Source organism: Glaciecola sp. HA4-3 (assembly GCF_055693685.1).
Genome location: NZ_CM146340.1, coordinates 2,627,501 through 2,742,843 on the forward strand (window position 1 = coordinate 2,627,501; position 115,343 = coordinate 2,742,843).

Here is a 115,343-nt window from a genome sequence, read left to right on the forward strand (position 1 = left end):
AATCGTCCACTGGACGTAATAGAATTGGATCAAATTCTGGCTTCTCTTCTTTTTGTTCTGGAACAGAGATGTCACGTAATTCTACGAAAGCATCTAACTGTTCAACAAGAATAGTAGCTGAGCGGCGAATCGCTTCTTCCGGATCTAAAGTTCCGTTAGTTTCCATATCGATAATTAATTTATCTAAATCTGTACGCTGTTCAACACGTGCAGATTCTACAGAATAAGCAATACGCTCTACTGGACTGAATGAAGCATCGACTAACAAACGACCAATTGGACGATCATCATCTTCAGAGGTACGACGAGTAGATGCCGGAACATAGCCACGACCCATTTCTACTTTGATTCGCATACTTAATTCGGCTTCGCCGGTAAGTGTACAAATCACATGCTCAGGATTAACGATTTCTACGTCACCATCATGCTGTATGTCGCCTGCAAGTACAGGACCAGCACCAGATTTAACCAGTGTCAACGTCGCTTCTGTTTTGTTTTCAAGACTCACTGCAAGACCTTTAAGGTTAAGCAGAATCTCAAGAACATCTTCTTGCACGCCTTCTTTAGCAGTGTACTCGTGTAACACACCGTCAATCTCAACTTCTGTCACTGCACAACCTGGCATAGATGACAATAAGATACGACGAAGTGCGTTGCCTAGAGTGTGGCCAAAACCACGCTCTAATGGCTCTAGTGTTACTTTTGCACGAGTAGATGAAACGTTTTCGATTTCAACTAATCTTGGCTTTAGGAATTCGGTCACTGAACCCACAATGTATCCTCTTTAGTTAGTCTTTACTTAGAGTAAAGTTCGACAATCAACTGTTCGTTTATTTCCGCTGACAAATCTGTTCTTTCCGGAACGCGTTTGAAAACACCTTCCATTTTAGTATTGTCAACTTCTAACCAAGTTGGCTTTTCGCGTTGGTCTGCCAATTCTAGCGCAGCAACGATACGAGCCTGTTTTTTAGCTTTTTCACGAACAGCAACCACATCTTCAGCTTTTACATTGAAAGATGGAATGTTAACTACCTTACCGTTCACTAGAATAGCTTTGTGGCTAACTAGTTGACGAGCTTCAGCACGTGTGCTTGCAAAACCCATACGATATACAACGTTATCAAGACGTTGCTCAAGAAGTTGCAACAAGTTTTCACCCGTGTTGCCTTTAAGGCGAGCTGCTTCTTTGTAATAGTTTCTAAATTGCTTTTCCAATACGCCATACATACGACGTACTTTTTGCTTTTCACGCAACTGAACTCCGTAATCAGACAAACGGCCACGACGGGCACCATGCTGACCAGGAGCTGTATCTATTTTACATTTACTATCAATTGCTCTAACGCCGCTTTTAAGGAACAGGTCGGTTCCTTCACGACGACTTAGTTTGAGTTTTGGACCCAAATATCTTGCCATGATTCTTCTCCAACTGCTCGCTTATACGCGACGCTTTTTAGGTGGACGACATCCATTGTGTGGAATAGGCGTCACATCTGTTATATTTGTGATTTTATATCCAGTTGCATTTAGCGCACGGATAGCAGATTCACGACCAGGATTAGGACCTTTTACGAATACTTCTATATTCTTAAGACCATATTCCTGAGCAGCAACCCCAGCTCTTTCTGCAGCAACCTGCGCAGCAAAAGGAGTAGACTTACGTGAACCACGGAAACCTGAACCGCCGGAAGTTGCCCATGCAAGAGCGTTTCCTTGGCGATCGGTAATCGTCACAATTGTGTTGTTAAACGATGCATGGATATGAGCCATACCGTCTGCAACCTGACGTTTAGCGCGTTTGCGCGTGCGTGTAGGTGTTTTAGCCATAACTTAACTCCTCGCTTACTTTTTAATCGGTTTACGAGGACCTTTACGGGTGCGCGCATTAGTTTTAGTGCGTTGACCACGTAGAGGTAAGCTACGACGGTGGCGAATACCACGGAAGCAACCTAGGTCCATCAAACGTTTAATACTCATGGAAACTTCACGACGCAAGTCACCTTCAACAGTGAACTTTGCTACTTCGTCACGAAGTTTATCTATTGTTGTCTCGTCCAATTCTTTGATCTTCGTAGACTCTGAAACACCTGCGTTTACACAGATTTCCTTTGCTCGGGTCGCCCCGATGCCATAAATAGCTTGCAAAGCAATCACTGTATGCTTGTGATCAGGAATGTTAATGCCAGCGATACGGGCCATTAACAGCACTCCTCTAAATTAAATGTTACTAGCCTAAAAAGCCCGATAGGATACTTACCCAGTAACAAAATTGCAAATAAAGGTCTTAGCTTATGGTTGCTAGTATAGCTCACCAACTTTAAAGACCAACAGAACTTTTATTTCTAAAAGTGTAGATTAACCTTGCCTCTGCTTATGCTTTGGCTCTACACAGATCACTCTAACAACGCCGTTACGTTTTATGATCTTGCAGTTACGGCAAATCTTTTTAACGGATGCACGAACTTTCATTACACCACTCCGTAATTGGCTAAATCCAAGGTTATCCCTTGAGATTAGCTTTTTTAAGAACATCCCCATATTGATGTGACATCAAATGAGTCTGCACCTGAGCCATAAAATCCATTACCACTACACAAATAATGAGTAGAGACGTACCACCAAAGTAAAACGGAACGTTAAACCAAAGCAGCAGGAATTCAGGCACTAAACAAACAAAGGTAATATATAGAGCACCAGCCAAGGTTAACCTTGTCATCACTTTATCAATGTAACGTGATGTTTGCTCGCCAGGACGAATCCCAGGAACAAATGCGCCAGATTTCTTAAGGTTATCAGCGGTTTCGCGCGGATTAAATTGCAATGCTGTGTAAAAAAAGCAAAAGAAAATAATCGTTACGGCATACAGCATGACATACAACGGTTGTCCTAGTGACAATAACAAAGATAAATCAGCTAAAAACGAAAATGCTTCGTTTTGACCGACCAAGCCTGCTAATGTGCTCGGGAACAAAATTATACTTGAAGCAAAAATTGGTGGTATAACACCTGCCATATTTACCTTAAGAGGTAAATGTGAGCTTTGCGCTGCAAATACTTTCCTGCCCTGTTGACGCTTTGCATAATTCACAACAATACGACGTTGTGCACGTTCAACAAATACAACCAAGTAGGTTAAGGCAACAATTATAAGACCTAATACAATTAAGAATAGTATATTAATGTCGCCTTGTCTTGCTTGCTCTGCGGTTTGACCAATGGCAGTAGGCAAGCCAGCAACGATACCGGCAAAAATGAGTATCGAAATACCATTTCCAATTCCGCGTTCTGTAATTTGCTCACCTAACCACATTAAAAACATAGTGCCAGTTACTAAACTAACAACCGCTGTAAATGTAAATGCCAATCCAGGATTAGTAACTAAGCTAGGAATCATTGAAGGTAAACCTGTCGCAATTCCGATAGATTGGAATGTCGCTAACACAAGGGTCAAATAACGAGTATATTGACTGATCTTGCGTTGTCCTGATTGACCTTCTTTCTTTAATTCCTTAAACGGCTCATGCACAGCAGCTAATAACTGCATGATAATCGATGCTGTGATATACGGCATTATGCCAAGCGCTAATACTGATGCTCTCTCCAAAGCCCCACCAGAGAACATGTTAAACATGCCCACGATAGTTCCAGTTTGTTGCTCAAAAATCTGAGACAACACGTTGGAATCAATACTAGGAATGGGTACGTACGACCCAAGCCTGAACACAATGATTGCGCCAAGTACAAATAGCAATCGCGACCATAGTTCGCTTAAACCACCTGCACTGGGTCCTTGTCCTGGTTTTGCCATTTAGCTTATTCCTCTACTTTACCGCCAGCAGCATTAATCGCTTCTAAAGCGCCTTTAGTTACACCTAAGCCACTTACAGTGACTGCGCGGTCTATAGAACCACTTAGGATAACTTTGACGTTCTGCATTTCTTTCTTAATAAGACCTGCGGACTTTAGTGTCTCAAGTGATACTACATCACCTTCAACTTTTGCGATTTCGCTTAGTGTGACTTGGTCAGTGACAAATGATTTACGTGACGTAAAACCAAACTTTGGTAAACGACGTTGCAAAGGCATTTGTCCGCCTTCAAATCCTAGCTTAACTGAACCGCCAGAACGACTTTTTTGACCTTTGTGTCCACGACCACCAGTCTTGCCTAAGCCAGAACCGATTCCGCGTCCAACACGCTTACCTGATTTTTTAGCTCCATAGGTGCAGGAGCAATAGTATTTAGTCTCATATTTTACTCCTCCACTATCTCAACCATGTAATTTACACGGTTGACCATACCGCGAACGGCTGGGGTATCTTCAAGTTCACGAACATGACCGATTTTACGTAAGCCCAAACCAACAAGTGTTGCTTTGTGCTTTGGTAAACGACCGATCGAGCTTTTAATTTGCTTTACTTTTATCGTATTAGCCATGTTCAATTACCCCAAAATATCATCAACAGGCAATCCACGTTTTGCAGCAACTTTCTCTGGAGAATTCATTTCCACAAGAGCATTGATAGTTGCACGCACAACGTTGATTGGATTGGTTGAGCCATAACATTTAGAAAGCACGTTTTGTACACCAGCTACTTCAAGTACTGCACGCATCGCACCACCGGCTATAATACCAGTACCTTCTGATGCAGGTTGCATGTAAACTTTAGAACCTGAGTGACGCCCTTTAATTGGGTGCTGTAGTGTATTACCGTTTAGGTCTACGTTAACTAGGTTACGACGAGCTTTTTCCATTGCTTTTTGAATAGCAGCAGGAACTTCGCGCGCTTTACCATAACCAAAACCTACGCGACCATTGCCGTCACCGACGACAGTTAAAGCAGTAAAACTAAAGATACGACCACCTTTAACTACTTTTGATACACGGTTTACAGCGATTAGTTTTTCTAACAGGTCGCCCTGTTGTTGTACTTCTACTTTAGCCATTTTAAACTCCTAGAACTGAAGGCCCGCTTCGCGAGCGGCATCAGCCAGTGCTTTCACACGACCGTGATATTTAAATCCACTTCTATCAAAAGCAACAGTTTTTACACCTGCTTCAATAGCACGTTCTGCGATCGCTTTACCTACTGCCGCTGCTGCTTCGATGTTGCCTGTTGATTTTAAAGAACCCTTAAGGTCTTTCTCAACTGTAGAAGCCGCCGCTAATACTTCGGAACCGCTTGGTGCGATTAACTGAGCGTATATGTGGCGAGGTGTACGGTTTACTACCAAGCGATTTGCTTCGAGTTCACTGATTTTCTTACGAGCGCGGGTTGCGCGACGCAAGCGAGCTGTTTTCTTATCCATCTCACCCACCTACTTTTTCTTAGCTTCTTTACGACGAACAACTTCATCAGCGTAACGAACACCTTTACCTTTATAAGGCTCTGGTGGACGATAGGCGCGAATGTTAGCTGCAACCTGCCCTACTACTTGCTTATCGGTGCCAGAAACAACGATTTCAGTTTGAGTAGGAGTTTGTACGGTAATACCTTCAGGCATTTCGTATACGACAGGGTGTGAAAAACCCAACGTTAGGTTAAGTTTGCTACCTTGTGCTTGTGCACGGTAACCAACACCATTTAGTTGAAGTTTCTTTTCAAAACCGTCTGTTACGCCTTTAACCATTGAGTTTAACAATGAGTTAGCAGTACCAGCTTGCGCCCAACCATTAGCGGCACCATTTTTTGGTGCTGTCGTTAACGTGTTGTCGTCCTGTGCTACTTCTACTGCATCATTAAAAACGCGAGTTAAAGAACCTTTTTTACCTTTTACTGTAACTTCTTGACCAGATATAGATACTTCTACACCAGATGCAATGGCTACAGGGGCTTTTGCTATACGTGACATATTCTATTCCTCCGTTATGCTACATAACCGATGATCTCACCGCCCATGCCAGCTTTACGAGCTGCACGGTCAGTCATCACACCTTTTGAGGTAGACACGATAGCAATACCAAGTCCGCCAAGTACCTTAGGTAACTCATCTTTTTCTTGTAGATGCGTAAACCAGGACGGCTAACTCTTTGTATTGTATCTATTACTTTTTTACCTTCGAAGTATTTCAAAGAGATTTCTAAGACAGGCTTAGTTTCCTCTGTTACTGAAAAACCTTCTACGTAACCTTCAGCTTGCAACAATGCTGCGATAGCAACACGTAACTTAGAAGAAGGCATAGAGATCGTAACTTTAGCAGCCTGTTGGCCGTTACGAATTCGGGTAAACATATCCGCGATAGGATCTTGCATGCTCATATCTGCTACTCCTTACCAGCTGGCTTTTTTAAGGCCAGGACTTCACCACGCATTGCAGCTTCACGAAGCTTAATACGAGAAAGACCAAATTTGCGTAGGAAACCATGTGGACGACCCGTTACACGGCAGCGATTTTGCTTGCGTGAACGTGAACTATCACGTGGCAGTTGTTGTAGCTTAAGAACAGCATCCCAGCGCTCTTCTTCAGAAGCGTTAACATCACTAATGATCGCTTTAAGCGCTTCACGTTTTGCTGAATACTTCTTTACAAGCTTGGCACGTTTTACTTCGCGTGCCTTCATTGATTCTTTTGCCATAACCCTACACCTTATTTTCTAAACGGGAAGCTAAATGCACTCAAAAGAGAGTGTGCTTCTTCGTTAGTTTTTGCACTGGTAGTGATAGTAATATCCATACCACGCACTTTATCCACTTTATCGAAATCGATTTCAGGGAAGATGATTTGCTCACGCACACCCATGCTGTAGTTGCCTTGACCGTCGAAAGATTTCGGGTTAAGACCACGGAAGTCACGGATACGTGGAATAGTAATTGAGATTAAACGCTCAAGAAATTCCCACATACGTTCGCCACGTAGGGTTACTTTACAGCCAATCGGATAACCTTCACGAATTTTAAAACCCGCTACTGATTTTCTTGCAACAGTGACAACTGGCTTTTGACCAGCGATAGCCGCCATATCAGCTTGCGCTGCTTCTAGCACTTTCTTGTCAGCTACTGCTTCACCTAAACCCATGTTTAAGGTGATTTTTTCAATCCGAGGGACTTGCATGACACTTTTGTATCCGAACTGCTTCGCAAGATCGGCTACTACGGTCTCTTTATAGAACTCATGCAGTTTCGCCATCGTACTCTCCAATAGTTAAACTAGGTCGCCGTTAGATTTAAAGAAACGTACTTTCTTCTCATCTTCGAAACGAAAACCTACACGATCCGCTTTACCCGTCGCAGGGTTAACGATCGCAATATTTGAAACATGAATAGGGGCTTCTTTTTCAATAATTCCGCCAGGCTCGCCTGCACTTGGGTCAGGGTTTGCTTTTTGGTGCTTCTTGATAAGATTAATACCGTCTACATAAACGCGGTCTTCAGAAGATAAAACACGCAAAACCTTGCCTTGTTTACCTTTGTCTTTACCCGCTAATACGACTACTTCATCATCACGACGAATTTTTCTAGCCATTGTCTTGACTCCTTATAGTACTTCTGGGGCCAATGAGATAATCTTCATGAATGAATCTCCACGAAGCTCACGAGTGACCGGGCCAAAAATACGCGTGCCAATAGGTTGCTTGTTCGCATTAAGCAAAACAGCTGCGTTGTTATCAAAACGGATAGTAGAACCATCAGCTCGACGTACGCCTTTCCTAGTACGCACCACCACTGCATTTAAAACGTCACCTTTTTTAACTTTACCGCGAGGAATTGCTTCTTTCACAGTAACTTTAATGATGTCGCCTATATGTGCATAACGGCGATGCGAGCCACCAAGAACCTTAATACACTGAACCCTGCGAGCGCCCGAGTTATCGGCTACGTCCAGGTTAGTTTGCATTTGGATCATGTTAGTGCTCCGCTGTTAAATATTATGACTCTTTAGAGTCGCTAAGCTGCTATTTTTTAAAGTTTTTTACTAAAAACGCTTCAAAGAAATAGACCATACCCCTACAAAAAGGGCGCGAAACTATAACAGAAAAGACTTAGTAGGTGTAGTGATAATTTAAAAAAAACCAGATTCTTTTCTCGCCAAGCTGTTTAAGCATCACTTAATTTGCTGATTCACTAATTATACTTGTGTTACTCAACAAGATTTCAAGTGTTTATGTCATTAAATTTAACCTTTTGGCTACTTTAGCTGGCTAATTCTTGGTCGATAGAAAGATTCACTGTTTTTTCTTTGTCAACTTAGGCTGTCTAATTTTTATATGAATGCACTAAAAAAACTCAAAGTGGCACATGCCATTGCGTTGATTGTCGCGCTCCCGATAGTTCTACTGCTGATAACGCTTTGGATAGTGATAGGGTCATACAATACAAAGATTCACCAATTTACGGTTACAGAAAAAGTCGTGGTTCTATCGGGAATCTATGATGCTATTGCACATTCGCATGCAGTAGAAAGAGGACTTAGCGCAGGATATTTAGGCAGTCAAGGCGCAAAAGGCAAGGATAAATTAAACTCAGCTCGGCTGGTTGCAGATGCTGCATTTGATAAACTAGCTACCATTTCTGTAGACAATTATCCCTTCTTAAACAGCATTGATATTGATCACCTCAATACCGAACTTTTGCGGCTAAATAGTCAAAAAAGTGATATTCGCAAAAAAGTGGATGCATTATCGCCAAATAACAATGCCTTCGCATTTTATTCTTCAATCAATAGCAATGCTTTGATAGCTATTGACCAACTATCATTGCATATTAGCTCAGCTCAAAGTGCGCAGTATCTTGATGCAAGACTCAACTTATTATGGATGAAAGAACGTGCTGGGCAATATAGAGGCATGTTAAACGGCATATTCGGAAAAGGTACGTACACCGTGAATCAAAAAAACACGGTAAGTGCGTTTATCGACGATGAAAATAAAAAGGCCCTGACCTTTGAAGTATGGACGCCGGAAAGTTTTAAGGGCGAGTTGGACTCAATAAGCAATCAGGCACATTGGCAAGATGTGAAACGTGTCGTTGATGCTTTTTTATCTCATGATCAAACTACTACTATCACTGGCCCGCAGAATTGGTTTGAACTTGCAACTACACGTTTAAGCGATATAAAAACACTAAGTGATCGCGTAGGCGCAAAGTTACAAGAAGATGCAATAGCACAAACCCAAGAACAACAGCTCATTAGGGATGTATTGGTTGGTTTAGTGTTATTAGGGTTAATTCCAATCATTTGGTTAGCGATAAAAGTAGGACTATCCATATCTGTGCGAGTCGAAAAAATCAAAGTTTTTCTTCACGAAGTGTCGGTAGAGATGGATTTTACATCACAGATAACTGATGCCTCCGAAGACGAAATCAGTGAAATAATCAAAAGCCTACAAAACCATATTGATGTCACAAAAGAGTGCTTAAAATCAATTAAAACGAGTAAGCAAAATGCCAATAGCAAACTGCAAGACAGTAAAGTAGCCAGTAATCGTTGCGTTAATGAAGCTGAACTTCAAAAGCGGCAAACTTCTCAAATGGCCGTTGCAATTGAGCAAATGATTGCCACTAGCAAAGCAATTACAACAAACTTACAGACCGCGACGGTAGAAACAAAAAGCATCCAAGAAAAAAGTGATGGTAGTTCTGAAAACATGCAAGCTATATCCAGTAATTTTGTCTCACTAAATGATGAGATTAATCGCTCACACAATATCGTCAATGAGCTAGCAGGACATACCGAAGCAATTACTGAGATTTTACTTACCATAGAGTCTATTGCGCAACAAACCAATCTTTTAGCGCTTAATGCTGCTATTGAAGCTGCAAGAGCTGGCGAACAAGGCAGAGGGTTTGCAGTGGTTGCTGACGAAGTCAGAAACTTAGCTAAGCGCACACAAGACTCAACTGAACAAGTATCAGACATGCTAGAGCTCTTATCAAAAAGTGCATCAGGCGCGATCAATTCAATGGGCACATGTTTATCTTTGTCTAACGAATCAATAGAGAAAGTCGAATCTAATCAAAGCGCTTTAGTACCTCTATTTGCATCATTAGAAACCTTAAACAGTCTATTTACCGACATCGCAACTTCAGCAGAAGAGCAATATCAGGTTGCTCAAACAGTCTATAGCGGTGTACAACAAGTGGACGAAGGCGCAAGTCACATATTGACCGCAACAAATGAGACAGAAGTAGCCATGCAGAAAGTTGACGAAAGCTTTGAAGACAGCATGCGCCAGATTAATCGTTTTACGGTCTAGGGTAGTAAGGCACTAAACCGAAGCTTATGTTTGACTTCGTTGACGCACCACTTCAAAAAGGCAGATGCCGCTAGCAACCGAGACATTTAAGCTTGAAACAGCTCCAGCCATAGGTAATTTAACAAGCTCATCACAATTTTCTCTAGTTAGCCTGCGCATGCCTTTACCCTCAGCCCCCATCACTAGCGCGATTGAGCCTACGATTTTTGTATCGAATATGAGTTGCTGCGCTTCGCCGGCAGTACCTAATACCCAAACACCTTGTGTTTGCATCTGTTTAATTGTTCGTGAAAGGTTAGTCACCTGAATCAATGGTACGGTCTCGGCTGCACCCACCGCTACTTTGCGCACAACAGGTGTAATGGTTGCAGATTTGTCTTTAGGAACTACAACAGCGTGCGCACCAGCAGCATCGGCATTACGCAAACAGGCACCTAAATTATGAGGATCGGTCACGCCATCAAGAACCAAAATTAATGCTGATTGATGCCTTGCTAATATCTCATCCAAGTCAGATTCGTCTTTTACTTTTGCTGGCTTTGCCCTCGCTACAATACCTTGATGTTGCTCACCATTTGTCTTGTCATCTATGGTCTTTCGTTGTACAAATTGGACCGATAAACCTTGTTTTCTAGCCATACTCACAAGCTTGTTCATCCGTTCGTCATTGCGCCCTTTCGCGACCATAATTTCTAAAAGCCTATCAGGCTCATTTGCCAATACTGCACTTACGCTATGCAGACCATATAACCATTCTTGCTGTGCCATTTTGAATCCAAGATAATTTGTATTTATTTACTTTTTGTTTCGTGGTTTATTGCGAGATGACTTAGTTCTTTTTGACGATGGTCTCGCTTTACGTTTTGCGCCAGCTTTACCCTTGCTGCTAAGCTTTTCTACTTGTCCTTTTCCACCTTTAGTAATCCCTTTTCCTTGATTCTTTCGCTCAGTAGAATGTTTCGAGGCATTTGATTTTTTCTTGCGACTAGCTTGTCGGTTCATAGCCTCCTGCCCATCAATCATTAGGTCAATTTTACGCTCATCAAGATTAACCGCAACGACTTTAACTCGCACCGCATCGCCCAAACGATAAGTGAGTCCAGACGACTCTCCAACCAAGCATTGTTTTACTTGGTCATAATGATAGTAATCACTTGATAACGATGTGATATGAATAAGCCCATCAATTTGATAATCACCCAAGCGAACAAACAACCCAAAATTTGTCACTGAGGCTACAACGCCTTCAAATACATCACCAACATGTTCTTGCATAAATTCACATTTAAGCCAATCCGACACATCTCGAGTAGCATCGTCTGCTCTGCGCTCTGCCATAGAACATTGCTCACCCAATACACTAATTTCTTCTTCACTGTAGAATTTAGCGCCTTTACATAACTTTGCGTTAGCGCGTCTATTAATAATGGCTTTGAGTACTCTATGAACAACTAAATCAGGATATCGTCTAATGGGTGAAGTAAAGTGAGCATATGCATCTAAGGCCAGGCCAAAATGCCCTACGTTTGCGCCATCGTACACGGCCTGTTTCATTGACCTTAATAACATCGTCTGAATGAGATCTTTATCGACCCGCTTCGCTATTTTATTGGCTACAAGCGCAAAGTCTTTTGGCCTAGGGTCATTAGAAGTGGTAAATGCAATGCCTACCTCAGATAAATAGGAACGGAAACTCACTAATCTGTCTTCATCAGGTTTATCATGCACCCTAAACAATGCCTCAGCCTGATTTGACTCAATACATTTTGCTGCACTTACATTAGCCAAAATCATGCATTCTTCGATAATTTTATGTGCATCGTTACGCACTAAAGGTACGATATGCTCGATTTTTCGTTGTGCATTAAAAACGAAACGGGTTTCTTGGCTTTCAAACTCGATCGCACCGCGTCCGATTCTGGCCTTTTTTAGCACTTTAAACAAACTATAGAGGTTTGATAAGTCATCAACTTTATCTTTGTAGCGTGAAATAAGTGTTTCATCTCCGCTTAGAATCCCCCACACCTTGTTATAGGTAAAGCGTGCGTGTGAGCGCATCACTGCCTCATAGAATTCGTAGCTTTGCAACATACCTTGCTCATCAACCTGCATTTCACATACCAAGCAAAGTCGATTGACGTCTGGATTAAGTGAGCATAAGCCGTTTGAGAGGGCTTCTGGAAGCATTGGAATGACTTTTTCTGGGAAATATACAGAAGTAGCTCGGTTTTGCGCTTCGTTATCAAGTGCAGTGCCTAGTTTTACATATGAGCTAACATCTGCTATCGCTACCCACAGTCGCCATCCCCCTTCTTCAGGTTGACAATACACCGCATCGTCAAAGTCTCTGGCATCTTCCCCATCTATAGTGACAAGCGGCAAGCCACGAAGATCGCGGCGACCCTCAATTGCGCTATCGGGTACTGTCTCAGCTAGACTGGCAATCTTCTTTGTAATGGCATTTGGCCACTCGTGTGGGATATCAAAATTACGCAGGGCTGTTTCAATCTCCATGCCCGGTGCCATGTGTTCACCGAGTACTTCAATAATCTTCCCTGTTGGATTCATGTTACGACGCGGGCGATTGATCACCTCTACTACCACTACGTGCCCTTGCTTTGCTCCTTTTGTATGCTCATCAGGAATGATGAACTCGTGGCAAATACGATTATCGTCTGGAATAACGATGTTAATACCTTGCTCTGTGAAAAAACGGCCCACAATGGCATCTTTGCGAGCTTCTAATACTTGATTGACCCGGAACTCTACTCTGCCCTTCTTATCAGGCCTACCATCATGATTAATGGTGCCTTCAACAACATCATCATGCAAAAGTGACAACATTTGACCTTGTGCGATGTAATAGTCTTTTTCAGTTAAAGAATGCTTGAGAAACCCAAAACCATCTCTATGCCCAATTACTCTGCCTTTTATCAAGTTACTTTGCTGCTGAAGTTGGTATTTTTTTGCAGCATTAAACATAAGCTGGCCTTCGCGCTCCATAGCGCGTAGTCGCCTTTGAATCCCAATTTTATGATGATCATCTGTTACGGTAAGAATTTTACAAATGTCTTTAAACGATAACGCTCCACCTTTGCCTTCGATTAAACTTAAGAGGTATTCGCGACTGGCGACTGGATTATCGTATTTGTTTTGTTCTCGTGAAAAATGCGGATCTGATTGTTGATGTTGCGATGCGCTCATCTCGTTTGTTTGAGCGTCTTTTTGTTTACTTTTTTTATTCATACCTCAAATTATAAAGCATTGTCGATAATAAGATAGCCTATAACAAAAATAGTTTATAAGCGTGTCTTAAGCGCATTAGACATATATAAACCTTTTTCAAGCGCGACATCTAAATCATCATCAAAGGCTAAAGCAACACCCATTCTTCTTTTTCCTTTTACTTCAGGCTTCCCAAATAAACGTAAATCGGTATTAGGCAACTGTAATACCGTATCTAAATCATCAAATACTAGCTGTTGTGAATCTCCCTCTACTAACAGAGCAACTGATACTGAAGGTTTACGAAAGCCAATATTGGGGATACTTAAGCCTAGAAAAGCGCGAGCATGTAAAGCGAACTCAGATAAATCTTGAGATATAAGCGTGACCATACCTGTATCGTGTGGCCTTGGCGAAACTTCACTAAAAATAACATCATCACCTTTTACAAATAGCTCGACACCAAATAAGCCTTCTCCCCCTAAAGCATCGGTGACTTTACGTGCAATATCTTGTGCTTTTGCCAAAGCCTCGCCAGACATTTGCTGTGGTTGCCAAGACTCACGGTAGTCTCCATCTTCTTGACGATGGCCTATTGGCTCACAATAACTAGTGCCATGCTTGTGTTTCACCGTCAGTAAGGTTATTTCGTAATCAAAATCAACAAAGCTCTCTATGATTACCTTGCCTTTGCCTGCTCTACCTCCTTCTTGCGCATATTCCCATGCACTATCGATATCTTGTTGTGTTCTCAATAAGCTCTGACCTTTGCCTGAAGAACTCATGATGGGTTTAACAAGACAAGGTAATCCAATGGCTTGGATGCCTTCTATAAATTGATGCTTGTTGCTAGCAAACACATATTGCGAAGTTGCAATCTTAAGGTCTTGTGCAACTAATCGACGAATCCCCTCGCGATTCATGGTTAAATGGACGGCGTTGGCACTAGGGACAATATTAAATCCATCATTTTCCAACGTAACTAGCATCTGGGTATCGATAGCTTCAATCTCAGGTACTATAAAATTAGGAGTTTCACTGATGATGATGTCTTTTAAAGCTTGTCCATCTAACATCGATACGCAATAACTTCGATCAGCGATTTGCATGGCAGGTGCATTATCGTAACGGTCAAGCGCGATCACTTCGCAGCCTAAGCGTTTGAGCTCGATTGCAAGTTCTTTGCCTAGTTCTCCTGAACCTAATAGTAATACTCTGGTAGACGTGGATGAGAAAGGAGTGCCAATGCTTGCCATAGTGAACCTTTAGATATAATCGTAGAACAAATTAGGCAGTAGTGTAGCGTAAAAAATAATGAAATTTGCAGGCAATTCTGTCAATTAATCAAAATTAATTATCTAAGGGTCGTTTTGCTCGTCTAACCGCGCGTGCTGGCATTAGTGATTCAAGCCTTGATAAGTACATATTTATTTGCTGATACCGCACTTGATCATCAGTTATTGCATTATGTAGCCAATGATACATGTCTTCATAATCATACGGACTCCCTTGACCACTTATGAATAAATCGGCTAGTTGTAACTGTGCATTTAAATTGCCTAATGCAGACGCTTCACGCAAATACATAATGGCTCGATTATAATCTTGTTGCACAAATTGTCCTTGACTATAATAACGACCAAGTTGCTCCAACGCTGGCGATAAACCTTGGTCCGCCGCTAATTTCATATACGAAATACCTTCAGCAGGCGCAGAATCAATACATACGCCCCATGCCAGCATATCGCCCCACAAAAACTGAAATGCTGGAACCTGCATAATCTCTGCGCGTGCTTCTATATCTTGCACAAGCTGGCATCTATCATCCTGCACTCTTTGTAAATGTGTGTTCGCATTCAGCAATTCAATAAGCTCATCTTGTGTATACAGCTGCACCGCTTCTAATTCTTGAGCTTTCAATGAGCTAGCTAGCGTCAAGGATGCTATTATACAAATTATGGATAAGCTAAGGAGGCTTGATTTGCTTGCTAACATTTATTGTCCGTTAGATTTATTGATTCATACTAGATTTATCGGCATATTTACTATTTATTTAAGTCTTGTTTGCATACTTTTAGTCTATTTTTGCTATGCTCGCCCCTTAAAGCCATTGATAAATTTAACTGAGCCCAACAGGTAATTTTTCAGTATACCTAAAACAATTGATTTTCAATAAAAGCAAGAAACGACATAATATGAAGTATAAAGACCTACGCGATTTTATTAACAAGTTAGAAGATATCGGTCAACTTAAACGCGTCAAAATGGAAATTTCGACTGAATTAGAAATGACTGAAATCGCTGATAGAACCTTAAGAGCCAAGGGGCCAGCAATTTTATTTGAAAATCCTAAAGGGCATGATATGCCTGTGTTGGCTAATTTGTTTGGGACCCCTGAACGCGTTGCATTAGGTATGGGCCAAGATTCTGTAGAAGCGTTGCGTGAGGTAGGTAAGTTGCTGGCCTTTTTAAAAGAGCCTGAACCGCCAAAAGGGCTAAAAGACCTCGTCAGTAAAATTCCTGTTTTTAAACAGGTCTTGAATATGCCAGCAAAAGTCGTGAAGAAGGCGCCCTGCCAACATACAATCATATCTGGTGACGATGTTGATTTGTCTCTTTTACCTGTTCAGCGCTGCTGGCCTTGGTGATGCAGCCCCTTTGATTACTTGGGGTCTGACCGTAACACGAGGTCCTCATAAAAAACGCCAAAACTTGGGAATTTATCGGCAACAAGTAATTGCAAAGAATAAAATAATCATGCGTTGGTTGTCGCATCGAGGAGGAGCGCTAGATTTTAAAGAATGGTGCCAGACTCATCCTGGTGAACCTTACCCAGTGTCAGTTGCACTTGGTGCAGATCCTGCCACAATCTTAGGTGCCGTTACACCTGTACCTGATACATTATCTGAATACGCCTTTGCAGGATTACTAAGAGGTGACAAAACAGAAGTAGTCAAATCAATATCTAATGACTTACAAGTGCCTGCGAGCGCAGAAATTGTACTTGAGGGATATATTGCTCAAGATGAACTAGCACCTGAAGGACCTTATGGCGATCACACAGGTTATTATAATGAAGTTGATGATTTTCCGGTGATGACAGTTACGCACATAACACACAGAGAAAACCCAATCTATCATTCAACATACACTGGCAGGCCGCCTGATGAACCAGCTATTTTAGGCGTTGCATTAAATGAAGTGTTTGTTCCTATTTTACAAAAGCAGTTTCCTGAAATCGTAGATTTTTACCTTCCACCAGAAGGCTGTTCATATCGCATGGCTGTGGTTACGATGAAGAAGCAATATCCTGGGCATGCAAAACGAGTCATGATGGGCGTTTGGTCATTTTTACGGCAATTCATGTACACCAAATTTGTGATAGTATGTGATGACGATGTAAATGCTAGAGATTGGAACGATGTTATTTGGGCAATTACAACACGAATGGACCCAGCTCGAGATACAACACTGATTGAAAACACCCCGATAGATTATCTTGATTTTGCGTCACCGGTTTCTGGCTTGGGTTCTAAAATGGGCCTAGATGCAACCAATAAGATGATTGGTGAAACTGACCGAGAATGGGGAACGCCCATTATAATGGACGATGAAGTCAAGCAAAAGGTAGACAATATTTGGGACGAGCTTGATTTGTTAGATTAGTCACACAAGTAAACATGATTGAGCGTACCTTTTTGTCCGCTAATAACACACTACAATTGGAAACAACATGATATTAACTGAAGCGACAGTAGTCAGTATTGATACGCTTATAGACTCTGTGGTAAAAGTCGTTTTAAAAACGCCGTCACCGGTACCATACAAAGCCGGACAGTACTTGCAAGTCGTTATGGCAACAGATGATAAGCGCCCCTTCTCAATTGCAAATCCGCCTGACGGTTCAAACCTCATAGAGCTTCACATAGGGGCAGACCCGGAAAATACATATGCCAGTGAAGTGATCAAAAAATGTCAAGAACAGGGTTGTTTGCAACTTGAGATAGGACTAGGAAACGCTTATCGACGCGAAAGTGATTCCCATGCCATTATTGTGGCAGGAGGGACAGGATATACCTATGCAAAAGCGATATTACTCGATATATTGACGCACCAAAGCTCACGTAAAGTGACGCTTTTTTGGGGCGCAAAAAACCAGTCATTTTTGTATGAAGCACAGACACTCACGCGCTTAGCATCTGATCATAAGCAATTTACATTTATTCCGGTAGTCGAACAAGACACTGGTGAATTCGCTGCGCATTCAGGTTTAGTTCATGAAGCCGTCTTAAGCACAATAAACGATTTTAGTCACTACCAAGTGTATGTTGCGGGTCGTTTTGAAATGTCAGCCGTAGTTAGGGATGCATTTTTACCACTTGGCTTACTTGAACAGAATCTTTTTGGTGATGCATTTGCCTTTATTTAAATTAGTCTTTTTTACAATAGCAATATAAGAGGTAAACATGATATCCGGACGCTCATTATTTTTAATATCGACACTGGCGTTTAGCTCAAGCTTAGCCCTTTCATCAGATAAACATACTACAATTACACCTGAGCTTTTACATGACATTGGTCAGGCCCCCTCGGCAAAAAGAATTGAACAAGATATTCAGACGCTTGTCGATTTTGGCACCCGTCATACGCTATCAGAAACAGAGTCCGATACAAGAGGAATTGGGGCAGCGAGACGTTGGATAAAATCTGAATTTGATAAAATTTCTGACGCCTGTGGCGGCTGTTTGGAAGTATTTTACCAAACACGTGTTATTGCTGGTGAACGACGCATACCAGACGCAACCGAAGTCGTAAGTGTTATTGCTATTCAAAAAGGGAGTACTGATCCTCAGCGCTACGTTTTAATGAGCGGGGATATCGACTCTCGTGTAAGTGACGTGATGGATTATACCAGTGACTCACCCGGAGCAAACGATAATGCATCAGGCGTAGCAGGAACCTTAGAAGCGGCTCGTATATTGTCTAAGTATCAATTTAACGGCACTATTGTTTATGCGGCTTTAGCCGGAGAAGAACAAGGCTTATTTGGCGGTCAAATTTTAGCTGAATATGCCAAACAGAACAATTGGCAATTAAAAGCAGTATTGAATAACGACATGATTGGCAACATTGAAGGTGTAAATGGTGTCATTGATAACACCACTGCTCGAATTTTCGCTGAAGGCACAAGACATACAGAAACAAATGATGAAGCAAGATTACGCCGGTTTACCGGTGGTGAAGTAGATTCTCCTAGCCGTAACTTAGCTCGTTATATCGATAAAATGGCAGATCAATACATTGAAAACCTTGATACACTTATTATTTATCGATTAGATAGGTTTCGCAGAGGTGGACATCATCGGCCCTTTAATGATTTAGGCTATCCTGGTGTTAGAATTATGGAGACTAATGAAAATTATCATCGTCAGCATCAAGATCTTCGCACAGAAGATGGAATTGTTTATGGTGATACGATTGATGGTGTCGATTTTGATTATGCTGCGAAATTAACGGGATTAAATGCGGTTTCCCTAGCCAGTATGTCTTGGGCGCCCAAACCTCCAACCAATGTACAAATATCAGGCGCCGTGCAACCGTCAACAACATTAGCTTGGGACCCATTACCGCAAGCCCAAAACCCGCAATTGCTAGGATATAAAATATATTGGCGATATACCGATGCGCCACAATGGCAGTTTAGCCGCTTTGTAGGCAATGTGAATCAATTCACGCTAGAAAACATTGTGATTGATAATTATTTTTTTGGTGTTGCCAGCGTCAGCAAGGCTGGGTTTGAAAGTCCTGTTGTGTTTCCTAGTGCAGCGGGGGCCTTCGGCGAATAGACACTTTTAAATATGTAAAAAAAAGGGCCGTTTAATCAATGGCCCTTTTTTTCGTCAGCGCAATACAATCCATTCTTTGTCTAAATACGTTAAAAGCAGGTGAGATTTATTTAAGAGGTATAAAATGAACAAAGTAGCCCTGCGACTTATCATAAGTCTGTATGTGGTTTTGCAAAGTAATGTAGTCTTTGCACAGTCTGACAAAGTACAATTATCACTTGTAGGAAATACCGTTGAGACTTTAATCGCGTCACCAGAGTATTCTGCAAGAGCCGTATCATTAATTAATAGTGCCTTATCTGATAAAACGATAACCATAACCTCAACCACACAGGCTTGGCATGGTAGCGGACTACGAAATGGAACTTATCAAGGCTATATTGACCATTACTCCCTAAGCCCTAAACAAACAAACTATGTCTACTCTGCCCCTTACGCTACACTCCAGCTTCATCTGGCAAGTCGCTCTTCTGATGTAGTTGATGCAAATCGGCTAGATAAGGTTTACAGAGAAAGAATTGGCATTGAAAATAGGTTTGCCAATACCCCTCAATTGCGTGGGATTAGAACGGTAAGTTGGGCCAGAAGCCCTGATTTCTTGACCAATATCCAACAGTTAGGGGATAGGCGAGTCGATTATATTATTGCTGATCGCATAATGATTGAAGAATTCAACAAACTGTTAGCTAAAAAAGGGCAAGAATTACTTTACATGTCGACTAAACCCTTATTTTCAGTGGATATTTCCTTAGGTATTAATGCGAATCAAAGCAACGCACAAAGCATCGTTGATAAGTTAGATAAACAAATAGAAAACTTAAAGGCTGATGGTACTTACGAAGATATTTTTGTTCCATCCAATGATGCACCGTCTATACTAGATGAGCCCTTATACCAAAATATTCTGCGTAAATGGTGAAATGAAACCGGGCTTAATCAGGTCTATTTGTGCAGAATCAAAGTTAATTAATATGGACTATGAATATGAAAAAGGTTTGCATTAACTTCGTAAGTGTTATCGCAATTGTTGCTGTTGTTTTTTTTGGTAACCGCTTCATCCAAACACAACTGGGACAACATGCACTTGGAGCACTCAGCTTTGAGGTTAATTCTTTAGAAGAGGCCACTGCCATTGCTAAGCTTGAGGGAAAGTTAGTACTTGCTGACTACTCTGCGATATGGTGTCCGAGTTGTCGAAGACTTGATAACGAAGTGTTCGCAGACCCTTCTATTGCCGAAAAGATTCAAGAGCGCTTTGTTTATGCAAGACTTGATCATGACACGGTCGAGGGCGAAGCATTTGCTAAGAAGTACGAACTAGTAGGTTTCCCACGAGTGCTCATTCTAGATACTGAAGGTACACTGCTGACTGAAATGCCATTGACCTTTGACCCAGTTGAGTATGCAGGCAATATTGATACTGCAACGGCAGCTTTATTGCCGTTTCTAGAAGAACGCTTGTAAACCTGTCTGCGCTCGACCCAAGATCAAACCATGGATGTCATATGTTCCTTCATAGGTGTTGACTGTTTCGAGATTAACCATGTGTCGAATGACATGAAATTCATCGCTAATGCCGTTGCCACCATGCATGTCTCTTGACTTACGCGCAATATCGAGGGCCTTTGCACAATTGTTACGTTTCATTAACGATATCATCGCCGGATCCATTTTATTTTCATCAATCAAGCGTCCAAGACGCAATGCTCCTTGCAGGCCTAAGGAAATCTCAGTCTGCATGTCTGCCAATTTGTTTTGAAATAACTGGGTTTGTGCTAAAGGACGATTAAATTGGTGTCTATCCAAACCATATTGTCGCGCTCTAAACCAACAATCTTCGGCAGCACCCATCACTCCCCAAGAAATTCCATATCTGGCCATATTCAAGCAGGAAAACGGGCCTTTGAGCCCTTTTACTTTTGGTAAGCGATTGTTACTAGGTACAAATACTTCATCCATCACGATTTCGCCTGTAATCGACGCTTTCAATGATTGTTTTCCTTCAATTTTGGGAGTACTTAAGCCTTTAAATCCTCGTTCAAGTACAAACCCATAGATTTGACCATCACTACTGTCTTTTGCCCATACAACGAATACATCGGCAATAGGACTGTTTGTAATCCACATTTTACTGCCCGAGACGACATAACCACCATCAACCGGTTTTGCGGTTGTTTTCATAGAAGCCGGATCGGAGCCAGCATCAGGTTCTGTTAAACCAAAACAACCGATGTACTCACCAGTGCTAAGCTTGGGTAAATATTTTTGTTTTTGTTGTTCACTGCCAAATTGGTTTATTGGATGCATCACTAATGATGACTGCACACTCATTGCACTTCTATAACCACTATCCACTCGCTCAATTTCTCTAGCAATCAATCCGTAAGCGACATAATTTATGCCGGCACAGCCATATCCTGTAATGGTACTACCTAACAAGCCAGCACTTCCTAGTCTTGTCATTATCGTTGTATCAAATTCCTCTTTTCGATTGGCTAGCACAATGCCTTCTTGCAATTCGCGTTGAGCAAATTCATGTGCACTGTCTCTGATCATTTTTTCTTCGTTGGATAATTGCTCTTCAAGCAGTAAAATATCATTCCAATTAGACAGCATAATTAACTTAACCTTTTGTATATATGCGAGGGACACGCGCAGAAATACGCGTCATTAATTCATAAGCGATCGTACCGATGTGATCTGCAACCTCATTAATAGGTAAGCCCTCACCCCATAACTCAACTTTATCACCAATATTTACGCCTTCTACATCGCTCACATCAAAGGTCAACATATCCATTGATACTCTACCTACAAGCATTATGCGTTGCCCTTTGCAAAGAGCAGGCGTCCCGGTTGGCGCGTGTCTTGGGTAACCATCGCCATATCCCATTGCCACAGTAGCAATAATTGACTCCCGTGGGGCAATCCAAGTTGCACCATATCCAACAGAATCACCTTTTGGTATTTTCCGTATAGCAATAATCGTAGATTCTAAGGAACCAACACAAGACAATTCAATTGGATTATCTTGTGCTTGAAAAGGTGTCGCGCCAAATAAAGCGATGCCAATTCGTACAAAGTCTTGTCTAGATCTATCAAATCGAATATGACTGGCAGAGTTAGCAATACACAGTGGTAAGTTAAATGCTTTTGTCAGCGATAAAAACTCTTGTATTTGGCGATTGGCATGTGCTTGCTCCGGTTCATCTGCACAAGCTAGATGCGTCACTACGACGGTATCTTGATTAAACAAAGAGGATGATTTGTGCAGTATGTCTTTGATTCTGGCAATATCAAAGCCTAAACGATGCATTCCAGTGTCAAATTTTATCCACATTCGACTAGTATGATTACCGCGCTTTAAATGCACTGAATACGCTTGTAGTTGCCAATCACTATGCATCATCCAAGTAATATTTAAGTCTTCACCTTTTTCATAGTCACTAGATGTGTGAGCACCTTGCAACACTAATATAGGTGTAGTGATTCCAGCGTCTCGCAACTCGATTGCTTCACTGAGAAAAGCAACTCCTAACATAGGCGCTTTGTTCTCGAGTAACTTTGCGACTTCAATTGCACCATGTCCATACGCGTCCGCTTTTACTATTGCAACAATTTTGCTAGAAGAAGCAAATGCACAAAGTAAATCATAATTACGCAAGATTGCTGACGTATTTATACGAAGATGTGTATGTCGAGGCACTATAATTTGTCACTTATGGTTATTTCGGTTCGCTTGGCATAAGTGTATGCTAGTCCAAACTGATTTTCATCCAATTCATTGCATCTGAATGACGATTGCGTAAACTTTAGAAAAAATAAAATCCAAGGGCGCCATGTCTTCAATCACCCAGTTACTTGATACCCTAAACAAACCACATATCGACGCTAAACTAACCTCACCTTTACTTGACACCTTACAACAAGATAACAATGCTACGGTACGCATTGTTGGTGAGTCCTTTGAAGGCAGGTCAATAAGGTTAGTAAGTATAGGCAATGGGCCATTAGTTATTTTTGCATGGACACAAATGCATGGTAACGAACCAACAGCAAGTGCAAGTGTATTTGATATTATTGATTCGCTGCTTTCACCACATGAGCTGCCTTTGGCTTTACAAAATTGGTCTGATAGCTTCACCATTCATATACTGCCAATACTGAATCCTGATGGAGCTCATTATAATACAAGAGTTAATGCCCAAGGTATTGATATTAATAGAGATGCATGGGCTTTGCAAAGCCCAGAAGGGTGTATTTTAGACAAACTAATTCAAGATTTGAAGCCTGATATAGCCCTAAACTTGCATGACCAATATCGGTATTTCCAATGTGGCGAAACCAAAAATCCATCGACTATTGCTTTTTTAGCACCTGCATTTGAAGTAACTAAACATATCGATACTACTCGAAGCATTGCCATGGCACTTATTGCTAATATGGCTGAAGCTTTGACTCAAGATATACCAAATAAAGTGGCTCGCTATGACGATACATTTTGTAATCGTTCATTTGGCGATAAACTTTCTGGTATGGGTATTAGCACTATTCTTATCGAATCAGGCTTCCACAAACGCGATCCAAACAGACAAATCGCAAGGGCCATGAACAAAAAAGCAATATTACACATGATGAGTGTCATATGCCGTAGAAATATGCCCTACTCACTTGATAACTTTGTCCATAATGAGCAAGCCATTGAACAGTATTTCGCATTACCTGAAAATATTGAAGAAGGTTTATGCGATTTATTATTGGTGAATCTAAATTTTATCGACAAGACTCCATATCAAGCAAATATTGCAATTAAACAAACTAATCCTAATATCGACGAATATGTTGTAACTAGTATTGGCGACACCGGAAAACTGGCTGGTATCAATGAACAAGCATGTGATGATTTATATTTTGTAAAAGCAAAAACACTTCACATAAAAAATAAGTTAATACTCACTACCAATAAATATATACAATTAATCAAGGATGGTTATTTATATTTTTATGACCCAACCGAAAGTTTAGTGATTAAAACTAACTACCCTACTATACTTGTTAGTGAATACTCACATGGAAAAAATGAAATGCTGCTAGGTAGTCAAGCCAATTTTTTATTAGCTAAGGAAACCGGTCCGGACAAAAATAAAATTGTATGCGCAGTAGCAAATGGTCAATTAATCTCATTAAAGACTAAATGAGATTAAACCTATCAGTCGTTGTGCTATATTCACATTCACGATCACTTTTTTTACTTTTCATCATAAGAAACAACGAATGCCATCATCGTATTTTGTACTATTAAATAGCGTCTATCGTCTGTCCTTGCTTGGTTTAGTCATACTTGTCATATCAAGTTGCACTCATTCGTATTATCAGCTCAAATCAAACAACTCTAGCTTTAGAGTTAAATCTTTAATTATGCATTACACTGCAGTTAATTATGAGGATTCTATTGGATTTTTGGTTAATGAAGGCGGAGGAGTAAGCTCGCACTATCTTGTGCCATCTAAAAACGATCCAACATATCCGTTTTCTACTTTAAAAGTGCTTCAGTTAGTCGATGAGAACGAGCGAGCTTGGCATGCAGGCGTAAGTCATTGGCAAGGTCGTGATGGCCTCAACGATACTTCTATTGGCATTGAGATAGTCAATCAGCCGACCTGTGTCGAACCTGACACGCAAGCAGGTTTTCTTAAACCACGACCTAAATGTACTTTTGTTGAATTTGAAGATGAGCAAGTTGTCTTATTAATTGATTTACTAAAAGGAATATTAGCTCGTCATCCGGATATATCTCCAACAGCTGTCATTGGTCACTCAGATGTCGCCCCCTCTCGTAAATATGATCCAGGTCCAATGTTTCCATGGAAAAAGCTTTATGATGCAGGTATTGGCGCTTGGTATGAGCAAGAAGATTTGCTGAGACACTTAGAGTACTTTTCACAATCTGCTCCTACTATCGGCCTAGTTCAAGAAGCATTTAAGGCATACGGTTATCCGATTAATATTACGGGAAAGTTAGACCGCCAAACTCAAGATGTAATAGGCGCATTTCAAGCCCATTTTCTACCTCAACAAATCAACTATAAACCTGACGTAAATACCTTATCTGCTTTATTTTCGCTTTTACAAAAATATTTCCCAGATGCTCACGATAATTTACTAAGCCGCTTCTTTAGTCAACAAGGCCAAATTGATGACAATAAGCAGCGAAAAGACACGCAACTACACTTGGTTTTTACGCCAAGTCAAACTGAACAATCTCATCCGTTTCTTGCGATGCCAAGCTCAACAAGCTTGACACTAAGTCACTCTGGAATTAAGAGTGCCCAAGTACTTATTAATCAACAACCCATAAACCTTGGGGACACCTTTGAAAACGAAACGAGTGAAACCTTTAATATTAGTAGGCGGGTTATAAAGGGTACAAATATTATATCGGTAAATAATATGGTGGTTGACGATTCAACTGTTCGTGACCAACAGGAACCTTTTATTTCAATTTCTATTCCTTTTCCTGAGTTACAACAAACAACTACTGCTGCTTCCTATGACTTTGCTGCCATCGATGATTCAATTAATCAAGATATCACCAATGGCTTCACTGGCGCTCGCTTACTTGTGGCACACAATGGAGAAATAATCAAAGATTCAAGTTATGGCTATGCACTTAGATATGACGCATTAGGAAATGAGCTTCCATTGCCTACACCTATAACTAAAGATACGCTATTTGACATCGCTTCCCTTAGCAAGGTGTTTGGTACCTCCATGGCAATTCAACACCTTGTGAGCCAAGACCAACTCAATCTAGACGCTCCTCTTTCACGGTATTTTGATGAGTTAGTCGCTAGTAACTTAGGCCTAGTTACTACAAGGGAGCTATTGGGTCATCGCTCAGGTTTGTTGCCTGAAATACAGTTCCACAGGCCTGACAATGAATATGGCGAAGCCTATTTTTCTCAAGATAAAGAATTAACTGAGTTTCTATTACTCAATGGCGTTAACCCAAAGTATGCGCCAAATGAAATAGAACTATATAGTGATACAAACTTTATGCTTTTGGGTTTGTTAGTTGAAAGGATTTCAACAAAAAGCCTTAGCGAAATATCTTGAACAAAATATCTACGCGCCTGTTGGGCTTAGCCATATACTATATAAACCCTTGGAAGCAGGCATCGATAAAATGCAAATCGCAGCGACAGAAATAAGCGGGAACACACGAAACCAGTCTATCAATTTTGACAACATTCGACAGGATGTTATTCAAGGAGAGGTTCACGATGAAAAAGCGTTTTATGCAATGGAGCAAATTTCTGGGCACGCTGGACTATTCTCTGATGCCCATTCTTTAGCGGTATTGTCTCAACTTGTTTTAAATAACGGCGCCTATGGGGAAAGTAACCTTCTTTCAAGGGAAGTCGTGCGTAGCTTTACTTCAGTAGACTCGCCAGAGCGTAATTTTGCACTTGCTTGGCGGGTCCCAAGCGAGCAAAGTACATGGTTGTTTGGTGACTATGCTGGAACTAACGCCTTTGGCCACTCTGCTTGGACGGGTTCAGCAGTGTTGATTGATCCTCAAATCAATCTTATCGTTATTTACCTTACTAACAAAAAACACTCTCCATTTATTACATCGTCAAATGGGCAAGTAGTTTTTTCTGGTGACACCTTTAAAAGTGCTCAATATGGGGACATTGCATCGATGGTTTATGAAGCCGTGCTCTCTGGAAATACTGAAAAATATAATTAACTCGCTAGGAGACTAACTTGGATTGGCTCACAATATTTCCCCCTTTAGTTGCAATACTTGTTGTTCTTTGGAAAAAAGAAGTTATTTTAGCGCTTTTACTTGCCATCGTATGTTCCGAATTACTGTTATTGCTGTTTGCACAGGACAGCTTGTTGCTCGCTCCGGTGAATACTATTGAACGAATTATCAGTACATTGGGCTCTGGTAGCAGCGCTAGAATAATATTATTTAGCCTCTTAGTAGGAGCATTAATCGCTTTTATGAGAGATTCAGGCGGTGTGGCCGCCTTAGTTAATAAATTAGTATCATCTGGGGTAGTTACAACTAAAAAGCGAGCTGGTGGGATCACAATGCTCACAGGACTGGCAATATTTATTGAATCTAATCTTAGCGTGTTAACCTCTGGTATAATGGCACGTGGTTTATTTGATAAATTCAAAATGAGCCGCGCAAGACTTGCTTATATTATTGACTCTACATGTGCACCGGTATGCATTTTAATATTACTTAATGGTTGGGGAGCGTATGTTTTAGGCCTTATAAGCGCATATGATTTACCCCAAAACCCTGTCGTTATTCTGTGGAATACGTTGCCATATAACATATATGCTTGGCTTACGCTTGTTGTTGTTGCTTACACCATTTGGTCAGATAAAACGTTTGGCCCGATGAAGCAAGCCGAAGAGAAATTAAAGCGTATCGATACCGATATCGATGTAAGCCAACCAACTAAAGCAAGGTTCATGCTTATCCCACTCATAATAATGATTGTTGGTATGTTTGCCTTTATGTTTTATACCGGTGAAGGTAACATCACTCAAGGTAGTGGTAGCCGCTCGGTGTTGTATGCAACATTTTTGGCATGCATAGTTGCTTACGCCTTAGTTGTTATGAGCAAGCAAGTTAACCATCAAGGAGCCGTAAAACTTGGCTTCTCAGGTATGAGTGAACTCTTACCTTTGGTCACAATAGTGCTTTTATCAATAAGCTTAGGTGCAAGCCTAAAATTATTGGGGACCGGGGCATTTGTTTCGAATGTAGTAGGCGCTTACTTACCTATTATACTTGTAGTACCCATGTTGTTTATTGCAGGTGGGGTTATTTCATTCACTACTGGTACATCATGGGGTACATTTGCCATTTTAATCCCCATTGGTATGCCGTTGGCACAGTCACTAGGAATCCCGCCTGAATTTGTGTTAGCGGCTATTCTTGGTGGCGGCATATTTGGTGATCATTGCTCTCCAATCTCAGATACGACCGCCGTATCATCATTGGCCGCCGGTTGTGATTTACTAGAGCATGTCAAAACACAGCTGCCCTACGCCCTTGCTGTGGGCGCAGTAACAATCACAGTTTATATATTATTAAGTGCAGTATTGATCTAGTTTATTAATTGGAACTGAGCTGATGAAGTTTGGCTTTGCAAGCCAAAGTGTCCCAAAGAATACGTAAAGCTTGAAAGCTCATTCCATATACGCGAAGTATGTACACCATTTATATTACATGTGCCTGTCGCGCATACTATTTGGTCAAAATTGCTTTTGATACTATACACTTTGGCGGCTATCGCAACGCCGTTCAAACTGTTTAACAAAGGGCTATTGATTGATAAACCATATCGACCACAAGTTGAAGACGGCACATTAAACGGATAGTAACCGCACGTTCGTAAACTTCGAAGTGCACCAGCAATGCCTACAAACGTGTCGACACGGTTAGCGACGTTTAATTTATTAATCTGTTGAATGGCCAAGGTCACTCCCATAGAGTGGCCTATAACATCAATTTTGCCTGTGCATGAACGTGCCAACGCGGTCGTAATCGCTTGTCTTACAGGAGTTTCTTCAAATCCACTATGATTATTACAAGCTGCACAGGACTTACTTCCCCAATCTGGAGTAATAATGTCGTTATTACTATACCCATTGTTCAATAGTCGATTGATCGTGTTATTCCAGCTAGAGGGAGAAGCCGCGTTACCGTGCACTAATACAACAGTATCTTTACAAGCAAATGCTACGCTTGAAAAAAAACATAAGAAACCAATAAGACCGTGCTTAATTGACATTTTCATAGTAAATTCACTCGATTGTTAATATGATATTAACAATATTTACATATCGGCTACTTTTACATAGTACTTTCGTACAGGCAATATCTGTACGCGAATCCTAATCAACGGTAGGCGAGATTAACACTACAAGGTAAATTGGGTTATTAAGTGACAACTAATCAAGTATATTCAGATTGTGAAGCCGATTATTTAGTGGTTGGAGCAGGTGCTAGTGGTTTAGCCTTTGTTGATACTTTATTAAGTGAATCAAACCATAGCGTTATCATTGTTGATAAACATCATAAGCCCGGTGGTCATTGGAATGACGTCTATTCATTTGTCACTTTGCATCAACCATCGAGCTTTTATGGGGTCAATTCAAAAGAGTTAAGTAATGGTTGCATCGACAAAGTAGGTCTAAACAAAGGTCTCAATGAACTTGCCTCAGGTGCTGAAGTACAAGCGTATTTTGATAATGTTATGCGTGAAACTATTTTACCTAGTGGCAGAGTACAATACTTTCCCATGTGCGAGTATTTAGGAAAAGGCAAAGTCAAGCATCTAGTTAGTGGTAAAGAGTTTTCAGTTCGTTACGACAAAAAAAGAGTAGATGCGACCTATTATAAAACAGCCGTTCCATCGACACATACTCCTAAGTTTACGATGGAGCAAAGCATAACCCTAGTGCCCCCAAACGACTTACCGACAATACTCACCAAAGCCCCCAATGACTATAAACATATCAGCGTTTTAGGTGGCGGTAAAACAGCTATTGATAGCATATTATGGATGATCCAAAACGGCGTTAACGCTGATAATATTACGTGGTACATGCCGCGAGACGCTTGGCTTCTTGATAGAGCAAACATTCAACCAAGTCCCGAGTTTTTCATACCGTTTGCTCAATCTCAAGCTAACCAGATGGAAGCCATTGCAAATTCAACATCAAAACAAGATTTGTTTTTACGCCTTGAAAGCAGTGGCGTGATGATGCGCATTGATACCAATATTGAACCAGAAATGTTTCATGGCGCAACCATATCTAAAGCTGAACTTGCACTACTTAAAACAGTTAAAAATATTGTTAGAAAGGGCAGAGTAAAGAACATCACAACTGAAAAAGTTAGTTTGACAGAAGGTGAATATTTACCGCGCCCACATAGTTTATATGTAGATTGTACGGCAAGTGCAATAACTGAGCTTAACATTAAACCTGTTTTTGAAGATAAGTTAATTACTATTCAAACTGTAAGAGCCTATCAACCAACCTTTAGTGCAGCCTTTATTGCGCATCTAGAAGTGAAATATGCAGATGTACATAAAAAAAATCAATTAAGTAAAGTAGTTCCATTACCAAATACAGTTGATGATTGGATTGATATGACCTATCGAAATATGATGAATCAATTCTTTTGGTCCAAAGAGCCTTAGCATAAAGGAATGGTTAGTGTCTCATCGCTTAGATGGATTTACCAAGTTAGTCAGAAGCGTCAAATTTTATGAAATAAGTAAGCTTAAAATCCTCAATCGCATGAGAAAAGCAGCCAAACCTGCCATCACAAAGTTAAAGGCATACCGGCAAGAATAAGTACGTAATGATACGAATTTTAGTCAGTAGCAAACAAACTACTAAGCTCATTAAAATATTTAAACTCTAGCGCGTTCCCAGCTGGGTCATATACAAAGAACGTCCCCTGCTCCCCAGCTTGACCTTCAAACCGAATGTAAGGCGCTATTTCAAACCTTACATCGTTAAGTGTAAGCGTGTTTGCCAACTCGTGCCAATGTGCTTTTTCAAGCACCAAACCGAAATGAGGTAGGGGTACGGCTTTGTTATCGACCTCATTGGGCATGATTTTATCTGGCATTTGCGCGACCAAATGAGTCACTAATTGGTGTCCATAAAAGTTCCAGTCTATCCAATGCGCACTGCTTCGCCCTTGTTCGCAACCAATGATTTGTGCGTAAAAATGCTTTGCCTTTACTAAATCATTGACAGGAATAGCAAGATGAAAGGGGCGCAACATAGAATATCCTTTTTTAAAAGCTACTTCTAAAAGTAACTATCTATTTTAAAAACTGCCTAATGACCCAAGACTTTAGCTTGTTAAATGGCATATATCGCAACGAGTTTTCAAAACTAAAACTGCGTGCAAGTACAGACTTATAGTGAGAGAACGAATCAAATCCATACTTTCCATGATAGTTACCCATTCCACTGGTGCCCACTCCACCAAACGGAAGTTCTGGATTTAACATAAACATGCTAGTGTCATTGATACAAATCGATCCTGCGCTAATAGTATCGACAACATTTTGTTGAAGGCTTTGATCTTGTGCAAACAAATATGCGGCGAGTGGTTTCGGGCGTTGCTGGATAAATTGCAACATATCATTCGTATCTGTGAAGGTAATAATGGGTAAAATCGGACCAAAAATCTCTTCGCTCATCAAAGCACTATCTATATCAGGGTTGACTACGACAGTTGGCGCCAAATAACGAGCCGCTATGTCATGTTGCCCGCCGACAACAACGTTTTGCCCATCAAGATAATCCACTAAACGTTGACAATGACGTTGATTAATTACACGGCCATAAAAGCGATTTTTCTGTGTATTCTTTTTGTATTGTTTAACAATTGTCTTTTTTAAGGCCGCAACCACGTTATCTAGGTTACTATGATGTACTAATAAATAATCGGGGGCGATGCAGGTTTGACCTACATTCATAAATTTACCCCATACTATTCTACTAATTGATGTATTAAGATTAGCGCTTTTATCTATGATGCACGGGCTTTTTCCACCTAACTCAAGCGTAACAGGAGTTAAATGTTTTGCCGCAGCATGCATCACGATTTTACCGACATGCTCGCCACCAGTATAAAAAATCTTATCAAAGGGTAATTCTAATAAATCGCCTGTTGGTTCTTTCCCGCCTTGAACTACCGCAATCGCGTTCATATCAAGATACTGCGGCAAGAGCTTTGCGATCAGTGCTGAGGTTGCTTCTGATAACTCCGACGGTTTGACAATAACGCAATTACCCGCGCAAATTGCAGCCAACATTGGGCTTAGCGCTAACTGGAATGGATAATTCCATGCTCCTATCACCAAGCACGTACCTAAAGGTTCAGCGATGGTATAACTGCGTCCGGGAAAGGCAATAAGTGGCGTTGACTTTCTATTTGGTTTGACCCACTTATCTACATTTTTTAATAGATATTTGACATCTTTAATAAGATAGCCAATTTCTGTCGTAAATGCTTCTTCGGCGGATTTATTAAGATCTTGCATCAAAGCATTCGCTATTGACGCTTCCTCTTTTTCTAAAAGAGTCAAAAATGCATTTAATTGACGTTTTCGCCAAGCAATTGAGCGTGTCGCGCCTGACGCAAAATAGTCATCGAGCTTCTCTTTAGTTTGCTTTATGCCTTCGGCTGTATGCAAACTAGAATGACTTGGCAAACTTACTATTGATGCGCTATTTTGTGTCATAACATGCCTTTTGTAATGTGGTCTGCCTATTACACCGAATAAGGGTCTCGAAGTACCATCGTATGTGCTCTATCGGGGCCAGTTGAAATAATATCAACAGGTACACCCGTTATTTCTTCAATGCGCTTTATATACGCAAGCGCTGCAGGTGGAAGATCATCAAGTGAAGTCACACCAAACGTGTTGTCACTCCAACCAGACATCTCTTCATAAACAGGTGTGACTAATTCATAGCCTTCTGCTGCAAGAGGTGGCACTGAACTAATATTACCTTGTGCATCTTTATACCCAACACAAATATTCAGCGATTCCAAACCATCAAGCACGTCCAGCTTTGTTAAGCAAAAACCTGTAATTGAATTTAGCTGTACAGCACGTTTTATGGCTACAGCATCAAACCAACCGGTGCGACGCTTGCGTCCGGTTGTCGCTCCAAACTCATGACCTTTAACACCAAGATGTTGGCCAACATCACAGTCTAATTCAGTTGGGAATGGTCCAGAACCTACTCTAGTTGTATATGCTTTAACAATACCTAATACATAATCGATATTAAGAGGCCCAAAACCAGCGCCTGTCGCCACACCACCTACTGTTGTATTAGATGAAGTTACATATGGATAAGTTCCATGATCGATGTCTAATAAGGTGCCTTGTGCACCTTCAAACATAATGGTATCGCCATTTAATCGAGCAGTTTCAAGAAGATCAGTAACATCCACTGTCATGGATTTAAGCAAATCAGCAACTTCTAGCGCTTGTTTTAAAACCGTTTCATAGTCCAAAGGACTTGCTTTGTAATATTCAGTCAACATGAAATTATGATATTGCATAATTTCTTTTAGTTTTGCTGCAAAATCCGTGGCGTTAAATAAATCGCCGACGCGTAAGCCTCTTCGAGATACTTTGTCCTCGTAAGCTGGTCCTATTCCACGCCCTGTTGTGCCAATTGCTTTGTTGCCTCTAGCAAGTTCTCTGGCGACATCTAATTCAATATGAAAAGGAAGAATAAGTGGACAAGCTTCACTAATTTTAAGGCGCTCTTTTACTGGTACACCGCGCTCTTCGAGCATCTTCATTTCTGTCAACAAAGCTTCGGGGCTAAGGACAACGCCATTGCCAATTACGCAAGTGACATTTTCGCGCAATATGCCAGAGGGGATTAAATGAAGGACGGTTTTTTCACCATCAATAACCAAGGTATGACCCGCATTGTGGCCCCCTTGATATCGGACTACATAAGAAACTTGCTCGGTTAACAAGTCAACAACTTTACCTTTGCCTTCGTCACCCCACTGGGTGCCTAGCACAACTACATTTTTAGCCATGAATACAAACTGTTTGTGAATTAAAGCGCGAGTTTAGCAAAAAAAGTCGCGCTTGTTGACCACAAAATAGACCGAGTTATTTAATTTTTTGCTAATAAGGTATATTGAGATTCGAAAAACAAACAAATATTAATATAACAAGCTATAAACTTTGCGCCTAAAGGTTGATTTTAAGGGATCGCCATCCGCTAAAGCATTGATCATATCCAACATTATCTTCTTAGCGTCTTTATAGTTGATATCTTTAGTAATCACCGCAAATAACAAGCTAAGAGCTTCTTCAGATTTATGAGCTTGTTGTAACTGTATCGCAAGCTCAATTTTAATATCAAAGTCATCAGGGTTTTTGGCATGCTTTTCCTGTAGTTCAATAAGTTCTGGCGATTCTGATGCTTTTTCGGCCAATTCGATTTTACCGACTACCGCATGGTAATCAGCATGTTGATCGGCCAAGCCGACCTTTGCAATTGTTGCTTTTGCAAGCTCTATGTTACCTACTTCAAGACTAGCATCTGCAAAAGCAATATTGATTTGGGGATCGTTATCAACAATATCATGGGCTTGTTTCAATAAGGTAAAAGCATTTTGGTAGTCCGCTTCAGATATAGCGACTAAAGCTTGTTGATAAAGTTCTTGCTCTGGCTTAGGTAAATAAGCTGAAAACGTTTGTTGTAATTGTTGCTCATCTTGAGACCCTGTAAAGCCGTCAATAGGTTGTCCATCTTTAATCAACATGGTGGTAGGTAAGTTTCTGACACCAAACTGACCAACAATTTCTTGTTGCTCATCGCAATTGACTGTGGCGAGTAACATCGCATTGGGATAGGCCGAAACGAAGTTCTGAATAATAGGAAGTTGAGCCATGGATGCTTCATCCCAAGGCGCATAAAAATATACTACTAGTAGACGTTTCGCGGATTCATCCACAACCACAGACCTAAAGTTTTCAAGGTTTAAGGCAAGCTCGTTGTTGCTTGGTGCTAGGGCCTCTTGTGGTGAAGACGCCAAAGGGACTTGCGGAGGTGTTTGATTATTCATTGTATATTGGCACTTATGTAATTTATTCGGTTATGTAATAAAAAGTATGGGCAATTTGAGAATTATCAACTGGATCTGGCATACGATTTAGGAGCTTGCTACTATGGACAGATGAAGTTTACTTCATAAACTTTACTATATTTATAATGGCAGGTGCAAAAAATGACTGAACAAAAGTACACAAGCTTTAAAGCGTTTTATCCCTATTACCTAAGCGAGCATCAAAATCCAACATGCCGTTTGTTGCACTTTATTGGTTCAGCACTTATTTTAGCGCTTATCGCTTATTGCTTGATAAGTCACACATACATTTGGCTGTGGTTCATCCCGGTAATTGGTTATGGTTTTGCTTGGGTAGGGCACTTCTTTTATGAACATAACAAACCAGCGACATTTACCTACCCTTTTTATAGCTTTATGGGCGACTGGGTTATGTTTAAAGATATATTAACAGGTAAGATTAAAATTAAAGAATAAAAGCCCATTAAGTATTACCCTTAATGGGCTTTGTTTAATATTATGACTTCTTAGCGGTCACTTTCAAAACACGGCCATCTGTCGAATCAGTAAGCACATAGATACTGCCATCTGGACCTTGTACAACATCTCTGATGCGCCCTTTTTCTTCTTTGAGCATCTCATGTTGTGCAACAACTTGATTGTTTTCATCAAGCTCTAAGCGTCGAAGATGTTGGAATTTTAAAGACCCTATCAACAAATCACCTTGCCACTGTTTAAACATACTACCGGTATAAAAGGTCATCCCGCTAGGTGCAATAGAAGGATCCCAATAAGTAAGGGGCTGTTCCATTCCTTCCATTTGCGTTTTGTCAGTGAATACAGAATTATCATAGTTTATGCCATAGCTGATAGTAGGCCATCCGTAATTGTTTCCAGAGGCAAGTATGTTCACTTCATCCCCGCCTTTTGGCCCATGCTCGTGCGTCCATATTTCGCCTGTTTCAGGATGCATCGTCATACCTTGAACATTTCGGTGACCATAAGTGAATACATCATCATCGCCTTCTTTACCCACAAACGGGTTATCTGTAGGAATACTTCCGTCTGGCAATAATCGAACAACCTTGCCAAAGTGACCAGTTAATTCTTGGGACTTTTCTCTAAACCCGCCTCTATCCCCTAGAGATACAAACATATGCTCAGATTCGTCAAAGGTAATTCTGCAACCAAAATGGAAACTAGGCTCTACTTTCGGTAAAGCAATAAATACGGGCTTAACGTCAACCAATTCGTTCCCTTTAAGCGTACCTGCGTGAACTTCTGAGCCACTACCGCCTTCACCTTCGATATTCAGGCACACGTAAACTAACTGGTTATTTGCAAAATCAGGATGAATCGCTAAACCCAACATACCGCCTTGCCCACTCACTTTTGCTGAAGGTAAACCGCTTATTTCAGGCGACAACTCGCCGTCTTGTGATAAACGTCTTAAACCACCTGCACGTTCAGTAATTAACGCATCTCCATTTGGTAAAAAGGCTATTCCCCAAGGATTTTTAAGCCCACTAGCAACTTCCGTTACAATATAGTCCTTACCACTATGTTCGCCATGCCCATCAGCGTGGCTCATAAATGATAAACTCAAGGCAAGTGAACTTGCAAAAAGTGTAAATTTAGTACTGGTTTTCATATTTTCTCCAAGTTCTATAAGGTTGCGCGCAACATCCATGGCTGTTTTCTCGTGAACCACCATTCTGTCACCAACTAAAGAAGCAGTTGACTCATCATCGGCTTGCTGAGCTACTTTTAATACACTACGACAGGTCTTAACAACTGCTTCATGACCTTGTAATAAAATATTGACCATCTCTTTAGCTTCGGGCACGCCATCTGTTTCTTTAATACTGCTTAGCTGAGCAAAAGATCTATATGTGCCTGTGGGCTGCTACCCCTAATGTTCTGATTCGTTCAGCTACATCATCTACTGCAGTGGCAAGTTCTGTGTAATGCTCTTCAAACATTAAATGCAATTCTCTGAATTGAGGACCGGTAACATTCCAATGAAAATTGTGAGTTTGTAAGTACAAAGTATAAGAGTCAGCTAGGAGTCTTTTTAGGCCCTGTGCAATAGCGATCCTGTCTTGTTCATTTATACCAATATCAATTTTATTCATAGTTAAACTCTTTACTTAGTTAAAGGGATGTAAAAGTGGGCGTGTATATAATATCGATCACTCGTTTATTGACTTACATCACGAATATTAAATACTTGCTTAAGACGTGAATCATCCGAAAATATCAACTCAATTTCGATTTCGTTGCCTGCTTCTAACGGGCCTGTTAAACCCATTAACATGATATGTTTGCCATAAGGCGAAAATGAAACCGTATCGCCTGCTTTGATAACTACGCCCTCTTCGAGTTCTTGCATGCTCATCATGTCATTTTCCATAACGGTATGATGAAGCTGGGCCATTGACGCAATTGATGTATCAACCATTACTCGTGTCACAACAATATCTTGTTGACCAGTGTTACCTAAATTCATATAAGCAGCGCCTGCCTTTGCCAACGCAAACGTAGCTCTAGCCCATGCCCCATCAATGCTTGCATATGACGCCATTGTTGCTTCTGTTTCCTTTTCGTTTGACTGAGCTGCTGATAAATTAAAAGCCATAATACAAACAGCAAACATGATAACAATTCGATTAAACACAATATTTCTCCAATTAATGTGTAGAGTGTAGTTCAAATACTGATGGTTGGTATTAGATTATGGGGATAAACCTGAAGCGCTTCAAGCAATAGAGCATGTTAATTTTGATGATTAAAAAGAGAGATGTACACGCCCAGATTATCTTTTGGGCGTGTTATATGGCTATGGTTGATTGATAGTAAAGTTCTCGCTTGCGCTAAAACTATTAAATACGTCATCAATTTTAAATTCAACTATATATTCACCTATGAAATGAAGGTTCCTCTTCACTTAATTCAAAGGTTACTTCATTTATAGTGCGTCCGGCGAGCGATTGTCTGTCAATAGTATTTCCATCAGGACCTACTAATCGCAAACTCATAAAGCCATTAGGGTTGAAGTTAAATGTCGCGACAATATCTATTGTACTGACACATATTTCTTCGCCCAGAAATTCAGTACTACAATAGTTCGCATTCGCTTCAAAGTTTACTATACGCAATGGACCTGAACCAATTGAACTTTCTCCTAACTCTTCATTTTGCGCTTCAACCTCGCTCAAACGAGCAAGCAACTGCGCATTATCCGAGCTCAACTGTTCAATCTGAGCTTGCAATGAAGCGACGCTCTCGTCAGTTTGCGTCGTAGCATCAGGGATTAGAGTTTCAAGCTCCGCTATCCTGGCGATAAGCGATTCATTCTCTTGTGTAGCTTCTGCTAGTTGCGTTTCTAATGCGTCGTTCTGATCATCAGATGCACCTTCTAACAAACGAGCATTTTGCTCTTGCGCTTCAAGTAATTGAGCTTGTAATGCACTAATTTGTTCTGAATTGTCCTGCGTTGATATTTGATTTGTTTCACTCTGCAAGTTAGTAATTGTTGAGCGCAGTTCCTCAAGTTCAGAAACATTATCGGCCAGTTTAGCGGTACAGGCGATTTGCTCGTTTTGAGTCTGAATTAAACGCGTTTGCAAACCAGCCATTTCTTGACTTGGTTCTGGCGTCTCACACTGTTGTATTACTGTTTCACTCGGCGCTACCGCGCTTTGCTCCGTGCCCGATGCTTTTAACTGAGCTATTTGCGTCTCAAACTCTGCCACCTTCTCTTCAAACACCGCAGATTCAGCAGAAAGCGCCTTGTTTTCTGCAATCAATGTTTGAACATAGTCTTGCTCGGGTGTCGTTGTTTGCAATGCCTGAATAAAGAAAAAAGTCGCAATGATAATAAGTAGCGAAATCGCCCCTATTACTATTTTCCCAGCATGCCGATACACATTTTCCATAGTATCTACATTATCCTAATATTCGTGTTTTTATGATCCCGTCACCTAAAATTAGGCAAAAAAGCCCACAAAGATGTGGGCTTGTCAGGTATTTTGCTTTGCTTAAAAAACGTAATTAATTGCAAATCTTACAAGAGTAGATTCTTCATCATCATTAAGCACATCTGTGTATTTACTCACATCTGCTTTTAATGCTACGTTCGCATCTAAGTCATAACGCACGGTAAACGTGTTCACTTCATAGTTTAATGCAAAAATATTGTAAATCTGATCAGATGGACCTCTAAGACCAGCAGCAAGCGGACCCGGTAAGGCAGCAAGCTCTTCTAATCCTTTTTGAACGTCACCTTCAAAATTTTCATAAGTAAATGAAGGCGTCCATTTACCCAAACGAAGTCCAGCGGTTACATACATTGCTTCGTCAGTTGGCGTATATGAGTCTTCAATTTCAATTTCAGTATACTCGCCGCTAACAAACCAAGTGAAGCGGTCAATTTCTATCCCGACACCAGCAAACGTCGATGAGTCTTCTGAAATCGCCAGAAAATCAGCATAGCCTTGTGTTGCTGCAAGTGCTTGTTCTCCAAACGGAGCACCTGCGCCTGCGATTTGTGCCAAGCTAGCATCAAGTAAAGGCTGGTTGAAGGTAGATTCAGCTACACCATAAACACCACGAATACTAAACCAATCGTTAGATATTTCGGCATTCACAATTGCTGTGTTATCGCCTTGAATCACACCACCAGAAACATCATTTTCAAATGTTCCGGCCGCAGCACCAAGTGTAAACTCCCAATCACCAACAAAGTCAGAGTAATCTACACGGAAACCATCAAGGTTGTTAAACGGTACTTCGTATACATTTCGTGGAGCAGCTACCCAATGGTGTGAATAACCAACGTCCAAAGAATCAGAGAATCTGAACAATGGTACGCGGAATCGCCCAGCGGAAACAGACGTTTTATTCGTCGCTTGATAGGTCAAATAGGCCCATTCAAAATCAACGTCATAGTCATTTTGACCACGTGCAAGAATCTGCACTGTGGCTGTCATTCTTTCATTAATATCGCCACTTGCTTGCAATGCAAACAAACTTTCTTGACCAAAATTAATATTCTCGTCATATCCGTAAAGACTTTCGTCGCTACTAGTAACACCGCCAATTAGGTTGGCAAAACCATTTATGCGAACTTCGGCGTTTGCTGTGCTCGCTAGAGCTGCAGTCATCGCGGTCGCTAATAATAATCTTTTCATGGTAAATTCCTTAATCCAAGTTAACGACTTTAACGTCATCAGTTACTGATGAAGCATCAATATAAGCGATTACACTGCTATCATTTTTGATAAGCTCAATCACTTCCGCGTCTGTAGTTACTTCTTGAGGCATCTGCCCTCTTCCTGTAAATACTAACTTCGACCAGTTCGCTGCTACCTGAGCGGTGCTTCTACCAAGCACGTCTTTGTCAAACTCACCGCGCACACTTGTGTCCGCAATTTGGTTAACTGGAGTAGCCGCTACGCCGTTTGAAAATTGATTTTCTTTTCCTAAGAAAATACGTTTAACTTGTTGCGATGACACTGCTGCTTCGTTGTATGGACTAACTACAACTACAACATCTGCCAATGCTTGAAAACTTAGTAAGGCACCCACAATTGTAGCGCCAAAAATACGTTTCATGTTGATCGTTTCCTCGAATGATATTTACCGTTAAGGCGCATTTCGTAACATTTGTCCTTGGACAAAATTACTATTTGCACCTTTTACAATTTGTGTTGGGCGAAGATAATACCTATTTATATATCCAAATGGGTATATCCGTTCATACTTTCATACTTTCATACAAAAATGTAATCTTTATGCCGCTTGACACGAAAATCTAACGAGCAAGGATCTCATCCTACCACTTAAATGTCAAATAATAGTGGTGCGCAGCCTCTGATCTGACCAGCAAAAAGAGAAATCCAAAATGCTAAAAGCACGCCATTGTAACAATAGCGCGCTTATTTTAGTATAATTTTTAAACGAAAGTACAGGAAACTTGCGTCATTCCGCAAGCGATACGTCTACTGCAGGGGCACCAAAATGCAAATTGGCATTCTTATGCATTAGCCAATTTGTTTTAGCTTTTTTGCTTCGCCATTTAACAGTGGAAAAGACTCTTCGGGAAGGTAATCTTGAAGCTGGCTCAATTTTTGACCAAGCTCTTCAAAAGACGACGCAACCATATTGATATGGCCCATTTTACGCTTTTTGCGCAGTGTTTTTCCGTACCAATGCAAATGACAACCATTAATACTGATCAAATCTCGACTAAAACTTGTGCAACCAATAATGTTGATCATAGCTGTGACCACGCGGGTGGATGTGTCGCCAAGCGGGAAGCCTAATACTGCCCTTATGTGTTGTTCAAATTGACATGTACTGCTACCTTTTTGCGTCCAATGCCCAGAGTTATGAACCCGCGGTGCAATCTCATTTACCAGTAAATCGCCATCTTGTTGAAATAGTTCAACTGCTAATACGCCAACATAATCTAAGCCTTGAGCTATCTTGGTAAAAATGCTTATTGCTTGTTCGCTTAATGCCTGATCGACATTCGGTGCAGGTGCAATAGATACATGTAATTGTCCTTCATGGTGAGCGTTTTGCGCGATACTAAAACAACGGATATTGCCGTGTATATCGCGTGCGCCAACAACTGATATTTCTCTTTCAAAGTCGCACATGCGCTCGGCAATTAATGGAACATTAATCAAATCAAGGTCAGCGAACAAACGACTTAGGCTCTCAAGCTCTGATGCATTACTCAACCGCCACTGCCCATATCCGTCATATCCGTCACGGCTGGCCTTAAAAATAATTTTTTCGCCTAAGCGATCTGTAATACCGGCAAGGTCGTCAATAGTACTGATCACTTCGTATTGGCAATTTTTGACGCCAACCTTATCCAACAAAAGCTTCTCTCTTACGCGATCAGCACCTGCTAAAATCGCATTAATATTTGGAAACAACTTTTGGCTGGCTTGCGCCTTTGCCAACAATGGCTCAGGAATATGTTCAAATTCGACCGTAATGGCATTGGCATCAGCAATCGCAAAATCCACATCGAAATCATAAGGCAATTTGCTAATTGGATGAACGACACAGTCATCTGTTACATCGACGGCCATCACATCGACTCCTAGGGGTGCTGCCGCCAAATACATCATTTGGGCTAATTGGCCTGAACCTAACACTAGTACTTTCATTACAATTCCAATGTTTGGTTATCGAGCACTGTTTGGGTTTGGGTTTGCCTAAATTCAATGATCTTCGAGCGCACTATTTCATCACTAAGTGCGATCACTTGAGCGGCTAATAGACCTGCATTAGCAGCACCCGCTTCGCCAATAGCCAGCGTACCCACGGCTACGCCTTTTGGCATTTGCACAATTGATAATAACGAATCAAGCCCTGATAATTGACTAGAGCGAACAGGACACCCAAACACTGGCAAGTGGGTATGGGCGGCAATCATGCCTTAGCAGGTGCGCAGCGCCACCGGCACCGGCGATAATCACTTGGTAACCTTCGATGTGCGCAGTTTTTGAAAAATCTACCAGTAACTCTGGCGTTCTATGCGCAGATACGACTTGCGCTTTAAATGACACGCCAAGGTCTTTAAGCATTTGTGCTGCTTTTTGCATCGTAGGCCAATCAGATTGCGAACCCATAACAATTGCTACTTGTGTCATTATCTATCTCACTTTTATTATGACTATCAAAGCCCAATAATTAAAAAAGGTCGCAGATTATACGCTAAGCGAATAAAAAGAGCGACCTTTTGAATGATGCAGTGTTTTATTTGTTGTTGTGCATGTAATCGAGGGTTAAATTCGTCATTAGTTTTACCCCTAAATTCATACCTTTGTCATCAACATAAAACTCGGGAGTGTGATGGGCTGGTGCATCTTTTTCAGCTACATCAAGCGGTTTGCCTCCCACCCATAAATATACGCCGGGGACTTCTTGTTGAAAGAACGAAAAATCTTCAGCACCCGTGACTGCTTTTGAGTTGATGACATTTTCTTGTCCGGCTGTTCTAACTAGCGTAGGCAACACCTCATCCATTAAGTCATGGTCATTAAATGTAATCGGATAATTATAATCCAAAGGCAAGATGACTTCTGCTTCAGCCCTCATACTGTCTGCAATACCTTTTACTTTGCGTGGTATCGCCTCGTACATATGCGCTCTAGCATCCTCATTAAGCGTTCTTATTGTACCTACCATGGTAACTTCAGAAGGAATAATGTTAGACCGATTACCTCCATGAATGGATCCGATAGTAACAACCGCAGCATCGTCAATCACTTTTATTTCACGACTAACGACAGTTTGTAAGGCCATGATAATTTGAGCTGATGTGGTAATAGGGTCGACACTTTTCCATGGATAAGCACCGTGAGCTTGCTTTCCTTTGACTACAATCTTAAACGGATCAACTGCAGCCATTATCCCGCCATGACGATATCTTACTTTACCAATATCGGTGTTAGAGCTAATGTGCAAGCCAAATATAACATCAACTTCGGGATTTTTTAGCACTCCTTCTTTCACCATCATTTCGGCGCCTCCGCTTTCACCAGCAGGCGCCCCCTCTTCGGCAGGTTGAAAAATGAATTTTACTTTACCGTGGAGTTGGTCCTTCATCTGTGTAAGGATCGTCGCGGCACCCAACAACATCGCAACATGAGTATCGTGACCACAAGCATGCATCACTGGTACTCGATTGCCCTCTAGTTCACCATATTGCACAGACTTATAGGGTAAATCGTTTTCCTCTTTAACTGGTAAACCGTCCATGTCTGCTCTTAATGCCACCGTTGGTCCTAGTCTGCCTGAATCCAAAACTGCGACGACTCCGGTTATTGCAACACCGGTTTGAACTTCAAGTCCTAAATCTCTTACAATCTTTTCAATGTATTTAGCCGTTTCGAATTCTCTATTTGATAATTCAGGATATTGATGAAGGTGATGCCTCCATTTAATTACTTGGCTCTCTATTGAAGCCGCTTTTTGTTCTACTGCTTCTTGAATGCTATCCGCTTGAATAGATGGCGAATAACAAAATGCGCCAAAACTAAATGATATGGCGAATAACAAGCCTTTTGTCGAGATGTTCATTAGCGTTCCTTATCATACCTAGCATATTGAAGTTGGTCATGCTTAGGCCTTTGAAGTGTTAAGTGTTCTAGTAAAAAGGATGGGTCAGCAAGGGTATATTTTTAGTTTTGAATTGTGCTAGTGTTTATCCTTTATAAAGGATAGTACAAATAAAAAAAGATGATATCTATGAAAACACCTGCTTCAGTTACACAAATACTCAAAACAGGCCATATTAGACTTAGTATAATTATGGCAACTATCAGTAGTCTACTGTTAATAAGCTTCTGTGTTAGCGCTCAAGATGCTTTTTATCGTCATCCTCACATACACAATAATCAATTAGTTTTCACGTCGCAAGGCGATTTATGGATTGCAGACTTATCGCTATCTAATCCGGAGCAAAAGGTTCAAGCAAGACGACTCACCACGCACCCCAATCTTGAGACCCAGGCACGATTTTCGCCTGATGGTCAATACATCGCTTTTGTTGCTAGTTATCATAATTCTCCCGCAGTCTATATCATCCCAAGCAAAGGTGGCATAGCCAAACAAGTCACCTTTGAGCTTGCGCGCACTAAATTACAGTCTTGGCTAGATAACGACACCTTGCTAATCAGTACAGTTTCAAACTCAGGAATGCATAACAGTTGGGAGCTCAAAGAAGTCAATATAAAAAACACCAAAACACGCAGTATTCCTATATCAGATGCAGTTGAAGGCAGCGTATCATCTGATGGTGAAACATTAGTATTTGTTCAACATGGTCTTCAAGTCTCGACCGATAATGCAAATCATTATAAAGGCGGCGCAGCTGGTCAGATGTGGCGTTACACACTAGGCTCATCACGTGAAGCAAGCTTGTTAACCGAAAACCATGGTGGTTCGGTGCGCAGCCCCATGGTTATTGATCAAAGAATTTACTTTGTATCAAACCAAGCAAATATTGATAATTTATGGTCAATGAGCTTGCAAGGTGACGACTTACAACAACATACTGACCACGATGACTGGGCTGTAAGACACCCTAGCGCCAACGATAACAAAATCGTATATCAATACGGTGCTGACATTAGAATGTTTGATATACAGAGCAACGAGTCTACAAAATTAAATTTAAGTATCCAGTCAGATTTCACAGATTTACGCACTCGTTATATCGACAAACCCTTAGCATATTTAAATGATGTTAGCTTCTCACCTGACGGTAAAAAAGCGGTAATTACTGCGCGTGGACATGTCGCTGTTGCCGATACTAGCCCAGTTAGAACGGTCAAAGTAAGTACAGATCCTCAATCTAGAGTACGCAATGCAATACTTAGCAAAGATGGCAAGCACGTTTTCGCTATTAGTAATCAAACAGGTGAATATGAGATTTGGCAATTTGATGCAAAGGGTAATGACAATGCCGTTCAGTTAACCAAAAACGGTACTACAGGTCGCACTGGTCTATGGTTATCTCCTAACGCAGAGAACTTATTACATACCGATGATAAGGGTAATTTATACCTACTTAACTTAGACACCAAACGCAATCGTACGCTTGTCAGTAATATATCTGGTGGCATTTCTCATATTGCATTTGCACCAAAGGGTAATGCGATTGCGTTTGCATATACTCCGGTCAATGAACAAAGACCAAGAGTCTATCTGTACGATATTGAAAATGACAAGGCAATGTTTGTGACAGGGACAAAGTATGCTAGTACCTCACCGGCTTTTAGTCATGACATGCAATGGCTTTATTTTTTGTCGGACCGTGCCTTTTCGCCGTCACCTGCAAGTCCATGGGGCGACCGAAATATGGGCCCTGCGTTTAATAAACGAACACAGCTATTTGCAATCGCGTTAACTAATGACGCTCGTTTTCCTTTTGCTGCTCCTACTGAGCTAGATAAGCCAGACAAAAAACAAGAACAAAGTTCAGATGAAGATGATAAAGAAATAAAACGTTCTGATATTAACTTTGACAACATCGCTTCTCGTTTATGGCAGGTTGATATTCCCTCTGGTGAATACAGTTCGCTAAGAGCTAGTGAAGACTTACTTTTTCTTAATGATGACAATACACTTAAAGCACTTTCGTTCAAATACCGGGCCAAGCTCGAAACGGTCACAAAAGGTATTAGCGGCTATCAATTATCAACTGACGGGAAGTTTTTGCTTATTGGAAAAGGTAGAGGGGAGTCGAGCAAGTTCTTCATCGTTCCGGCAAAAGCTAGCTTTCCAAAGGACAGCAAAGATGTTCTTGTAAAACTAGACGATTGGACAATAGTAGTTGAACCTAAGCAAGAATGGCAGCAAATGTTTAAAGACGCTTGGCTAATGCAACGAGACGGTTTCTTTGATGCTAATATGCGCGGCCTTGATTGGAATGCCACTTATGAAAAATACATTCCTTTACTTAAACGTGTAAACGAACGCTCTGAACTCAATGATATATTTGAGCAAATGATGGGAGAATTAAATGCATTGCATTCACAAGTGCGTGGCGGTGACTTCAATGATGACGAAGATGCTCCGGACTACGCTATTTTAGGCGCGCGATTAATCGATACTCGAAAAGGCGTACAAATTCAGCACATTTACCAATATGATTCGCAGATTGTTAGTCAGGCACCACCACTGGCTAGGCCATGGTGTAAACGCACAAACAGATGACTATATAAAAGCGATTAATGCGCAAGCTGTGTCAACTGTTGCTGACGTTCAAAAAGCGCTTCTGAATACCGCTGGACAGCAAGTTTTACTTGATTTGCAGCGCGGTCGTAAAAACCTTCAAACGGTTGTAGAGCCGGCATCTCGATTTACTGAGGCACGATATAGATATCAAGATTGGGTAAACTCAAATTTGGCAAAAGTCCAAGACGTTAACAAAGAAATTGGTTACTTACATTTATACGCAATGGGTCGGAATGACTTGGCCAGTTTTGCAAGAGACTTTTATGCTCAATATGACAAACCAGGTTTGATTATTGATGTCCGCAGAAACCGTGGTGGTAATATTGATAGCATTATTATCGAGAAATTGATGCGACGCCCTTGGTCATTTTGGCAATGGCCAAATGGCGAAACAAGCACCAATATGCAACAAGCGTTTAGGGGTCACTTGGTCATATTAGCAGACCAATTTACTTATTCAGATGGCGAAACCTTTACCGCAGGAATAAAAGCATTACAACTTGGTACTGTGATTGGAAAGCAAACTGCAGGGGCTGGCGTATGGTTAAGCGGTGGTAATAATGTAGTAGACGGCGGAGTTGCAAGAGTCGCGCAATTTCCAGTCTTTGCCCTTGACGGACGCTGGATAACAGAAGGCAGAGGAATTAGTCCAGATATTGAAGTCGATAACCTACCTCACGCAACCGCAAGAGGTGAAGACGCTCAGCTGGAAGCCGCTATCAATTATCTAGAACAAAGACTAAAAGAGTCGCCTTTAGATGAATACGAAGCTGAACCGTTTGGTCCTGTGGAACAAGCTGCGGACGATATAATACCGTCTAAATAACAGTAGGAAAAAGCATGCTCAAAAAGTTTGTTATCAATACCTTGGCTAGTGCTTTGTTTGTTTTAGCATTGGCACTGAGCATTGCTTTTTTCACCTCTCCAGTCAAACCTGTCGTTTGGACGCCCGATCCGATGCAAGAACTTACAGGTGACTTTGAACAAAATAATGCGCTTGAAGAAATAAGGGTATTAAATCAACACTCCTTGATCGGTGCTGAGGATGTTTATGCCCACGAGTACGAAGGTCAGGTGTTTATTTATGCAGGTTTAGTCAATGGCGACATTATTAAAATGCAAACCAAGAGCCCTTTCCAAACCACTACACTTGTGAATACAGGAGGCCGCCCCTTAGGGATTAGGATGGATGCCACAGGTAATTTGATTGTCGCAGATGCAATAAAAGGACTTCTGAGTGTTAGCCCCTTAGGTGATATCACCGTATTGGTAAACGATTTTAACAATAAACCTTTGTTGTTTGTTGACCATCTAGATATTGATAATCAGGGAAATATCTATTTTTCAGATGCTTCTCAGCGATTTGGATTGCACGATTACCTTCTTGATTTTATTGAAGCTAGTGCAACTGGCAGAGTGTTTAAGTATTCTCCAAGCACACAACAAACCACTTTGTTAATGGAAGGGCTATTTTTTGCTAACGGCATAGCCTTAGGTCCCGATGATCAATATTTATTAGTCAACGAAACCGGCAAGGCTAGAGTGTTACGATATGACTTACAAGCGCAAGTGAAAGGTGAAACAAGTGTCTTTATCGATCAACTTCCCGCTATGCCCGATAATATTAGTTATGATAATGATGGAACGTTTTGGCTTGGCATGGTTGCTATGCGAGACTGGCGTGTCGAAAAACTAGCCTCGAACACCCTAATTAGAACATTATTGGGAGGACTACCTCAAACAATGATAAAGCCTAAAAACACGATGGGTTTTGTGTTGGGAATTAATACAAAAGGAAAGGTCACTCATAACTTTCAGACTCATACTAACGCCCCTGCGTTTTCTGTCATTACTGGTGTTGCGCATCATAACCGAAAATTGTATTTAGGGTCTTTGGAGAAAGATGGCATTGCCGTATTTGACCTAGCTAACTAATCTCAAGCTCTAAGGTCACAAATACCGCTCAGTAGCGCCATTTTCTTCAGAATCAAATACTACGGTAGCCTTTGGTTTCTTAATTATCACCCCAATTCGCAATAAGGCTTGTTGAATGCTTTTAGTAAGCAAATCAGTTTGTGCATCTGATTTAGCAATATGCAAGTTTGCTTGAGTATCAAACACACAGGTTACTAATAAACTTGCAGGGAAATTGGCGTAATTAGCAGTATGTGTTAGCCAAACAAAACCGTTGATGTCTTGTTTGGCTTGCTCACATATGTCAGTTAGTTGGCTAACGAGTTTAGCTTCGAGCTTTTTGACTGTTTTAGAGGGCATTAGCCTTTTTGACGTTTCATAGATTCAAAGAATTCATCGTTCGTTTTAGTCATCGAGAGACGACTAATCAAAAACTCCATAGAATCGATTTCTGACATCTCGTGCACAATCTTTCTCAAGATCCACATCTTTTGCAGCTCTTCAGTATTAGTCAATAATTCTTCACGACGCGTACCAGAGCGATTAATATCAATTGCAGGAAATACTCGCTTCTCTGCGATTTTACGATTCAGGTGTAACTCCATGTTACCTGTTCCCTTAAACTCTTCATATATGACTTCGTCCATTTTAGAGCCGGTATCAATCAACGCAGTTGCTATAATTGTTAAACTTCCACCTTCCTCGACGTTACGAGCCGCACCGAAAAATCGCTTTGGTTTATGTAAGGCGTTTGCATCAACACCACCAGTCAAGACTTTACCTGAAGAAGGAATTACGGTGTTGTAAGCACGTGCCAAACGAGTAATTGAATCAAGCAAAATAACGACGTCTTTTTTATGTTCAACCAAACGCTTTGCTTTTTCTATCACCATTTCAGCGACTTGAACGTGTCGACTTGCAGGTTCGTCAAAAGTAGATGCTACAACCTCACCTTGCACCAAACGTTGCATTTCAGTTACTTCTTCTGGGCGCTCATCAATCAATAGCACCATCAATAAACATTCGGGATGATTTGCAGCAATCGACTGAGCAATGTTTTGCAGTAAAAGGGTTTTACCTGCTTTTGGCGGCGCTACAATGAGACCGCGCTGTCCACAACCAACAGGTGATGCTAAATCAAGAACTCGCGCTGTAATATCTTCAGTACTTCCGTTACCTCGCTCCATACGTAAACGGTCATTAGCATGCAATGGGGTTAAGTTTTCAAAAAGAATTTTGTTTCGTGAGTTCTCAGGTTTATCAAAATTAACCTCGCGAATTTTTAACAAGGCAAAATATCGCTCACTGTCTTTAGGTGGCCTAATTTTCCCCGCAATCGTATCGCCAGTTCTTAAGTTAAAGCGTCTTATTTGACTAGGAGAGACATAAATATCGTCAGGCCCTGCCAGATATGAAGAATCGCCTGAACGCAAGAAGCCAAATCCATCCTGCAAAATCTCTAAGACACCATCTCCAAAAATGTCTTCGCCACCCTTGGCATGCGATTTCAATATTGAAAAAATAATGTCTTGCTTGCGCGCTCTTGCTAGGTTTTCTAAACCCATGCTTTCTGCTAATGCAACGAGTTCACTTATAGGTTTGCTTTTGAGGTCTGTTAAATTCATATTGGAAGGTCTGTGTTAGTTCTTTTGGGTTATTAAATGAAAAGCATAATTGCTCTTCAATGAAATTTAATTTTGATTAGTATGCGGGTTGCTCATCAGGCCTTGATTAGAAATATTCGCACTTTGCGTTACATACATCAGATATACGACTAAATATTCAAACAGATTACTATTTACTGTAGATTTTGTTGGAATATGTCAGTTGAGAAGATAACGCTAATTATCGAACGTTTGTGCTTCGCATTTCTTGGTCAAAGAATAGCAACCACCGCGGTAAGTATTATAAAAATAACACCTAATGTAGTTATCGTCCAGTTTTTAGAAAAAAAAGGAATATTTGGAAAACATTAGTTGGCGATTTTTATTTAAAAATCACCAACTATATAGTTAGACTAGACGTGTTCGTTAAGAAACTCTTCAAGTTGTGCTTTTGATAACGCGCCTACTTTAGTGGCAGCAAGTGCGCCATCTTTAAATAAAAGCAATGTTGGAATGCTTCGAATGCCGTATTTTGGAGGCGTTTCGTTGTTTTCTTCAACATTTAGTTTACCAACTGTTACTTTTCCATCGTATTGTGTCGCAATTTCGTCTAGAATTGGGGCGATCATTTTACAGGGGCCGCACCATTCTGCCCAGAAGTCAACTAACACAGGACCTGATGCATTGATTACATCGGCTTCGAATTTTTCGTCAGATAATACGAGAATTTTGTCGTTCATTCTTGTCTCCAGTTTTGGATGGGGCTGATTTATTTCAGCGCTTCCACAATAGTGTTATAAGAATCTGTTTTTAATGCAAGCATTGATAAGCTATAAGCTATGCCACAAACACATTTAACTGATACTTTATTTTCGTCGCTCTCGATTCATCCGCTTGTACAAGCCGGCTTAGACGAGGCTGGTTTTAGTCAGTGTACGCCTATTCAATCGATGAGCTTACCACAACTACTTGATGGCAGTGATATTGCTGGTCAAGCCCAAACCGGTACTGGTAAAACAATTACCTTTTTGGTCGCAGCATTTCATTACCTTTTGAGTAATCCAAAAAGCGATCATGGCAACAGTCCAAGAGCGATTATAATGGCGCCGACTAGAGAGTTAGCCGTGCAAATTTATAACGACGCAGAGCTGCTAAGCAAGCACACCGGATTATCAATTGCTTCCATATATGGAGGCGAAGGTTATGAAAGTCAACGCCAATCTTTAGAAAAAGGTGTAGATATTTTAATCGGCACCACCGGACGCATCATTGATTACTACAAACAAGACGTATTTAGTCTTAAGCATATTCAAGTAATGGTGCTAGATGAAGCCGACCGTATGTTTGATATGGGCTTTATTAAAGATATTCGCTATTTACTAAGACGCATGCCTGCGCCGACTGAAAGACTAAGCATGTTGTTTTCAGCAACCTTGAGCTTCAAAGTACAAGAACTTGCTTATGAACATATGAATAACCCTATTCATGTTCAAGTTGCACCTGAAGTTAAGACGGGCGCCAACATTAGCGAAGAATTATTTTACCCTAGTAATGAAGATAAAGCGCTTCTTTTGCTTACCTTAATTGAAGAAGAGTGGCCCGATAAAGCGATCGTATTTGCCAATACTAAGCATGATTGCGAAAAAGTGTCAGCTTGGCTTCAAGCAGATGGTCATCGTGTCGGTCTATTAAGTGGTGATGTACAACAAAAGAAACGTATGTCGATTCTTGAAGATTTCACTGCCGGTAATTTGGATATACTAGTGGCGACTGATGTCGCAGCGCGTGGTTTACATATTGATAAAGTCACGCATGTATTTAATTATGACTTACCTGACGAGGCGGAAGATTACGTGCACAGAATCGGTCGTACCGGGCGCGCTGGCGAAACAGGTATTGCTATTAGTTTCGCATGTGAAAGATATGCACAAAACTTACCTGCTATCGAAACACATATTGCACACGATATCCCAGTAACGGATTATAACCCGTTACATTTACTAGAAGATGTTCCAACGCCTAAGTTTCAACATCGCGGCAATCGCAAGCCAGGCAACGGTCGCTCTGGACCTCGCAATGGTTCTCGTTCAGGGCCAAGGGGCGGTTCAGGTGGCGGTCAACGTCGCGACAAGCGACAAGCTCGTGGGCCAAGACCTAACCAACAAAAAACTTAGTATTTGTTAGGTCTTAGCGTTATGCTTATTGTTGAATTCGCTTTATATGAGTGAGACACGCATCAGCACTTTAGAAGATGAATATTATGCGGCTATCGATTTAGGCTCGAACAGTTTCCATATGGTAATTGTGCGAGTCCTGACCGGTAGCGTGCAAATTGTTAGTAAAAATAAGCAGAAAGTTAGACTTGCTGCTGGTTTAGATGAAAACAATTATCTTTCAAAAGAGGCCATTGACAGAGGTCTTGAGTGCATTCGTAATTTCACTGAAAAACTTCAAGACATCCCTCCAGCCAACATTAAAATTGTTGCCACCGCTACATTGCGCCTTGCGACAAATGTAAGTGATTTTATTCTGCCTGCTGAAGATATTCTTGCACATAAGATGGAGGTTATTAGTGGTGATGAAGAAGCTCGGCAAATATATTTAGGCGTTGCTTATACTTCTGCCAATCAAGGTAATACTCTGGTGATCGATATCGGTGGTGCCAGTACTGAAATTATCGTAGGGCGAGACCTACAACCAGTCCACTTAGCGAGTTTTAATATGGGCTGCGTTACCTTTATGGAGAAATACTTTGCCGACGGCTTGCTGAATCAAAACAATTTTGAAAACGCATATCAGGCCGCTATCGATATTATCGAACATCATGCTGATGCATTTTTATGTTTTGATTGGCAACAATGCTTAGGTGCATCGGGTACACCACAAGCTGTCACACAAATACTCGTAAGGCAAGGTATCAACGACGCAATCAAACTAGGGTATTTGTATAAATTACGCGATGAGTGCATTTCACAAGGACATATTGATACACTGGATATTGATGGCCTTGCTGAAACCAGAGCGGGCTATCTTCCCAAGTGGACTGGCAATTCTCATCGCATTATTTGAACGTCTGCAAATTAATAATATGCAAATATCGGGCGGCGCGCTGCGAGAAGGCATCATTTATGGGATGTTAGATAGTTATCAAAAAGCAGATAGGCGCACCCAAGGTATTAATCAACTGACATCGCGCTTTCATATTGATCCTAGTCAAAGTAAACGTGCACGTAAGATCGCAATCGATTTATGTCATCAAATGTGTCAACAAGCGGACTTTTGTGACTATGATACGCCAGGCTTAGTGGGTGCAGCAGCTGCCTTACATGAAGTAGGTCTACATATCGGATATAAATCGTACCATGAACATGGTGCGTACATTCTCAATCATGTAGAAATCACTGGCTTTACAAGTTTACATCGCACAATGATCCGAGATTTGGTGCTGATGCACAGACTAACAATTGATTTGGCCCCACTGAATAACTACAGTGACGATATAAAGACGACGCTAAGTTGCTCGTTAAGGGTATTACGTTTAGCCATCATTTTAGTAGGTCGGCGAAATGACAAAGCGATCCCCGAAGCAAGATTGATGTGTCAAGGCAATAAATGGACCTTGTCGTTACCTGAAAACATTCATATCAAACACCCACTTATTCATACGGAATTACTGCACGAATGCTGGCTTCAACACAAAGCCGGATGGGAGTTAATTATCAATAAGTCTTTAGCCGTTTCATAGTTTGTCTGCGACTTTGACGCTGACATCAAAAACCTCACTGGCCGTTTGTTTAATTCTTTGAAGATCAAAATCTACTTTGCGCCATTTTTTTGCGGCAAATAAAGGGAGTTGGTCTGCATAATGCGCTGACTCTTCATCTAATGTTGCGCTGCCAAATTGATGGATAATATCTGCTCTAACACTGCCGTTCTCAGGCCACTCTACCAAGGCTATCCAAGAATCACCATTTGTTGCGAAACTTTGTCCCTCTTCAAGGCCCAATGAATAAATCGCTCGCAAAGTATCTGGGCCACCATCTACAGGCGCACTCACATCACCTCTGTTAAGCCTATTTACTTTACCCCATTGCACATCAAGACGACCAAAACGACTCATTAAGTGTTGACGTGCAGAACTAAGAGCCTCTTTGAGCTCTGTCTCACTAGGTTGATGCATAGCGTCATGATGTGTCAAATAATTAAGAATTAGACCTGCTAAAGATGCCTGGGTATTTCGAATATCCATTTTCCGATCCCATTTTTTTAACACTTGGGCGGCGACTGCCAAATCTGGGGTACTCGACCAGTCTAATTGTGTAATGCGCTCAATCGCACGGTATTCGTCAGATTTAGTCGAATATGCATGGTCGAATTTGATATCCAATAAGGCTTGTTTTGTTAATTGCTTTTGTGGGTCTAACAACTCCAAAAGGCGTAAAGACCGATTTGTTTCATCTGATGCAAGCCCCATACTTGAAGGGAAATTTTCGGCTCGTAAATTATCATCTCCATCAGTGGCGGTGAAAGGCGTGTTATTTGCATTGAACAGAATACCCGAATTAGGATTGATTAATTTAGGCACTTGCTCGTAAGGTAAATATCCTTGCCAAATAAGTTCAGAACGATCCCTGGCAAATCTCCAGACCAGTCGCCTTTTTGCAAACGATTAGGATATTGAGCGTTATGAATGAAAGCAATATTGTCATCTTTATCTGCATAAACGTAATTAATGCTTGGTAGCGCATTCATCGCCATAGCCGACATAAACTCATCAAGATTACTCGCTTTGTTAAGTGCATAGTATTGCTCTAACTGTCGGATCTCACCTGCACCTGCGTAACGCAGAGCAAAAGTATGTTGCTTACACTCTATAACGGGCCCATGTCGCGTTCGAAGGACTCTTCGTTTGGCATTAAATGCAAAAGGACCGAATAAGCGAACTTGTATCGTCACATCTTGAACTTCAAATGGTATCCATTGACCATCAAGTAAATAAAGCGCTTCATTGTCTGGATGACGAGAAATCACATAAGTATCGGCTAAATCAATATGATTAACCGTATTTGCCCATGCTAAATCTTGATTAAACCCATGTAAAATGACTGGAGTACTAGGGAATAAGCCCCCCATGATATCAAGGCCTTGATCAGACTTTAGATGCGCTTCATACCAAGCAACGGGACCTGTTAGTGGCTGATGAGAATTAATCAGTAAACGCGTGGTGTTATCTGCTGAGCGCGCTGAGTTTATTGCAATACCATTGGAGCCTAGAGCAATGCCTGATTTTTCAGCGACATGAAATGCCTTAGCTTGCGACCAATTCGTGGCAGACATCTCAAGCTCTCGCTCATCATCAAACAAACTCAGCAAGGTTTTATCTAAACCATAAAAAAAAGGAGTTTTAAACATAAAGCCAGCTACAACATCTTCCCCAGTAAAAGGAGCAAGGCCTTTCCAAGTACTATCAAGATGTCGACTAGCATATAAATTCAACCCTGCTGCGTAAGCTTGGGCCATGGCTTTTACTGAATCGGGTACATCATTGTCGTATCTAGCATCTATTGTTGGCCATACATTCAACAAAGACACAATGTAATCGGTAGGTGCTGCATCGGAACCTTGATAACGTGCCAAATGTCCTCTGGTAGCAGCGATAACATTCTGAATAGTTTGATAATCATCTTGAGCATGGGCGTAGGCAAGGCCAAATGCAGTATCTGCATCTGTTTTTCCTAAGATATGAGGTACGCCCCATTCATCGCGAATCACCTGAGCATGGTAAGGCATGGCCGTTTTTTCTAACTCATTAATACTTGGGTGCTCAGGCAATGGATTGTAGAGCCAGATTCCTATTCCAATGATGGCTATTACCACAATCAATGATAAGTATTTAACAATCAATTTGCCCATTACTTACTCCTATTTTGTCGCATACCAAGTCAAACGCTCAATCACAAAAGAGCCCAATGAATCTCTATTTATTTGGGCTGCGACGCAAAGCAAGCCACCAACTTAACGCAGCAATTAAGGCACTACTAGCGCTGAACATCCAATGTTTTTCAAAGACATGAAATACGACACTGGCAATAGTGAATGCTACTGCTGCTTTTCCAAATATTCGCGCTTTATGCAAATGAATCTGCAAGGCCATCATTTGATTATGTTGCTTTTCACTTTGCTGAGGAAGTTGCTTGAGTTGGCGCATTGTATCAAACAACAAGTCAGGCATTTCAGGGAGCTTCTCAGACCAAAATGGCAAATGCTCTTTTATTTGATTGAACATTGCTTTTGGTCCAATTTGTTCTTTCATCCAATTCTCAAGAAAAGGCTTAGCCGTTTGCCATAAATCTAATTGCGGATATAGATTTCGACCTAAACCTTCGACATATAATAATGTCTTTTGCAATAATACTAGTTGTGGCTGCACCTGCATATTAAATCGGCGCGCGGTATTAAATAATTGCAACAATACATTGCCAAACGAAATATCAGCAAGAGGCTTTTGAAAAATGGGTTCACATACTGTTCTAATTGCCATCTCAAAATCATCAATGTCAGTATCAGGCGGTACCCAACCCGAATCAACATGTAACTCTGCTACTTTTCGATAATTGCGATTAAAAAACGCGATAAAATTTTCAGCCAAGTAGCGTTTATCTTCTTTATTGAGTGTGCCAACTATTCCGTAATCAATACCAATGTATTTAGGGTTTTCAGGCGTCTCATATGACACAAAAATGTTCCCTGGATGCATATCAGCATGAAAAAAGCTATCTCGAAACACTTGTGTGAAAAATAATTCAACGCCTCGTTCAGCAAGCAATTTTAAGTTTGTATTTTGTGCTTGCAAAGCATCCATATCAGACACAGGAATACCATAAATCCGCTCCATAACAATCACATTCTTGGTGCAGTGATCGCTATAAAAATGAGGAACATAAAGCGCATCTGAACCCAAGAAGTTACGTCTTATTTGGATCCCGTTGGCGGCTTCTCTAAGTAAATCAAGCTCATCTAGGATCGTACGTTTATATTCTCTAACAACTTCAACAGGACGTAGCCGCTTTCCATCGGGTAACCAGTCTTGCACTATTTGGGCAAGCGAAATAAGTAAGTCAACATCCGCTTCGATAGTTTGCTTTATATTCGGACGTAAAACTTTAACCACTACGTCTTTATCGTCGACTTTAAGTCTTGCGCTGTGCACTTGTGCCACTGATGCAGAAGCAAGTGGCTCATGGTCAAAACTGGCAAATAATTCATCTAAGCTTGCTAAGCCTAGAGACTGTTTAATGATCTGTTGAGCTAAATCGGAATCAAACGGTGGTACCTTATCCTGAAGCAAGCTTAACTCGTCAATCATTTCAAGGGGCAATAAGTCACGTCTGGTTGATAGCATTTGCCCAAATTTGATAAACACGGGCCCAAGCGCCGACAAAGCTAAACGTAAACGCTTACCTTCACTCTCATGTTTATGTTTGTTAGGCCACCAGAAAACCAAATTCCGAGCTAGTCGGACATACCATGGGCGTAACCTTTTTGGAAAAAGCTCATCCAAACCATAATTTAAAAATACGCTGCCTATGCGGAAAAAACGTCTGATTTTCATGCCTTACTGGCTCTCAATTTTATTAGTGATACGTGAGATTCGCGCTTCAATTCGTTCAACATCGCTTACTAATTCAGCTAGCTCATCAGCAAAATTAATCATTACAATTTTACGCACTCCAATGGGCTTCTCATCCAAAGCAGCATCACTTAAAGTTTGCATTGCCATGTTGGTTTTTTCTTGAATAGTCGTTAATAGATGTTTGCCCGCCTTATTTAGCTCATGTGCCGGAACATCACCAAGGTATTTAGATAACACCTCTTCAAAATCTAAATCTATATTGTTAAATAAGCCACTAAGATTTTGAAGGACTGTCAAATCGCCAGCAAAATCAAGTTTCCCTTGCTTTATTAATTTTGTTAGCTGGTTATTTTGTTTTAACTCATCTAGAGCAAACATAGAGATACTGACCCAACACTGATTCTCGTCTAGGGCTTCAGGGGACTCACAATAGAGCTTATCTTGATCATAAGAGATGCTGATTGAACTGGCGTGAAAATCAATTAGCATCGCTTGATTTAGTTCTTGAAGATGAATTATACATCGCTTATCAACCAGGTTGCCCAGCACTTGCTCTTGGTTATATGACCATGACAATGCCCTATTGCAAGCGTTTTCTAAGCCTGCTACAAACATTTGTACAAGTAATGTCGACGACAATATAGCGTCGTCAGAATGAGTATTTGAGCTTTCTGTACTCATTAAAACTTAAAGCCTCGATGCAGAGCAACAATCCCGCCGGTCAAATTGGTATATGTTGTGCTCTCAAATCCAACATCTTTCATCATACCTTCAAGTGTTTCTTGATCTGGATGCATCCTGATTGACTCAGCTAAATAACGGTAACTGTCTGCATCGTTTGCAACTAGTTGTCCCATTTGAGGTAAAATATGAAATGAGTATGCATCGTAAACTTTGCTCAAAGTGTCGCTGGTGGGCTTAGAAAACTCTAGAATCAACAGACGTCCACCTGGTTTCAATACTCTGAACATTGAAGCCAACGCTTTTGATTTGTCAGTTACATTGCGAAGACCAAACGCAATCGTAATTAAATCAAAGTGATTATCAGGAAAAGGTAAGGCTTCAGCATTAGCTTGTACATAATGCATATTGCCCATTATGCCTTTGTTCAAAAGCTTTTCTTTACCCACATTTAACATCGAATGATTAATATCAGCTAATACGACTTGACCATTTTGCCCAACGATTCGGCTAAACTTAGCCGCTAAGTCACCTGTACCGCCGGCTAAATCTAACACATTCTGTCCAGCTTTAACCCCACTGCAATCAATAGTAAATCGCTTCCAAACCCGGTGAATACCAAAAGACATTAAATCATTCATCACATCATACTTCGCTGCAACAGAATGAAATACATCAGCGACCATGGCTTCTTTATCTTCTTTATTTACAGTCGTAAAGCCAAAGTCAGCGGTGCTATCATGCGTATGTGGATCATTGTTACCGTTAGTGGAATGTTCAATTGTGTCTTTGATGTCGTTCATCGTTGGTACTTTTATAATTTTTAAGCCTGAGTAACAATAGTTTAGCGCAAAGGCGTAACGACTGATAGTAATAGCACTTATTTGTTCAACTCGCGGGTATACGATTATCGCCAACACTCATTGATACAATTTGGCTTATCTCTTGAAGCGTTCGTCCACTTTCTTGTTGCCACTTATTAAACTGGGATTGAATCGCAAGTAAACTTCGTTTTGAGCGACTAGAGCCTTGAATTAGATCTCGCGCAACAAAGTAGCCTTCAATATCTTGGCTAATTAAAAACGTATCTTTTCCTAACATTCTAAGAGCGTAGGGTCCAGTGTTGCCACCCAAGCGGGCGCCATTTTTCTTTAAAAAATCCCATAAACCAATAATGTCACTGCTTGGATGCTGAGCAACAAATTGAGCAAACGAACCATGCTGTGTTGCCACCGATTTGATCATCATTGCGTTTTCTCGGATAGTTCTCACTTTATTTAAATTGCGGATGATATCTGGATTCGTCGCTTTTTTTTCAAGCATATCATCAGGCATCAATAGGATTTTTTCGATATTAAATTCAAAAAACTCCCGTTCAAAATGTGGCCATTTCTGTCTAACGACGCGCCACACAAAACCAGATTGGAAGACTTTTTTAGTAAACTCAGACAAAAAACGGTCGTCACTGATAAGACTAACCTGTTTATCACTGAGCGACGCACCTACCATACTTTCTAGTTTGGTATCACTGCCTTTACGCTTTGCTGCTCGCGTGTATATTGTCGAAAATTTTTCTGCACCCATTAGTCTATACGCCTATACCGCTGTGTCTTAAAAGCGCATCGGTATTCGGTTCACGACCTCGAAAAGCAGTAAATAATTCCATCGGTTCTTTAGAGCCGCCCTTCTCTAAAATATTCGTTAAAAAGTCTTGCCCCGTTTGACGATTAAAAATACCTTCCTCTTCAAAACGCGAGAAAGCATCACTTGAAAGTACTTCAGCCCATTTATAGCTGTAATAGCCAGCTGCATAGCCACCGGCGAAAATATGCCCAAAGCTATTTTGGAATTTATTAAAGCTAGGCGCTTTTATCACCGCCACTTCATTTCGAACACTATCGAGTAACTCCTGCACAGGCACAGCACTGTCAGCTTGCATATGCAATTTGAAATCAAACAAACTAAATTCGAGCTGCCTTAACATTTGCATGGCTGATTGAAAGTTTCTTGCCGCTAGCATTTTGTCCAACAAGTCCTGTGGTAAAGGCTCATTGGTTTCGTAATGCCCTGATATAAAATTAAGCGCTTCTGGCTGCCAACACCAATTTTCTAGGAACTGACTAGGTAACTCTACTGCATCCCAAGCCACGCCATTAATGCCCGAAACACCAGCAATATCCACCTTAGTTAACATATGATGAATACCATGACCAAACTCATGAAAAAGCGTTACCACTTCATCATGTGTAAATAAGGCAGGTTTGTCGCCTACTGGCCCTGAAAAATTACACGTAAGATAAGCCACCGGTGTCTGCAAACTTCCATCTGCTTTAATTCTGCGGACACGACATTCATCCATCCAAGCCCCTCCACGTTTTTTAGCACGTGCATACAGGTCAAGATAGAATGCTCCCCTTAGTTCATTTTTCTCATCTTGGATTTCAAAAAAACGGACATCTTTGTGCCATGTATCAACATCCTTTATTTCAAAAATTGACAGCCCGTATAGGCGCTTAACAACTTCAAAAAGCCCACCTAGCACCTTTTCTTCAGGAAAATATGGCTTTAATTCTTCATCCGATACCGCGTATTTTTGTTGTTTAAGCTTTTCAGCATAATAGGAGTAATCCCATGCGTACAGCGTATCAACGTCAAATGATTGTCTAGCAAAAGCCTCAATCTCTTGCTTTTCACTCTCAGCTTGAGGCTTTGAACGTTTAGCTAAGTCATTTAAAAATTCAAGTACTTGCGCAGGCTCATCAGCCATCTTAGTTGCAAGACTATAGTCAGCGTAAGAATTAAAGCCTAATAATTTAGCCACCGATTGTCGCAAGCTTAGCGTCTCTTCTATGACACTAGTGTTATCAAATTTTCCTTGAGTAAGATCATTTGCTGATGCTCGACTTGCATACGCTCGGTACATCTCTTCCCGAAACGCCTGATTATCAGCATACATCATCACAGGCAAGTAACTTGGGATATCAAGTGTGAATAAAAAGCCTTGAAGATCTTTTTGATGTGCCGCTTGCTTTGCCGCATCTAATGCGCTTTGTGGTAATCCTGCTAAAACACTTTCGTCTTGCACATGTTTTGAAAACGCTAACGTGGCATCCATGACGTTATTGGAAAAGGTTGAAGATAGGTCTGACAATCGCGCTTTTAACTTCGCATAACTTTCTTTATCTTCATTTTGTAACGCGACACCAGATAATTCAAAATCTCGTACAGCGTTATCTACCACCTTTTGTTGAGCAATACTTAAAGAGCTAAAGCTCAAATCATTCTTTAGCGCTTTATACATCTCATAAAGACCCTTATGTTGACCCACAAACGTAGAATATTCAGACAATAAAGGTAAGCATGCATCGTGCGCTTTGCGCAGTTCTTCGCTACTAACAACTGAATTCATGTGACTAATTGGCGAAAATAACTTACCAAGTTCATCATCTGCTTCTTCAAGTCTCACTACTACGTTTTGGTAACTCACATCAGCGTTGGTCACGAGCTCTTCAATGACCGTTTTGCAATGCTCGATAGCTGCAGTAATCTGTTCAACGATGTTATCTGGCGTTATCGCCGAAAATAAAGGATTGTTGCTTAAATCACTCAATGCTTCGCTAGCGGCTATTTGTTTTACTGTCATTATAAAAAACTCTTATGTATATTTTTTGTTTACTATTATGATTAGTGGGGTTGCTATTGCAAATTACAACGCTTTTTCAAGCATCATATTGCTATTAGCTTACGTAGCAATTAGACACTTAGCTTTAATTTCCCTGTAATTTATTGATTTATTTTGTAAGCAAAGCTTGAATTACTTGGTCTAGTAAACACATTACCTAAACCACATAACGTAAAGTTGGAAAAATATGACTGATTTAAACACACATTTTGACTACATTTGTATTGGCGGCGGCAGTGGCGGCATTGCATCGGCAAATCGCGCTGCTAAACACGGCAAAAGAGCTGCAATCATCGAAGCAAAAGATATCGGCGGTACTTGTGTAAATGTAGGTTGTGTACCTAAAAAGGCGATGTGGTATGGCGCGCAGGTAGCAGAGGCTATTCACAAATACGCTCCCGATTATGGCTTTGACGTGACAGTCAATCATTTTAGTTGGGAAACCTTAGTTGCCAGTAGACAAGCATATATTGACCGCATTCACCAGTCCTACGACAGAGTGTTAGGCAATAATGGCGTTACATTGATAAAAGGCTTTGCCACCTTTGTTGATAATAAAACGATTGATGTTAATGGCACACAGTACACCGCTGATCACATTATGATCGCAACAGGTGGTTCACCGATTAAGCCACCATTACCAGGCGCTGAACTTGGAATCGATTCTGACGGCTTTTTTGATTTAGCAACCCAACCTAAACGTGTAGTCGTAGTCGGTGCAGGTTATATCGCTGTTGAGCTAGCCGGCGTTATGCACTCGCTAGGCACACAAACTCACTTACTGGTAAGGCGCGAAAAACCACTGCGTAGCTTTGATGATATGTTGTCAAATACCCTGACTGACATCATGCAAGAAGACGGCATTAATTTGCATCCACATACCGAAGTAGAGAAAATTGAAAAACAAAGTGATGGCAGTTTATTGGTTCACCTAAATGGTGACCGCACTATAGAGACCGACCAACTGGTTTGGGCTATCGGTCGTAAACCTGCTAATGACAAAATTAACCTTGAAAATACCGATGTTGAGTTATGTGAACGTGGATATGTAAAAGTTGATAAATTTCAAAATACGACGGCAAAAAACATATACGCTGTTGGCGACAATATAGGAAAAATAGATTTAACGCCGGTCGCTGTAAAAGCAGGACGGCTGCTTTCTGAGCGCTTATTTAACGGACAAGACAATGCTCACATGGATTATGACTTAATTCCAACTGTTGTGTTTAGCCACCCAACAATCGGGACGATTGGTCTGACCGAAGAACAAGCTATAGAACAATATGGCGAAGATAACCTTAGCATTTATAATTCAAGTTTCGCGGCAATGTATACGGCTGTAACCAAACATCGGCAAGCAACAAAAATGAAATTAATTTGTGCTGGCCCAGAGCAAAAAGTGGTTGGTTTACATGGTATTGGATATGCTATGGATGAAATTCTTCAGGGATTTGGTGTTGCAATGAAAATGGGCGCAACAAAAGCAGATTTTGATGCGTGTGTCGCTATCCATCCCACCTCAGCTGAGGAGTTTGTCACTTTAGCTTAAGCACTAAAGGTGGAGTTTTTCCATTTTTAACATCAAAGGTAAGCACTTCAGTTGTTCGCAGTGCTTACCTTCATTTAGAACATACTAAGCGTTTTTACGTTTAATTTGTTCGATTAATGCATCAATGCCTTGCTGCCTGATAATTGGGGTAAACTCGCTTCTTTTAGATTCAACCATGCTGATCCCTTCGGCGACAACATCATAGACTTTCCATTCACCACTGGCCCGCATTAGCCTCATTTTAAATATAAATCGAGTATCTGGGCCATTCTGGTTTTCCATGACCCCTCTTACATTTACTTCTTTTGTTGTACTGCTGACATTTACTGGATAAAAAGTTACCTTCTGTCCATCATAGTCACCCAAAAGACTGGTGTAATTTTGGACCAAGTGACGATAAAAAACATTCACGAAACTCTGTAATTGTTTTTTGTTCAATTTTCTAGCATTTTTACCTAACACTTTGTAAGCCGCGTATTGGTGAGTCACTATTGGCATTAGCTCAGTTTCCATTATATGCGTGTATACTAATGTGTCATCTTGATCACTTTTTTTCGCCTCTACAATTGCATCAAACGTTCGTTGCGCCGCCTGTTCTATTATTTGATGGGGTTGTTTTACTGCTACTTCGCTAGACAAAGCGATGCTAGGTACCATCAAAAGACTAATACTTATTAAAGTAAAGGTTCTTAGGTAAGTTTTGATTTTGAAAACCCTGCTCATCACTGCATGGTTTATTGCCTGTGTTATTAACATGATTGCTCTGCCTTAATATTTATAATGCTGGCAGTATAGACACCCTTTTCAAATAGAAATATTTATATTTTCATATACCACACATCATTTTTAGTGATGCATCAGCGAGTAACAAACAAAATCGACTCATTCGTTCTTAGCTCACAGCCCGAAGCAAAAGTAAACGTGTTGTTTGAGCCTGTAATTGTTGCAAACAAACCTAAGCTTGTACCTCCTTAAATCCTAGGTCCCTAAGCTTAGTCTCAACAGTCTTGATATGGCTAGACTCCCATTCTTCTAGGCTCATGTTAGCCTCTTTTTCGACGCGCGATTGTGCCGTAGATAGCACATGCGATGCTTGGTCACGCGGGATAATTGCAATGCCCTCTTCGTCAGCCACAACAATATCGCTAAGGGAGACTAACGCGCCACCACAATTGATTTGTTGTTGCAAAGCAAGGACACTGGCTTTTTTACCTAGCTTTGGAATAACTCCTTTTGCAAAGACAGGGAAACCCATTTGTCTGACTTGGGCTAAATCTCGAATCACACCGTCAATTACAAATCCGGCTATTCCACGTTTTTGCGCAATGGCACATACATTTCCTCCTGCCAGTGCATATTCATCATCAGCTTGAACAACGATTACGTCACCCGGCGATGCTCGGTATATTGCGGCGTGTAGCATAAGGTGATCACCCTTTTCGCATTTTACAGTGAAGGCTGGACCACAAATACGCTGCATTTTGTTATGTAATGGTTTAATTGAATAATGAACGAACTGTTTGCGCGCCAAAGCATCCGCAAAATCACAAGGACTAATCGCTAAATATGTCGAATAATCTATCATAGTTACCTCAAGCAAATAAAAAAGCCCAGCATTACGCTGGGCCTACATCACACACTACACAACACACTAACACAATTCTAGAAGTTCAGTCTTAAGCCCACTTCGACTGAACGCCCTTGAATTGGCGCTAGATTTTTTAAGAACGATGTATGCACTCGCGCCTCTTCGTCCGTTAAATTACGACCTCGCAAAAACAATTCTGTCTCCATTCCTTTCACTTCAGTAAAATACGATGCATTCAAATCAAGTAAAGTAAATGAATCAGTCGTTGTTTCAAACTCAGCAATGTCATCTTGCTCAAACATGTGAGTTACAAGGCCAGATACTGTAAGATATTGAGTTTTATAGTCTGCACCAAACTGCAGTTTCACAGGAGGAATGCGCGGTAGATTATCGTTTCCATCTGAATTTCTTAATTTAGCTCGAATATAATCACCTTGTGCATGAAGTGTCAGGTTATCGGTTGTTTTCCAAGTTAATTGAACCTCCGCACCATATAATTGAACATCAGAGGCAGCAAATGCAAATACTGGTAAGCCCTCTTCACTGTGCTCTTCGTGCTCCTCACCTTCATGCTCTTCGCCTTCATGCATTTCATCATGTTCTTCGCCTTCATGCTCTTCGTCATGCTCATGCGAAAATTCGGCTTCAAAGCCTGTGTCGGCTAAGTAATAATAGTCATCAACCTGGTTGAAAAAGACATTGATTACCGCACCAAAATCACCACCAAACTTACGCCAAGACAAATCAATGTTATTTGACTTTTCTAGTTCTGGTTCAATATCGATAAATTCATATTCTTCGCCATCAAGTGCATACAAAGAGCCAATCTCGAAGCTTTGTGTACCAATATGAGGACCAAAAGAAAACAGCTCTGCACTTGAAGGCGCTCTTTGGGCGTGGACTAATGATGCGCTGAAATTATATCCACTGGCAATATCCCATACAAAGCCCGCTGATAATGAAACTGGAGTGAAGTCTAATGACGACATCATTAACTCGCCATGTTCATGCTCATCATGGTCGTGTTCATCATGCATTTCGTCATGCTCTTCATGCATGTGCTCATCTTCAATGAACTCGATTTCTGGCTCAAATATACTAGGCACATTAATCGATACTCTTTCGATTCTACCACCTAACTGCACTAACCAATCGCCAAAGTGTTTTTCTTCAATGAGTCCTAAACCAAATGATTTAGTATCAGATGGCGGCGTAAACGCTTCTTCGCCCACCGCTGCAAAATCATTTAGTTTTGCGTGAAAACTCAAGCCTCCCCGCCAACCTGCAATTGGCTGATGAAGCAGCTCTACGCGTGACTCAAATGTTTCGCTTGCAAATGTAGTACCCGGCTCACCATTTTCAATTTCAGTGTGTTGGTAGTCTGTATATGACATACCAAAATTTATTGCACTGATACGATTTGTGTTGAGTTGGAATGCTCCGCCAAATTGATAACGATTTTGCTGCAAATCTGCCTTGACGATTTCTTCCTCTTCTTCATGCTCATGTTCTTCTTCGCCTTCGTGCTCATCGCCATGCTCATCTTCATGGCCACCATGAGAATGTCCTGGTATACCGTATAGGCTCGACATATGTTCGACCGAGAAACCAACATGTCCTTGATCAAATAAATAGCTGCTTCCTAGAGTAAAACCTTGCGTACGAGCAGCGCTATTCTCAACAACACCAAATTCGCCATCTTCATGCTCATGTTCTTCATCGTGGTCTTCGTCATGGTCTTCATCGTGATCATCATGAGCATCAGGGCTTTCAGCAAACCCAGGGATTCGGTAGTCATCACTGTCGCGATAAAACGCACTTGCTTGGAATGCAAAATTATCACTACCACCTTTGTACTGGGCGTTGATAGATTCTTGTGCATTGTTTGAGTTTCGTGCTACTGCTACTTCCCCCTCAGCATCGTTGTCAATCGGGATGCGCTCATCAACAATATTGACAACCCCGCCAATGGCGCCGCTGCCGTAGAAAAGGGTAGCTGGGCCGCGGAGCACTTCGATTTGTTGAACTGTAGAGGTTTCTGTTGAAACAAGATGGTCAGGTCCCACACGAGATGCATCACCAGCATCCATTCCATTTTGCGTGATCAGCACTCTAGGTCCATCAAGACCACGTATAATTGGTGAGCTAGACACGCCGCCGTAAAAACTCGAGTGCACACCTACCATGTTTTTTAGAGTTTCACCTAAGGTACCGGCTTGCTGTTGTTGTAAATCTTCCCCTGCCAAAACACTGACAGGAGCCGCAGACTCAATGTTAGATGCATGAAACGCACTTGCCTTTACGTCAAACACTTCGATACTGGAATCTTCTACAGTAATCGATATTGTCACTGGCGCATCATCGCTTAATGTCACACTCTCACTGGAATGAATATGGTCTTTTGATGATACATGAATCTCAAAACTACCCTCGGGTAGATTATTAAAGGCAAAGTTGCCGTTCTCATCTATAAGTGTTTTAAAATTACTCCCCATAATTTGAACAAAGCCGCTGGAAAGTGGCTCACCTGCTTTGTCTTTAACTTGGCCGTTAAGTGTTGCTGATATGGCGTGAAAGGAAGTCGAGGCTAAACAAATTGATGATATAGCCAATGCGATGCGTGAAAGTTTCATGTTGCTCCATGCTTTAACAGCGTATTGTTATAATATTACATAGTATTGTTGTGATAATATAACATTTATAACATGAATCAAGTCTTTTTATGCAATAACATATGACCTTGTTTCGCCATTATCGCATTAGGTAACGATCAATCCCCTAAAATCAGGTGAGATGAAATAGTCGTGTCTCGTCCAGAATCCTTGGCTAAATATAAACACTTGTCAGCTTCTTTGATTAGCGCTTCTGCAGTTACATCCTTCAAGTGCTGATCGTTTACATTCGCAACACCAATACTAATCGATAACACACCGCTTTTAGATGCGCTGTGTGGAATTTGTAAGTCATGAATACTTTGACGAAGTTTCTCTGCTACGCTGTAGCTATCATCAGCGGCTGAATCAAGCAACAAGACTGCAAACTCCTCACCACCATATCGCGAAACAAAATCTAAAGGGCGAGTTGCGCCTTGATGTAATGTTTGAGCGACTTGCTTAAGTGCATCATCGCCTACAATATGGCCATATGTATCGTTATATTGTTTAAAATAATCAATATCAATCAACAGTAGACTTATGCCTCGATGATTACGGTTGGAGTAGCTAATAGCTTGTTTGAGCCTGTCATCAAACTGTCGTCTATTAGCAATACCGGTAAGGCCATCATATAGCGAAAGTTGTTCAAGCAATTCGGTTTTGTATTTTAGCTCTAGCTGTTTTTTGACACGCATTTTAACAAGTGGGATTGAAAACGGCTTTTTAAAAAAATCCACAGCACCCATCGCTAAGCCTTGCAATTCGTCTTCCACCGAGTCGCGTGCTGTCACAAAAATAACTGGTATATTGCTCGTCAATGGATTCGACTTTAGCTTTTTGCACACTTGATAACCGTTCATGGAACCTAAGTTAATATCAAGTAAAATCAAATCAGGCGTTTCGTGAGCTGCTATTCGCAGTGCAGCCTCGCCATTTCCAGCTACGATAATTTTATAGTCGCCACATAAGGCTTCAGATAAAATCGGAGTGCCGATGCGTTCATCGTCTACCACAAGTATTGTTGAATTTTTTTGAAACATAATTAAGTGCGTAATAATGTCTATAACTCATTAAAGATACACCATAGATAAACACTTGCACTATTTTTATACAAAAATTAAAGGGTTTTGCACAAAAATAAATCAATATTTTATCATGAGGATAATCATTGAGTTAGTTCTGTAGGGTAAGTACAAATTTTTAAAAGTATTGTTAATGTGATTATTTATGTGCAATAGTTATTTTATGGAGCAAGCTTTATAAAGTGATGGTAAACATTGGATTCTAAAAATCACCTGCGCGTACTCGACACCTCCGCTCTTGTTCATGACCCAAAGAGCCTTTTTGCCTACTCAGGCGACATCTATATTTGCTTAACCGTTCTTGAAGAGCTCGATAATTTAAAGGAAAGACGAGAAAAATCAGTCAGCGCAGACGCGCGTGTCGTCATCAGAATGTTAGATGATCTTATCAGCGGTTATACTGGAGAAGACCTTGAGAAAGGTATCGAACTACCATCAACGGAAACGACAAAACGTGGTAAGTTGTTTATTGGTATCGATACGGATATTGAGTTTGCTGAAAGCCTAAGGCATGGAATTGGCAGTGATGCTGACAATCGAATTATCAATTATGCGCTACATTTACAAAATCTACATAAAACCGATGTTGCCATCGTTAGTCGCGACATCAATATGCGTATCAAAGCAAGGGCTATTGGCGTCGCAAGTGAAGACGTACTAGTTGACAATCAAATATCAGACTTGGATATGTTGTATTCAGGGGTTCAGGCCTTTGAAGGTGATTTGTTTGAGCAAATCCAGACTGACTCAGAATTTGCGCTAAGCGGTGATGTCTACCGTTTTGAAAGAGATTTGTTTAACGAAGATGCGCAGTTCAATATGTACTGGTATGACGATGCTGGTCATATCGGACTAGTAACTGAAGTTACCCAAGAACATGTATTTACGAAATTATTGCCTCGACGACGTGAAAAAATCTGGGGAGTCTTGCCTAAGAACTCACGCCAAGCAGTTGCTTTACATCAACTGACAGATCCGCATTTAGATCTAAACATTATCATGGGACCTGCTGGTTCGGGAAAGACTTTCTTAGCAGTTGCTTCTGCCTTGCATCAAGTATTAGAAACCAAACAGTACAAAAAAATCGTAGTCGTGCGTTCTCGTGATTTCATGGATGACGAGCCTGGCTTTCTGCCTTGGCGATTTAAAAGAAAAGTCACTTCCTCTATTGGCTGGAATTACTGATTCTTTGATTTCAATGCATGATGAGGATGAAGATGCCAATACCACGATGGAATATATCATCGAACGAGCCAACATTGAGTTTACTAGTATGGCCTATTTCAGAGGTCGTTCAATTGATAATGCGGTATTAATTATAGACGAAGCGCAAAATATGACCCGCGCGCAAATGAAAGGGATGCTCAGTCGTGGCGGTAAAAATTGTCGAACAATTGTGCTAGGAAACCTTGCACAAATCGACGACAAGTTTGTTACCGCTGCAAGCTCGGGAGCCAGCGCCGCAGTAAATGTATATAAAAATTATGACAAAGGTAGTGTATTGATTTTCGACGAGGTTGAACGAAGCTCACTTGCCGATTTTACCGAAACATACTTTTAGGTTTACGCTTTAGTCCACCTAAAAAGCGCCTCTTTATCGCTGGCTTTTGGTTTTACCCATGTTTCGGATTTGCCATCTGATTCTTTTTTCCACAGTGGAACATCTTGTTTAAGCGTGTCCATTATAAACATGACCGCCTCAAACGCATGATGCCGATGTGCACTTGTGACCCCCACAAAAACGATATCTTCGCTTGCAGAAACCTTCCCTACTCGATGGATAATGCGGACTTTTCCTAAGGCCCATCGCTGCCTAGCATTATTGACAATATTGTGAAAAGCTTTATCCGTCATTTGTGGGTAGTGCTCTATAAATAGAGTCTTTACGTCACCATTATCGTTGTAATCTCTTACACATCCGGTAAAAGTAACTATCGCGCCATTTTTACCTGTATGATCTTTTAAATCAATATAAGCTTGCGCTGCGCTAAACTGAGTAGATTGAATGCAAATATGGTCATCCATTACTTTCAACTAGCCCCCCGTCACTGGTGGAAAAAATGCTATTTCATCATCGATGTTTATCATCGAATCTACCGAAGACAACGTTTGATTAATTGCAATTAGGATTTGTTCGTCCTTTAACACTACAAAACGACTATCATTTTCAATCAAGCAATCAATAAGCCCTTCGACACTTATGCTTTTTTTCAAGTCATAGCTTACTTCAGAGGTGTTTAAACGTTCTCGCAAACTTGCAAAAAACTTTATGCACAACAATTATTTGGCCTCCCAATCACCTGACTTGCCGCCAGTTTTTTTAATCACTTTAATGTCACTCATCACCATATTCGGATCAACCGCTTTGCACATGTCATATATGGTTAACATTGCTACACTGACCCCTGTTAGCGCTTCCATTTCAACGCCTGTTTTTCCCGTCAGTTTACATACACATTCTACCGATATGCCGTTTTCACATATCAAAAATTGCACATCTATTTTAGTTAGCATCAGTGGATGGCATAAAGGGATCAAGTTAGCACATGATTTAGCCGCTTGGATTCCGGCCACTCTGGCTACACTTAAGACATCTCCCTTTGCAAGCTGATTATTTTTGACCAAGGATAACGCATCTTCACTAATAAAGATTTTACCTGCGGCAGTAGCTTCTCTTACAGTATTATTTTTTTCAGTTACATCAACCATAGTCGCCTTGCCATGCTCATCGAGGTGACTAAGTGAACCATTATTTTTAATTTTTGCTTGCTTATCCTTAAGCCTTTCACTTTGCGACATAGTATCCACACTCTTTGATTCTTTTATCGACATATTACTATACTTGATGCGATTTTGATGTCTAAGTTTTACTCAGGTTTAGTGCATTTAATCGTCTCTTATATTTAAAGACAAAAAAGCCTGACATAATTAGCATCGGGGTTTACAATTAGCCATATGTAAATGCGTATTATTTTTGGATAAGATGAGCGAAAAACAAAGCTTTAAAGTTGGACAGCGGTTTATCAGCAACAGCGAGTCATCTCTTGGTCTTGGTGTGGTTATGGATAGCGACTTTAGAACCGTTAAAATACTATTCCCCGCCGTTAATGAAGAGCGCACTTATGCATCTTTAAATGCTCACATTACAAGATTAGTGCTTAGCGAAGGAGAAAAAGTCAAACATGTCGATGGCTTTGAAATCATCATTGAAGGCGTCCTTGAGCAAGATGATTTACTCACTTATGTTGGTAAACGCACCGATAATGGGCAAGTCGCCCATATTGTTGAAGTCGCACTGGATTCTAACGTAAAACTCAACCAACCCGAAAAACGCCTTTTCCATGGTCAGTTTGATGATCCTAATTGGTTTGAGACTCGCTATCAATGCTGGCAAAAGCAGAACGAGTTTGCCACCTCAGGTGTGGTTGGTCTTGTGGGTGCGCGCGTTGACTTAATTCCCCATCAAATTCATATCGCCAATTCGGTCGGTAATCGCTACGCCCCTAGAGTATTGCTAGCAGATGAGGTAGGACTAGGTAAGACGATTGAAGCTGCGTTAATTATCCATATGCAGTTAATCACCGGTAGAGCGTCACGAGTGCTGATTGTTGTTCCCGATTCACTTGTACATCAATGGCTAGTTGAAATGCTTCGACGGGTGAACCTTGCCTTTTCTGTATTTGATGATGAGCGTATCGAGGCTGTTAAAGAAAGTGGTGAAAACCCTTTTGAACAAGAGCAGTTGGTGCTGTGTAGTCAGTCATTTATTAGCCAAAGTAAAGTGCTTGAACAAGCCAAATCGAGTACTTGGGATATTTTAGTTGTCGATGAAGCACATCACTTGCATTGGTCACCTAATGATATATCACAAGACTACCAAGCAATCGATGCATTGAGTCAAATCGCCACCTCGGTACTATTGTTGACCGCTACACCTGATCAACTTGGTCATGAAAGCCATTTTGCGAGATTACGTTTATTGGACCCTGCTCGTTTTCATGATTATGAGCAATTTGTAGAACAAGAAAAACATTACAGTGAACTTGCTAAAGCAGTAAGCCCTTTACTAGATGAAGAATTAATTTCTAATACGCAAAAAACAAATTTGGCGCAAGTTATTCCAAGCGTATCTTTAGACGACTATGATTTAACACAAGCTGAAGATAAAAAAGAACTAGTGAATAAGCTAGTCGACCAACACGGAACAGGACGCCTGCTTTTTAGAAATCGCCGTTCGGCAATAAGCGGATTTCCTGAACGCAAGGCTCACCCTACCGGACTTAGACTGCCCAAAGAGTATGCTTTAAGCTTGCTTGAGCATGACGATATCAACAGTGCTTTGCACCCCGAGCGAACACTAATGACAGATGATGCGTGGCCAAGTTATGATCCGCGAGTCAGCTATTTAATAGACTTTTTACTTGAGAACCCTACAGAAAAAGTACTCGTCATTTGCGCATATGCAAGTACGGCTTTACAAATAGCTGAATACTTTAGACTAAAAACAAGCATTCGCCATACAGTATTTCATGAAGGCATGAGTATTGTTGAGCGAGACAAAGCCGCTCATTTCTTCTCTCAAACTGAACTAAGTTCAAGTGAAAAAGGCGCTCAAGTGATGCTTTGTAGTGAAATAGGCAGTGAAGGTCGGAATTTCCAGTTTTCAAAGCATCTTGTGTTATTTGATTTACCGCTTAATCCTGATTTACTCGAACAACGCATAGGTAGACTTGACAGAATTGGGCAAAAATTTGATGTTAACATTCACGTGCCCTACTTTGAAGAAACCGCGCAAGAAGTGCTATACACATGGTACGACAAGGCTCTAAGTGCATTTAACGCAACTTGCCCAGTAGGGTCTGACGTATATAGCCGGTTAAAAGATGACTTGCATCACGCACTTGCCACTCCCCACGACCGCGAAAACTGGCTCGATGTCATTGAGCAAGGCCGTCTGGTCAGCGATAAGTTAAAAACTAGAATTGAAGAAGGCCGTGACCGATTGCTGGAAATTAGTGCAAGCGGCAATGAAGCAAGCGATGAAGTACTAGAGCAAATAGTGGTTGCAGAGAATCCTGTCGAGATGTTTAAGTTTATGAATCGTTTGTTTGATTCAATTGGCATTGTCCAAGAAGAAAAAGACGCCCACAGCTTTATTTTGCGTCAATCTGAAAACGCGATGTTTGCTATTAAAGGAGTCAGTGACGAAGGTACTGAGGTGACCTATAAGCGTGAAGTCGCCACTAGTCTTGAACATCTGCAATTTATGAACCCAGATAGTGAATTAGTGACCCAGTGTATTGATTCAGTATTAAGTGATGTAATAGGAAAAAGCTCTGTATGCTTCGTTGGCCAAAACGACGCACCCGTTGGTGCCTATTGGGTAGAAATAATAGCCGTATTAAATCAGGCAGCTCCAAAGTCGTTACAATTATTTAGATATCTTCCCTCTACTCCTGTTCGCTTATGTTTAGATGCTAAACTACAGAGCGTTGAAACTGTGTTTTCACCTATCTTTAAAGTAAAGCCTAAAATGGCGAAGCAGCTCATTACGGCCTTAGAACAACCGATATCTGCTACAATTGATGCGGCATTAATAGAAGCTGAAAAGCAGCTCAAAAAAGTCAAAGACGCAGCGCTTATTAATATGCAATATGAACTTAACGAAGAGATTGAAAGACTAACTATGTTGCGCAAAGTTAATCCTTCTATCCGCCAAGAAGAAATTGACTATTTGCAACAACAAAATGATGAGTTAACGCGTTATATTTCTCAAGCGGAACCCATTTTAGATAGTGTTCGCATTGTTATCAATAATCCTAAATAAGTACGTAAATGGCTTTACTATATTATGCACCTGCTAGCACTCCAGCCTTTGAGCTTGTTTATCAAGATAATGACCTACTGGTATTAGATAAACCCAGCGGCCTGTTAAGTGTGCCTTAGTAAAGCTCCTGAGCACAAAGATTCACTCCAATCTCGAGTCCAACGAGTTTTTCCTAGCGCTACCATCGTGCATCGTTTAGATATGGCAACAAGTGGCCTGATGATTATGGCGCTAAATAAACCAAGTCATCGTGAAATTTCAAGACAATTTGAAAAACGCCTTACACAAAAAACGTATTTTGCTCGGGTCTTTGGTGTTCCTTTGCAAAAAAAAGGCGAAATTGATCTTCCTCTTATTTGTGATTGGCCTCAACGCCCAAAACAAAAAGTGGACCATGAAAATGGCAAAGCGTCATTGACAAAATGGCAGCTGTTAGAGAATGATAGCTATTCTAGTTTGATAAAACTAACGCCCATTACAGGACGCTCTCATCAGTTACGAGTGCATATGCTTAGTTTAGGCCATCCTATTTTAGGCGATCGTTTATACGCGCATGAACACGCACTGCAGGCTAGCGACAGGCTATGCTTGCATGCGCAAAAAATCTCATTTACGCACCCGACGTCTGACAAAACAATGTCATTTGAAAGTGAATTTTCTTTTAATTACTCCGTCAAGTGTGCCGATATATAAATACTAATTTATATCGGTACTATCATGAAATATCGCTTTAATCACATTCGACTATTGATGCTTGTTTGCACCTTAGGCTTGTTCACAGTCTCGCCTGTTTGGGCACAAAGCGATATTACCTACCATATTAATAGTGAAAAACTAAGTTCATTAGCGGTCAACTACGAGCAATCAACACTTGATGTACCAATTATCATTGGTCATTCTCAAACCCCTTTAACCAAGGGCAGTGTAATATTAATCGCTGACTTAGATGCCACTGGTAGCGCGCAACATAAAATCTTACACACAGCACAGTCGCTTAATAAGTGGGGCTGGAATTCCGTTGTAGTAATGCCTAAAACGCGTGATATTGTAAAACAGATTCCTAATGAAACTGATGGAAGTGCGCCCGAAGAAACAACAAGTAACGACAATGGCGAAGCACTTGATAATGTGAATAAGGATATTGAGCAACAGATGAATGCATATGCATGGCACCCTCCTACAGATTTTTCTGAACACGGCGTCGAGCAAACCTTAGCCGCTTTTTATACTAAGTTGTTAGAAGCTGCTAGCGCCCTATATACCGAAAAACCTTAGCTATTATATTTTGTTAACACAGGGCCAAAGCGCTGCTTTTACTATTGAAACGTTATCCAGCGAATCCGACATAGGATTTGATATGTTGATTGTAAATACTCCATATGTGTTAGATTTTACAAAAAATACGCAACTTCCCAATCAGTTAGCTAATCTCAATATTCCTGTCTTAGATATTGTTCAGCAAACTGACCATCCCTTTTCAAAAGCTAGCCAAGATCAACGAAAAATTGCTGCTACAATCACACTAAAAACAGATTTCAGACAACGTCGCTTGTCTCATGCCCAACACGCTCAAGCGCAAGTAGAATCAATAACTAAAGAGATAGTGGGCTGGAGTAGATACTTAGGTTGGTAAACACTACTATTTTTTTTAACTATTAATCATGCAGTTAGCATAAATAAGACAGATAAACATATAAAATCGTATTTTCCAACTATACTTGAAGTATTACTTAACGTTGGCCATTATCCCTTGTTTGTGCAGTCTTTTATTGACCAAAAGTCATCTCAACTCATTTTCTATATTCATGCCTATTGGCATGAATACTTACCTTATACGGAATTAGAAAATTTTATGTGGGATACACTAGAAGAGTGGGCACAAGTCGAACAAACTCAAAATCAACTTTACTCCCATAAAGAACGAGTATTCTGGCATTTGTTTCATCAGACACAACATGTAAGCGCTCAAAAGTTGCAAGAAGACGCGATTCTCAAAGATGAGGTTGAACTGTGTCTGCGTTATTTAGAAAATAACGAAGCATGTCCATTTGATGTAGTGGGCATGAGACCTTAGAGAAGACACTTATTTTTTAGCAATCACAACCTTGTTACGGCCAGTTTCTTTTGCTTTGTAAAGTGCTTGGTCGGCTGCCTCTAACCAATTGTCTGCTTTCTTATAATCTGAAGAAAATTCTGCCACACCAATACTGCACGTATAAAAAACAGCGAAACTATCATATTCGACAGACGCTTTTTCGATAGTTTTTCGTACTCGTTGTGCAACTAATTCAGCATTTTTGGCACTCGTATCTGGTAGCAAAACAACAAACTCTTCACCACCATAGCGCCCTGCTACATCTGTTTCTCGAATGACATTTTGTATGGCTTTTGAAAAATGTACAATGACATCATCTCCAACCTGGTGCCCATACGTATCGTTCACTTTCTTGAAAAAATCGATGTCGAGCATTAATAAAGAATGCAATGATTTACTGCGCATGCTTAATTTAAATTCTCGTTCAAATCTTTCTTGCCAATATCTTCGATTATATAGACCGGTTAAGCCATCAATACGACTAATCGTTTCTAATTGCTTATTCAATCCTTGTATTTGGAGTTTATTTATTGCCTTAGTCAGTAACATCATAGATAAGAAAACACAATTTTTTAACCTGACCATTACTATCAAGCAATGGAGTGATAGTGATGTTTTGATACATGAAATCTGCCCGAGATGTAACTGGACGGCTTGCATCAAATCGAAACATGTAAGGACGTTGTTCCCAAATAATAAAAACAGGTGTCGCCAGTTCCACAACAGGTTTACACTTTCGCTCGAGCCAATGTTTATCAATTTCAGGAAATTGCTCAATTAAATACTGTCCATGCATGTCTTTTGCATCACGTTGACTGTGATTTTGCATAAACTGATTCCAGACCTCAACCTTCAAGTTGAGATCAACCACTACTATGCCCATCTCGAGCGAAGATAAAAGGCCCTGTAGCCAATGATTTGATTCTAAAACGGGTTTATGCTCTGGCATGACCTTCCTTAGACCTGTTCATTTTGCAAAGCTAGCAAACGCTCAAATGCCACATCGAGGCTATGCTTAGGCAATAAAAGCAGTAGTTCAAAATAGACTGATGCGGATGAAACAGAATAAGCAATCTCTACCATCAGCAGTTCATCCCATTGAGACAAATTCTTAGACACCAACTCATCTAAATTACAATCTAAGCCAATGATACTAGGCATAGTGTTTGTCAAATCAATATTCAGTTGGCGCGCTAAGCCATTTAAACATGCACCTACAATAATGTTTGAAATATCCATCAACACTTCAACTTCACTGATATTTTCGATATCTTTTTGATACCCCAATAAGCTAAGTAAACTATCAACATTAGTTTGACTAAACAATATGATGGCTTCGCCTTTAAATCCTTTTCCAACAAAGCCTTTTGAAACAGCTGAAACTTTATCATTATTATCAATCTCAGCAATTGCCATCGCTAGTTCATTGGTATGGACAACGCTCACATTTGGGACTGGCAACTCAACAAAAATATCTAAGAGTTTTGCGAGGCTTTGACCAGCTTGCCCCATCGCCACATTCGACATTTCCCTAAAAACATCTAGTTTCTCTTCAAAACTATGACCCGTTGTGATGGCTTGTTTTCGTTTAGTTGATGTCGAAGTGCCCTCGTATAAACCATATTGCTTTAAAATAGTAATAAGTTGATCGTTGTTTATAGGCTTAGCAATAAAATCAAGCGCACCAAGATTCATTACCCGTTTTCGCGCTTCTTCTTGGACGTCACCAGATACAACAATCACCATAGTTGGTAAGTCTTGTTCACGAATCACCTTGAGCGTTTCGTAGCCATCCATTACCGGCATATTTAGATCTAGAAACAGCACATCGGCAAGGCCTTTTTCAATTTTTTCAATTGCTTCTTGACCATTTTGAGCAAAGTTGATTTCAACATCCCATTCATCAGGCAAAGCCCGAGCCATCGCCTTTCTGGCAAAGCCTGAGTCGTCGCAAATTACTACGGGAAGGGTCATTCTTAAAAGGCCTTAACTAATTAGTTTAGTAATCAAAGATTTATCTATTAACTCTTTATCGGCAGTTCTTGCAAGTTCTTAAACTGCAAATGGGTAAGCAAGCGCTTCGTGACTTTGATAATCGTGAAGAATGAAATCATCAGTCGATACCCATGTTTCAATGTCTTCTAAGCTTTTAATATCTTTGTTAATGGTCAGCTTAGGCATATCAAAAGGCGTTCGTGCTAACTGCTCGTTTTGCATTAACTCTAGCTGATTCTCATATATGTGCGCATTGACAATTTTATGAAATACTTTGCCTTGGCTTGTGACCGGTAATTTGTGCCATTAGTGCTAATAGCACGAAACACTGCGGCATATTAAAAGTCAATCCTAGTGGTACGTCACAACTTCTCATGTAGCTGGTAAGATGCAGTGTTCCGTTTAAAAGCGAAAAAGTGTGGGTGTGCATGCAAGGCCGCAAGCACCCCAGATCAAATTCACCAGGGTTATAAAAAGTAAGAATTTCGCCCCTATCGTCTATTCCCCTACTGAGGTTATGAACAACTTTTTTAAGCTGGTCGACCGTTGTGCCATTGGGTTTTTGCCAGTTACGCCCTTGAACACCATATACTCGCCCCATGTCATCATGGCCTTTACGTGCTGGATTGTTTAACCATGCTTGGTTCTCATTTGCATTAGCGTCCCACGTTTTACATCCTATTTGTCTGAATTGCTCTGCACTATCATACCCCCGCAAATAGCCTAATAACTCAGCAATTGCCGCCTTATAATAACATTTTCGTGTGGTGACTAATGGGAATTCGTTATTACCCACATCATATTCAAGGTCTGCATTGATTAAGGTAAGACAACGAATGCCTGTACGTTCGTTTTCAACCCAGTGGCCTTCTTTTATTAATCGAAAGCAGAGGTCTTCATACTGTGTTTTGTTAGCTTTTGTCATCTTATCTTTTTGCCATTACTGCACGTTTGTCATCTTTCTTGTAGGCATAAACAATTAAGCCTAGGCCCGCTAAAATCATCGGGATACACAACATTTGACCTTGACTTAAGCCGATATCATAAAGGCCAAGGTGCATATCAGGCTCCCTGTAAAATTCTACAATAAATCTAAATACACCGTAGCCTAACAAGAATAGTCCACCTGTTGCACCCACTGGTCTAGGCTTTGCTGAATATAGCCATAAAATAAGGAACAATACGGCTCCCTCTAAAAAGAACTCATAAAGCTGTGATGGGTGTCTTGGGAGTTCATCTGCGTTTGGAAAAACAAATGCCCAAGAAACATCGGTAGGCCGCCCCCATAATTCGCCATTGATAAAATTACCAATGCGCCCAGCACCTAAACCTATAGGAACCAAGGGTGCAACAAAATCGCCAACTTGTAAAAACTTCCAACCTTGTTTTTTTGCATATATGAAACACGCAAGAATCACGCCTAAGCAACCACCATGAAAAGACATCCCCCCTTCCCATATTTTTAATAGAAATAAAGGGTTATCAAGAAACTCTGGGAATTTATAGAACAAAACATAACCAAATCGCCCCCCCAGAATCACGCCTAACATACCATAAAAAAGTAAGTCACTGAGCTGCTCTTTAGACCATGTTGTTGTCGATAAGCGTTTAGATGCAAGCCAATAGGCGGCTGCAAAACCAACCAAATACATAAGTCCATACCAGCGCAAAGCGACAGGACCTATTTCAAAAATTATGGGGTTAATGTTGGGAAAGGGTAAATATCCGGTAGCACTCATCGAGTTATTCTAATCCTATAATCATTCGAATACTGACAAGTACTAAAAACATGGCAAATATTCGTTTTAACTTTTTTGTATCCAATTTAGCACTTAGTTTAGCACCTACTGGTGCAGTTATCATTGAGGTTATGATAATTCCTACGCTTGCAGGCAAAAATACATAGCCTAAGGAGTATTGTGGAAGATATTGTGCATTCCATCCACTGTAAACGAAACTAGATGTCCCAAAAATAGCGATCACAATGCCACAAAATGCTGCGCACCCAATGGCCTTTTTTATGTGTACCTGGAACCACACCAGTATTGGGACCAATAATGCACCACCGCCTATTCCCATTAAAGCTGCAACAAAACCACTGCCAAGACCAATACTACTCAAAAGGCCTTTGCTAAAACTATTATCTGAAACGGTGTTGCGCCCAAATATCATCTGCAAAGCAATGACAATGACAAGTCCTGCAAAAATTCGTTTTAAAACAAGTCCTGAAATAGATGAGGCAAACAAAGCACCGATGGTCGCCCCGATAGCGATACCGCATGCACACCAAATCACAATGTTTTTTTCGATATTCCCTAATTTAAAATGAGAACGGGCTGAAGACATACCTGTAAAGATGACTGTGGATAATGAAGTTGCGATCGCAATAGGCATTGCATGCTCTACGCTAATATTTAGTAAATGCGTAAACATATATAAAAGTACGGGCACAATAATTAGGCCACCACCAATACCAAGTAAACCAGCTAGTACACCAACAATACAACCTAAAGCAACACAAGCTAAAAAAACAATAATAACCGGGTCCATTAACTACCCGCTCTCACAAGCCCACCAAGTTTTCTTGCTTCTAGGTAATCATCCAAGAGCTGCTTTACTTGCTGTGCTGTTTCTTGGCGAAGTACTATTTGCAGCAAGCCTTGTATGTCAAGCACGTTAGTATTACGAATTACCCAATTGATTTTTCGCAAAGAGTGCGCGTTCATACTCAGTTTCTTGTAGCCCATCGCCATTAGTAATAAGGCCCCTGTCGGTTCTCCAGCAAGCTCCCCACACACAGTCACTGGAATAGCATGTTGATTAGATTGTTTTATGATTTGCTGCAAAGCATTAAGCACTGATGGGTGATAGCTAGAATATAAGTCGGCCACTCTGGCATTATTTCGGTCAACGGCTAATAAATATTGCGTGAGGTCATTGGTTCCCACTGAAAAGAAATCGACATGCTTTGCCAGCTGCGCAATTTGAAAAATCACTGCAGGCACTTCTAACATTACGCCAACTGCAGGCTTTGATAGCATTTCACCTTTTAAGAATGCTTCTTCTTTTACTTCTAAAAATGCTTGTTTAATCAGGCGCTTTGCTTCAATCACCTCGCTGATTGTTGACACCATTGGCAACAAAATATGTAAATTAGACAAGCCGATACTGGCTTTTAACATTGCTCGTATTTGCACCAAAAATATATCAGGATGGTCCAAGGTTAAACGGATTCCTCGCCACCCTAAAAATGGATTATCCTCTGTAATGGGGAAATAAGATAAGGGTTTGTCGCCCCCCACATCTAGAGTACGCATAGTGATTTCTTTATTTGGATATGCGCTTAATAAGCTATGATACAAATCACATTGTTCTTGTTCGGATGGAAAACGCTCACGCATCATAAAAGGAATTTCAGTGCGGTATAAACCAACGCCATCTCCTTGAACAAATTGTTCCATTTCAACGTTAGCCGAAAGACCTGCATTCACTAGCAAGGAAATAGCATGCTTATCAAGCGTGATGCTAGGCAGATTTGCTACTTTCGCAATTTTTGCTTGTAGCAATTCCTCTTGTTTAATCAGTTTTTGATATTCGCCACGCACCTTGTCATTGAAATTGACCGACACTTCACCCGAGTAACCATCAATAAACAATTCGTTGTTATCAAGGGCATTTAGAGAGATTCGATGTAAGCCCATTACAGCAGGGACACCCATAGCACGAGCTAAAATAGCTGCATGGCTGTTATTGGAGCCGTTTATTGAAACAATACCCACTAACTTTTCACGTGGAAACTCCGCAAGCATTGGCGCGCTAACTTCCGTTGCAACCAAAATACATTTATCACTTGTTTTAGCATCAAAATCAATGTCTCTATCACCTAAAATATTAAGCAATATCCTATTTGATAAATCAACTATATCAACCGCACGCTCCCTCATATATGGGTCATCCATATTTTTGAAACGCAAGGCATAACTTTCCACAACAAGTTTAAGACTAGATGCTGCATCCCAGCCATCATGGATTTTTGCTTCAACTTCTCTGCCTAAGCTATTTGCATCAAGCAGTTGTTGGTAAAGCTGAAAAATTGCACTTACATCCTCAGGGATATTGTCTGACACGCTAGCGGATAAATCATTCACTTGTGTACGGGTTTTTTCAACAGCTTGACGATATAAGTCAATTTGCTCAGCACTATTTGTATTTTTTTTAGGTATCCACTGTCCTAAGTCATATTTGTTTTTGTATGCAACACCGATACCTATCGCTAAACCAGAGGAACCTGGTATTCCATTGAGGACTTTGGACGTATTTTCTTGATGCTTATCGTCTAGCGAAAACTTTCCCGTAATTTCTGCATTAACAATTTCAAGGGCGATTTGAGACGCTAAAGTGACTAGAAATGCTTCTTCATCCTCACTGAATCGTCGACTTGCTTTTTGTTGCATTGAGATAACACCTAATACCTTCCGTTGGTACATAATTGGCGTACCAATAAACGCATGGTAGTTATCTTCTTTTACTTCGGGAAAGTGTTTGAATCGGGGGTGTTCTTGCGCATTCTCAATATTGATAGGCTCTTCTCTATCTCCAATTAAGCCAATAAGACCCTCATCAAATCCAATTTTAACTTTACCAATCGCTTGCTTGTCCAGCCCATCAGTCGCCGATAGCAGAAGTTCGCGCGTGCTATAATTTGCAAGGTAAATTGAACACGAATCAACCGATACCGTTTGTTTAACCATTGTCACTAAATGATTTAAAGCCTGATCTAGCGCTGGTATTTGACCGACTTCTTGAATGATCTGTTTTAGACTGGTTAACATATCACTCCTGCAGAGATAGTGTTGTTAAATATTATTGAGGCGCTAATAGCGTCTTCACAAATACGCTTTATTTTGCAGGCTTTTTGCGTCTTCTGTTCTTGCGGTAATTGTTAGACGCCTGCATTTTCGATACTGGCATCACAAACGAAACAAATTCCTTCATAGCGCGACGGTATACGTCACGTTTAAATGAGACGACATTTCGGATTGGGTACCAATAACTAACCCAACGCCAATCATCAAACTCAGGATGACCTGAAGCTGCTAAATTAACATCTTTGTCTTCGCATGTTAGCTGCAGCAAAAACCATTTTTGCTTTTGCCCTATACAAACGGGTTCAGAGCCTTTTCGAATGAGTCGTTTGGGCAGGCGGTAACGCAACCAACTGCGTGACATGGCCAGCACTTTCACGTCTTTCTTTTGCAGTCCAACTTCTTCGTATAGCTCTCTATACATTGCTTGTTCAGCTGATTCGCCTTGGTCAATCCCACCTTGTGGAAATTGCCATGAATGTTGGCCGTAACGCCTAGCCCAGAACACTTGACCGGATTTATTGCATATAATTATGCCAACATTCGCGCGGAATCCTTCGGTATCAATCACTTAGATTACCTAGCGCGGTTATATTTTATTATGGTAGCATTCTTTCATATTATCTGTTTTATTCAAAGTATTTGTTGGTCTTTTGTGAAAATACCCAATCCGCCGGCTACACAAGAAGAATTAATGCTGCGCGCTGATGCTATGGCAGGTGCACGCTTGAGTGATATCGCCCACTTTCTTGGTATTGAGGTGCCTATAGACTTTAAGCGCCACAAAGGATGGTCTGGTCAATTAATTGAACGCTATTTGGGTGCGACAGCAGGCAGTAAACCTCAGCAAGATTTTGCTCATTTAGGGATAGAGTTGAAAACATTACCACTATCACATCAACAATCTCCACTTGAAACAACCTATGTTTGTTATTCACCGCTTACTGGTATTAATGGGCTAACTTGGGAGCTTTCGAATGTGCGAAACAAACTTCGTAAAGTGCTTTGGATACCCGTTGAAGGGGAAAGAGATATACCGCCGTCTGAGCGACATATCGGTTCTCCAATTCTTTGGTCACCCAGCTCAATAGAGCTGCAGAAAATGAAGGATGACTGGGAAGAATTAACCGACATGATCATATTAGGTCAGGTAGAGGAAATTACGGCGCGCATTGGTGAAGTATTACAGATTCGCCCTAAAGCTGCAGATGGAAAAGCATTAACTAAGGCAATTGGCCCACAAGGTTCAATAATACAAACTAGGCCTCGCGGCTTTTATTTGCGAAAGTCATTCACCGCAAACATTCTCAAACAGTCATTTTATTGAGTTAGGTCAACAAGCTAAGAAGGCTTACAGCGTATATTAGCTAGGTCTTTTACATTGGCGTTTGGGGAGAATATATAATGGCTTTAATGGTAACTGATGAATGTATCAACTGTGACTTGTGTCCGCAGGAATGTCCGAATGAAGCAATCACAATGGGCGATGAAATATTTGAAATAGACAACACTAAATGTACTGAGTGTGTTGGGCATTACGATGAACCAAGTTGCGTATTAGTATGCCCTGTAGAATGCATCATTGCAGATCCTAAATGTGTTGAATCTGTTGACCAATTGGCCGAAAAATTTACTCGAATGCATGGTTAATTGTGCTTTGCCGCAACTTCTCATGTTTTAACTATCACGGACAAAGTATGACATTGAATGACCCACAAACAAACAAGCTATCAACTGCGGTGAGAATTATGTTGGGTATCGCATCACTTCCTTCATTGATTTTGGCATTTATGTTAGTGAGCATGGTAATAGATGGAAAGAACGCTGAAATAGATATTTTTGAAGTGATTTACGGTGCTGTTGGAGTTGTCGCTTTTTATATCGCTCTAAGCGGTAAAAAACTTTTTTGAGGTTTTTGTATAATGCAATTATAAATATTCTTTATCCGCTTTACATTTTGCTGCAAAGCGCCGATTTTACTAGCGTCATGACTACACTGTTCAATCGTGAAAATACTTCTACAGCTTACTTTTGCGAACAATTTTTTCAATGCGAGTATTAACAATGTTTGTCAATATCACTCTATCGTCACCGGTAGTGTTACTAAATTGAATAATGACCGTGTCAATGTCCTCGTAAAAACGGGCGATACTCGAGTAACCTAAGACCCAGCCACTATGATCATATCGATACAAGCTTTTGTAGATCTCATTTTCTCGTTCCGTCATCAAGCTACCGTCATTTAATGCCCTTAGAAAAATACCGACATCTTGCGCATTCGCAACATAACCTTGATCTAGATGCTTAAAGCTTTGCTCATAACCCACATGATAACCGTTCATGATTTGCTCACTTTCAGCCTCATGAATTGAGAAGTAAGTTGAGTTTAAGTTCAATGGAACTAGAATTTCTTTTTGAATATATTGAGTGTAGTGATAGCCCAATACAGCGCTCATTATTTTTTGCAATAACAGGTAATTGGTATTGGAATATGCATACTCCTCACCCGGCAAAAAGTCTGCAGGTTTATCTAAGACCAAATCCAAGACATCAAGAGAATTTGAACCCCAGTCGAATCCCATTTGGTCAGTGAAATTTGGAATACCACTGCGATGCTCTACCATCATTCGTAAGGTGATTTTATCAGCGTAGGCAATGCGAGTTTTTAGTTCAGGCAAATAGTTGGCAAGCGTATTGTCTAACTCAAGCAAATTGGCAGCCGCCATTTTCGCTATCGCTGTTGCTTCATATAGTTTCGCAATACTGGCTATTTTAAATAAGGCATTGTCATAGGCAGGTATTTGCATTTGTTTATCATGCCAACCACTTGCATATAGCTTAGGGCCAGTATGTGGGCCATCTACATATACAATCATGCCATCTAATCCATGCTTGGTTGCAAGTTGCATTTCTGCTTCAACGCTACTAGGAATTGCTTTTAAATAGTAAAGTCCGTATTCCCAAGGCGCAAATACATAAATGCTCGCTGACATGATTGATAAAGCAAAACAGGTTTTTAACAACACTTTTTTCCACACCGTCACAAACACCTCACAAGTACTTCATAAAGTCAGCATTATTTCATTTGTGGAATATAGTGCAATCAATCAATTGTAAAAAGCTATGTCGTCAGCACATATAAGACTTTATATGCGGTGATAAAGCAACGCCTACTATTAACTTGCTTGTGTTTGTCGTTTGTTAACAGTCAACGCGTCGGACTCTTCTTTGCTATCTTGTTCTTCACAAGTAGTAGTGATTGAATAAGTAAACACTGCACCAAGCAAAACAACTATCCAAGACAAATATACCCACATAAATAAAATAGGCACAACGGCTAGTGCGCCATAAATGACTTCATATGATGGAAAGTTTGACACATAAAGCGCAAAGCCCTTTTTGGTCAGCTCAAATAGCATGGTTGCCAGCAAAGCCCCACAAAAAGCATATTTAGCACGAATCGGTCGATTGGGAACGACCATGTACAAAATCAAGAATACACCAATGGCAGAAAACCAAGGAACAAGTTTAAGGACCGCCGTACCAAACCCAGGCGTATAATCATCAGCAAAGGTTGCTAAACCCGTTAAGTACGAGCTAACCGCAATACTCACACCAACAAGTAATGGTCCCAAAGTGATCACCATCCAATAAATAGCGAAGGTGTAAACCCGAGGACGCTGCACTTTAGTTTTCCATAAATGATTGAATGTTTTATCGATGTTTGAAATCAATAACAAGGCAACAATAAGCAAGGAAAAAATACTCGCAGCTCCCATCCCAGAAGCATTTCCAACAAAATCTGTCATGTGCTTTTGCACAACATCACCGGCATGAGGAACAAAGTTTGCAAAGATAAAGTTTTCGACTTGCCCACGGATTTCTTCAAAAGCAGGAAAAGCTGACATGATCATAAAAAACACCATGATCACAGGAACAAGAGAGAGCAAACTAACATATGCCAAATGACCTGCAGACACAGTAATACGTTCGCTTAATAGGTTCTTGAAAAAACTCAAGCCAATCTGTTTGAGCAATGGCAAACGCTTTGCACTGCTTTGTTTTATTTTGCTTATTACATCCACACCAAACGCTCTTAGTCAGTAAACACTACAAGACAAGTATTTTAGCAAGATATAACTGGCTTTATAAGGCTTAGTCGAAAATGAATCTCACAAGCCCAAAGACGCTAAGGCCGTAAACCAAGCATGTGACAAATTGCAAAGCTTAATTCGCTTCTGTTTAGCGTATAGAAGTGAAAATGTTTTATGCCTTCTTTGGCTAACACTTTTACCATTTCCATTGCAATATTAGCACCCAGCAGATTTCTAGTTGCTTGGTCATCTTTATCCAGGCCTTCATACATTTTGTGTAACCAACCTTAGCACATGGACATTTGTCATGTTAGCAAAACGCACAAGAGTCTGATAATTAGTAACGGGCAAAATTCCTAGTACAATCTCAGCATCGATGCCAGCCGCCGCTGCTCTATCTCTGAATCTAAGTAAAACACTTGTATCAAAGAAAAACTGCGTAATTGCTTCATTAGCACCCGCTTCGACTTTTCGTTTGAGGTTCAGTAAATCAAACTGATCGTTAGGAGCATCAGGATGCTTTTCAGGGTATGCTGCAACCGATATATCGAAATCAGCTACATCTTTGAGAAGACCCACCAAATCCGATGCATATAGTTCCGTTTTCTCCATTGTAGGTGGCAAGTCACCTCTTAAGGCTACTATCCTTCTGACACCACTATCCCAATAATCCTTTGCAAGCATGCGAAGCTCTTGCGCGCTTGCGTCAACACAGGTTAAGTGAGGTGCAGCACAAATACCCGTTTCAGATTGGATACGTTTGACAACATTATGTGTTCTATCACGTTCACCGCTATTTGCACCATATGTGACCGACATATATTTAGGTTTAAGTGGCGCTAATCGTTCGACCGATTTCCACAATGTTGTTTCCATTGCTTCGTTGCTAGCGGGAAAAAATTCAAACGATACCTCGATGTCTCGAAGTTCGCTTAATGATTGATTTAGTGCATCTATACCTTGCGCGAAAGAACCCATAACCTGACCTTGCAGACGTTTAGACGTCTAAACTACGAAAATATGGCCTAGACGTCAAGCAATTTAGACGTCTAGATTGATATTTTCTATAGACCAGTTAAAATTTTGATATAACTAAATAACAAGAATAAAGAATATGGCAGATTGGAACGGTGAGTATATTCACCCTTATGCGGAACATGGCAAGAAAAGTGAGCAAGTCAAAAAGGTCACAGTGTCAATTCCGATTAACGTTTTAAAGGTCTTAACCGACGAGCGCACGCGCCGACAAGTCGCTAATCTTCGTCATGCAACTAACTCTGAATTATTATGTGAAGCGTTTTTGCATGCATTTACAGGGCAACCTTTGCCTAACGACGCTGATTTGAAAAAAGACAACCCAAATCGAATCCCTGCACAAGCAAGACAAATCATGGCAAATATGGGGCTTGATGTAGAAGCTGCAGAGAAAAAAGACTAATCATTAAGTCAGTAAAGCAAGGTTATCGCTTTACTGACTTATGTAGAGATTACTGAGATTGTAGGGTTTTGATAAATTCATCAGATTGCGAAATGGCCGAATTCATCTCGGACAGTAAATTGTTCACATCTCTTTTAATGCTAGTAAACTCACCTTGTAAAGCACCAATAGCATTTGCATTTAAGTTGTGTTTTAAATAGAGCACATTGTCTTGCAAGGCGCTCAACACGGGACTCATGCTACTTTCAACCTTTCGCATAGAACGCAAAAGCCCATCATATTTTCGCTGTGTCTCGGCCAGTTTGCGCTGACTATCTCTGCGTAAATTTTGATTATTGATAAGCAGTAGCTCCTCTTCCCATTCACGAAATAAGGATTCAGCTACGCTTTGTACTTTGTCGATACGAGAAGTAACCTCATCTGCACTATCTTGACTGGCTTCATATTGATCGTTTAGGTTTTGATAAACATCCTCTAATTCACCACCATCAAAATTAATTAAGGCACTAAATTCCTCCAATGCACTAGCAAACTGCTCTTGCGCTTCTTCTTGAGTCTCTTGCGCATCTTCAACTCTATCGACTAAAATTTCGCGTTTTTCAACACCTACTTTTTCCCACAAATTAAAGTAAGTGTCATCTATTGTCGATTGGCAACCACTTAAGAGTATTATACTAAGCGCTGCCACACTGATAACCTTCTTCATTTATTTATATCCTTAAATTTTTAGTCGGCTTTAAATTTAGCAGCATCAATAATACTGTATAAATGCACTAAGGCACCAATAATGGCGGGAACGATTAAAAACCATAAAGCGTATCCTACTGCGACTATTACGAAAAATAGGATTGCCGCCATAATGCGGCCCTGAACAAGTTGACCGAGTCCCGGGAAAAAAATGTTACAAATAGCAGCGATTACATTACCGCCTGAGCCTTGTCCAGCCATAAAGGTTCCTTAATATATAAACTTGAATATATAAACTTGTTTTGCACTATCTGTGCTTTGCTATTGTCATCTTACCTGTTTATTGCTTACACTTACTATCAGTGGATGAACAATAATAATTAATCTATCACGCAAGCACAAACAAGTGTAGATAAATACACAAGGGAATTGATATTTTGGACGGTTTTAAAGCAACAAAATCTTATAAGGTTGCGACCCATGATGGTCATACATTATATGTTGAGGAATCAGGTGAAACTTCGGGTATCCCGGTTCTTTTTCTGCATGGTGGACCCGGCGCGGGTATTGGGCAAAATTATCAATGGCCGTTCATTGGTAATAATTATCGTGTCATTGCATTTGATCAACGAGGATGTGGGCGCTCTCAGCCCTTTGCGAGCTTAAGTAATAATACGATGTCCTCACAGATTGCGGATATAGAAACGATTCGCAAGTTATTCAACATAGAGCAATTCATTCTATTTGGTGGCTCATGGGGTTCAACCTTGGCGCTTGCTTATGCGATCGCGCATCCCAAACGTGTCAATGCAATGGTATTAAGAGGCATATTTTTAGGCCGCAAAGAAGACTCTCATTGGTTTATCTCGCCGCAAAAAGCTGCCGCACAAATTTTTCCAATACAATATAGTAACTTTGTAGAAGGGATTGACAGCCAAGATCCTGATGAAATTTGTACACACTACTACAATCAATTAACTAGCAATTGTGAGACAACTCGTATCGAATCAGCAAAACGATGGTTTGATTGGGAAGGTAACATCTCTAAATTGAAACGGGTTGATAGCAACGCAAGTGAGCATGCAAGCTCTCAACAGATTTATACGCTAGCTTTGTTTGAATGCCACTACATTATGAATGGCTGCTTTATGGATGAAAACTATATTTTAGATAATGCACATCGTATCGCAGAAATTCCCATGCATATCGTACACGGCCGATACGATATGGTATGCAAATGTGAATCCGCTATTTCTTTACACCAAAAAATGAATAATGCCACTTTGACAATCATCGATGATGCAGGGCATAGCGTAACTGAATTTGGCGTGAGCAAAGCGCTGATTGATATTATGGCTGCTTTACCTAAACAGATGAAGGTAGCTCAAGAATCCTGATTGGAAACTCAATAGTACTATGATCGGTGTATTACAAAGAGTCACTCAAGCCTGTGTCATGGTCGATAACAAAATAATCGGTCAGATAGATGATGGGATATTACTTCTTCTGGGAGTTGAGGCTAATGACTCAGATGAGCAAATAAAGAAACTGGCAGATAAAGTACAAAAACTAAGAATCTTTGAAGATGAGTACGGGAAAATGAACCTAAGCTTACAAGATACAGGATATAAGCTACTTGTCGTCTCACAATTCACGCTTGCTGCCGATATTAAAAAAGGGAATCGTCCTGGCTTTTCAAAAGCCGCATCTCCACAACATGCCAAAGTAATATATCAGGGATTTCTTGATTACTATCAGTCACATTACGAGCCATGCCAATGCGGTGAATTTGGGGCAAATATGCAAATCCAATTAACAAATGATGGACCCGCTAGCTTTTACATTCAAATCTAAGCACACTGTGGTAAAATAATGGGCTAATTGCGCCCAAGGAGTATGAGTGTTTACCTTATCCATCCCTAAAACTGAAGAAGAACTAAAGGCATATTTTGCTTTTAGATGGACTTGGTTACGAGAGCCGTGGGGGTATCCTATTGGCTCAGAAAGAGACGAGTATGAAAGTGTTAGTGAGCATAGAATGCTTGTGGGCCCGAACAATGAGATTGTCGCAACTGGCAGGGTGCACCTTAACACACCTGAAGAAGCTCAAATTCGCCACATTGCCGTTGATAAAAAATACCGCCGTAAAGGACTAGCACAGATAATGCTATCCTCATTAGAACAAACTGCTCGTGATCTTGGAGCTCAGCGAGCAGTCACCAATTCTCGTGATACTTCAATTAGTTTTTTCAGTGCTTGTGGTTTTAAAATAGTAGACGACGCACCAGCAGAATTAGGTAAGCTGAAACGCAAACAAATGTGCAAAAGTTTAGTTGAGCATAATTCCCTTATCCTGCACCCTAAATGGTGTAGCGAATTACAACAAACATGGTATGAGGATATCCCCATCACGGAACATATGGGTATTAAGCTACATCAATATACAGAAAAAAGCCTTGAAACAAGGGCCTCGCTTAACAAAAATGTCAACTTACATGGCACTATGTTTGCTGGAAGTGTGTACTCACTTGCAACCTTAACAGGTTGGGGTATGTTATTTCTAAAATTGAAACACAAAAATTTACAAGGCGATATTGTACTTGGAGATGCTAACATCCATTACCATAAACCGGTCACAAGCAGGCCAAGAGCCTTATGCCATATTGAGTCAGTTGACACTAACTTAGAGCTACTCTCAAAGAATAAAAAGTGCCCTGCGAGTCTAAGTGTTGATATTTATGATGGAGATAAGCCAGTAGCAAAGTTTAAGGGGCAATATTGGATACTACCCCTTAATAGAGATCAATAAAAAAGTTAATTCCTACTTACGCAGCCATAGCCGACTGTAACTTTTTCATCGCATTTTTTTCAATTTGTCTTACTCGCTCAGCCGATACTTGATACTCATCAGCCAAATCTTGCAAAGTAAGCTTATCATCAGCTAACCAGCGAGTTTCAATAATATGCTGGCTTCGCTCATCTAAAGTTTTAATAGCCGCGTGTAGACGCTTAGCCGCACTTTCGTCCCAGTCACTATTGATAACTGACATTTCGACATCTTCGCTTTTATCTTCTAAATATTGTGCTGGGCTATAAGTTGATGACTCATCATCATCATTGCCTAAATCAAATGCAGTATCTTGGCTCGCCATGCGCGATTCCATTTGCAACACTTCTTTTGTACTGACATTAAGTTCTTGTGCTACTTTTTGAACTTCTTCATGCGTAAACCAACCAAGGCGTTTCTTGGCTTTTCGCAGATTGAAAAACAATTTACGCTGCGCCTTAGTGGTCGCTACTTTCACAATACGCCAATTTTTCAGTACAAACTCATGAATCTCAGCTTTTATCCAATGCACAGCAAAGGATACTAAGCGAACCCCTACATTTGGGTCAAATCGCTTAACTGCTTTCATCAAGCCAATATTACCTTCTTGAATAAGATCTGCTTGAGGCAGACCATACCCTGAATATGATTTTGCAATATGAACGACAAAACGCAAATGAGACATAACCAATGCTCTTGCCGCTTCTAAATCCTGATTTTCAAATAAACGAACGGCAAGAGACTTTTCTTCTTGAGCTGATAACATCTCAATACCAGAAACAGCCTGCACATAGCTTTCAATGCTTCCCCCTTGGGAAACTGTCATTGCTAACGCATTCATGTCTTTATTCATTGTTACCTCGTTTACATTAGTTGAAGCACCTGCTTCATACCATTATTGCTGATGGGCGATATCTGTCTGCGATATCAATCTGCAAGCTCATGTTTGCAAATTGATGCTTGCAAGATCGTGCTGCCTACTATTATAAGGCTTGATTCATGGAAATCATTCTGATCTATATGACTTCTTATCAGACCGCCAGTTCAACAAAAATATTTCATATTAATACTAATTTAGTAAATATAAGGATTAGTCTTAAAAACTCAAGTAATAATCGACCTTTTTTTATAATTTTTAAATGTTGTTTCTATTCAACTAGAAATAAGTAAATATTTTAGCAAATGAGCCGATACTTTGACATATTCAGGAATATCTAATTCCAACTAATCGTTATATGACATTCAGCACCAATGACTGTTATTATTTTGAAGGATTTGTATGTTTTCATACCTTGCTCGACAGGCTATTTATGACACACAGCAAAATGTGTTTGCTTACGAGTTGCTGTTTAGAGATGGCCTAAAGAACTGTTTCCCTGATATATCTCCTGACGAAGCAACAAGTAACATGTTAGCTGAAAGTCATTTATCTGTTGGGTTTGAGAGCATCACATTTTCAAAGCGCGCGTTTATTAATTTTCATCAAGATACCCTACTTTATCGCTTTCCTTCTACACTTGACCCATTAGCTGTTGTCATTGAAATTATTGAAACTGTTAAGGTAACTCCCGAGCTTATAAAAGCGTGTGAGCATATTCATAATTTAGGTTATCAAATCGCGTTAGATGACTACGACTTTGCTGAACATTGGGATGCGTTAATACCTTATGTTACTTACATCAAGCTCGAAGTTGATATTATCAACCTTGATGACAAAAAAGTGGTTAAGCAACTAGAGCAATTTAAACAACAAGGTAAGATACTTATCGCAGAAAGAGTGGAAACAAAAGACGAATTTGAAACACTTAAAAGTGCTGGAATTCATTATTTTCAAGGCTACTTTTTATCTAAACCCGAAGTCGTTAAACACAAAAAAATTGAGGTGGCAGTCAGTTCTATTATTGAGCTGGTTAGCATGAGTGTATCTGATACTTTTGATATGCAAAAGCTACAAACAATCTTTGATGCTGATGTTGGCCTAACCTACAAATTGATGCGCTTTATAAACAATCCCTTGATCAATAAAAGGCAATCAATCAACAACGTTAATCATGCCTTAAAATATTTGGGCGAAGTTGAACTAAAAAAATTTATTGCACTGCTTGCGATTGCTAACCTAAAAGGTAACAAGCCTGTTGAACTTATCGTTATTAGCCTAGGACGGGCAAAGTTTTGTCAATTAATGTCACAAGCACTCAAAGATAAACATACAGATTCTGATAGTTTTGTGCTTGGTCTATTTTCTATGATCGATGCTTTGTTGGACATGCCAATGGACTCTGTTTTGTCTAGTCTTCCATTTTCTGCTGAGTTCAAAGACGTACTTTGTCAAAAAGAACGTGATTCAATGTTAGCTTTACAATATCAAACGTGTCTCGCATTCGAAAAAGCCGAATGGGATGCTATCGATGTATTGGCTAAACAAAGTGATATCCCATTAGATGAATTGTTTGCGATGTATTATGAAGCACTTGAGTGGGCCCATACGATGAAGTCAGATTTTAGTTAAGGTACAAATGATGATTAATATTTTTGCAAGAGAACCGATTTTCGATTTAAAAAAAGAAGTCTTTGCTTATGAATTTTACTACCGGGATTCTATTGCTGGAGAATTACCCATTGGCAGTGAAGAGCCAGAGGAGGCTCAGAAACCAGATTTCGGTCTCGGCATCGATGATTTATTAGAACATAATCAAACTATGGTCAGTGTTTCTATAGGGAAAATTGACGATTTTTGCAGTTGGTATATCGATAACAAAGATTTAATTGTCGAGGTAACTGAATATGATAATAAAAAATCAAAGTCAGGTTCCTTGTTAGACGCGATAAAAAAACTCAAAGCCAGTGGATTTAAAATAGTCATCAATCAAGAAATGATGCAGTTTAGCCAATTAATCGCTTATACCGATTTTGTTAAAGTCAAAGCAGGTAAAAACATAGAGGCATTGGTTGAGAGTATCAGAGAGCTTTCCTCCAAAAAGGGGGTCCGTATCATTGCCACTCAAGTGAATTCAAAATTTCAATTCGATGCCTTTAGCCAGTTAGATATTGACTATGTACAGGGATTCTTTTTCCTTGATAAAACAATAGAACACACCAAAAAACCGATACCTGCAAGCAAATTAGCTTATATGCAATTGCTCAAAGAAGTTGCAGAACCAAAGCTCAATATCGACCGTTTACAAAGTATTTTTGAGCAAGACCCTGCATTGTCTTTTTTACTGATTAAGTTTATTAACAATCCAATGGTTAATAAATCAATCAAAATCAATTCTATCCGCCACGCTTTAAATTATTTGGGTGAGCTGATGATAAGACGATTCATTGCGGTACTTTCTTTAGCTGGACTCAAATCTGAAAAGCCTGCTGAGCTATTAAATATGTCATTGGTAAGGGCAAAATATCTTGAATCAGTCGATGCTAGTCTATCTAAGAACTTAGACGATATGAGCGCTTTTTTAGTTGGATTGTTTTCATTGATAGACGTGCTTTTGGACAGGCCACTTGAAGACTTGCTTGCAGCATTGAAAATTGACAGCACCATCGAAGATGCCCTGCTAAGAGAAAAAGGCGCATTCCATACTATTTTGCTTAGCGCGAAGGCCTTTGAAACCGCAGACTGGGAGAGCCTACTGGTTTTGTCAAAATCGCTCAAAGTCAAACAAGATTTTCTGCATCGACACTTCAGACTGGCAACGCAGTGGCAAGCAAAAATGTCACAATCACTTGGCCCTTCATTTTAGGCAATACCAAAATTATTCTGGCTCAATGTCATTTACATGTTTTTGTACTGACAAAAATGAGCCAGCTAAACCCAATACAATTGATAAGCCCAAAATAAAAAATAGCGCCTGAACATTCAAGCCTGTGATATTGATATCTAGTTGGTATTGCTGCATAAAACTATCTAAACTCCAGCCCACCCATAGCAAGATAAAACTAACGGTAATCCAAGCCATCAAACCACCTAATAAGCCATACCAGAACCCGGTATACAAAAATGGCCGTTGAATAAAGGAGTCTGTCGCTCCTACTAATTTCATGACCATAATTTCACTGCGCTTATTCAAAATATTTAGTCGAATGGTATTTCCGATAATCAACACAACGGCAAAAAACAATAAAATTGCGAGCAAGTATACTAATTCCTTGGCAATAGATAACAAGGTATACAAACGTTCAAGCCATTCAATATCGAGTTTACCAATATCTACTTCTCGTTCTTTTCGTAATTTATTTAACAGCTCACTAGCGGCCGTTGGCGATGCGTGACGATTGGTGGGTTTTATCAGTACCACCGCAGGAAGCGGATTATCATCAAGGTAATCAAGTGCTTCACCTAAACCTGATAAGCGTTGAAATTCATCCAATGCTTGCGCAGCAGAAACATAGTCTACATTGGCTATTTCATTATAAGTTTGTAAGCGCGCCATTAACTGCTGCGCCTGAGGCTCACTGACATCTTTACGCAAGAACAAAGATATCTCAGAAGCCTGTTGCCACTGCTGTGTGACCTGTTCAGTATTTTCGACGATGATATACAATGTACTAGGAAGTGTAATGGAAAAGCCCAGTACCCCTATTGTCATCAAAGAAGCAAAAGGCACTCTGTAAAGCTCTCCTAAGGCTATTGATACATTGGCGGGCATGGTCTGTAAAAAACATCATAACACGCTGGAAAAAGCCAATGCTTTGACGAGAAGCCCCTTGTTGACGACCTTTAAATAAAACACTCATTTAAAGCTCCTCCTGCCCTAAACCGTCGGTAATCATTCGACCATTTTTTAAAGTAAGTGTTCGATAGCGCATTCGTGCAATTAAGCCTAAGTCGTGCGTTGCAATAAATACTGATACACCAGCGCTATTAAAGTCTTCAAATAGTCTAATGATTTCCATGGACAACTTAGGGTCTAAGTTTCCGGTGGGCTCATCTGCTAATAACAAGGGTGGTCGGTTTACCACTGCTCGCGCTATACCAACTCGCTGTTGCTCACCGCCTGACAGCGTAATAGGAAGATTATTGACTTTGTCACGAAGACCCACCATTTCTAGCGCCGCATCAACACGTTTGTTGATTGTTTTACGTCCGTGGCCCTCTATTATTAGAGGTAAAGCCACATTATCAAACACTGTTTTATCCATCAGTAATTGGTGACTTTGAAATATCATGCCAATATCACGTCTTACATACGCTATTTGTTTACGGCTAATTTTGTTTAGATTGTGACCATTGATTAGTACATTACCGACCGATGGTCTTTCCATTAGACTAATTAGTTTGAGCAAGGTACTTTTGCCAGCGCCAGAGTGCCCCGTTAAAAAGGCCATTTCGCCTTGTTCAACATGAAAGTTCACCTTGGTAAGAGCGCGCTGACCACCGGCATATGTTTTACTGACATCTTCGAATTTAATCATGGTTTATTATTTTAATTTTTATAAGAGTAGCAAGAGCCCTTGGTTAACAATGGCAAATATTGCTTCACTATGCAAACAAGGCCTCACGCAAACAAGGCCTCGACAAACGCTTTTGATTCAAATGCACGTAAATCATCGATGCCCTCACCGATTCCGATATAACGTACAGGGATTTTAAACTCATCCGCAAGTGCAAAAATAACACCACCTTTTGCACTACCGTCCAATTTGCTTAAGTTGATGCCAGTCACTCCCACCGCATCATTGAAAATTCGTGTTTGGCTGACGGCATTTTGGCCTGTACTAGCGTCTAGTGTTAGCATTACCTCATGAGGAGCATTTGGGTTTTGCTTTTTCATGACTCTAACAACCTTTTTTAACTCTTCAATCAGGTTGTCTTTATTTTGTAGTCGTCCTGCGGTGTCAGCAATCAGAATATCCACGTTTTTTGCTTTGGCAGATTCCATTGCATCAAATAATACAGACGCACTATCAGCACCGGTGTGTTGAGCAACAACAGGAATATCATTACGCTCACCCCATACCTGCAATTGCTCAACCGCTGCAGCCCTAAAGGTATCACCTGCTGCTAACATAACTGATTTACCCTGCGCTTGAAACTGTTTAGCCAATTTACCAATGGTTGTCGTTTTACCGACACCATTTACACCAACCATTAAAATAACATAAGGTTGTTTTTGTCCATTGTCGCTGCAACTTAGCGAGGTATCTAATGGAATACTGACCATATCTAACATGCTTTGCATATGATCTTGCATTAAGGATAACAAAGCTTCAGAGTTCTTGAGTTCAGAACGTTTAGCATTTTGCACTAAATTATCAATAATCTTATTAGTCGTGTTCATGCCAACATCAGCCAATAATAGCTGAGTCTCTAGCTCCTCATATAAGTCATCATCAATGGTCTTATTCGTCAGTAATGCACTAAAACCACTGCCAATATTAGCTTTGGTCCTTGAAAGGCTGGCCTTCAAACGAGTAAATAGGCTGTCTTGCTCAGCCAAATCTACATTAGGCTCATCAATATCAGTGTCGACAATTGAGGCTTCCGATTGTATGTCTGGTTCGTTATGTTCGTTTTCTTGAGAAACTGAAGCCTGCTCTTTGCTTTCTGGTTCAGGCTTTTTCCCGAACCAATTAAATAATTTGGACATCGTTATTGCACTTTATTTGTGAATTGTTTAGACAAATTCAGGTTATACTTGGGGTAATTCGTAATATGATAACACTTTAGCTCCTTATGTCACCAAAACCTAAACGCAAAACCATGCATCCGAAAAATACAACAAAAAGCAGACGAAACGATTCGTCAAAAACGAGTCGAGGTTTGGTTAGAATTGTTGCAGGCACTCACCGAGGAAGGCGATTACCTGTTTTGGTAAATGATGGATTGCGCCCTACCTCCGATCGCGTAAAAGAGACGCTTTTTAATTGGCTAATGAATGATATTGTTAACGCAAAGTGCTTAGATATGTTTGCTGGTAGCGGAGCATTAGGGATCGAGGCTCTTTCAAGACAAGCGAGCCATGTCACCTTTATTGAGCGCGACAAAAAAACGGCTGAACAAATCAAGACTAACTTACAAACCTTGCGTGAAGAAGGTAATGCTGAGGTAAAACAGTGCAGTGCGTTTGAAGTTCAGTTCAATAATACTGCCACCTTTGATATTGTGTTTATCGATCCTCCTTTTGGAATGGATATGCTTGAGAATGCAATTGCGCATCTTGTTGAGCAAAACATATTATCCTTAAACGCGATGATTTATGTCGAAAACAGTCATAATGATAATGTCGAACTCCCCGAGAATTTTTCACTATTAAAAGAAATCAAAACCAGTCAAGTCTATGCACGTTTGTTTCAGTATCTGGCATAAAGTATCAGGCATAAAAAAACCAGAATACAAATCCTGGTTTTTAATTATTAGTTTGTTGCCCTAATTGGGGCCCTACCTGATAAACTTATGCTTTGAAAACCTTACGTGCAGCAAGTCCTGCAAAACCAAGTAGTAATAAAGCAAATACGCTTGGCGAAGGCACTCTTACTGACACATTATCAATAAAGTTACCAACCGTGCTTGTAGCTGGCGAGACAGACGTAAAACGAAGCGTTGTCAAAGTACCAGTTGCCACAAATGAGTCTGCAAATACAGACCAGCTGCTTCTGATATGATCATCAACAAGCATATTTAACACAGTTGTCCCATCAGAGATAACTTCTACGCGAAACGCTTCATGCTCATTTTGACGTGCTCTGTAAGCAAATCCTAAATCATATACACCACTGATAACGGTCGCAAACGACTGCTCAATTGTGAACACATTGCCGGTGTAAGGGTGTGCATTAAGTTCAATGTGATTTTCACCATGATACGCATTCACACCATTTAACGAATCCCAAAACTCTAAATTACTGCCACTCCAGCTATCAACATCAGACGCTTCAAACCATTTCCAACGATTATCAGCAATATCTTTACTTTCAAAACTGCCGTTTACAATAAGATTGGCGCTAGCAATACTTCCAGCAAAAGACATCACAAGTACTAATGCAACTTTGTTAAACCAATTCATTTTTCTCACTACCTTCTGTTATTACGACCCGTAGCACTATACTTTGGGTTACTTAATGAGCTTTAAAGCATAAATCATACCAGCTTGCAAACGCCTGTTTATGCTATATTTTTTTGACAACTAAACGTTCACCGTTCATAAGTGTAAAAGAACCTGACAGTTATTACACTGGGTCTAAACCCAAATTACTAAGCTCTAAACCAATAATGTCTTCTCGTAACTGTTTAACAAAATCTTTGTTAATTTTATTATGTTGGCAAAAATCAAGTAAGCTTCTTTGTGTTTCTATCTCATATTCCATCAAGGGGTGAGTTCGCAAGGCTTCTTGATTAATCGTCTCACCATCTATCATCAAGTCATCGTCGATATGAAGTAAGTAAGCCTCTACCGACCCTTGGCTCAACTTTGCAATCGTGACTGCAGAAAATTCGTGCTCATTAGCAAAGTCTTGAAGTAAACAGCTTATGCCCATGCAAAAATCCAAGGCAGGAAAAACCGCAAAGGTGTCAAAATTAGAAGGCTCTGGGATGATTTCCTCTAATTTTTCCAGTTGTAAGTTAGGGTTAAATTTATTCGTTGGCGCCATACACCATTCCCATAATAAATTTAACATCGATTTTGCTAATGCCGTATCGCCAAATTCATGTTGCTGACTAAATCGCTCATAATTTGGCAACATTCTTTGTAACAAAGCACATGCAAAAACAACATCGCTTGGCTTTGATAATTCTCGAATACGAGCAAAGGTATCTAATTTACCTTCTTTTCTTTTCATTTTGGGCCCTTAACAGGATTTTTTATAATTGATTACTAACATTTTTTGCATCACTGTCGTTATAGAGATTACTAAAATCAATCTAGTATGTCAGGAGAAAACAATGGCACTAATGTCTGTCGCTGAAGTTGCTGAATTTTTAAATGTTCCCGAAGCTCGCGTATCAAGGCTAGAGCGTGAACACCTACTTGTTGCTAAAAGTCGCAATGATAGTGACCAGCCCATGTTTGATAACGATGACGTTAGCAAGTACAAAGAGCTGGCAGAGCGTCTTGGTGGCCTTTAAAATTATCAACGCTTCAAAATTAATTCAGCAATCGAACGTATACCTAGGCCTGTCGCCCCAGCAGGCATAAACTCAGTCGCATTTCGCGAGTATGCAGCCGCTAAATCAATATGTAACCATTGACATTTTTCTGTATCCACAAAGCGTGATAAAAAGCCAGCTGCGTTCGATGCACCCGCAGCACCTCCGCCTTTTTGCGAACGGCTATTCGCAGTATCAGCAAATGGTGACGGGCAGTTTTCTTGATGGAATTCCTCTAAAGGTAATCTCCAGGCAGGTTCATTTACTTGTTTTGCAATCTCAATATACTCATCAGCAGTATCATCATGCATAGAAAATAAAGCATTATACTCTTTGCCCACTGCGACCATTGCAGCGCCGGTTAAGGTTGCCGCGTCCACAACTAACGATGCACCACTTTCACAAGCAGCTTGAAGGCCATCAGCCAAGACTAAGCGGCCTTCAGCATCTGTATTCACGATTTCTACACTTACACCATTTTTATACGTAATCACATCGCCAAGTTTGTAGGCGTGTCCACTTATCAAATTTTCAGCACAGCACAAATATAGCTTTGTGCGTGTTGTGAGGCCTTGCGAGATTGCTAAGGCTAACGCACCCGTTACCGTTGCCGCACCGCCCATATCACATTTCATATCTAGCATCCCTTCACTACTTTTGATGCTATAGCCTCCACTATCAAAAGTAATACCTTTGCCGACCAAGGCATTTTTGACTTCTGCATTTGGATCGCCCGTAGGGTTGTAATCAATTTCAAGTAGTACTGGAGGGCGAGTGCTTCCACGACCCACTTCATATATGCCATGCCAGCCTGCCTCAACAAGTTGCTCACCTGTCAAGCGCGTGACACTAACATTGTTAGGCGCTAGTTCGGTAATAAACTTCTGCGCTTGATTTGCCAGAGCTTCTGGGCTCATTTCTTCGGGAGTTTGATTAATTAACTGACGAGTAAATAGTAGTGCAGATAAAAAGTCTTCCAGGGCTTTTTCATCGCTATTTTGCGCCCATTGAATGCTGCCTGAAAAATTAGATGGGCAAAAACTTCTAACAAAACTTACTTGTTCATCAAATGTCCAACTTCCATTAAATTTTAGGTTACTAACGCCTGTAGCCGCTATTTTACGAGCTGCTTTTTGAAGTGCACGTTCTTTATGCACAATCGTTTGTGTAATGTGAACTAACGCGCCATTTTCGACGAAAGTGACAAGGCTACCTGCTGAATAAGGCTCGTTTGCTGTGTTCTGTGTAAGTTCAACTGTAAAAAAAGACATAAATGCTCCACACTAAAGTGAGATAAGTTTAGATAATGGCATAAGAGTAACAAATGTTTGAATTTTCTTCAGCACTTACCCACGCGGTTTTGTTAAAACGCTATAAACGGTTTTTAGCCGATGTGCGCTTAGATGATGGCCGAATAATTACGGTGCATTGTCCAAATACTGGTGCGATGACCGGTTGTGCTGACCCTAGCAGTGATGTGTATCTAAGTGAGTCAAATAACCCCAAGCGAAAATATCGATATACTTGGGAATACTCAAGTGACCAATATAATCATAAAATTTGTGTTAACACCGCTAACGCAAATAAAGTGATCAAAGCTGCTTTACAAGAAAAAAAGATCCATGAATTTGCAGGCTATGAAAGTATCAAACCAGAATATAAAGTAGGTGAAAGTCGCATTGATTTTTTACTACAAGCCCCCTTGAAACCTGATTGCTATGTAGAAGTAAAGTCTGCCACGCTTGCGCAAGGTCAAGTTGCAATGTTCCCTGATACAATTACGACAAGAGGTACAAAACATTGCAAAGAATTAGCACAACTTAGTAAACAAGGCTACGCAACAGCGATTGTATTTTGCATTATGCGAGAAGCAATCTCTGAATTTAAGATTGCTACCCAAATCGATCCGGACTATGCTAGTGCTCTAGAGGACGCACGGATAAATGGCGTATTGGTATTAGGCTATGGATGTGATCTAAATATGAAGGGGATCACTATCACTCATGCAATACCAATTACTTAATAAAAAAGTATTGCTTTTTTTCAAAAAATCACCATATTAGCGTCCTTGAAATTTTTCGACATGCATAAGCGCAATCAGTTATCGTTTTTGTTTGTCACAAATGTGAAACTGAATGTGCGATAAGAACCTTTTAGTTCAGCGCTTATATCAGTAATACATAGGAGTTTGACCAAATGCCACAGAGCAAATCAATTGGATTGTTAGCATTAGCTGAACTTGAGCCCTACATTGAAAAGGCGGGCGAAGAGTACATGAATGAAGCGCAGCTTGAGCATTTTAGAAAAATACTCAAAGCTTGGCGTAACCAGTTGCGTGTAGAAGTTGACCGCACCGTACATCACATGCAAGACGAAGCCGCAAACTTTCCTGACCCGGTTGATAGAGCCGCGCAAGAAGAAGAGTTTTCTTTAGAACTGCGTACTCGCGATAGAGAAAGAAAACTTATCAAGAAAATTGAGAAAACACTCAAACGAATCGAAGAAGATGATTTTGGTTTTTGTGATTCTTGTGGTATTGAAGTCGGGATAAAACGCCTAGAGGCCAGACCCACAGCCGACCTTTGCATCGATTGTAAAACGATGGCAGAAATAAAAGAAAAGCAACTTCAAGGCTAAACATTGAAACCTGCTCCTTATGTGGGAAGATTTGCACCTTCCCCGTCTGGTCCTTTGCATATGGGCTCCTTAGTTTGTGCTTTAGGAAGCTATTTAGACGCAAGACAACATGAGGGTAAGTGGCTGGTACGTATTGAAGACATCGATACCCCTCGAATTAATCCTGATATGAGCCCCGTCATACTTAATTCTTTACGCAAGCATGGCTTGATGTGGGACGGTGATGTCGTGTATCAAAGTCAACGCCTTGACCTCTATGAAACGCAATTATCTAAGTTAGAATACAATGGTTTGTTGTATGCGTGCCAATGCAGTCGAAAACAGATAAGAAGCAGAGGCGGAGTGTATGACCGTCATTGCGTTAATAAAAACCTCCCGTTTATCGGCCACGCGATTAGATTTAAACAAGCGATTCAGGTAAAAGAGTTTCATGATGAAATCCTAGGATTACAGTCAATAGACGATAAGGTAAGCTTTGAAGACCCCGTTTTAAAAAGAGCAGACGGATTCCACGCATATCATCTTGTCGTGGTATGTGACGATATAGAACAAAATGTGACTCATGTTGTGCGTGGAAGAGACCTTTTGTCGACAAGCTGTGTGCATTTATCGCTCTACAATAGTATGGCGCCTAATAACAAGCCTTCATACATCCATTTACCCATGATCTCCCAACATCCTAAGCAGAAATTGTCAAAGCAACATGGCTCACCCGGTATAGACGATACCAGCCCGATTAAAAACTTGTCTATTGCGGCTCACTATCTAGGATTGCCACAAAATATGCAGCCCAAGTTTTCTAGCGTGACTGCGTTTTTGACATGGGCAATAGACAATTGGCGGCGAGAACTTGTTCCATCAAAAGAAGAACTGCTTGTTTGCATCACTAATGGCGTATACTCTGTGCCTAAAAATGAATTCAACTAAATTAGCATGGTAATTGACAATAACGACATGTATCTCACTCACTTAATTGCACAACGATTGCCTAGAGATTCGCATAATATGCGCAATAGTGATTTAACGCCTAATACGCTTAAAGTGCTTAAGACTCTCATTGCAAAAGGCTATGATGCATATGCAGTGGGTGGTTGCGTGCGCGATAAGCTAATTGGCAAGACACCAAAAGATTTTGATGTTGTCACCAATGCGACTCCAGAACAGATCAAAGCATGCTTTAGAAATTGTCGACTTATTGGCCGCCGTTTCAGATTAGCGCATATTACTTTTGGGCGAGAAATCATCGAAGTAGCCACGTTCAGAGGCCATCACACCAAACTCGATGACAAAGACAACAAAGCCAATGAGAACCCTAAAATAGCTAAATCAAAAACAAGTGAAGATGGGCAACTTCTTAGGGACAACATTTTTGGTAGTATCGAAGAAGATGCAGCTAGACGCGATTTTTCATTCAATGCGATGTATTTTGATGTAACAGATGAGAGTATTTTAGATTTTGCTGATGGCATGGACGCTTTAAAAACGCGCAAAATCGTTATGATTGGCGATCCAAAAATTAGATTTGCAGAAGATCCTGTGCGCATGATAAGAGCAATTAGGTTTGCTTCAAAATTAAATATGACGCTGCCTGAAGCATTAAGTCAAACCATACTAGAAAACGCACATTTATTAGCAAATATTCCCGCCGCTCGCTTGTTTGAAGAGTTAAATAAGTTACTGCTTACCGGCGCTGGTATGCACACCTTTGAAAACTTGTTGAAACATAAACTACTAGCACCCCTTTTTCCTTTGCTAATGCCCTATCTTACATCAACCGATACAAAAGAATATACCTTTGTGATGGATATGCTTCGTAATACCGATAATCGTATCAACAACGATATGAGAATTACGCCTGCATTTCTGTATGCGGCATTCTTATGGTACCCAATGGAAGAGCGAGCAAATCAACTCATGTTTGAATCTGCAATGACTCAACATGATGCTTTTAACGTCGCAGGGGCAGAAGTTCTGTATCAGCAAAGCCAACGTATCATGATCCCTAAGCGTTTCAGTATTCCAGTTAGAGAAATATGGAACCTGCAATTAAGACTTCAAAAGCGACAAGGTAAACGCTGTCTAAGTCTGTTGTCTCATCCTAGGTTTAGAGCCGCATATGATTTTTTAGTCTTACGTGGCAATGTCGAAGGTTCTGAACTGTTAGAATGTGCTCAATGGTGGACGCTGTTTCAAGAGGTGTCCGGGGAAGAGAAGTCAAAAATGGTCAATGAGCTCCCATTTAAAAAGCCTAGGCGCCGTCGCAAAAGGAAAGTGTCCAAATGATGTCCGATATCGCTTACATTGGATTAGGAAGCAACCTACATGATCCTTGTAAACAATTAATCACCGCATTATCGCATATGCACGAACATGAAAACATCAGTATACAAAGCTGCTCAAGTTTATATGTCAGCAAACCAATGGGACCGCAAGATCAACCTAACTATGTTAACGCAGTATGTAAACTGACAACTTCTTTAGCGCCCCTAGACTTATTAGACTTCCTACAAGAAATAGAGTTAAAACATGGACGTGAACGCAAAGGTGAGAAATGGGGGCCAAGAACATTAGATCTGGATATCTTGCTATTTAACAATTTGCAGTTAGAAAGTGAACGACTAACCCTTCCTCACTATGGCATGAAACATCGCGAATTTGTAATGGTCCCCTTATTTGAATTGACGCCTGATATGAATATGCACGATGGAAATAGCATCGCTAAATGGGTATCTGAGTGCGCTTTAAATGGTTTAAAAAGGTTGCCAATTGAAATCGATTATGCGTCCATTGCGGCGTAGATTACATCATCAAAAAGCTTAAGAAGTGACAGAGGAATCGCCTGTATGAAAAAAATAACGGTATCTACCCTTCTAAAAATGAAACAAGAAGGCGACAAAATATGTGCATTAACGGCCTATGATGCCAGCTTTGCTAAGTTGTTTGACGAACACGGCATAGAGCTCATGTTAATAGGGGATTCGTTGGGTATGGTGTTGCACGCTTGTGACGATACACTTGGCGTGACTATCGACGATATTGCTTATCACACCAAATGCGTCAGGGCTGGGTCGCAGCGCGCATTTGTTGTAGCCGATATGCCATTTATGAGCTATTCATCTACACAAATTGCACTTAATAATGCCGCCACTCTAATGCGAGCAGGCGCCAGCATGGTAAAAGTCGAAGGTGGCGCTTGGTTAATCGATACAATACGCGCACTAGTAGAGCGCAGTGTTCCGGTGTGTGGACACCTTGGCTTAACGCCACAGTCGGTTCATGTACTTGGCGGTTTCAAAGTACAAGGACGAGAACAAGCACAAGCAGAAGCACTGTTGAATTCAGCTGTGGCGATAGAGCAAGCAGGGGCACAACTTCTAGTGTTAGAATGTGTACCCACTACTTTGGCAAAAATGATTACTGAAGCGTTGAGTATCCCCGTTATTGGCATAGGTGCAGGAGCAGACACTGATGGTCAAATATTAGTAATGCATGATATGTTAGGCATCAGTGCCAATTATATGCCTAAGTTCTCAAAGAACTATTTAACGCAATATGGCAACATTCAGGCATCTGTCAAAGGCTATATCGAAGAAGTAAAAACCAAAGTATTTCCTTCAAAAGCCCATTCGTTCGAGTAGTCGCCTTATGATAATAATAAACGAGATTACAAAACTACGTGAAATCCGTCGTCAATGGCAAGTGGAGAAAGAAGTTATTTCGTTTGTTCCCACGATGGGTAATTTACACGATGGACACTTACGGCTTGTCAAAGAAGCAAAGAAGCAGTCCACCAAAGTCGTTGTCTCTATTTTTGTTAATCCACTGCAATTTGGACCAGACGAAGATCTAGATGCTTACCCAAGAACTCTGGAACAAGACAAACAATCATTGGCAAGCCTTGGGGTTGACGTATTATTCATGCCAAAAGTAGCGGACATATACAGCAGAGGACTTGAACAACAAACATTTGTTGAAGTTCCTAGCTTGTCTTACATGATTTGTGGTGCAAGCAGACCTGGACACTTTCGAGGAGTGGCAACAATCGTTTGTAAACTATTTAATATGGTGCAACCTAACAAAGCTTTTTTTGGAGAAAAGGATTTTCAACAGCTGCAAGTCATTAAAGCAATGGTAACTGATTTATCGATGAACTTGAGCATTTATGGCGTACCAACAGAGCGTGAACATGATGGACTTGCGATGAGCTCTCGTAACGGCTACCTTAACGATGAACAAAGGCAAATTGCGCCGAGTCTTTATAAACAAATCACTAAACTTGCCAACGCAATTACCTCAGGTAGACGAGATTTTAGTGTACTGATTAATGATGCGATGCAAGCGCTCGCAGAAGCCGGATTTAAACCTGACTATATCGAATTAAGAAACGCTGATACATTGCTGCAGGTTGGTCATGAGGATAAACGAATAGTCATCTTAGCTGCAGGTTTCTTGGGTAAAACCCGTTTAATTGATAACCTACAGGTGCAGATTTAGTCTTGATAAAGTAATTTTGCGGCCTCTTTTGCAAAGTAGCTTAGTATGCCGTCAGCACCAGCGCGTTTAAATGCCATAAGCGACTCAATGATGACTGCATCTTTGTTTAGCCAACCATTGGCAAATGCGGCTTGATGCATCGCGTACTCACCACTTACTTGATATGCAAATGTTGGTACTTTATATTCTGATTTGCATCGATACACAACATCAAGATATGGCATGCCTGGTTTAACCATTACCATATCAGCGCCTTCATCCAAGTCCATTGCGATTTCAGTCAATGCTTCGTTAGTATTGGCAGGATCCATTTGGTAACTTTTTTTATCACCACCTTTAATATTACCTGCTGAACCTACCGCGTCTCTAAATGGGCCATAGTAATTGGACGCATATTTAGCAGAGTAAGCCATGATGCATGTATTTACGAAGCCAGCATACTCCAATTGCTCCCTAATGGCACCAATGCGTCCATCCATCATATCCGAAGGGGCAACAATATCGGCACCTGCTAGAGCATGTGAAAGGGCTTGTTTGCATAATACATCAATCGTGTCATCGTTTAGGACATAACCTGCTTCGTCAATCAATCCATCTTGTCCATGGCTGGTAAACGGATCAAGTGCGACATCTGTGATGACACAAACATCATCACCAAACTTATCTTTGATTGCTTTAACCGTAGTTTGAGCCAAACCATCAGGATTAAACGCCTCTGAAGCGCACAAGGTCTTTTTGTCACTTTCAATTACCGGAAAAATAGCAAAATGAGATAACCCTAAAGCATGACACTGGGCAATTTCGTTTAATAATGTATCGATAGAATAGCGATACACGTCTGGCATTGACTCTACTGGCTCTATTTGCTGGACTCCTAGCACAACAAATAAAGGGTAGATTAAATCATCAGTACTCAAAGCATTTTCACTAACAAGGCTTCTAAGAGCTTGCGTGCGTCTTAATCTGCGAGGGCGACTGAAATAAATTTGCGACATTATCATTCCTTAAAAATTCTATTGGTAGTATACCTAAGCTATTACTAAATTTCGCCCATTGAGTTTGGCTTGATAAAGGTTCTCATCTGCAGAAGCTAAAAGTTGCTGTACACCCTTTGGTGACGACAACTTTTGAGATGCAATACCTGCACTGGTAGTAAACATAATTTCACTATCGTTAAACACTAAATTCAATGCTTCTATCTTTTGTCTAAACGCTTCCATCGTCTGATGAAAAACAGATGAATTAACCAACGAAGCCACAACAAACTCTTCTCCCCCAAAGCGACAATATATATATTCACCTTTAGGAAAAAGCTGCTCAATACTCGCGGCAAAAACCTTTAAACAATGATCGCCAGCGATATGTCCATATCGGTCATTTACTTGTTTAAAATGATCAATATCAATTACCCCAACATTCATTGCTAAGCCAGTCGCAATAGAATCAGACGCCATTTTGTTAGCTACTTGTTCAAACGCATAGCGGTTAGGTAGTCCAGTCAAACCATCTACATTTCGTAGCGTTTCAAGCTCTTTACTAGCGTCAGATAATTCTGTTAACGCACTTTCAAGTTGTTGAGTTTGTGATTTGACTTGAGTCTTTAATTTTTCTTGTGCTTCGTTTTGTAGTTGTAAAATCTGATCTCTTGATTTAACAGCCGCTTCTTTATCATTAATTGCACTTTGCTTGGCTCTAATAGTATTGACATAGTTTAATTGATAACCGTAAATCAGCGCTAAACCAATTACCATTGTTTCAATATGAAAACCTAAGACTAAAATATATTCTGACCTAAATGCTAAGCTAATTAAATCTAACCTATCCAGTAGAGAAATCATGCCGCTTATTAGCATAACAAACCAAATAATCGCGCTAAACTGGGCGTTAAACTGGCCCTTTTTAATTAAGGTCAAACAAATCAAAGGCATCAAGATTGTCGCAACAACAATACACAAAAGAATAAGTCGTAAGAGAATAAGTTGATGTACAATCAAGCTTAGTAAAGACAAGCCCCCGAGCAAGTAGGCAATAACATGCATCGTGAAACGTTGCAGTCCGCGCGCATGAGGCAAAATAATCAAAGTAAAGCGTATTAGCGCCGAAAAACCTAATCCTATTGAACTTGCTGCAATAACGCTTTGAAGTCCTGTTGCATTGGGCCAAAAATATTGGAATCCGTATCCTGTTAACGCGGATAAATGCAGTAAAAATGCGATAACATAACCAGCGTACCAAATGTACTGTTTTTGTCCGATACTAGCGAACATTAAAAGCGAGTAACACAATAAGGCAAGTAAATATCCAAATACTAACCCATAAAAAATAGTTAATTCTTCGTTGTATTCAACAAAATCGGCCGATGTCCAAATTGAAAAGCCAATGTTGATGGTCAGTGATGAATTTCCACGGATGTAAATAGTCAGCTCTGATAAGCCACCTTCTATTGGTACAGCAAGATTAGGTACGTCAATTGGGCGGTAGTCAAAGGGTAATAAATCCCCTAGGGAATGTCGTTTATAGGTACGTGTCCCATCTCTAGTTACTCCGATAAGAATAAGATCCAACTCATCAATGAGTGGATTCTCAAAACGTAATATCAGATTCTCTTTTAGCATGGATGATGCTAGGTTTGCTTTTAACCAAACACTGCCATTAGTACTTTTAAAACTTGTCTGACTTGATTTTTTCCACAAGCTATCGGGGACTTGACTGACAAATGCAAAAGTATCTTTTTTGATGTTATTGGTGTTTTGCACGTCATCTATTGTTGAGGGAATTAAATGATGAAGCTCAGTAAGTGTATATGTGCCACCAGAGGACGTGTTTAAGTGATTGACTGCATTAAATAATATAAAACTTGATAGCACCATAACAATGCCGATTAAGATAATACCTGTAAAACGGGCAGAGAATAAAAACCCCATTTTGTGTCTAATTTGAACTGAAAAGAGACTTTGAATCATGGGCAATTAGAATCTATCTAATATAACTTTATTGCGGCCTGACTCTTTTGCCGAATAAAGGAGTTTGTCTACAAAGCTAGTCAGTAAAGTATGCTCATTATCATCTTTAATTACTCGTGAGCAACCGCCAATACTAACCGTCATTTTAATTTCGGTCTTTTCAAATACGATGATACTCTCTTCAACATGCAGCCTTATCCTTTCAAGCAGTTGCGCTAATCCCTCTTCATCGGTATTGGGAAGAATTAAAATAAACTCTTCACCGCCAAAACGGCAAAGAATATCTGAGGGCCGTTTGACAGTTTGTTTTAGAACATCAGCAAATGCTTTTAAACAATGATCACCACATAAATGACCATGGTTGTCATTTATCTTTTTAAAAAAGTCGATATCTAAGATAGCCAAACCTAAAGGCGTTAATTCTCGACGACTTCGTCTTGCTTCGGACAATAATCGTTTATCGAAATAACGTCTATTCATTAAACCTGTCAAGGGGTCAATGGAACTTAAGGCTTCTAATTCACGATTTTTTTCAGCTAATTCCCGTAACGCAATCTCTAGTTCTAATGTTCGCTCTTCAATACTGTATTCCAGCTCTTGCTTGTTTTTTTCTTGCAAGCTTATCAGCTCATCTCTTGCATCTAATGCTTCTTGTTCATTTTGTATTGCTCTATTTTTAGCGTCATTAGCTAAATTTAGTTGTTGACTGAAGTTTACTGCCAGCGCAAACGCCAGTAACACCGCTTCGGTCATCGCCCCTACCATTATGAGGTAGTTTGCATTAACTGGTAGTGTTATCAACCCAAGATTCTCAAATGAAATACTGATACCTGACACAATTAAAATTGCCCAAGCAGCCAAAAAATACATTGATACTATATGGCCCTTCAAGGCTCGTATTATGCCTGAAGATATAATGACAGGCATGCTAATGACAATGAGTATTAATAAGGACGTAATAATAATTTCATATGGAAGCAAAAAGCTACAAACTAGCAAGCAAAGAAATACATACCACACTACTGATAAGGCCCTAGAAACCTTCGGTGCTTTATCCTTCAATTCGAGTAAACGATCAGCAAATGAGACTATAAACATGATAGTTAAGCTGGCAAAAATAGGGATGGCAATCTCTTGTAGCCAAGTATTGTTTGGCCATAAATAATGAAATCCAACACCATGAAGTGCAGCAACTACCATTGCCATTGCTGTCACATAGCCCGTATATATGCCAAATAAAATATTGCTGGTAGTTGCATAGACGAACAAATTACTTAAGGCCATTGCCACCATGAAACCAAAGAACATGCCTAAAAATATCTTATGCAAACTCGAAAACTCGACAAATTGCTCTTTGTCCCAAATCTCTACTGGAACCTTAATAGGCCCTTTGCTATCTGCTTTAATATACACAAGCAAATCGTCTGTTGTGTTAGGCACTTCAAATAAAAAGTGCTCATGTTTGATAGGGCGATCACTAAATACTTTTGTATCTCCAACCTGATGTGCAGCAATGACGTAAAGTGCCTTACTGTTTGGATCTGGCGCTAAAAACCAAATATCTAGATGATCTAAAAGGCCATATTCGATCATTAAATATCGGTTTGTAGTGGTAAGCGCATTTAACTTAAAGGTGAACCAGTAAGGATGCCTCGCAATCCCAAAATTTGTGGTTTGACTCGTCACCCATGTTTGCTCAGGCATCGCCATAATATCGTTAAGTGATTTATTTTGACCATTGTCGATAAAATGTTTAATTTCAAGATCAGATACACGCTTACTGCTTTCTTGCGTTAAATGATAAGGCATCAGTAGCAGCAACCAAACTAAGCCCATTAAGCATATTGCTATCAGAGCAGCCGAGTATTTATTGTTGATAAAATCAAGTTTAATACTGGCCATAGCTAAGTAAAAAATAACCGAGTTGCATTTAAACTTGTTTGCATTTGTACCTTTTCTAGGGAGTGCCCCATTAACGTCGCAAGGGTTTGACCAATATAAGGAATGTTAGCAGGGGTATTTGTGCTTGATTTGGGTTTCATTGTTTTTGGGAACAAATAAGGTGAATCGGTTTCAAGCAAGGTTTTTTCAAGAGGTAGCACATTCTCGACAGCTTGACGCAGAGCACTTCCGCGCTTTGGGTCGCATAGCCAGCCCGTAATACCAATATAACACCCTAATCCCAAGTATCCCTCGAGTTGCTCTTGCGAGCCGGTAAAACAGTGTGTCATCATAAACGGAAGTCCTTTGGCATAAGTCTCCAATAAAGCAATCTGTTCGTCAAAGGCATCCCTTTCATGCAAATAGACGCCACATTGATTCTCAACGGCGATATTTAGTTGTTGCTCGAAGGCATATAGTTGATTTCGAGGACTGGAAAAATTTCGGTTAAAATCCAATCCACATTCGCCTATCGCGCTTTTAGGGTTATCGGCTGCTAGTTGCGCTAACTTAAGCCAAGTATCAGCATTCGTGTCATCGGCATAATGAGGATGCACGCCTATGGTGTGTGACAGGGTTAAAGCATTTAATGCATTAGACTGACATAACGTGATTGCTTGCTGACTCTCTTCAAGCGTAGATGCAATCACTAAGATATGACTGACTTGGTTCTCTAATGACTCCTTGGCCAGCTTTTGTTTATCAAATCTGGGATCTAAAAGATTCACTCCCGCATCTGACCAATGCATGGTTTATCTTACTCTATTTACTTTGGTCGAGCGATTACTGGATGCTTTACTTAAAAAGTACGCCGAAAACGCGCCTTTTCTTATTGTGACACTTTGTCCTTCTTTAATGCGCAAGCGATTCCTAGCTATCTCTTTCCAATATTGCCCATTGCTTAGCACAAATGTACGGTTGTTCCTTGCATCCTCTTGGATTGACGTTACCACCGCTTGTATCGACTCTTGCTCTTGTGTTTCTTTGTTCTGTACCAGATGTTCAGCACCAAAAGATGCTTGGTTATTACTTGATAAATTGCTTGTCGTTGTTGTGCTTATCACAGTAGTGCTTATCAATTCATCTTTACTTTCTTGCAGGACAGACACATCCGCCACTGATGGTTCTTGCAAAGGCATTGGGGATATATCTTGTTCAACCTTTTCTGCTGCTGCGACTGTTTGTGGTGAGTCTGTCTGCGCAGGTAGTATTGGCGAGGTTAAAATTGGCAAGGTTAAAGCGGCATCAAAACATGCAAGTCGCTTTATATCATCAGTCACTTCTTTACACACTAGAATACGA

109 protein-coding genes and 12 pseudogenes (2 of these 121 running past the window's edge) are annotated in these 115,343 nt (G+C 40.5%); 43 read left to right on the top strand and 78 right to left on the bottom strand.

Annotated features, from left to right (window positions below):
- The 16 genes and pseudogenes from ACZ1G6_RS12565 to rplN form a co-directional block, all read right to left on the bottom strand.
- Positions 1 to 775: the 5' portion of a DNA-directed RNA polymerase subunit alpha gene (locus ACZ1G6_RS12565; protein WP_472618984.1), read on the bottom strand. It extends 215 nt beyond the left edge of the window; the window shows 775 of its 990 coding nt (coding positions 1-775); the start codon lies at positions 773 to 775; the stop codon falls past the left edge of the window.
- 20 nt (positions 776 to 795) lie between these two features.
- The gene (gene rpsD, locus ACZ1G6_RS12570) at positions 796 to 1,416 is read right to left on the bottom strand and encodes a 30S ribosomal protein S4 (RefSeq protein ID WP_472616597.1); all 621 of its coding nucleotides are present in this window, start codon (positions 1,414 to 1,416) and stop codon (positions 796 to 798) included.
- 21 nt (positions 1,417 to 1,437) lie between these two features.
- The gene (gene rpsK / locus ACZ1G6_RS12575; protein ID WP_472616598.1) at positions 1,438 to 1,827 is read right to left on the bottom strand and encodes a 30S ribosomal protein S11; all 390 of its coding nucleotides are present in this window, start codon (positions 1,825 to 1,827) and stop codon (positions 1,438 to 1,440) included.
- A 15-nt stretch (positions 1,828 to 1,842) separates the two neighbouring features.
- Positions 1,843 to 2,199 carry a 30S ribosomal protein S13 gene (gene rpsM, locus ACZ1G6_RS12580; protein ID WP_472616599.1) on the bottom strand — a complete coding sequence of 119 codons (357 nt, stop codon included), beginning with the start codon at positions 2,197 to 2,199 and terminating at the stop codon, positions 1,843 to 1,845.
- Between the two features lie 156 nt (positions 2,200 to 2,355).
- Entirely contained in the window at positions 2,356 to 2,469 is a 114-nt protein-coding gene (rpmJ, locus tag ACZ1G6_RS12585; protein WP_075607266.1) for a 50S ribosomal protein L36, read from the bottom strand.
- Between the two features lie 31 nt (positions 2,470 to 2,500).
- A complete protein-coding gene (gene secY, locus ACZ1G6_RS12590) occupies positions 2,501 to 3,808 on the bottom strand; it encodes a preprotein translocase subunit SecY (RefSeq protein WP_472616600.1) in 1,308 nt (435 codons plus the stop codon).
- Between the two features lie 5 nt (positions 3,809 to 3,813).
- A pseudogene (rplO, locus tag ACZ1G6_RS12595) lies at positions 3,814 to 4,250 on the bottom strand (50S ribosomal protein L15).
- A 3-nt stretch (positions 4,251 to 4,253) separates the two neighbouring features.
- Positions 4,254 to 4,436: a 50S ribosomal protein L30 gene (gene rpmD, locus ACZ1G6_RS12600; RefSeq protein WP_472616601.1), complete on the bottom strand. Its 183-nt coding sequence runs from the start codon at positions 4,434 to 4,436 to the stop codon at positions 4,254 to 4,256.
- A 6-nt stretch (positions 4,437 to 4,442) separates the two neighbouring features.
- Positions 4,443 to 4,946 carry a 30S ribosomal protein S5 gene (rpsE, locus tag ACZ1G6_RS12605; protein WP_472616602.1) on the bottom strand — a complete coding sequence of 168 codons (504 nt, stop codon included), beginning with the start codon at positions 4,944 to 4,946 and terminating at the stop codon, positions 4,443 to 4,445.
- A 9-nt stretch (positions 4,947 to 4,955) separates the two neighbouring features.
- A complete protein-coding gene (gene rplR / locus ACZ1G6_RS12610) occupies positions 4,956 to 5,309 on the bottom strand; it encodes a 50S ribosomal protein L18 (RefSeq protein ID WP_472616603.1) in 354 nt (117 codons plus the stop codon).
- A 9-nt stretch (positions 5,310 to 5,318) separates the two neighbouring features.
- Positions 5,319 to 5,852 (bottom strand): 50S ribosomal protein L6, encoded by a 534-nt coding sequence (rplF, locus tag ACZ1G6_RS12615; protein ID WP_472616604.1) that lies wholly within the window; start codon positions 5,850 to 5,852, stop codon positions 5,319 to 5,321.
- 14 nt (positions 5,853 to 5,866) lie between these two features.
- Positions 5,867 to 6,186, bottom strand: a pseudogene (rpsH, locus tag ACZ1G6_RS12620) (30S ribosomal protein S8).
- Between the two features lie 84 nt (positions 6,187 to 6,270).
- Positions 6,271 to 6,575 (bottom strand): annotated as a pseudogene (gene rpsN, locus ACZ1G6_RS12625) (30S ribosomal protein S14).
- An 11-nt stretch (positions 6,576 to 6,586) separates the two neighbouring features.
- Complete coding sequence (rplE, locus tag ACZ1G6_RS12630) at positions 6,587 to 7,126, bottom strand: 50S ribosomal protein L5 (RefSeq protein ID WP_472616605.1); 540 nt, start codon at positions 7,124 to 7,126, stop codon at positions 6,587 to 6,589.
- Between the two features lie 15 nt (positions 7,127 to 7,141).
- Complete coding sequence (gene rplX / locus ACZ1G6_RS12635) at positions 7,142 to 7,462, bottom strand: 50S ribosomal protein L24 (protein WP_472616606.1); 321 nt, start codon at positions 7,460 to 7,462, stop codon at positions 7,142 to 7,144.
- A 12-nt stretch (positions 7,463 to 7,474) separates the two neighbouring features.
- Complete coding sequence (rplN, locus tag ACZ1G6_RS12640; protein WP_008846203.1) at positions 7,475 to 7,843, bottom strand: 50S ribosomal protein L14; 369 nt, start codon at positions 7,841 to 7,843, stop codon at positions 7,475 to 7,477.
- 361 nt (positions 7,844 to 8,204) lie between these two features.
- Here rplN and ACZ1G6_RS12645 point away from each other — a divergent pair, with 361 nt between their 5' ends.
- On the top strand, positions 8,205 to 10,193 hold the full coding sequence (locus ACZ1G6_RS12645) for a methyl-accepting chemotaxis protein (RefSeq protein WP_472616607.1): 1,989 nt from the start codon (positions 8,205 to 8,207) through the stop codon (positions 10,191 to 10,193).
- A 24-nt stretch (positions 10,194 to 10,217) separates the two neighbouring features.
- Here the strand turns inward: ACZ1G6_RS12645 and rlmB are convergent, their stop codons facing one another.
- The 4 genes from rlmB to ACZ1G6_RS12665 form a co-directional block, all read right to left on the bottom strand.
- Complete coding sequence (gene rlmB / locus ACZ1G6_RS12650; RefSeq protein WP_472616608.1) at positions 10,218 to 10,961, bottom strand: 23S rRNA (guanosine(2251)-2'-O)-methyltransferase RlmB; 744 nt, start codon at positions 10,959 to 10,961, stop codon at positions 10,218 to 10,220.
- Between the two features lie 27 nt (positions 10,962 to 10,988).
- A complete protein-coding gene (gene rnr / locus ACZ1G6_RS12655) occupies positions 10,989 to 13,397 on the bottom strand; it encodes a ribonuclease R (RefSeq protein WP_472618985.1) in 2,409 nt (802 codons plus the stop codon).
- A gap of 95 nt (positions 13,398 to 13,492) precedes the next feature.
- Positions 13,493 to 14,674 carry a formate-dependent phosphoribosylglycinamide formyltransferase gene (gene purT, locus ACZ1G6_RS12660; RefSeq protein ID WP_472616609.1) on the bottom strand — a complete coding sequence of 394 codons (1,182 nt, stop codon included), beginning with the start codon at positions 14,672 to 14,674 and terminating at the stop codon, positions 13,493 to 13,495.
- 94 nt (positions 14,675 to 14,768) lie between these two features.
- Positions 14,769 to 15,413: a tetratricopeptide repeat protein gene (locus ACZ1G6_RS12665; RefSeq protein ID WP_472616610.1), complete on the bottom strand. Its 645-nt coding sequence runs from the start codon at positions 15,411 to 15,413 to the stop codon at positions 14,769 to 14,771.
- Between the two features lie 200 nt (positions 15,414 to 15,613).
- Here ACZ1G6_RS12665 and ubiD point away from each other — a divergent pair.
- From ubiD to ACZ1G6_RS12690, 5 genes and pseudogenes are all read left to right on the top strand, one after another.
- Positions 15,614 to 17,084, top strand: a pseudogene (gene ubiD, locus ACZ1G6_RS12670) (4-hydroxy-3-polyprenylbenzoate decarboxylase).
- A gap of 67 nt (positions 17,085 to 17,151) precedes the next feature.
- Positions 17,152 to 17,847 (top strand): NAD(P)H-flavin reductase, encoded by a 696-nt coding sequence (gene fre, locus ACZ1G6_RS12675; RefSeq protein WP_472616611.1) that lies wholly within the window; start codon positions 17,152 to 17,154, stop codon positions 17,845 to 17,847.
- 37 nt (positions 17,848 to 17,884) lie between these two features.
- Positions 17,885 to 19,264, top strand: a complete 1,380-nt coding sequence (locus tag ACZ1G6_RS12680; protein ID WP_472616612.1) for a M28 family metallopeptidase — start codon at positions 17,885 to 17,887, stop codon at positions 19,262 to 19,264.
- A gap of 124 nt (positions 19,265 to 19,388) precedes the next feature.
- Positions 19,389 to 20,183 (top strand): substrate-binding periplasmic protein, encoded by a 795-nt coding sequence (locus ACZ1G6_RS12685; protein WP_472616613.1) that lies wholly within the window; start codon positions 19,389 to 19,391, stop codon positions 20,181 to 20,183.
- A 65-nt stretch (positions 20,184 to 20,248) separates the two neighbouring features.
- The gene (locus ACZ1G6_RS12690) at positions 20,249 to 20,728 is read left to right on the top strand and encodes a thioredoxin family protein (protein ID WP_472616614.1); all 480 of its coding nucleotides are present in this window, start codon (positions 20,249 to 20,251) and stop codon (positions 20,726 to 20,728) included.
- Here the strand turns inward: ACZ1G6_RS12690 and ACZ1G6_RS12695 are convergent.
- A complete protein-coding gene (locus ACZ1G6_RS12695) occupies positions 20,711 to 21,880 on the bottom strand; it encodes an acyl-CoA dehydrogenase (RefSeq protein ID WP_472616615.1) in 1,170 nt (389 codons plus the stop codon). The genes ACZ1G6_RS12690 and ACZ1G6_RS12695 overlap by 18 nt on opposite strands.
- A 7-nt stretch (positions 21,881 to 21,887) precedes the next feature.
- Positions 21,888 to 22,970, bottom strand: coding sequence for an alanine racemase (gene alr, locus ACZ1G6_RS12700; RefSeq protein ID WP_472616616.1), 1,083 nt, complete (start codon positions 22,968 to 22,970; stop codon positions 21,888 to 21,890).
- Positions 22,971 to 23,103: 133 nt separating this feature from the next.
- Here alr and ACZ1G6_RS12705 point away from each other — a divergent pair, with 133 nt between their 5' ends.
- The 4 genes from ACZ1G6_RS12705 to ACZ1G6_RS12720 all read left to right on the top strand — a co-directional run bounded on the left by ACZ1G6_RS12705 (position 23,104) and on the right by ACZ1G6_RS12720 (position 28,405).
- Positions 23,104 to 24,462: a M14 family zinc carboxypeptidase gene (locus tag ACZ1G6_RS12705; protein ID WP_472616617.1), complete on the top strand. Its 1,359-nt coding sequence runs from the start codon at positions 23,104 to 23,106 to the stop codon at positions 24,460 to 24,462.
- A gap of 76 nt (positions 24,463 to 24,538) precedes the next feature.
- Positions 24,539 to 26,380 (top strand): serine hydrolase, encoded by a 1,842-nt coding sequence (locus tag ACZ1G6_RS12710; RefSeq protein WP_472616618.1) that lies wholly within the window; start codon positions 24,539 to 24,541, stop codon positions 26,378 to 26,380.
- The gene (locus tag ACZ1G6_RS12715) at positions 26,340 to 27,017 is read left to right on the top strand and encodes a serine hydrolase (protein ID WP_472616619.1); all 678 of its coding nucleotides are present in this window, start codon (positions 26,340 to 26,342) and stop codon (positions 27,015 to 27,017) included. Before ACZ1G6_RS12710 ends, ACZ1G6_RS12715 begins: the two co-directional genes overlap by 41 nt.
- A 17-nt stretch (positions 27,018 to 27,034) precedes the next feature.
- Positions 27,035 to 28,405: a Na+/H+ antiporter NhaC family protein gene (locus tag ACZ1G6_RS12720; RefSeq protein ID WP_472616620.1), complete on the top strand. Its 1,371-nt coding sequence runs from the start codon at positions 27,035 to 27,037 to the stop codon at positions 28,403 to 28,405.
- On the opposite strand, the gene ACZ1G6_RS12725 is transcribed toward ACZ1G6_RS12720, so the two are convergent.
- On the bottom strand, positions 28,402 to 29,094 hold the full coding sequence (locus ACZ1G6_RS12725; protein WP_472616621.1) for an esterase/lipase family protein: 693 nt from the start codon (positions 29,092 to 29,094) through the stop codon (positions 28,402 to 28,404). The genes ACZ1G6_RS12720 and ACZ1G6_RS12725 overlap by 4 nt on opposite strands.
- Positions 29,095 to 29,241: 147 nt before the next feature.
- Between ACZ1G6_RS12725 and ACZ1G6_RS12730 the strand changes: the two genes are divergently transcribed.
- The gene (locus tag ACZ1G6_RS12730; RefSeq protein WP_472616622.1) at positions 29,242 to 30,504 is read left to right on the top strand and encodes an NAD(P)-binding protein; all 1,263 of its coding nucleotides are present in this window, start codon (positions 29,242 to 29,244) and stop codon (positions 30,502 to 30,504) included.
- A 176-nt stretch (positions 30,505 to 30,680) separates the two neighbouring features.
- Here the strand turns inward: ACZ1G6_RS12730 and ACZ1G6_RS12735 are convergent, their stop codons facing one another.
- The 4 genes from ACZ1G6_RS12735 to ACZ1G6_RS12750 all read right to left on the bottom strand — a co-directional run bounded on the left by ACZ1G6_RS12735 (position 30,681) and on the right by ACZ1G6_RS12750 (position 34,937).
- On the bottom strand, positions 30,681 to 31,100 hold the full coding sequence (locus ACZ1G6_RS12735; protein WP_472616623.1) for a VOC family protein: 420 nt from the start codon (positions 31,098 to 31,100) through the stop codon (positions 30,681 to 30,683).
- A gap of 40 nt (positions 31,101 to 31,140) precedes the next feature.
- Positions 31,141 to 32,571, bottom strand: a complete 1,431-nt coding sequence (locus ACZ1G6_RS12740) for an aldehyde dehydrogenase family protein (protein WP_472616624.1) — start codon at positions 32,569 to 32,571, stop codon at positions 31,141 to 31,143.
- 29 nt (positions 32,572 to 32,600) lie between these two features.
- Positions 32,601 to 33,899, bottom strand: coding sequence for an adenylosuccinate synthase (locus tag ACZ1G6_RS12745; protein WP_472616625.1), 1,299 nt, complete (start codon positions 33,897 to 33,899; stop codon positions 32,601 to 32,603).
- A 129-nt stretch (positions 33,900 to 34,028) separates the two neighbouring features.
- Entirely contained in the window at positions 34,029 to 34,937 is a 909-nt protein-coding gene (locus ACZ1G6_RS12750) for a tetratricopeptide repeat protein (RefSeq protein ID WP_472616626.1), read from the bottom strand.
- 162 nt (positions 34,938 to 35,099) lie between these two features.
- Here ACZ1G6_RS12750 and ACZ1G6_RS12755 point away from each other — a divergent pair, with 162 nt between their 5' ends.
- Positions 35,100 to 35,414, top strand: coding sequence for an Mpo1-like protein (locus ACZ1G6_RS12755; protein WP_472616627.1), 315 nt, complete (start codon positions 35,100 to 35,102; stop codon positions 35,412 to 35,414).
- A 40-nt stretch (positions 35,415 to 35,454) separates the two neighbouring features.
- Here ACZ1G6_RS12755 and ACZ1G6_RS12760 read toward each other — a convergent pair whose 3' ends face one another.
- From ACZ1G6_RS12760 to ACZ1G6_RS12800, 9 genes and pseudogenes are all read right to left on the bottom strand, one after another.
- On the bottom strand, positions 35,455 to 36,588 hold the full coding sequence (locus ACZ1G6_RS12760; RefSeq protein ID WP_472616628.1) for a PQQ-dependent sugar dehydrogenase: 1,134 nt from the start codon (positions 36,586 to 36,588) through the stop codon (positions 35,455 to 35,457).
- Positions 36,589 to 36,602: 14 nt separating this feature from the next.
- Positions 36,603 to 37,072: pseudogene (locus ACZ1G6_RS12765) on the bottom strand (Dps family protein).
- A gap of 65 nt (positions 37,073 to 37,137) precedes the next feature.
- A complete protein-coding gene (locus ACZ1G6_RS12770) occupies positions 37,138 to 37,614 on the bottom strand; it encodes a copper chaperone PCu(A)C (RefSeq protein ID WP_472616629.1) in 477 nt (158 codons plus the stop codon).
- A 241-nt stretch (positions 37,615 to 37,855) separates the two neighbouring features.
- The gene (locus ACZ1G6_RS12775; protein ID WP_472616630.1) at positions 37,856 to 38,875 is read right to left on the bottom strand and encodes a hypothetical protein; all 1,020 of its coding nucleotides are present in this window, start codon (positions 38,873 to 38,875) and stop codon (positions 37,856 to 37,858) included.
- A 102-nt stretch (positions 38,876 to 38,977) separates the two neighbouring features.
- The gene (locus tag ACZ1G6_RS12780) at positions 38,978 to 40,129 is read right to left on the bottom strand and encodes a topoisomerase IV (RefSeq protein ID WP_472616631.1); all 1,152 of its coding nucleotides are present in this window, start codon (positions 40,127 to 40,129) and stop codon (positions 38,978 to 38,980) included.
- A 10-nt stretch (positions 40,130 to 40,139) separates the two neighbouring features.
- Positions 40,140 to 40,553: a phosphate ABC transporter substrate-binding protein gene (locus ACZ1G6_RS12785; protein ID WP_472616632.1), complete on the bottom strand. Its 414-nt coding sequence runs from the start codon at positions 40,551 to 40,553 to the stop codon at positions 40,140 to 40,142.
- Between the two features lie 428 nt (positions 40,554 to 40,981).
- The gene (locus ACZ1G6_RS12790; protein ID WP_472616633.1) at positions 40,982 to 42,124 is read right to left on the bottom strand and encodes a 5-(carboxyamino)imidazole ribonucleotide synthase; all 1,143 of its coding nucleotides are present in this window, start codon (positions 42,122 to 42,124) and stop codon (positions 40,982 to 40,984) included.
- Positions 42,124 to 42,610: pseudogene (gene purE / locus ACZ1G6_RS12795) on the bottom strand (5-(carboxyamino)imidazole ribonucleotide mutase). The gene ACZ1G6_RS12790 and the pseudogene purE overlap by 1 nt, the downstream one beginning before the upstream one ends.
- Before the next feature lie 106 nt (positions 42,611 to 42,716).
- Entirely contained in the window at positions 42,717 to 44,042 is a 1,326-nt protein-coding gene (locus ACZ1G6_RS12800; RefSeq protein WP_472616634.1) for an amidohydrolase, read from the bottom strand.
- Between the two features lie 168 nt (positions 44,043 to 44,210).
- On the opposite strand from ACZ1G6_RS12800, the gene ACZ1G6_RS12805 reads away from it, so the two are divergent.
- The 3 genes from ACZ1G6_RS12805 to ACZ1G6_RS12815 are packed head-to-tail and all read left to right on the top strand — an operon-like array spanning position 44,211 to position 48,638.
- A complete protein-coding gene (locus ACZ1G6_RS12805) occupies positions 44,211 to 46,682 on the top strand; it encodes a S41 family peptidase (protein ID WP_472616635.1) in 2,472 nt (823 codons plus the stop codon).
- Complete coding sequence (locus ACZ1G6_RS12810) at positions 46,615 to 47,529, top strand: S41 family peptidase (RefSeq protein ID WP_472616636.1); 915 nt, start codon at positions 46,615 to 46,617, stop codon at positions 47,527 to 47,529. Before ACZ1G6_RS12805 ends, ACZ1G6_RS12810 begins: the two co-directional genes overlap by 68 nt.
- Before the next feature lie 14 nt (positions 47,530 to 47,543).
- A complete protein-coding gene (locus ACZ1G6_RS12815) occupies positions 47,544 to 48,638 on the top strand; it encodes an SMP-30/gluconolactonase/LRE family protein (protein ID WP_472616637.1) in 1,095 nt (364 codons plus the stop codon).
- A gap of 15 nt (positions 48,639 to 48,653) precedes the next feature.
- Here the strand turns inward: ACZ1G6_RS12815 and ACZ1G6_RS12820 are convergent, their stop codons facing one another.
- From ACZ1G6_RS12820 to trxA, 3 genes are all read right to left on the bottom strand, one after another.
- Positions 48,654 to 48,977, bottom strand: coding sequence for a Fis family transcriptional regulator (locus ACZ1G6_RS12820; protein WP_472616638.1), 324 nt, complete (start codon positions 48,975 to 48,977; stop codon positions 48,654 to 48,656).
- Entirely contained in the window at positions 48,977 to 50,242 is a 1,266-nt protein-coding gene (gene rho / locus ACZ1G6_RS12825) for a transcription termination factor Rho (RefSeq protein ID WP_472616639.1), read from the bottom strand. Before rho ends, ACZ1G6_RS12820 begins: the two co-directional genes overlap by 1 nt.
- Positions 50,243 to 50,634: 392 nt before the next feature.
- Positions 50,635 to 50,961 (bottom strand): thioredoxin TrxA, encoded by a 327-nt coding sequence (gene trxA, locus ACZ1G6_RS12830; RefSeq protein WP_472616640.1) that lies wholly within the window; start codon positions 50,959 to 50,961, stop codon positions 50,635 to 50,637.
- Positions 50,962 to 51,060: 99 nt separating this feature from the next.
- Between trxA and rhlB the strand changes: the two genes are divergently transcribed.
- A complete protein-coding gene (gene rhlB, locus ACZ1G6_RS12835) occupies positions 51,061 to 52,395 on the top strand; it encodes an ATP-dependent RNA helicase RhlB (RefSeq protein ID WP_472616641.1) in 1,335 nt (444 codons plus the stop codon).
- Between the two features lie 46 nt (positions 52,396 to 52,441).
- Positions 52,442 to 53,966: pseudogene (locus ACZ1G6_RS12840) on the top strand (Ppx/GppA phosphatase family protein).
- Here the strand turns inward: ACZ1G6_RS12840 and ACZ1G6_RS12845 are convergent.
- The 7 genes from ACZ1G6_RS12845 to prlC form a co-directional block, all read right to left on the bottom strand.
- Entirely contained in the window at positions 53,961 to 54,806 is an 846-nt protein-coding gene (locus ACZ1G6_RS12845; protein ID WP_472616642.1) for a penicillin acylase family protein, read from the bottom strand. The pseudogene ACZ1G6_RS12840 and the gene ACZ1G6_RS12845 sit on opposite strands and share 6 nt — an antisense overlap.
- Positions 54,794 to 56,134 carry a penicillin acylase family protein gene (locus ACZ1G6_RS12850; RefSeq protein ID WP_472616643.1) on the bottom strand — a complete coding sequence of 447 codons (1,341 nt, stop codon included), beginning with the start codon at positions 56,132 to 56,134 and terminating at the stop codon, positions 54,794 to 54,796. Before ACZ1G6_RS12850 ends, ACZ1G6_RS12845 begins: the two co-directional genes overlap by 13 nt.
- Before the next feature lie 64 nt (positions 56,135 to 56,198).
- The gene (ubiB, locus tag ACZ1G6_RS12855) at positions 56,199 to 57,833 is read right to left on the bottom strand and encodes a ubiquinone biosynthesis regulatory protein kinase UbiB (RefSeq protein WP_472616644.1); all 1,635 of its coding nucleotides are present in this window, start codon (positions 57,831 to 57,833) and stop codon (positions 56,199 to 56,201) included.
- Between the two features lie 3 nt (positions 57,834 to 57,836).
- Positions 57,837 to 58,535: a ubiquinone biosynthesis accessory factor UbiJ gene (locus tag ACZ1G6_RS12860; protein ID WP_472616645.1), complete on the bottom strand. Its 699-nt coding sequence runs from the start codon at positions 58,533 to 58,535 to the stop codon at positions 57,837 to 57,839.
- Positions 58,535 to 59,338 (bottom strand): bifunctional demethylmenaquinone methyltransferase/2-methoxy-6-polyprenyl-1,4-benzoquinol methylase UbiE, encoded by an 804-nt coding sequence (gene ubiE, locus ACZ1G6_RS12865; protein ID WP_472616646.1) that lies wholly within the window; start codon positions 59,336 to 59,338, stop codon positions 58,535 to 58,537. The genes ACZ1G6_RS12860 and ubiE overlap by 1 nt, the downstream gene beginning before the upstream one ends.
- 85 nt (positions 59,339 to 59,423) lie before the next feature.
- Positions 59,424 to 60,119, bottom strand: coding sequence for a DNA-3-methyladenine glycosylase I (locus ACZ1G6_RS12870; RefSeq protein ID WP_472616647.1), 696 nt, complete (start codon positions 60,117 to 60,119; stop codon positions 59,424 to 59,426).
- A gap of 4 nt (positions 60,120 to 60,123) precedes the next feature.
- Positions 60,124 to 62,178, bottom strand: coding sequence for an oligopeptidase A (prlC, locus tag ACZ1G6_RS12875; RefSeq protein WP_472616648.1), 2,055 nt, complete (start codon positions 62,176 to 62,178; stop codon positions 60,124 to 60,126).
- Positions 62,179 to 62,404: 226 nt separating this feature from the next.
- Between prlC and gorA the strand changes: the two genes are divergently transcribed.
- Positions 62,405 to 63,766: a glutathione-disulfide reductase gene (gorA, locus tag ACZ1G6_RS12880; RefSeq protein ID WP_472616649.1), complete on the top strand. Its 1,362-nt coding sequence runs from the start codon at positions 62,405 to 62,407 to the stop codon at positions 63,764 to 63,766.
- Between the two features lie 84 nt (positions 63,767 to 63,850).
- On the opposite strand, the gene ACZ1G6_RS12885 is transcribed toward gorA, so the two are convergent.
- The 4 genes from ACZ1G6_RS12885 to ACZ1G6_RS12900 form a co-directional block, all read right to left on the bottom strand.
- Positions 63,851 to 64,522 (bottom strand): MlaC/ttg2D family ABC transporter substrate-binding protein, encoded by a 672-nt coding sequence (locus ACZ1G6_RS12885; protein ID WP_472616650.1) that lies wholly within the window; start codon positions 64,520 to 64,522, stop codon positions 63,851 to 63,853.
- A 199-nt stretch (positions 64,523 to 64,721) separates the two neighbouring features.
- Complete coding sequence (locus ACZ1G6_RS12890) at positions 64,722 to 65,351, bottom strand: RraA family protein (protein ID WP_472616651.1); 630 nt, start codon at positions 65,349 to 65,351, stop codon at positions 64,722 to 64,724.
- A gap of 77 nt (positions 65,352 to 65,428) precedes the next feature.
- Entirely contained in the window at positions 65,429 to 67,987 is a 2,559-nt protein-coding gene (locus ACZ1G6_RS12895) for a TonB-dependent receptor (RefSeq protein ID WP_472616652.1), read from the bottom strand.
- Between the two features lie 137 nt (positions 67,988 to 68,124).
- A complete protein-coding gene (locus ACZ1G6_RS12900; protein ID WP_472616653.1) occupies positions 68,125 to 69,048 on the bottom strand; it encodes a GGDEF domain-containing response regulator in 924 nt (307 codons plus the stop codon).
- A gap of 237 nt (positions 69,049 to 69,285) precedes the next feature.
- Here ACZ1G6_RS12900 and ACZ1G6_RS12905 point away from each other — a divergent pair, with 237 nt between their 5' ends.
- Together ACZ1G6_RS12905 and ACZ1G6_RS12910 are read left to right on the top strand one after the other, a co-directional pair.
- Positions 69,286 to 70,275, top strand: coding sequence for a PIN domain-containing protein (locus ACZ1G6_RS12905; RefSeq protein WP_472616654.1), 990 nt, complete (start codon positions 69,286 to 69,288; stop codon positions 70,273 to 70,275).
- A complete protein-coding gene (locus ACZ1G6_RS12910) occupies positions 70,259 to 70,651 on the top strand; it encodes a PhoH family protein (protein ID WP_472616655.1) in 393 nt (130 codons plus the stop codon). Before ACZ1G6_RS12905 ends, ACZ1G6_RS12910 begins: the two co-directional genes overlap by 17 nt.
- Before the next feature lie 2 nt (positions 70,652 to 70,653).
- Here ACZ1G6_RS12910 and ACZ1G6_RS12915 read toward each other — a convergent pair whose 3' ends face one another.
- Genes ACZ1G6_RS12915 through moaC form a run of 3 tightly spaced genes read right to left on the bottom strand, consistent with a single transcriptional unit; the run spans position 70,654 to position 71,850 of the window.
- Positions 70,654 to 71,115, bottom strand: a complete 462-nt coding sequence (locus tag ACZ1G6_RS12915) for a molybdenum cofactor biosynthesis protein MoaE (RefSeq protein ID WP_472616656.1) — start codon at positions 71,113 to 71,115, stop codon at positions 70,654 to 70,656.
- 9 nt (positions 71,116 to 71,124) lie between these two features.
- Positions 71,125 to 71,367 carry a MoaD/ThiS family protein gene (locus tag ACZ1G6_RS12920; protein ID WP_472616657.1) on the bottom strand — a complete coding sequence of 81 codons (243 nt, stop codon included), beginning with the start codon at positions 71,365 to 71,367 and terminating at the stop codon, positions 71,125 to 71,127.
- 3 nt (positions 71,368 to 71,370) lie between these two features.
- Positions 71,371 to 71,850 (bottom strand): cyclic pyranopterin monophosphate synthase MoaC, encoded by a 480-nt coding sequence (gene moaC / locus ACZ1G6_RS12925; RefSeq protein ID WP_472618986.1) that lies wholly within the window; start codon positions 71,848 to 71,850, stop codon positions 71,371 to 71,373.
- A gap of 223 nt (positions 71,851 to 72,073) precedes the next feature.
- Here moaC and rapA point away from each other — a divergent pair, with 223 nt between their 5' ends.
- From rapA to ACZ1G6_RS12950, 5 genes and pseudogenes are all read left to right on the top strand, one after another.
- On the top strand, positions 72,074 to 74,917 hold the full coding sequence (rapA, locus tag ACZ1G6_RS12930) for an RNA polymerase-associated protein RapA (RefSeq protein WP_472616658.1): 2,844 nt from the start codon (positions 72,074 to 72,076) through the stop codon (positions 74,915 to 74,917).
- Positions 74,918 to 74,925: 8 nt separating this feature from the next.
- Positions 74,926 to 75,610: pseudogene (locus ACZ1G6_RS12935) on the top strand (RluA family pseudouridine synthase).
- 24 nt (positions 75,611 to 75,634) lie between these two features.
- Positions 75,635 to 76,192 (top strand): hypothetical protein, encoded by a 558-nt coding sequence (locus tag ACZ1G6_RS12940; RefSeq protein WP_472616659.1) that lies wholly within the window; start codon positions 75,635 to 75,637, stop codon positions 76,190 to 76,192.
- A gap of 10 nt (positions 76,193 to 76,202) precedes the next feature.
- A complete protein-coding gene (locus ACZ1G6_RS12945) occupies positions 76,203 to 76,550 on the top strand; it encodes a DUF3530 family protein (protein WP_472616660.1) in 348 nt (115 codons plus the stop codon).
- Positions 76,551 to 76,673: 123 nt separating this feature from the next.
- Positions 76,674 to 76,991 carry a hypothetical protein gene (locus tag ACZ1G6_RS12950; RefSeq protein WP_472618987.1) on the top strand — a complete coding sequence of 106 codons (318 nt, stop codon included), beginning with the start codon at positions 76,674 to 76,676 and terminating at the stop codon, positions 76,989 to 76,991.
- A gap of 9 nt (positions 76,992 to 77,000) precedes the next feature.
- Here ACZ1G6_RS12950 and ACZ1G6_RS12955 read toward each other — a convergent pair whose 3' ends face one another.
- The 8 genes and pseudogenes from ACZ1G6_RS12955 to rppH all read right to left on the bottom strand — a co-directional run bounded on the left by ACZ1G6_RS12955 (position 77,001) and on the right by rppH (position 84,443).
- A complete protein-coding gene (locus ACZ1G6_RS12955) occupies positions 77,001 to 77,519 on the bottom strand; it encodes a GGDEF domain-containing protein (protein WP_472616661.1) in 519 nt (172 codons plus the stop codon).
- Positions 77,520 to 77,547: 28 nt separating this feature from the next.
- Positions 77,548 to 77,961: a PAS domain-containing protein gene (locus ACZ1G6_RS12960; protein ID WP_472616662.1), complete on the bottom strand. Its 414-nt coding sequence runs from the start codon at positions 77,959 to 77,961 to the stop codon at positions 77,548 to 77,550.
- A gap of 8 nt (positions 77,962 to 77,969) precedes the next feature.
- A complete protein-coding gene (locus ACZ1G6_RS12965) occupies positions 77,970 to 78,986 on the bottom strand; it encodes a response regulator (RefSeq protein ID WP_472616663.1) in 1,017 nt (338 codons plus the stop codon).
- Positions 78,987 to 79,064: 78 nt separating this feature from the next.
- A pseudogene (locus ACZ1G6_RS12970) lies at positions 79,065 to 79,932 on the bottom strand (thymidylate synthase).
- 1 nt (position 79,933) lies between these two features.
- Complete coding sequence (lgt, locus tag ACZ1G6_RS12975) at positions 79,934 to 80,746, bottom strand: prolipoprotein diacylglyceryl transferase (RefSeq protein ID WP_472616664.1); 813 nt, start codon at positions 80,744 to 80,746, stop codon at positions 79,934 to 79,936.
- A 4-nt stretch (positions 80,747 to 80,750) separates the two neighbouring features.
- Positions 80,751 to 81,557 (bottom strand): sulfite exporter TauE/SafE family protein, encoded by an 807-nt coding sequence (locus tag ACZ1G6_RS12980; RefSeq protein WP_472616665.1) that lies wholly within the window; start codon positions 81,555 to 81,557, stop codon positions 80,751 to 80,753.
- The gene (ptsP, locus tag ACZ1G6_RS12985; protein WP_472616666.1) at positions 81,557 to 83,839 is read right to left on the bottom strand and encodes a phosphoenolpyruvate--protein phosphotransferase; all 2,283 of its coding nucleotides are present in this window, start codon (positions 83,837 to 83,839) and stop codon (positions 81,557 to 81,559) included. Before ptsP ends, ACZ1G6_RS12980 begins: the two co-directional genes overlap by 1 nt.
- Before the next feature lie 67 nt (positions 83,840 to 83,906).
- A complete protein-coding gene (rppH, locus tag ACZ1G6_RS12990) occupies positions 83,907 to 84,443 on the bottom strand; it encodes an RNA pyrophosphohydrolase (protein WP_472616667.1) in 537 nt (178 codons plus the stop codon).
- Positions 84,444 to 84,527: 84 nt separating this feature from the next.
- Here rppH and mutH point away from each other — a divergent pair, with 84 nt between their 5' ends.
- From mutH to ACZ1G6_RS13005, 3 genes are all read left to right on the top strand, one after another.
- Positions 84,528 to 85,199: a DNA mismatch repair endonuclease MutH gene (mutH, locus tag ACZ1G6_RS12995; RefSeq protein WP_472616668.1), complete on the top strand. Its 672-nt coding sequence runs from the start codon at positions 84,528 to 84,530 to the stop codon at positions 85,197 to 85,199.
- 77 nt (positions 85,200 to 85,276) lie between these two features.
- A complete protein-coding gene (locus ACZ1G6_RS13000) occupies positions 85,277 to 85,522 on the top strand; it encodes a YfhL family 4Fe-4S dicluster ferredoxin (protein WP_472616669.1) in 246 nt (81 codons plus the stop codon).
- A 47-nt stretch (positions 85,523 to 85,569) separates the two neighbouring features.
- Positions 85,570 to 85,782, top strand: coding sequence for a hypothetical protein (locus tag ACZ1G6_RS13005; RefSeq protein ID WP_472616670.1), 213 nt, complete (start codon positions 85,570 to 85,572; stop codon positions 85,780 to 85,782).
- Positions 85,783 to 85,890: 108 nt separating this feature from the next.
- On the opposite strand, the gene ACZ1G6_RS13010 is transcribed toward ACZ1G6_RS13005, so the two are convergent.
- The 3 genes and pseudogenes from ACZ1G6_RS13010 to metF all read right to left on the bottom strand — a co-directional run bounded on the left by ACZ1G6_RS13010 (position 85,891) and on the right by metF (position 88,944).
- Entirely contained in the window at positions 85,891 to 86,916 is a 1,026-nt protein-coding gene (locus ACZ1G6_RS13010) for a serine hydrolase domain-containing protein (RefSeq protein ID WP_472616671.1), read from the bottom strand.
- A gap of 132 nt (positions 86,917 to 87,048) precedes the next feature.
- The gene (locus ACZ1G6_RS13015) at positions 87,049 to 87,957 is read right to left on the bottom strand and encodes a virulence factor BrkB family protein (protein WP_472616672.1); all 909 of its coding nucleotides are present in this window, start codon (positions 87,955 to 87,957) and stop codon (positions 87,049 to 87,051) included.
- Between the two features lie 104 nt (positions 87,958 to 88,061).
- Positions 88,062 to 88,944, bottom strand: a pseudogene (metF, locus tag ACZ1G6_RS13020) (methylenetetrahydrofolate reductase).
- A 136-nt stretch (positions 88,945 to 89,080) separates the two neighbouring features.
- Between metF and metJ the strand changes: the two are divergent.
- The gene (gene metJ / locus ACZ1G6_RS13025) at positions 89,081 to 89,404 is read left to right on the top strand and encodes a met regulon transcriptional regulator MetJ (protein WP_472616673.1); all 324 of its coding nucleotides are present in this window, start codon (positions 89,081 to 89,083) and stop codon (positions 89,402 to 89,404) included.
- Positions 89,405 to 89,453: 49 nt separating this feature from the next.
- Here metJ and ACZ1G6_RS13030 read toward each other — a convergent pair whose 3' ends face one another.
- Both ACZ1G6_RS13030 and ACZ1G6_RS13035 read right to left on the bottom strand, forming a co-directional pair.
- Positions 89,454 to 90,110: a DUF2959 domain-containing protein gene (locus tag ACZ1G6_RS13030; RefSeq protein ID WP_472616674.1), complete on the bottom strand. Its 657-nt coding sequence runs from the start codon at positions 90,108 to 90,110 to the stop codon at positions 89,454 to 89,456.
- Between the two features lie 20 nt (positions 90,111 to 90,130).
- The gene (locus ACZ1G6_RS13035) at positions 90,131 to 90,352 is read right to left on the bottom strand and encodes a hypothetical protein (protein WP_472616675.1); all 222 of its coding nucleotides are present in this window, start codon (positions 90,350 to 90,352) and stop codon (positions 90,131 to 90,133) included.
- Between the two features lie 176 nt (positions 90,353 to 90,528).
- On the opposite strand from ACZ1G6_RS13035, the gene pip reads away from it, so the two are divergent.
- The 3 genes from pip to ACZ1G6_RS13050 are packed head-to-tail and all read left to right on the top strand — an operon-like array spanning position 90,529 to position 92,900.
- The gene (gene pip / locus ACZ1G6_RS13040; protein WP_472616676.1) at positions 90,529 to 91,488 is read left to right on the top strand and encodes a prolyl aminopeptidase; all 960 of its coding nucleotides are present in this window, start codon (positions 90,529 to 90,531) and stop codon (positions 91,486 to 91,488) included.
- 19 nt (positions 91,489 to 91,507) lie between these two features.
- Positions 91,508 to 91,945 carry a D-aminoacyl-tRNA deacylase gene (dtd, locus tag ACZ1G6_RS13045; RefSeq protein ID WP_472616677.1) on the top strand — a complete coding sequence of 146 codons (438 nt, stop codon included), beginning with the start codon at positions 91,508 to 91,510 and terminating at the stop codon, positions 91,943 to 91,945.
- Positions 91,946 to 91,991: 46 nt separating this feature from the next.
- The gene (locus tag ACZ1G6_RS13050) at positions 91,992 to 92,900 is read left to right on the top strand and encodes a bifunctional GNAT family N-acetyltransferase/hotdog fold thioesterase (RefSeq protein ID WP_472616678.1); all 909 of its coding nucleotides are present in this window, start codon (positions 91,992 to 91,994) and stop codon (positions 92,898 to 92,900) included.
- Positions 92,901 to 92,916: 16 nt separating this feature from the next.
- Here ACZ1G6_RS13050 and rpoH read toward each other — a convergent pair whose 3' ends face one another.
- Positions 92,917 to 93,771 (bottom strand): RNA polymerase sigma factor RpoH, encoded by an 855-nt coding sequence (gene rpoH, locus ACZ1G6_RS13055; protein ID WP_472616679.1) that lies wholly within the window; start codon positions 93,769 to 93,771, stop codon positions 92,917 to 92,919.
- Between the two features lie 426 nt (positions 93,772 to 94,197).
- Here rpoH and ACZ1G6_RS13060 point away from each other — a divergent pair, with 426 nt between their 5' ends.
- Positions 94,198 to 95,427, top strand: a complete 1,230-nt coding sequence (locus tag ACZ1G6_RS13060) for an EAL and HDOD domain-containing protein (RefSeq protein WP_472616680.1) — start codon at positions 94,198 to 94,200, stop codon at positions 95,425 to 95,427.
- Between the two features lie 10 nt (positions 95,428 to 95,437).
- Complete coding sequence (locus ACZ1G6_RS13065) at positions 95,438 to 96,661, top strand: EAL and HDOD domain-containing protein (RefSeq protein WP_472616681.1); 1,224 nt, start codon at positions 95,438 to 95,440, stop codon at positions 96,659 to 96,661.
- A 12-nt stretch (positions 96,662 to 96,673) separates the two neighbouring features.
- Here the strand turns inward: ACZ1G6_RS13065 and ftsX are convergent.
- From ftsX to ftsY, 3 genes and pseudogenes are all read right to left on the bottom strand, one after another.
- Positions 96,674 to 97,655 (bottom strand): annotated as a pseudogene (ftsX, locus tag ACZ1G6_RS13070) (permease-like cell division protein FtsX).
- Entirely contained in the window at positions 97,656 to 98,333 is a 678-nt protein-coding gene (gene ftsE / locus ACZ1G6_RS13075; protein ID WP_472616682.1) for a cell division ATP-binding protein FtsE, read from the bottom strand.
- A gap of 83 nt (positions 98,334 to 98,416) precedes the next feature.
- A pseudogene (gene ftsY / locus ACZ1G6_RS13080) lies at positions 98,417 to 99,340 on the bottom strand (signal recognition particle-docking protein FtsY); the annotation flags it as partial.
- 281 nt (positions 99,341 to 99,621) lie between these two features.
- On the opposite strand from ftsY, the gene rsmD reads away from it, so the two are divergent.
- Positions 99,622 to 100,227, top strand: coding sequence for a 16S rRNA (guanine(966)-N(2))-methyltransferase RsmD (rsmD, locus tag ACZ1G6_RS13085; RefSeq protein WP_472616683.1), 606 nt, complete (start codon positions 99,622 to 99,624; stop codon positions 100,225 to 100,227).
- 85 nt (positions 100,228 to 100,312) lie between these two features.
- Here the strand turns inward: rsmD and ACZ1G6_RS13090 are convergent, their stop codons facing one another.
- Both ACZ1G6_RS13090 and ACZ1G6_RS13095 read right to left on the bottom strand, forming a co-directional pair.
- Positions 100,313 to 100,924, bottom strand: coding sequence for a DUF642 domain-containing protein (locus ACZ1G6_RS13090; protein ID WP_472616684.1), 612 nt, complete (start codon positions 100,922 to 100,924; stop codon positions 100,313 to 100,315).
- Positions 100,925 to 101,087: 163 nt separating this feature from the next.
- Positions 101,088 to 101,699 carry a YjaG family protein gene (locus ACZ1G6_RS13095; protein WP_472616685.1) on the bottom strand — a complete coding sequence of 204 codons (612 nt, stop codon included), beginning with the start codon at positions 101,697 to 101,699 and terminating at the stop codon, positions 101,088 to 101,090.
- A gap of 103 nt (positions 101,700 to 101,802) precedes the next feature.
- Here ACZ1G6_RS13095 and ACZ1G6_RS13100 point away from each other — a divergent pair, with 103 nt between their 5' ends.
- The gene (locus ACZ1G6_RS13100; RefSeq protein ID WP_472616686.1) at positions 101,803 to 101,985 is read left to right on the top strand and encodes a helix-turn-helix domain-containing protein; all 183 of its coding nucleotides are present in this window, start codon (positions 101,803 to 101,805) and stop codon (positions 101,983 to 101,985) included.
- Between the two features lie 5 nt (positions 101,986 to 101,990).
- Here ACZ1G6_RS13100 and pepB read toward each other — a convergent pair whose 3' ends face one another.
- On the bottom strand, positions 101,991 to 103,277 hold the full coding sequence (pepB, locus tag ACZ1G6_RS13105; protein ID WP_472616687.1) for an aminopeptidase PepB: 1,287 nt from the start codon (positions 103,275 to 103,277) through the stop codon (positions 101,991 to 101,993).
- A gap of 53 nt (positions 103,278 to 103,330) precedes the next feature.
- Between pepB and sfsA the strand changes: the two genes are divergently transcribed.
- The 7 genes from sfsA to panC all read left to right on the top strand — a co-directional run bounded on the left by sfsA (position 103,331) and on the right by panC (position 109,137).
- Positions 103,331 to 104,029, top strand: a complete 699-nt coding sequence (sfsA, locus tag ACZ1G6_RS13110) for a DNA/RNA nuclease SfsA (RefSeq protein ID WP_472616688.1) — start codon at positions 103,331 to 103,333, stop codon at positions 104,027 to 104,029.
- A 173-nt stretch (positions 104,030 to 104,202) separates the two neighbouring features.
- Positions 104,203 to 104,643, top strand: a complete 441-nt coding sequence (dksA, locus tag ACZ1G6_RS13115; protein ID WP_472616689.1) for an RNA polymerase-binding protein DksA — start codon at positions 104,203 to 104,205, stop codon at positions 104,641 to 104,643.
- Positions 104,644 to 104,646: 3 nt separating this feature from the next.
- A complete protein-coding gene (gluQRS, locus tag ACZ1G6_RS13120; protein WP_472616690.1) occupies positions 104,647 to 105,570 on the top strand; it encodes a tRNA glutamyl-Q(34) synthetase GluQRS in 924 nt (307 codons plus the stop codon).
- Positions 105,571 to 105,576: 6 nt separating this feature from the next.
- Positions 105,577 to 106,926 (top strand): polynucleotide adenylyltransferase PcnB, encoded by a 1,350-nt coding sequence (gene pcnB, locus ACZ1G6_RS13125; RefSeq protein WP_472616691.1) that lies wholly within the window; start codon positions 105,577 to 105,579, stop codon positions 106,924 to 106,926.
- Entirely contained in the window at positions 106,923 to 107,441 is a 519-nt protein-coding gene (folK, locus tag ACZ1G6_RS13130) for a 2-amino-4-hydroxy-6-hydroxymethyldihydropteridine diphosphokinase (protein WP_472616692.1), read from the top strand. The genes pcnB and folK overlap by 4 nt, the downstream gene beginning before the upstream one ends.
- Positions 107,442 to 107,486: 45 nt before the next feature.
- Positions 107,487 to 108,281, top strand: coding sequence for a 3-methyl-2-oxobutanoate hydroxymethyltransferase (panB, locus tag ACZ1G6_RS13135; RefSeq protein WP_472616693.1), 795 nt, complete (start codon positions 107,487 to 107,489; stop codon positions 108,279 to 108,281).
- Positions 108,282 to 108,288: 7 nt separating this feature from the next.
- Entirely contained in the window at positions 108,289 to 109,137 is an 849-nt protein-coding gene (panC, locus tag ACZ1G6_RS13140; RefSeq protein ID WP_472616694.1) for a pantoate--beta-alanine ligase, read from the top strand.
- Here the strand turns inward: panC and hemB are convergent.
- The 5 genes from hemB to ACZ1G6_RS13165 form a co-directional block, all read right to left on the bottom strand.
- On the bottom strand, positions 109,134 to 110,132 hold the full coding sequence (gene hemB / locus ACZ1G6_RS13145; RefSeq protein WP_472616695.1) for a porphobilinogen synthase: 999 nt from the start codon (positions 110,130 to 110,132) through the stop codon (positions 109,134 to 109,136). The two genes, panC and hemB, sit on opposite strands and share 4 nt — an antisense overlap.
- A 33-nt stretch (positions 110,133 to 110,165) precedes the next feature.
- Positions 110,166 to 112,100, bottom strand: coding sequence for a diguanylate cyclase (locus ACZ1G6_RS13150; RefSeq protein ID WP_472616696.1), 1,935 nt, complete (start codon positions 112,098 to 112,100; stop codon positions 110,166 to 110,168).
- A 6-nt stretch (positions 112,101 to 112,106) separates the two neighbouring features.
- Positions 112,107 to 113,936 carry a sensor domain-containing diguanylate cyclase gene (locus ACZ1G6_RS13155; protein ID WP_472616697.1) on the bottom strand — a complete coding sequence of 610 codons (1,830 nt, stop codon included), beginning with the start codon at positions 113,934 to 113,936 and terminating at the stop codon, positions 112,107 to 112,109.
- Positions 113,937 to 114,004: 68 nt separating this feature from the next.
- Positions 114,005 to 114,790: a TatD family hydrolase gene (locus tag ACZ1G6_RS13160; RefSeq protein WP_472616698.1), complete on the bottom strand. Its 786-nt coding sequence runs from the start codon at positions 114,788 to 114,790 to the stop codon at positions 114,005 to 114,007.
- Positions 114,791 to 114,793: 3 nt separating this feature from the next.
- Positions 114,794 to 115,343: the 3' portion of a hypothetical protein gene (locus ACZ1G6_RS13165; protein ID WP_472616699.1), read on the bottom strand. It continues 110 nt past the right edge of the window; only the last 550 of its 660 coding nucleotides appear in the window; its start codon lies off the right edge, out of view; its stop codon occupies positions 114,794 to 114,796.

What these genes read in the sequence shown, in the direction of transcription:
- rpsD (WP_472616597.1), bottom strand. Translation starts at nt 1,416, where the DNA reads ATGGCAAGATATTTGGGTCCAAAACTCAAACTAAGTCGTCGTGAAGGA.
- rpsK (WP_472616598.1), bottom strand. Translation starts at nt 1,827, where the DNA reads ATGGCTAAAACACCTACACGCACGCGCAAACGCGCTAAACGTCAGGTT.
- rpsM (WP_472616599.1), bottom strand. Translation starts at nt 2,199, where the DNA reads ATGGCCCGTATCGCTGGCATTAACATTCCTGATCACAAGCATACAGTG.
- rpmJ (WP_075607266.1), bottom strand. Translation starts at nt 2,469, where the DNA reads ATGAAAGTTCGTGCATCCGTTAAAAAGATTTGCCGTAACTGCAAGATC.
- secY (WP_472616600.1), bottom strand. Translation starts at nt 3,808, where the DNA reads ATGGCAAAACCAGGACAAGGACCCAGTGCAGGTGGTTTAAGCGAACTA.
- rpmD (WP_472616601.1), bottom strand. Translation starts at nt 4,436, where the DNA reads ATGGCTAATACGATAAAAGTAAAGCAAATTAAAAGCTCGATCGGTCGT.
- rpsE (WP_472616602.1), bottom strand. Translation starts at nt 4,946, where the DNA reads ATGGCTAAAGTAGAAGTACAACAACAGGGCGACCTGTTAGAAAAACTA.
- rplR (WP_472616603.1), bottom strand. Translation starts at nt 5,309, where the DNA reads ATGGATAAGAAAACAGCTCGCTTGCGTCGCGCAACCCGCGCTCGTAAG.
- rplF (WP_472616604.1), bottom strand. Translation starts at nt 5,852, where the DNA reads ATGTCACGTATAGCAAAAGCCCCTGTAGCCATTGCATCTGGTGTAGAA.
- rplE (WP_472616605.1), bottom strand. Translation starts at nt 7,126, where the DNA reads ATGGCGAAACTGCATGAGTTCTATAAAGAGACCGTAGTAGCCGATCTT.
- rplX (WP_472616606.1), bottom strand. Translation starts at nt 7,462, where the DNA reads ATGGCTAGAAAAATTCGTCGTGATGATGAAGTAGTCGTATTAGCGGGT.
- rplN (WP_008846203.1), bottom strand. Translation starts at nt 7,843, where the DNA reads ATGATCCAAATGCAAACTAACCTGGACGTAGCCGATAACTCGGGCGCT.
- ACZ1G6_RS12645 (WP_472616607.1), top strand. Translation starts at nt 8,205, where the DNA reads ATGAATGCACTAAAAAAACTCAAAGTGGCACATGCCATTGCGTTGATT.
- rlmB (WP_472616608.1), bottom strand. Translation starts at nt 10,961, where the DNA reads ATGGCACAGCAAGAATGGTTATATGGTCTGCATAGCGTAAGTGCAGTA.
- rnr (WP_472618985.1), bottom strand. Translation starts at nt 13,397, where the DNA reads ATGAGCGCATCGCAACATCAACAATCAGATCCGCATTTTTCACGAGAA.
- purT (WP_472616609.1), bottom strand. Translation starts at nt 14,674, where the DNA reads ATGGCAAGCATTGGCACTCCTTTCTCATCCACGTCTACCAGAGTATTA.
- ACZ1G6_RS12665 (WP_472616610.1), bottom strand. Translation starts at nt 15,413, where the DNA reads ATGTTAGCAAGCAAATCAAGCCTCCTTAGCTTATCCATAATTTGTATA.
- fre (WP_472616611.1), top strand. Translation starts at nt 17,152, where the DNA reads ATGATATTAACTGAAGCGACAGTAGTCAGTATTGATACGCTTATAGAC.
- ACZ1G6_RS12680 (WP_472616612.1), top strand. Translation starts at nt 17,885, where the DNA reads ATGATATCCGGACGCTCATTATTTTTAATATCGACACTGGCGTTTAGC.
- ACZ1G6_RS12685 (WP_472616613.1), top strand. Translation starts at nt 19,389, where the DNA reads ATGAACAAAGTAGCCCTGCGACTTATCATAAGTCTGTATGTGGTTTTG.
- ACZ1G6_RS12690 (WP_472616614.1), top strand. Translation starts at nt 20,249, where the DNA reads ATGAAAAAGGTTTGCATTAACTTCGTAAGTGTTATCGCAATTGTTGCT.
- ACZ1G6_RS12695 (WP_472616615.1), bottom strand. Translation starts at nt 21,880, where the DNA reads ATGCTGTCTAATTGGAATGATATTTTACTGCTTGAAGAGCAATTATCC.
- ACZ1G6_RS12705 (WP_472616617.1), top strand. Translation starts at nt 23,104, where the DNA reads ATGTCTTCAATCACCCAGTTACTTGATACCCTAAACAAACCACATATC.
- ACZ1G6_RS12710 (WP_472616618.1), top strand. Translation starts at nt 24,539, where the DNA reads ATGCCATCATCGTATTTTGTACTATTAAATAGCGTCTATCGTCTGTCC.
- ACZ1G6_RS12725 (WP_472616621.1), bottom strand. Translation starts at nt 29,094, where the DNA reads ATGAAAATGTCAATTAAGCACGGTCTTATTGGTTTCTTATGTTTTTTT.
- ACZ1G6_RS12735 (WP_472616623.1), bottom strand. Translation starts at nt 31,100, where the DNA reads ATGTTGCGCCCCTTTCATCTTGCTATTCCTGTCAATGATTTAGTAAAG.
- ACZ1G6_RS12740 (WP_472616624.1), bottom strand. Translation starts at nt 32,571, where the DNA reads ATGACACAAAATAGCGCATCAATAGTAAGTTTGCCAAGTCATTCTAGT.
- ACZ1G6_RS12745 (WP_472616625.1), bottom strand. Translation starts at nt 33,899, where the DNA reads ATGGCTAAAAATGTAGTTGTGCTAGGCACCCAGTGGGGTGACGAAGGC.
- ACZ1G6_RS12750 (WP_472616626.1), bottom strand. Translation starts at nt 34,937, where the DNA reads ATGAATAATCAAACACCTCCGCAAGTCCCTTTGGCGTCTTCACCACAA.
- ACZ1G6_RS12755 (WP_472616627.1), top strand. Translation starts at nt 35,100, where the DNA reads ATGACTGAACAAAAGTACACAAGCTTTAAAGCGTTTTATCCCTATTAC.
- ACZ1G6_RS12760 (WP_472616628.1), bottom strand. Translation starts at nt 36,588, where the DNA reads ATGAAAACCAGTACTAAATTTACACTTTTTGCAAGTTCACTTGCCTTG.
- ACZ1G6_RS12775 (WP_472616630.1), bottom strand. Translation starts at nt 38,875, where the DNA reads ATGGAAAATGTGTATCGGCATGCTGGGAAAATAGTAATAGGGGCGATT.
- ACZ1G6_RS12780 (WP_472616631.1), bottom strand. Translation starts at nt 40,129, where the DNA reads ATGAAAAGATTATTATTAGCGACCGCGATGACTGCAGCTCTAGCGAGC.
- ACZ1G6_RS12785 (WP_472616632.1), bottom strand. Translation starts at nt 40,553, where the DNA reads ATGAAACGTATTTTTGGCGCTACAATTGTGGGTGCCTTACTAAGTTTT.
- ACZ1G6_RS12790 (WP_472616633.1), bottom strand. Translation starts at nt 42,124, where the DNA reads ATGAAAGTACTAGTGTTAGGTTCAGGCCAATTAGCCCAAATGATGTAT.
- ACZ1G6_RS12800 (WP_472616634.1), bottom strand. Translation starts at nt 44,042, where the DNA reads ATGAACATCTCGACAAAAGGCTTGTTATTCGCCATATCATTTAGTTTT.
- ACZ1G6_RS12805 (WP_472616635.1), top strand. Translation starts at nt 44,211, where the DNA reads ATGAAAACACCTGCTTCAGTTACACAAATACTCAAAACAGGCCATATT.
- ACZ1G6_RS12810 (WP_472616636.1), top strand. Translation starts at nt 46,615, where the DNA reads ATGATTCGCAGATTGTTAGTCAGGCACCACCACTGGCTAGGCCATGGT.
- ACZ1G6_RS12815 (WP_472616637.1), top strand. Translation starts at nt 47,544, where the DNA reads ATGCTCAAAAAGTTTGTTATCAATACCTTGGCTAGTGCTTTGTTTGTT.
- ACZ1G6_RS12820 (WP_472616638.1), bottom strand. Translation starts at nt 48,977, where the DNA reads ATGCCCTCTAAAACAGTCAAAAAGCTCGAAGCTAAACTCGTTAGCCAA.
- rho (WP_472616639.1), bottom strand. Translation starts at nt 50,242, where the DNA reads ATGAATTTAACAGACCTCAAAAGCAAACCTATAAGTGAACTCGTTGCA.
- trxA (WP_472616640.1), bottom strand. Translation starts at nt 50,961, where the DNA reads ATGAACGACAAAATTCTCGTATTATCTGACGAAAAATTCGAAGCCGAT.
- rhlB (WP_472616641.1), top strand. Translation starts at nt 51,061, where the DNA reads ATGCCACAAACACATTTAACTGATACTTTATTTTCGTCGCTCTCGATT.
- ACZ1G6_RS12850 (WP_472616643.1), bottom strand. Translation starts at nt 56,134, where the DNA reads ATGGGCAAATTGATTGTTAAATACTTATCATTGATTGTGGTAATAGCC.
- ubiB (WP_472616644.1), bottom strand. Translation starts at nt 57,833, where the DNA reads ATGAAAATCAGACGTTTTTTCCGCATAGGCAGCGTATTTTTAAATTAT.
- ACZ1G6_RS12860 (WP_472616645.1), bottom strand. Translation starts at nt 58,535, where the DNA reads ATGAGTACAGAAAGCTCAAATACTCATTCTGACGACGCTATATTGTCG.
- ubiE (WP_472616646.1), bottom strand. Translation starts at nt 59,338, where the DNA reads ATGAACGACATCAAAGACACAATTGAACATTCCACTAACGGTAACAAT.
- ACZ1G6_RS12870 (WP_472616647.1), bottom strand. Translation starts at nt 60,119, where the DNA reads ATGGGTGCAGAAAAATTTTCGACAATATACACGCGAGCAGCAAAGCGT.
- prlC (WP_472616648.1), bottom strand. Translation starts at nt 62,178, where the DNA reads ATGACAGTAAAACAAATAGCCGCTAGCGAAGCATTGAGTGATTTAAGC.
- gorA (WP_472616649.1), top strand. Translation starts at nt 62,405, where the DNA reads ATGACTGATTTAAACACACATTTTGACTACATTTGTATTGGCGGCGGC.
- ACZ1G6_RS12885 (WP_472616650.1), bottom strand. Translation starts at nt 64,522, where the DNA reads ATGTTAATAACACAGGCAATAAACCATGCAGTGATGAGCAGGGTTTTC.
- ACZ1G6_RS12890 (WP_472616651.1), bottom strand. Translation starts at nt 65,351, where the DNA reads ATGATAGATTATTCGACATATTTAGCGATTAGTCCTTGTGATTTTGCG.
- ACZ1G6_RS12895 (WP_472616652.1), bottom strand. Translation starts at nt 67,987, where the DNA reads ATGAAACTTTCACGCATCGCATTGGCTATATCATCAATTTGTTTAGCC.
- ACZ1G6_RS12900 (WP_472616653.1), bottom strand. Translation starts at nt 69,048, where the DNA reads ATGTTTCAAAAAAATTCAACAATACTTGTGGTAGACGATGAACGCATC.
- ACZ1G6_RS12915 (WP_472616656.1), bottom strand. Translation starts at nt 71,115, where the DNA reads ATGGATGACCATATTTGCATTCAATCTACTCAGTTTAGCGCAGCGCAA.
- rapA (WP_472616658.1), top strand. Translation starts at nt 72,074, where the DNA reads ATGAGCGAAAAACAAAGCTTTAAAGTTGGACAGCGGTTTATCAGCAAC.
- ACZ1G6_RS12940 (WP_472616659.1), top strand. Translation starts at nt 75,635, where the DNA reads ATGAAATATCGCTTTAATCACATTCGACTATTGATGCTTGTTTGCACC.
- ACZ1G6_RS12960 (WP_472616662.1), bottom strand. Translation starts at nt 77,961, where the DNA reads ATGCCAGAGCATAAACCCGTTTTAGAATCAAATCATTGGCTACAGGGC.
- ACZ1G6_RS12965 (WP_472616663.1), bottom strand. Translation starts at nt 78,986, where the DNA reads ATGACCCTTCCCGTAGTAATTTGCGACGACTCAGGCTTTGCCAGAAAG.
- lgt (WP_472616664.1), bottom strand. Translation starts at nt 80,746, where the DNA reads ATGAGTGCTACCGGATATTTACCCTTTCCCAACATTAACCCCATAATT.
- ACZ1G6_RS12980 (WP_472616665.1), bottom strand. Translation starts at nt 81,557, where the DNA reads ATGGACCCGGTTATTATTGTTTTTTTAGCTTGTGTTGCTTTAGGTTGT.
- ptsP (WP_472616666.1), bottom strand. Translation starts at nt 83,839, where the DNA reads ATGTTAACCAGTCTAAAACAGATCATTCAAGAAGTCGGTCAAATACCA.
- ACZ1G6_RS13000 (WP_472616669.1), top strand. Translation starts at nt 85,277, where the DNA reads ATGGCTTTAATGGTAACTGATGAATGTATCAACTGTGACTTGTGTCCG.
- ACZ1G6_RS13005 (WP_472616670.1), top strand. Translation starts at nt 85,570, where the DNA reads ATGACATTGAATGACCCACAAACAAACAAGCTATCAACTGCGGTGAGA.
- metJ (WP_472616673.1), top strand. Translation starts at nt 89,081, where the DNA reads ATGGCAGATTGGAACGGTGAGTATATTCACCCTTATGCGGAACATGGC.
- ACZ1G6_RS13030 (WP_472616674.1), bottom strand. Translation starts at nt 90,110, where the DNA reads ATGAAGAAGGTTATCAGTGTGGCAGCGCTTAGTATAATACTCTTAAGT.
- ACZ1G6_RS13035 (WP_472616675.1), bottom strand. Translation starts at nt 90,352, where the DNA reads ATGGCTGGACAAGGCTCAGGCGGTAATGTAATCGCTGCTATTTGTAAC.
- dtd (WP_472616677.1), top strand. Translation starts at nt 91,508, where the DNA reads ATGATCGGTGTATTACAAAGAGTCACTCAAGCCTGTGTCATGGTCGAT.
- rpoH (WP_472616679.1), bottom strand. Translation starts at nt 93,771, where the DNA reads ATGAATAAAGACATGAATGCGTTAGCAATGACAGTTTCCCAAGGGGGA.
- ACZ1G6_RS13060 (WP_472616680.1), top strand. Translation starts at nt 94,198, where the DNA reads ATGTTTTCATACCTTGCTCGACAGGCTATTTATGACACACAGCAAAAT.
- ACZ1G6_RS13065 (WP_472616681.1), top strand. Translation starts at nt 95,438, where the DNA reads ATGATTAATATTTTTGCAAGAGAACCGATTTTCGATTTAAAAAAAGAA.
- ftsE (WP_472616682.1), bottom strand. Translation starts at nt 98,333, where the DNA reads ATGATTAAATTCGAAGATGTCAGTAAAACATATGCCGGTGGTCAGCGC.
- rsmD (WP_472616683.1), top strand. Translation starts at nt 99,622, where the DNA reads ATGCATCCGAAAAATACAACAAAAAGCAGACGAAACGATTCGTCAAAA.
- ACZ1G6_RS13090 (WP_472616684.1), bottom strand. Translation starts at nt 100,924, where the DNA reads ATGAATTGGTTTAACAAAGTTGCATTAGTACTTGTGATGTCTTTTGCT.
- ACZ1G6_RS13095 (WP_472616685.1), bottom strand. Translation starts at nt 101,699, where the DNA reads ATGAAAAGAAAAGAAGGTAAATTAGATACCTTTGCTCGTATTCGAGAA.
- ACZ1G6_RS13100 (WP_472616686.1), top strand. Translation starts at nt 101,803, where the DNA reads ATGGCACTAATGTCTGTCGCTGAAGTTGCTGAATTTTTAAATGTTCCC.
- pepB (WP_472616687.1), bottom strand. Translation starts at nt 103,277, where the DNA reads ATGTCTTTTTTTACAGTTGAACTTACACAGAACACAGCAAACGAGCCT.
- sfsA (WP_472616688.1), top strand. Translation starts at nt 103,331, where the DNA reads ATGTTTGAATTTTCTTCAGCACTTACCCACGCGGTTTTGTTAAAACGC.
- dksA (WP_472616689.1), top strand. Translation starts at nt 104,203, where the DNA reads ATGCCACAGAGCAAATCAATTGGATTGTTAGCATTAGCTGAACTTGAG.
- pcnB (WP_472616691.1), top strand. Translation starts at nt 105,577, where the DNA reads ATGGTAATTGACAATAACGACATGTATCTCACTCACTTAATTGCACAA.
- folK (WP_472616692.1), top strand. Translation starts at nt 106,923, where the DNA reads ATGATGTCCGATATCGCTTACATTGGATTAGGAAGCAACCTACATGAT.
- panB (WP_472616693.1), top strand. Translation starts at nt 107,487, where the DNA reads ATGAAAAAAATAACGGTATCTACCCTTCTAAAAATGAAACAAGAAGGC.
- panC (WP_472616694.1), top strand. Translation starts at nt 108,289, where the DNA reads ATGATAATAATAAACGAGATTACAAAACTACGTGAAATCCGTCGTCAA.
- hemB (WP_472616695.1), bottom strand. Translation starts at nt 110,132, where the DNA reads ATGTCGCAAATTTATTTCAGTCGCCCTCGCAGATTAAGACGCACGCAA.
- ACZ1G6_RS13150 (WP_472616696.1), bottom strand. Translation starts at nt 112,100, where the DNA reads ATGATTCAAAGTCTCTTTTCAGTTCAAATTAGACACAAAATGGGGTTT.
- ACZ1G6_RS13155 (WP_472616697.1), bottom strand. Translation starts at nt 113,936, where the DNA reads ATGGGCTTAGTTTGGTTGCTGCTACTGATGCCTTATCATTTAACGCAA.
- ACZ1G6_RS13160 (WP_472616698.1), bottom strand. Translation starts at nt 114,790, where the DNA reads ATGCATTGGTCAGATGCGGGAGTGAATCTTTTAGATCCCAGATTTGAT.